Here is a 111814-nt window from a genome sequence, read left to right on the forward strand (position 1 = left end):
GCCGCCCGCAATGCGTCCGGCGTCAGCTCGGGCATGGGGATCAGCGGTCCGTACGGGCCGTCGGTCTGGGCGCTCACGATGACCTCCGGTGCGGGTGACTCGGTCCTCGTACGGTACCGGTGGAATCGGCAGTACGCCGGGGACGTGGCGCTCATGCCACGGCCACGGTTGACGCACGACAGTCGCGGCACCGGCCCGGGTGCGGGGCCCGGAAGGCTCGCTCGCAGCCGTCGCAGGTCTGGAGTGGGGAGGGGCGGTGAGGTACCGGACCGGGAGCCGGAGTGGGGAGGTGCGGTGGCAGCTGGCTGGTGAGGCGGTGTCGCAGGAAGGCCGCCGGGTGCTTGATCGGGTCCTGGGGCAGGCCGGTCGTCAGGGTGCGTACGACGGCCGTGGGTGGCACACCTCGCTCCAGCCACTCGGAGACGGCCGGAGCCAGGCGGATCACGTCCCGCTCGGTGAGGAGAAGGCGGGAGTCGTGAGCACGGAGGCCAACCAGCAGTTCACTGGCTTTGCCGGACGATGCGGGAGCCTTCGGCACGGCCGCGGGCTCAGGGGCGGCCGGGGCCGCGGCGGCCACCGCGGCCCTGGGCCTGTTGTACGAGATCGTCCGGGTCGTCACTTGCCCCGATTGAAGACGCTCCCTGGGACGCGCGAGGTATCCGTGTTCCTCCAGCTCGCGAAGAGCCGCCGCGATCCGGATCTCGCCCTCGGGAAACTTTGCCGCCAGCGCCTTGATACCGATCGGGGTGCCCTCCGGCAACGACTGGATGTGCAGCGCCAGGCCGATGGCCACCAGGGACAGTTCGGGATGCTGGGCCAGGTGATTGCCGACCACGGTGAAGTTGTCGTGGTGGGGTTCGTTCACGTGGGTGACGCCGGAGGAATGCCGGGTCTTCGGACGCGCGGGCGCGTTACGCTGCTTGTCAGTCATCGGGAAGCTCTCTTCTTCCTTGGTGATCAGGCCCTCGCAGTGGGATGGCAGTCCCGGCGAGGGCCGATGCATGTCTGGGGGTTGCTTTCGCCGACGTTGCACCACAACTGCCCCGCCACGCCAGTTGCGTTGGGCATATTCACTCCGGCGGGTGATCGACGGGGGCGGTGGGGGTGGGGTTGGTTCTTTCCCCGGTTCTTTGGTCTTTTGCGTCGGGAGCCGCCGGGTCACGCCCCGCCACGTCCCGGTGTGAGTTCGGCCCAGACCGTCTTGGCGTTGGCGGGTGCTTCGTCCACGCCCCAGCGGTGGGCACAGGCCGCCACGATCAGTAGTCCACGGCCGGACTCCGCCGCCCCGTCTGCCGGGTCCGGGGTTCACGGGATCCGGTCACCCCGGGCGTCGGTCACCTCGATACGGAGCGTGCCGTCGTCGTGCAGCCTCAGGCCGAGCCGGAAGTCCCGTCCCTTGACCCGCCCGTGCAGTACGGCGTTGGCGGCCAGCTCCGCCACCACCTGCGCGGCCTCCTCGAACGGTACGCCCCACTCGTCCAGTTGACGCTCGGTGAGGAGACGGGCGAGACGGGCACCCCTGCGGGTGGCGGACAGCTGGACCCTGAGGTGGGTTTTCTGATTCACGTCACCCAGCGTGGCCATACCTCCCTACTCTGAACAGTGACGACCGCGGTACGCAGGGTGACTGTCCGGGTGGTTCGCGTAGTCGTACGGCTCGTACGTGGAGGGGTGCAGGTGGAGGACGAGGAGGCCGAGGCCGTACTCAGGGCGGTCGGCCGGCAGATCAAGATGTGGCGCGAGGCCGCGGGGATGCGACAGACCGAGCTGGGCGATGCCATCGGGTACGGCGAGGAGATGGTCTCGTCGGTGGAGCGCGGGCGCCGGATTCCCAAGCCGGACTTCCTGGACAAGGCCGATGAAGTGACGGGCGCGGGCGGGAAGTTGTCCGCGATGAAGGAGGACGTGGAGAGGGCGCGGTATCCCAAGAACGTTCGGGATCTGGCCAAGCTGGAGGACGAGGCCATCGAGATGGGGGCTTACTCGAACCACCACATCCACGGTCTGCTGCAGACGCCGGAGTACGCCCAGGCTTTGTACGCGATGCGGCGGCCTGCCTATTCGGAGGACGAGATCGACCGCCTCGTCGCAGCGCGCATGGCTCGAAAGGCCGTCTTCGATCGGGCATCCCGGCCACTGATCACGTTCGTCCAGGAAGAGGTGACGCTGCGGCGACCCATCGGGGGCACAATGGTGTTGCGAAAGCAGCTCGAACACCTGTTGGAGATCGGCCAGTTAAGGAACGTCATCATCCAGGTGATGCCCACCGACCGTGACGAGGAGCATGCGGGCATGGCTGGGCCCTTCCGGCTCCTGAAGCTCCAGAAGGGTAAGACGCTGGGGCACTTGGAGGTCCAACTGCACAGTCGGTTGGTCAGTGATCCCCGGGAAGCGCAGATCTTGGAGATGCGCTATGGAATGATCCGCTCGCAGGCTCTATCCCCCCGGGAGTCGCAGGCCTTCATCAAGAAAGTACTGGGAGAAGAGACATGACCTCCACGCTGATGTGGTTCAAGAGCAGCTACAGCAGCAATGACGGTCCCGACTGCGTCGAAGTAGCCATAACCCCCGCCACCATCCACATCCGCGACTCCAAGACCAAGGAAGGCGCCCAACTCGCCTTCAGGGACGCCACCTGGACGGAGTTCCTGGACTTTGCGGCCCACTCCGCATAGCGCGCCCGCCGTCGAGGTGACCGCGCCGTGAGCCCGAAGTGTGGCGACGACGTCGCCCCACCGCCAGTGGACGACGAATGGCGTCCGATGCCCGCGCGGACCCACTCTGGCGCAAAGCGGTGGGGAGAACTCACCCTCCCCCAGGGGAGAATCCAGCCATGACCACCACCCCCACCGCTGACACCGCTAACACCGCTGACACCAGCCGCACCTCTCGAAGCGCTGTCGCCCTGGCCGCCGGTGTGCTCACCGGCATACTTGCCCTCTACATCGCCCTGGTCGCCCTCGGGAACATCACCGACTTCGGGACGAACCAGCAGTTCGTGCGGCATGTGCTCGCGATGGACACGACCTTCAAGGACGACGACCTGATGTGGCGGGCGATCACCAGCACCGCGCTTCAGGACACCGCGTACGTCGCGATCATCGTGTGGGAGAGCGTCGCCGCGCTCGTCCTGATCTGGGGCACCTGGCTGTGGACGCGGCGGGATCACGACCGGGCCCGGCGCTGGTCCACCTACGGGCTGCTGATGCTGGTGCTGCTGTTCGGTGCCGGGTTCATCGCGATCGGTGGTGAGTGGTTCTCGATGTGGCAGTCGAAGACCTGGAACGGGCTGGACGCCGCCACCCGGGTGTTCCTGCTCAGCGGGGTCGCCTTGATCGTCAACCAGCTGCCGGGGGGTGGCCGGCGGGACGCTAGTTGACGACCGCCACCTTGGCGCCCTGCTCGCCGAAGGCCCACAGCGCGGCTCCGTCCTCCTTGTGGAGGCGGATGCCGCCCAGCTTCTGGCTGCTGGGCGCCGGCGGCGGCGAGGCGCCGTCGAGGGCGTTGGAGAAGGCTATGTTCACGCCCGACACCTTGGTGAAGTACATGACGTGCTCGATCTGGACCCCGTCCGAGCCCTTGAGGGACTGGATGCGCAGGGTGACCGAGTAGCGGCCGGGCTGCGGGTTCACCGTGCCCGGCCACACCGTGAACGTGCGGGTCGGCTTGCCGGTGGCGTCGACCAGCCAGACCCGCTTCGCACCGAGCGAGTAGACGATCCGGCGGCCCGTGCCGGACGCGTCCGGCAGGGTCGCCTCGGCCGGCGTCTTCGGTTTCGCGGGCGCGTGGGCGCCCGTCGACGCCGACGCCGACGCGCTGGGCTTGGCCGTCGCGGCCGTGGGACGCGGCCCGTGTTCCGCCTGTACGGCCAGGAAGACGACGGCCGCGGTCGCCCCGGCCGTCAGACCGGAGACCCAGGCCCACGAGGGCAGTCGGGCAGCCACGGGTACGCATCTCCTCCGCTACGGGTCCCCCTTCTCAGCACAGGGGTCGGATCATCGTACTCAGTCCAGGACGGGCAGCAGATCCGGCAGGTGCCCGTCGGAGGCCTCGGCCGCGCTCCGGCGCTCCTCCGGGACCGGCCCGTACAGCGTGGTGCGGGGCTTCGCCGGCCGGCCGGCCGCCTCGGCCACGGCCACCAGCTCCCTGATCGACTTGTACGAGCCGTACGACGAACCCGCCATGCGGGAGATCGTCTCCTCCATCAGCGTGCCGCCCAGGTCGTTCGCACCGGAGCGGAGCATCTCCGCCGCACCCTCCGCACCCAGTTTGACCCAGCTTGTCTGGATGTTGGGGATGTGGGGGTGGAGAAGGAGCCTTGCCATCGCCGTCACCGCCCGGTTGTCGCGCGTGGTCGGGCCGGGGCGTGCGATGCCCGCCAGGTACACCGGGGCGTTCGTGTGGATGAAGGGGAGCGTCACGAACTCCGTGAAGCCGCCCGTCCGCTGCTGGATCCCGGCCAGCGTGCGCAGATGGCCGAGCCAGTGGCGGGGCTGGTCCACGTGGCCGTACATCATCGTCGAGGAGGAGCGGATGCCCAGCTCGTGGGCCGTCGTGATCACCTCGATCCACGTGGCCGCCGGCAGCTTGCCCTTGGTCAGCACCCAGCGGACCTCGTCGTCCAGGATCTCCGCCGCCGTGCCGGGGACGGAGTCGAGACCGGCCTCCTTCGCGGCGGACAGCCATTCGCGGATGGACATGCCGGTGCGGGTTGCGCCGTTCACCACCTCCATGGGTGAGAAGGCGTGGACGTGCATGCCGGGGACCCGCTCCTTGACCGCCTTCGCGATGTCGAAGTACGCCGTGCCGGGCAGGTCGGGGTGGATGCCGCCCTGCATGCACACCTCGACCGCGCCCACGTCCCACGCCTGCTGGGCCCGGTCCGCCACCTGCTCCAGCGACAGCGTGTACGCGTCCGCGTCCGTCCTGCGCTGCGCGAAGGCACAGAAGCGGCAGCCCGTGTAACAGACGTTGGTGAAGTTGATGTTGCGGGTGACGATGTACGTCACGTCGTCGCCCACCGCCGACCGGCGCACGTCGTCCGCCACCCGGCACAGCGCGTCCAGCGCCGGGCCGTCCGCGTGGAACAGGGCCAGGGCCTCGGCGTCGGTCAGGCGGGTCGGGTCGTCGGCGGCCGTGCGCAGCGCCTGGCGTACGTCCGTGTCGATGCGCTCCGGCGCCATGCCGGGCGCCGCCGCCTCACGCAGCGCCTCCCAGTCGCCGTACACCTCGTCGAAGTCGTCACGCCGATCGGCCGTCCGGCCCTCGGTGTCGATCGTGCGGTGCAGCTCCGTGCGGCCGCTGGGCACGAAGGCCTCCTCCAGCTCCTGCCACGGGCGCCCCTCGACCACCGCGTCCGGCAGCGCGAGGCCGGTCTCCGGGTCGGCCAGCGCGGCGACGTGCGGGCGCAGGCGCGGGTCCAGCCAGGGCTCGCCGCGGCGGACGAACTCGGGGTACACGCACAGGCGTTCGCGCAGCTCGAAGCCGGCGGCGCGGGAACGCTCGGTGAGTTCCTCGATCAACGGCCAGGGGCGTTCCGGGTTGACGTGGTCGATGGTGAGCGGGGACACCCCGCCCCAGTCGTCGATCCCGGCGCCGATCAGCCGCTCGTACTCGGCGTCCACGAGGTTCGGCGGGGCCTGGAGGCAGGCGCTCGGGCCCATGATGTGCCGGGCCACCGCCACCGTGGCGACCAGCTCGTCGAGTTCGGCGTCCGGCATGCCGCGCATCGCCGTGTCCGGCTTGGCGCGGAAGTTCTGGATGATCAGCTCCTGGATGCCGTGGTAGGCCCGCGACACCTTGCGCAGCGCGAACAGGGACTCCGCGCGCTCCTCGTACGTCTCGCCGATGCCGATCAGCAGGCCGGAGGTGAAGGGCACCGAGGAGCGGCCCGCGTCCTCCAGCACCCGCAGCCGTACGGCCGGTTCCTTGTCCGGGGAGCCGTAGTGCGGGCCGCCGGGCTCGGACCACAGCCGGGTGGCCGTCGTCTCCAGCATCATGCCCATCGAGGGGGCCACGGGCTTCAGCCGCTGGAAGTCCGTCCACGTCATCACGCCCGGGTTGAGGTGGGGCAGCAGGCCCGTCTCCTCCAGGATCCGGACGGAGACGGCGCGGACGTAGGCGATGGTGTCGTCGTAGCCGTGCGCGTCCAGCCACTCGCGCGCCTCCGGCCAGCGGTCCTCCGGCTTGTCGCCGAGGGTGATCAGGGCTTCCTTGCAGCCGAGGGCGGCACCCTTGCGGGCGACGTCGAGCACCTCGTCGGGGGACATGAACATCCCGTGGCCCGCCCGGCGCAGCTTGCCCGGGACGGTGACGAAGGTGCAGTAGTGACACTTGTCCCGGCACAGCCGGGTCAGGGGGATGAAGACGCTCTTCGAGTAGGTGATGACACCGGGCCGGCCCGCCGCCTGAAGGCCCGCGTCACGCACCCGGGCGGCGGACGCGGCGAGGTCGGTCAGAGCCTCGCCGCGGGCTTGCAGGAGCACCGCCGCCTCAAAGACGTCGAGGGCGACGCCGTCCCGGGCACGTTTGAGGGCGCGACGCATGGCGTTCTCGGTCGGGCCGGTCCCGGAGGTCGCGGAAGTCGTCATTCTCTGAGCATACGTTCGGGCTGATCACCCCAGTGGGGACTCATCACGGCTCCAGGAAGCTCGCGTACGCGTCGAGCACCCGCAGCACCTCCGCCTCACCCGCCGGGGGCAGTTGGACGACCGTCTCCTCGATGCCCAGCTCCGCGTAGTGGGCGAGCTTGCCGGGGGTGGGATGGACGGCGTACGGGACCACCTGGAGGGCGGCCGGGTCGCGGCCGGCGTCCGCCCAGACGGACCGCAGCACGGGCAGCGACTCGCTGAGCCCGCGGCCGCCGATCGGCAGCCAGCCGTCGGCGTACTCGGCGATGTGCGCGAACAGCTTGGGCCCCGCCGCCCCGCCGACGAGCGTGCGCGGGCCGACGACCGGCCCGCGCGGCTTCTGCGCCGGCTTGGGGAACGCGAAGCTCGGCCGCACGCCGCCGAACTCGCCCTCGTACCCCACCGGTTCCTCCGACCACAGCGCCCGCATCAGGCCCATCCGGTCCCGGACCAGCTCCCGGCGGCCGCGCCACTCGACACCGTGGTCGGCGGCCTCCTCGACGTTCCAGCCGAAGCCGAGGCCGAGGGTGAAACGGCCGCCGGAGAGGTGGTCGAGGGTGGCGATCTGCTTGGCCAGGCCGATCGGGTCGTGCTGGGCGACCAGCGTGATTCCCGTACCGAGGCCCAGCCGCTCGGTGACGGCCGCGGCCTGGCCCAGGGCGACGAAGGGGTCGAGGGTGCGGCCGTACTCGCGTGGGAGGTCGCCGCCGGCGGGGTAGGGGGTGGTCCGCTCTACGGGGATGTGGGTGTGCTCGGGCAGGTACAGCCCGGAGAAGCCGCGCTGCTCGAGTTCTTGGGCGAGACGGGTGGGGGTGACTGTCTCGTCTGTGAGGAAGATTGTCACGGCGATGCGCATGTTTCTTCTGTACCGGGTGCTGTCCCATATGTCGATACCGACTGGTCGGGACTTTAGGCGCCTGTTGTGGGGGCTGGTTGGTCTTTCGTCGGCGGGTGCGGGTGCTGAGTGGCTTGTCGTGCAGTTCCCCGCGCCCCTTAGGTTGGCTTACGTTGAGGGTGTGACGACGTTGCGCGGCACTTTGCCCCCCGGCTCACCGGATTACGTCTACCTGCCCTTTGAAGTGCCCCCTGGGATACGCGAGTTGCGCGTCTCCTACACCTACGACAAGCCAGCCGTCCCACCCGGTACCCCCGGCAACGCCCTCGACATCGGGCTCTTCGATGTGCGCGGTGTCGAGCTGGGTGGGCGGGGGTTTCGGGGGTGGTCGGGTGGGGCTCGTACGGAGTTCTTCGTGCGGGCGGACGAGGCGACGCCGGGGTATCTACCCGGGCCGCTGCATCCCGGGACCTGGTACATCGTGCTCGGGCCGTACACGGTGGCGCCGCAGGGGCTGTCGTACGAGGTGACGGTCACCCTCACGGAAGGGGAGCCCGGGGAGGCGCCCCGGCCGGTCCATCCGCCGTCCCGTGCCCGGGGGCGGGGGCGGGCCTGGTATCGCGGTGACTGTCATCTGCACTCCTGGCACTCCGACGGGCGCCGCACCCCGGCCGAGATCGGGGCGCTGGCGCGGGCGGCGGGGCTGGACTTCATCAACAGTTCCGAGCACAACACGTCGTCCTCCCATGCCCATTGGGCCGACGTGGCGGGCGACGACCTGCTGGTCCTGCTGGGCGAGGAGGTCACCACGCGGAACGGGCACGTGCTGGCCCTCGGGACCGAGCCGGGCACGTTCGTGGACTGGCGGTACCGGGCCCGGGACGGGCGCTTCGGGCACTTCGCGCGGCAGGTCCGGGAGGCGGGCGGGCTCGTCGTACCGGCCCATCCGCACGCCACGTGTGTCGGGTGCGGCTGGCGGTTCGGGTTCGGGGAGGCGGACGCGGTCGAGGTGTGGAACGGGCCGTACACGCCCGACGACGAGGTGACCCTGGCCGCCTGGGACGCCCAGCTCGTCACATGCGTACGGGAGGGACGGGAAGGACGGGAAGGACGGAAGTGGCTGCCGGCCATGGGCAACAGTGACGCCCACCGTGACCCGGACGCGGTCGGCATGCCGCAGACGGTCGTCCTCGCCGAGGACCTCACGCGGGCGGCGATCCAGCAGGGCCTGTGCGCGGGGCGTTCGTACGTGGCCGAGTCGCGGCACGTGACGCTCGCCTTCACCGCTGCGGGTGACGGCCGGGAGGCGGGCATCGGCGAGCGGCTGGACGTGCCGGACGACACCCCGGTGACCGTCCGCCTGGAGGTCTCCGGCGCCCCGCGCTGCTCCGTTCGCTTCGTCACCGACCAGGGCACGCTGTTCACCAGTGAGCCGCTGCCGGTGTCCGGGGAGGGCGTGGTCGAGTGGCGTACGACACCGGCGTACGCGGCCTACGTCCGGGCGGAGTTGCGCCACGAGACGGCGCTCGGTCCGCTGCCGGGGGCGATGGCCGCCTTCACCAACCCCGTCTTTCTCGGGGCTACTTGATCTGGGCGGCGGCCCACTCGGCCCACTCCTGGCGCATCGCGTTGAAGCGCAGGCCGTACTCCAGGGCGATGCGGCCGTAGACCGAGAGGTTGTCGTCGTCCCAGTCGATTGCCTCGTCGAGCTGTTTCAGCTGCTCGTGCTCGCGCGCGGACATCTCGACCAGCTCGGTCAGATAGGTGCGGGCCTGCTCGGGGCGCAGCACGCCCAGGAAGAAGACGCGCAGGAGCAGGTCGCTGCGGGTGTTGCGCTGGGGCCTGGTCTCGGTCAGCCAGTGGCGCAGCTCGGCCAGGCCCTCGTCGGCCAGGGCGTACTCCTTGCGGCCGCGCGGCCCCTCGGCGGCCACCGTGATCAGTCCGGAGCCCGCCAGCTTGGTCAGCTCGGTGTAGATCTGGCTCTGCGTGGCCGGCCAGACGTTGGCCAGCGAGGTCTCGAACCGCTTCAGCAGGTCGTACCCGCTGGCGGGGCGCTCCGAGAGCAGGCCGAGCAGTGCGTGTTTGAGGCTCATGACCCCCAGCTTACCTTCCACTCTTGACATGTCACGACCCGACCTTCTACTTTTGACATGTCAGACCAGGAAGCAAGGCCGCAACACCGCAAGACCGCACCAGACCAAGACCACATCCCAGACCAGACCAGACCACATCGAAAAACGGGGAAACCAATGTCGTACCTGCGCACGTTCCTGCCGTGGATCGTCTTCGCCGTCTTTCCCTCCGGGGACTGGCAGTGGGGCGCACTGGCCGCACTGTTGGTCGCCGTCGCGATCATCGCCAAGGAGAAGCAGTCCGGCACCGGATTTGACGCACTCATCATCGAATCCGGCTCGGCGGTCTTCTTCGCCGTCCTCGCGGCCGTCGCCTTCGCCGACCCGCACTCGGGCGTGCACGACTACTCCGCGTCGCTCTCGTCCGGCACCCTCGCCCTCATCGCCGGCGTCTCGCTGGCCATCGGGCGGCCGTTCACCCTGGGCATCGCCAAGCGCACCACCCCGCCCGAGGTCTGGGGTCTGAAGCCGTTCATCCGGACCAACGTCGTCATCACCGCCGTCTGGACCGCCGCCTTCGCTGCCACCGCCGTCGCCCTCGCCCTGGTGGCCCACGCCGGTCATGCCCACTCCACCGCGGCCACGGTGCTGCAGATCGCCGGCTTCGCCGTCCCGATGGTCTTCACCGTCCGCTACGTCGCCCACGTCCAGGCCAAGGCCGCGCAGGTGGCCCGGTGAACCCGAAGCACCTCAGCGGCAACTACGCCCCGGTCACCGAGGAACTCACCGCGCACGACCTGCCGGTGACCGGCACGATCCCGCCCGAGCTGGCCGGCTGGTACCTGCGCAACGGCCCGAACCCGGCCGACGCCGCCTCCGGGCACTGGTTCTTCGGCGACGGCATGGTGCACGGCGTCCGCCTCGACGGCGGGCGGGCCGTCTCCTACCGCAACCGGTGGGTGCGCACGACCCGGTTCACCGACCGGGCCCGGATGTACGACGACCAGGGCCGGCGGGACCTCACCTCCGGCCCGGCCAACACCCACGTGATCCGGCACGCCGGCCGCACCCTCGCCCTGGTCGAGACGGCCCTGCCCTACGAGCTGACCTGCGACCTCGACACCAAGGGTCCGTACGACTTCGACGGTCGGCTGGGGACCGCGATGACGGCCCACCCGAAGACCTGCCCGGTCACCGGCGAACTGCACTTCTTCGGCTACGGCATGGTGGAGTCCACCCACCTCACCTACCACCGGGCCGACGCCGCGGGCGAGTTGGTGATCAGCAGGCCCGTCGAGGTGCCGGGCCCGACGATGCTGCACGACTTCGCGCTCACCGCCGAGCACGTCGTCTTCATGGACCTGCCCGTCGTCTTCGACGTCGAACTCGCCCTGACCGGCGGGACGATGCCCTACCGGTGGGACGACGGATACGGCGCCCGGCTCGGCGTCCTGCGCCGCGACGACCCGTACGGCGAGGTCCGCTGGTTCACCGTGGACCCCTGCTACGTCTTCCACTCGCTCAACGCCTACGACGCGCCGGACGGCACCATCGTCCTGCACGTCATGCGCTACCCGGAGATGTACCGCCGCACCGCCGACGGCAGCACCGCGCCGCAGCGGGCGGTGCTGTGGAAGTGGACCGTCGACCCGGTCCGCGGGACGGTGCACGAGGAGCAGGTCGACGACCGTCCGGGCGAGTTCCCGCGCGTCGACGACCGGCTCACAGGCCTCGACTCCCCCTACGGGCACGTGACCTGCGGCAGCTCACTGGTCCGCTACGACCTGACGACCGGCTCGGCCACCACGCACGACTTCGGCCCCGGCCGCACCCCTGGCGAGGCCGCGTTCGCCCCGGCCGACGACAGGCCCGGCGGCCCCGGCTGGCTCATGACATACGTCCACGACGCCGGCACCGACCGCAGCGACCTGGTCGTCCTGGACGCCGGCGACCTTGCCGCCGACCCGGTCGCAACGGTTCACCTGCCGGCCCGGGTGCCGTTCGGCTTCCACGGCAACTGGCTGGGCGACCGGACCTAGGGGGTACCGGGGGCGCCGGGGGTGTCCTTGCTCCGGGCGCGGGCGTCCCGGCGCAGGCCCAGGATCTCGGCGACCGTGTCCAGCCAGCGGGCGGTGCGTGCCTCGCCCTCGGGCGTGCCGGCGAGCTGCGCGGCGGTCTCCAGCCAGTCGCGCAGCAGCTCGGACGCCTCCCGGGAGGGCAGCGGCTCGGGCAGCTCGGCGGCGTAGCGCAGCCCGCCCGCACGGACGATCTTCGCGACGTACGAGACCGAGCGCGGCACCACGCCGAGCCGGTCGAGGGTGACGGCGGCCGCGACGGCGCCGTCACCGAAGAGCGCGGTACGGAAGGCGTCCTGGGTGAGGCCGTAGCGGAGCAGGACGGGCACGTCGGTGGTGGCGAGGACCTCGTCGTCGGTGCGGGGTGCGGAGGGCATGAGGAACGCTTCCGGTTCTCGGGTGGGGTGGGTCAGCGGACCGTGATCGTGTAGACGAAGAACGCCGGCCTGTCGTCCGGGGTGCTCGTCGCGGTCGGGTACGGGCTCGTCGATGCCGTGCCGGAGGCGGTCGCGCTCGGGATCGGAGCCGCCGACTGGGCGCCGCTGTGACAGCTGCCCATGGGGCAGTGCAGGAGTTTCACGGTGGCCTTGCCGGGCTTGCGTGCCGTGAAGTCGAAGAACTGGGTGCCGTCGCCGCCGCCGGTGTTGTCGCTGCCCTCCTCCTCTTCCCGCTTGCCCCGGTACTTCACCACGTTCGCGTCGGGCTGGGGCTCGGCCAGGTACCAGTTCTGCCCGAGCGCGGGATTCGCCGGCACCTTCAGGGTGAACTCGTCCCCCGCGTCCACCGTGATGGCACGCTTCTCGGTGCCGTACTCGTCGGCTCCCCCCGAAGAACCGCAGCCGGCCAGGAGGAGGACTCCGGCCGCGGCGGCCAGCGGGGTCAGTATGGTGCGCATGTTCACGGTTGCTCAGCTCTGCTGGATGTAGACGGTGTCGACGTTGCCCTTGTGCGCGGGCGAATAGCGGTCGTCCGCGGCCGCGCTGAGGTCTCCCTTGATGAAGTCATCCTCGCTGACCCAGGTGGTGACGCCCCAGGGGTTGTAGATCTGGAGCCTGTCCCCCTCCTGGCCGATGATCATCATGCTGTGGCCGTGCCGGTCGCCGTGCTCGTCGTACCGCTCGATGTTGATGGGCACGGGCTTGCCCTCGGCGACGGACTTCTCGATGTCGGGCAGCACGTTGCGCCGGTCGTCCTCACCGCCCATGGGCTGGGTCTCGTAGTGGTCGCCGGTGTGCGGGCTCAGCTCCTTGTTGGAGATCTCCTCCTGCCCGTCCTTGTCCATGCCGTCCGGATGCTCGTCCCACCACCAGCCGGCGTTGTCGCCGTCGCCCTCCTCGTGCATGCGGAGCTGTTCGTCGGTCAGGCGCTTGCGGAAGTGCTCCGGGTCGTCGTCCGTGCCGTCGGGGCCGCCGGTCAGTTCCAGGGCGTACACGGGGTCCACGATGGCGCGCGCGGTGACCGTGGAGGAGGGCACGCAGGTCTCGCCGTCCTGGTCCCACAGCTTGCCCTTGAAGTCCTGGTTCTCCTGGCTCGTGGCCGTCGAATCGACGTTCGTCGACACCGGCGCCAGGTGCTCCCGCAGCCACACCTCGTCCTTGCCGTGGATCTTGCCCCCGAACGTGGCGATCTCGTCGACGGAGTTGCCCGCGGCGAGGGCCTTCATCAGGTACGCCTTCTCCTGCGGCGTCGAGGCGTCGGCCAGGAGCTTCTCCATGCGTGCGCGGTCGGCCGGTGAGAGCTTCTCCATGGCGCGCCCCGACCGCTCCAGGTCGTTCGCCGTGAGGATCTCGTTCAGCTCGGGATCGCCGCCCACGTTGCTGGTGTCGGCCAGCATCAGCCGGTCGACCGCGGACAGCTCGTCGGTCTTCATCTTGCCGGCGCGGGCCTCGGCAGCCCACTTGTTCAGCTCGCGGGCGGCATGGCGCGCGGCGTCGTCGGCGGTGACGGCGGCCTGGTGGACCAGCTGGACGCCGGAGGAGGCCACGGAGCGGGCCTTCAACCGCGTCGACTCCTCGTCGTCGTCCTCGTGCCAGTCGTCGAAGAAGCCGTCCTTGCCGCCCAGCATGCCGCGCGCCTCACGCAGCTTGGCGCGGCCGTCGCCGTCGCCCTTCTGCGCGACCTTGAGCCAGTCGGCCAGGTTCAGCAGGGCGTTGCCGCCGCCCCGGAGCGCCTCGGACATCTGCACGGCGTCCCGCGAGGCGGCGGAGATCGCGTCGGCGGCAAGGACGCTGGTGTCGCCGACCCACACCTCCGGCAGGCCCTTGCGTGCCACCTTGTCGACCCGCTCGGAGACGGCGAGGGCGTTGTCGGCCTGGCCCCGGTACTGCTTGCCCAGTGTCTCCAGCGTGGCCGGGTCGCCCACCGGGGCGGACACGGCGAGCGCGGAGTCGATCGCGTCGATCAGGTCGTTCTTGCTGCCGGCCGAGGCGATGTCGTCGCTCAGCTCGGCCAGCCGCTTGCGGCGGTCGGTGGTGGACTCCGTCATCGGGCGCTCCTCAGTAATCCGAGAGAGCCGAGGGGCGCTCGGCGTACGCGGGCATCGTGCTGACGGTGGCGTCGCCGACACGGACATGGGCGGCCTGCGTCGAGACGAGTTGGTCGCTGCCGCCGTAGGAGCCCTTGGCCGCACGGACCTTGTCCGCGAGTTCGTGCAGCGCGTCCGTGAGCGTCTTGGACTCCGCCTCCCAGGCCGCGGCGTACGCGTCGAACGCCGGCCCGGAGTCGGAACCCCCCAGCGTGTCCTGCGGGTAGCAGGCCAAGGGGCCGATCACCTTGGCGATCTTGCCGGCGTCGTTGCCCGCGCCGTCCAGTTCGTTTGCCTGGCCGGTCATGCCGGCCTTGACCTGATAGCCGTCCGAAGACGCGCCCATCACTGCCCCCCGTTGCCATCGATCGCGATCGCGAGGGAGGCTAACACGCGCCAGCCGTAAGCCTGTCCACGCACCACACGCCCTCCACAGGGCTGCCGCAGCACCCACGCGAGGCATCCCGAGGCATACGGCCGGATACCGTTTTCGGGGAAGAGCAGGAGAGCCCGACAGATGTCCCGCAAGGCCGCCGACCTCAAGCACCGGATCGTCACCCGCTTCCAGCGCCACGTGGCCAACCCGATCAACCGGCGCCTGCCGTTCCAGACCGTCCTGGAGACCACCGGCCGCACCTCCGGCCTGCCCCGGCCCACGCCGGTGGGCGGACGCCGGGTCGGCGACTCCTTCTGGATCGTCTCGGAGTTCGGGTTCAGGTCGCAGTACGTGCGCAACATCCAGGCCGACCCGAAGGTCCGCGTCCGCATCGGCGGCCGCTGGTACCACGGCACCGCCCACCTCCTGCCGGAGGACGACGCCGTGGCCCGCCTGCGCGCCCTGCCCCGCTTCAACAGCGCGGCCGTACGGGCGTTCGGCACCGACCTGCTGACGGTGCGGGTGGATCTCACGGACTGAGCGCGCTCACCCCGGCCACACGATCGCCTGCACCTCGCTGTAGGCGTGCAGGGCGTAGGAGCCCACGTCCCGGCCGACCCCGCTCTTCTTGAAGCCGCCGAAGGGGGCCTCCATGTTGCGGCCGACCGTGTTGATGCCGACGCCGCCGGCCCGCAGCTGCCGGGCCACGCGGAAGGCGCGGGCCACGTCGCCCGACCAGACGTAGTCGATCAGGCCGTAGTCGGAGTCGTTGGCGAGGGCCACGCCCTCGTCCTCGTCGCCGAAGGGGACGACCGACACCACGGGCCCGAAGATCTCCTCCCGTGCCACCCGCATGTCGTTCGCGCAGTCGGCCAGCAGAGCCGGGGCGACATAGAAACCCCGCTCCAGAGAGGGGCGTTCACCGCCGACCACCACCGTCGCGCCCTCCTTGCGGCCCAGCTCGACATACGACTCCACCCGCGCCCGGTGCTCGGCGGAGATCAGCGGCCCCACGACCGTGTCGGCCTCCCTCGGGTCACCGATCTTCAACCGGCGGGCGTAGGCGGCCAGTTGGTCCACCAGTCGCTCGTACACCCCCCGCTGGGCCAGCACCCGGGTCGGCGCCGTACAGATCTGCCCGCTGTAGAAGGAGAACGTCGTCCCGATCCCGGCCACCGCCGACGTGAGGTCGGCGTCGTCGAAGACGAGGGCCGCGCCCTTTCCGCCCAGCTCCATCAGCTGGCGCCGCATGTCCCGCCCGCACACCTCGGCGATGCGCTGCCCGACGGCCGTGGAGCCGGTGAAGCTCACCATGTCGACGTCGGGCGACGCGACCGCGGCCGCACCGACGTCCGTGGCCCGCCCGGAGACCACGTTCACCACACCCGCCGGTGCGCCCGCCTCCTCAAGCGCCTCGGCCATCCGGTAGACGGACAGCGGGTCCTGCGGAGCCGGCTTCACGACCACCGTGTTGCCCATCGCCAGAGCCGGGGCGACCTTGCCCGCCGGGTTGGCCCACGGGTTGTTGTACGAGGTGATGCAGGTGACCACGCCGACGGGCTGCCGTACCGCCAGCGCCCCCATCACCCCCGCTCGCCCCATCGGCCCGGCCTCGTTGATCTGCGGGGCGATCGCCCACTCGGCCGGCTCCACGGTGGCGTACCGGCGGAAGCGGGCGGCGGCCACCCCGACCTGCATCGCCCGGGCCGTCCCGGTCGTCGCCCCGGTCTCGGCCCGCGCCAGCTCGGCGTACGGGCCGAGCCGGCCGCGGATGATCTCCGCGGCCCGCCCGAGCACCGCGGCCCGCTCCGCCGGGCCGGTCCGCGACCAGGCCCCGAACGCCTCCCGGGCCGCGGCACAGGCCGCCCGCACCTGCTCCACCGAGGCCTCCGGCGCCTGCCCGACGGTCTCCTCGGTGGCCGGATCGATCACCGGGTAGTACCCGGCGTCCGGCTCCACCCACTGTCCGCCGACGAACAGCCGCTGCCCCTCGCTCACCTGGTGCTCACCGTCCCGGTGTCCCGCCCGGACCGCAGCACCCGGCCCGGCACGGCACCGCTCACCACGTCGTCCCGGATCGCCTCGACCCCGTTGACCCACACGGCCCGTATCCCGAGCGCCCGGGAGTCCAGCCGCGGGCTGTCACCCGGCAGGTCGTGCACCAGGGTGGCCTGACCTGCGTCGATCCGCTCCGGGTCGAACAGCACCAGGTCCGCATGCCAGCCCTCCCGCACCCGGCCCCGCTGCCGCAGCCCGAAGAGCCGCGCCGGGTCGTCGGTCAGCATCTTCACCGCCTGCTCCAGACCGACCAGCTTCCGGCCGCGCAGACAGTCACCGAGGAACCGGGTGGTGTACGGCGCCCCGCACATCCGGTCCAGGTGCGCACCCGCGTCCGAGCCGCCGAGCAGCACGTCCTCGTGCTGCCAGGTCTCGGCGCGCAGGGCCCAGGAGGCGGGGTCGTTGTCGCTGGGCATCGGCCACAGGACCGTACGGAGTTCGTCGTTGGCGCAGATCTCCACCAGGCAGGTGAAGGGGTCCTGTCCGCGCTCGGCGGCGATGTCCCGCACCACCCGCCCGGTCAGCCCGCGGTTGGCCTCGCTGTACGTGTCCCCGATGACATACCGGCCGAAGTTCGCCAGCCGCCGGAAGACACCCGCCTCCTTCGACTCGGCCCGCCGCAGCATCTCCTTCCTGACCTCGGGGTCCCGCAGCCTGGCGATCCGCTCCGGCACCGGCAGACCGAGGATCGGCCCCCACCCCGGGATGAGGTTCAGGGCGCAGAACGTGCCCAGGGACATGTTCATCGGCGTCAGGATCGGCATGGTGAGCGCCACGACCCGCCCGCCGGCCTTCCGTGCCCGCTCACTGGCACTGAGCTGCCGGGGCACCCGCTCCGGAACGGCCGCGTCGATGGTCAGGACGTTCCAGTTCAGGGGCCGTCCCGCCACCGCGCTCATCTCGACGAACAGATCGATCTCCGCATCGCTGAACTGGTTCAGACACCCGGCGACGATCGCCTCGATCTGCGTGCCCTCGTGCTCGCCGACGGCCCGCGCCAGCGCCAGCAGCTCCGCCGGCCGCGCATGCCGGGAGGCCACGGGCTGCCCGTCACCGTCCGAGTGCGTACTGGACTGGGTGGTGGACAGCCCCCAGGCCCCCGCGTCCATCGCCTCGTGGAACAGCCGCAGCATCTCCTCCAGCTGCTCCCCGCTCGGCTGCCCGCCGACCGCATCCGGCCCCATCACATACCGCCGGAGCGCGCAATGCCCCACCATGAAGCCGGCGTTGACCGCGATCCGACCCTCCAGGGCGTCCAGATACTCCCCGAAGCTGCTCCAGCTCCACGGCGCCCCGTCCTCCAGCGCCACCAGGGACATCCCCTCCACCTTGGACATCATCCGCCGGGTGTAGTCGGCGTCCTCGGGGCGATCGGGATGCAGCGGCGCCAGTGTGAACCCGCAGTTCCCCGCGGCCACGGTCGTCACCCCGTGGTTGAGCGAGGGCGTGGCGTACGGGTCCCAGAAGAGCTGGGCGTCGTAGTGGGTGTGGGGGTCCACGAAGCCGGGGGTGAGGACGAGGCCGTGCGCGTCCTCGGTGGTGCGGGCGTCCTCGGCGGCCTTGCCGACGACGGCTATCCGACCGCCCCGTATGCCGACGTCGGCGGTGAAGGCGGGGGCACCCGTGCCGTCGACGACGGTCACTGCCCTGATCAGGTGGTCCAACATGCCAGGAGTCCCCTTACACGGCCTGACGGAACCGCGAAGTCCGATGCACCGGATCCGTGTCGATCTTCGGAATCACGTGCTCCCCGATCAGCCGGATCGTCTGCAGCGTCTCCTCCTTCGGCACCCCCACCGGCAACCCGAAGCTCAGCTGATCCGCCCCCGCCTGCTCCCACCGCTTGCACTGCCGCAGCACCTCGTCCGGATCCCCGCAGATCAGCAGCTCCTCCTCGATGAGCAGCTCCACGAACTCCGGCGTGTACTGAGGCAGCGTCTCCGGCCACACCGGGAAGCCCTCGGGCCGCGGGAACGTGTCGTGGTACCGGAACACCAGCGAGGGCAGATAGTGCAGCCCCCCGTTCACCGCGATCTCGATCGCCTCGGCGTGCGTGGGCGCACAGATCGCCGTGGTCGTCACCATCACGTTGTCGTTGACGAAGTCCCCGACGGGCTCCGCGTTCACGACAGCCGTCTTGTACTGCTCCAGCACCCACTCCATGTCGGAGACCTTCTGGATGCTGAAGCCCAGCACGCCGAGCCCCTTCTTCGCGGCCATGGCGTACGAGGGCGGCGACCCGGCCGCGTACCACATCGCCGGATGCGACTTCCCGTACGGCTTGGGGAGCACCTTCCGCGGGGGCAGCTGCCAGTGCTTGCCCTGGAAGCCGACGTACTCGTCCTGGAGCCACATCTTCGGGAACTCGGCGATGGTCTCCTCCCAGATCTCCTTCGTGTAGTTCATGTCGGTGATGCCGGGCAGGAAGCCGAGGATCTCGTGGCTGCCGGCGCCCCGCCCGCTGCCGAACTCGAAGCGGCCCTCGCTGAGGTGGTCCAGCATGGCGACCTTCTCGGCCACCTTCACCGGATGGTTGACCTGGGCCAGCGGGTTGAAGATCCCGGATCCCAGGTGGATGCGTTCGGTCGCGTGGGCGAGGTAGCCGAGGAAGACGTCGTTGGCGGAGAGGTGCGAGTACTCCTCCAGGAAGTGGTGCTCGGAGGCCCAGGCGTACTTGAAGCCTGACTTGTCCGCCTGGATGACGTACTCGGTCTCCTCCATCAGTGCCTTGTGCTCGGCCAGCGGGTCGGTCTCGGCGCGCTTGCCCACGTATCCCTGTACAAAGAGCCCGAATTCCACGGCGGTTCACCTTCCCCGGTTCAGGTTCGTACGAGTGCTACGAACTTTCTGACGCTGCGTCAGATTCGTCAATAGGTGACGAGCTGTCAGATCGACTTGTCAGATCACGCTGACCCCCGCCAGCCAGCCCCCGTCGATCACGAACGGCTGCCCGGTGATGTAGGACGAGTCGTCCGAGGTGAGGAAGAGAGCCAGCCGGGCCACCTCCTCCGGCTGCCCGACCCGGCCGAGCGGCACGAGCCTGCGGTACAGCTCGTCCAGGGCCCGGCTCATCTCCTCCGGGTCCGCGTCCGGGTCGAGGCGGGCCGGGTTCGACATCGCCGTGTCGATGGCACCCGGGCAGATGGCGTTGACCCGGATCCGCCGGCCCGCCAGCTCCAGCGCGGCCACCCGGGTCAGCCCGAGCACCGCGTGCTTGGTGGCCGCGTACGTCCCCACGGCCGCCATCCCGGTGAGCGCGGTGTAGGAGGCGGTGTTGACGATGGTCCCGCCGTCCGTGATCTCCGGCGCGACGGCCTTCATACCCAGGAAGCAGCCGACCTGGTTGACCTGCACGACCTGCATGAACTCGTCCAGCGGGGTGTCCACCAGCGCGTTGAAGCGCAGGATGCCCGCGTTGTTGACCAGCCCGTCGATGCGCCCGTACGCCTGCTTGACCGCGGCGACGGCCTCCCGCCAGCCCTCCTCCGTGCCCACGTCGAGATGGACGTAGAGGGCCCCTATCTCCTTGGCCAGGGCCTCCCCCTGGTCGTCCAGCACATCGGCGACGACCACCCGCGCACCCTCTGCCCGAAAGAGCCGCGCCTCCTGTTCGCCCTGTCCGCGTGCCGCCCCGGTGACGATGACGACCCGCCCGTCCAGCTTGCCCATGTCTGCTCCGTCCGCTTCTCAGTCCAGCCGGGGCGCGACCTCCGCCCCGAACACGCCGATCTGGTCGATGAGTTCGCTGCGGCTCCGGCTGCGGAACCGCACCTGGATCTGGTGCACGCCCAGCGCGCGGTACGCCCGCAGCGACTCGGCGATCTCCTCAGGCGCCCCGGCGAGGGTGCGCCGCCCGACGTGCCAGTCGGCCCGGCCGATGTACAGCGGCTCGGTGATGGCGCCGATGGTGCAGGGCGCCTCGACGCCCGCCTGCTCCCGCAGTGCCTTGAGGCGGCCGATCTGCGCGGGCAGCCGGTCACGCGGATCCCCCTGCGGCAGCCAGCCGTCACCCTTCAGCGCGGCCCGGCGGACGGCGGCGGGTGAGGAGCCGCCGACCCAGATCGGGACGTGCTCCTGCGCGGGCCGGGGCCGCTGGCCCAGGTCGGCGAAGTCGTACAGCTTGCCGTGGTGTTCGGGGAACTCCTCGGGCCCGAGAGCGGCCCGCAGCGCGTCGATCGCCTCGTCCAGCACGGCCCCGCGCCGCTCGAAGTCCACCTGGAGGACCTCGAACTCCTCGCGCACATGCCCGGCGCCCACGCCGAGGATCAGCCGACCGCCGGAGAGATGGTCGAGGGTCGCGTACTGCTTGGCGCTGAGCAAAGGGTGCCGCAGACCCACGACGGCCACATGGCTGAGCAGCCGAACGCGCTCGGTCACCGCGGCCAGATAAGCGAGGGTGGCGACCGGGTCGTACCAGACCGTGCTCATCGCCGGGGCCAGCCGGCGCGGGATGACCACGTGGTCGCAGCAGGCGAGGTAGTCGAACCCGGCCCGGTCCACGGCCCGCGCGATCTCGACGAGGTCGGCGGACCCGCCGGCGGCCTCCCAGCCCTCGGCGTAGAGGGTGCTCTGGGACTGGACGGGCAGCTGGATGCCGTACGACAGGGCTGTCACTGCCAGAGCCCTTCAGGGGTGAGCCCCAGCAACTCGATGGCGTTGCCGCGGACGATCCGCTCGACCACGTCCGCCGGCAGATGCCCCATCTGGGCCTCGCCGACCTCGCGGGACTTGGGCCAGGTGGAGTCGGAGTGCGGGTAGTCGGTCTCGTACAGGACGTTGCCGACGCCTATGGAGTCGAGGTTGCGCAGCCCGAAGGCGTCGTCGAAGAAACAGCCGTAGACGTGGTCGGCGAAGGACTCGGACGGGGGCCGGTGGACCTTGTCCGCGACCCCTCCCCACCCGCGGTTCTCCTCCCAGACCACGTCGGCGCGCTCCAGGATGTACGGGATCCAGCCGATCTGGCCCTCCGCGTACATCACCTTGAGGTTCGGGAAGCGCTCGAACTTGCCGCTCATCAGCCAGTCCACCATCGAGAAGCAGCAGTTGGCGAAGGTGATGGTGGAGCCGACGGCGGGCGGGGCGTCCTCGGAGGTGGAGGGCATCCGGCTGCTGGAGCCGATGTGCATCGCGACGACCGTGCCGGTCTCGTCGCAGGCGGCGAGGAACGGGTCCCAGTCGTCGCCGTGGACCGACGGCAGGCCCAGGTACGGGGGTATCTCGGAGAAGGCGACGGCCCGGACGCCACGGGCGGCGTTGCGCCGGACCTCCTCGGCGGCGAGGCGGGCGTCCCAGAGGGGGATGAGCGTGAGCGGGATGAGCCGCCCGTGCGCCTCGGGCCCGCACCACTCCTCCACCATCCAGTCGTTGTAGGCGCGCACGCAGAGCAGGGCGAGGTCGCGGTCCCGGGCCTCGGTGAAGGTCTGGCCGCAGAAGCGCGGGAAGGTCGGGAAGCACAGGGCGGACTGGACGTGGTTGACGTCCATGTCGGCGAGCCGCTGCGTGACGTCGTACGACCCGGGCCGCATCTGCTCGTAGGTGATGACTTCGAGCTTGATCTCGTCCCGGTCGTACCCGACGGCGGTGTCCAGCCGGGTCAGGGGCCGGTGAAGATCCTCGTAGACCCACCAGTCGCCGATGGGGCCGTCGTCGCCCGGCTCGCCCATGACGGGCTTGAACCGCCCGCCCAGGAAGGTCATTTCCTTCAGGGGGGCGCGGACCGTCCGTGGCCCGGTGTCCAGGTACTTCTTCGGGAGCCGTTCCTGCCAGACGTGCGGAGGCTCCACGGTGTGGTCGTCGACGGAGATGATCCGCGGAAAGTCACTCGGGAAGTTCTGAGCGTCCTGGGTGTTCATGGCGCTCACGGTAGCGCCGATCTGACGGTCCGTCAGCTAGGGAGTCCGGCCTACTGTGTGCGAAGACCATGTGAGGGCCTTGTGTGCTGAGGTGTATCGGTCTGTGATCGGCATCTCCCCCGGCTGACGCAACCGCCCGGAACAAGGCAAACTGACGGGGTTGTTCGTGATGCCTAGGGGGGCGAACGCATGGACGGTGGGCCGCGAGTACCTGAGCAGCGGCGTTCCGGCTCCGCGGCCAGTGCCATCGCGGAACCGGCGGCGTTGCGCTTCAGCGTGCTCGGTCCGGTGCGGGCCTGGCGCGGCGAGGAGACGCTGAACACCGGCTCCCCCCAGCAGCGCGCCCTGCTGGCCGCCCTGCTGCTGCGCGAGGGCCGTACGGCGACGGCGGCGGAGCTGATCGACGCACTCTGGGGCGGCGAGCCACCGTCCCAGGCGCTGGCGGCGCTGCGGACGTACGCGTCCCGGCTGCGCAAGATCCTGGACCCCGGGGTCCTGGCGAGCGAGTCCGGCGGCTACGCGGTGCGTTCACTGGGCGAGGGTGCGCTGGACCTGGCGGTGGCGCAGGACCTGGCGGCGGAGGCGGAGAAGGCGCGCAGTGCAGGGGATCTGTGCCACGCGCGGGAGGTACTGAACCGCGCCCTGGCCCTGTGGGACGGCGAGCCGCTGGCCGGCGTACCGGGCCCGTACGCCGACGCACAGCGCGTCCGCCTGGAGGAATGGCGCCTCCAACTCCTGGAGTCCCGCCTGGACATGGATCTGGAGCAGGGCTGCCACGCGGAGGCGGTCTCGGAACTGACGGCCCTGACGGCGGCACATCCGTTGCGTGAGCGCCTGCGCGAGTTGCTGATGCTGGCGCTCTACCGCAGCGGCCGCCAGGCGGAGGCGTTGGCCGTGTACGCGGACACGCGGCGCCTCCTCGCAGAGGAGCTGGGCGTGGACCCGCGGCCCGGCCTGCGCGAACTGCAACAGCGCATCCTCCAGGCGGACCCCGCCCTCGCGGAACCCTCCACTCCCGCCGCCGAACCCGCCGTGGTCCCGGTCCGCCCGGCCCAGCTCCCGGCCTCCGTCCCGGACTTCACGGGCCGCTCGGCCTTCGTGTCCGAGCTGAGCGCGGTACTGGCGTCGGCGTCGGAATCATCGGCAGAGGGCCGCGTGATGGCGGTCTCGGCGCTCGCCGGGATCGGAGGCGTGGGGAAGACCACGCTGGCCGTGCACGTCGCCCACCGTGCGCGCCCGGCGTTCCCGGACGGCCAGCTGTACGTGGACCTGCAGGGGGCTGGGCCGCGGCCGGCGGAACCGGAGACGGTGCTGGGGTCGTTTTTGAGGGCCCTGGGCACGGCGGACTCGGCGATCCCCGACTCCTTGGAGGAGCGCGCGGCCCTGTACCGCTCGGTCCTGGACGGCCGCCGGGTCCTGGTCCTGCTGGACAACGCGAAGGACGCGGCCCAGGTACGACCGCTCCTGCCCGGCACGGAGGGCTGCGCGGCACTCGTGACCTCCCGGGTCCGGATGCTCGACCTGGCGGGCGCCCACCTGGTGGACCTCGACGTCATGTCCCCCGACGAGGCGCTGGCCCTGTTCACGAAGATCGTGGGCGAGGAGCGCGTGGCGGCGGAGCGGGAGGCGGCGCTGGACGTGGTGGCGGCTTGCGGCTTCCTGCCCCTGGCGATCCGCATCGCGGCATCCCGCCTGGCGGCGCGGCGTACGTGGACGGTGTCGGTACTGGCGGCGAAGCTGGCGGACGAGCGCCGCCGACTCGACGAGCTGCAGGCCGGGGACCTGGCGGTCAAGGCCACCTTCGAACTGGGGTACGGGCAGCTGGAGCCGGCCCAGGCCCGCGCCTTCCGCCTGCTGGGCCTGGCCGACGGCCCGGACATGTCGCTGGCTGCGGCTGCGGCGGTCCTGGATCTGCCTGCGGAGGAGACGGAGGACTTGCTGGAGTCCCTCGTCGACACGTCGCTGCTGGAGTCTGCGGCACCTGGCCGGTACCGCTTCCATGACCTGGTACGGCTCTACGCGCGCGCTTGCGCGGAGAGGGACGAGCAGCAGCCGCAGGAGCGGGAGGCTGCGATGTCGCGGTTGCTGGACTTCTATCTGGCCACGGCGGCAGGGGTCTACGCGATCGAGCGTCCGGGGGACCGGTTGGTGGACCACCTGGAGCCGACCGAGTATCCGGGGTTGGTGTTCGAGGAGCGGCACCGGGCTCAGGACTGGCTGTATTCCGAGGCGATCTGCCTGCTCGCGTGCGTACGTCAGTCCACCCGGCCCGATCAGCTGAGGCGGGCCGTGGACCTGTTGTGGGCAGCCATCGACCTCGCCGAATCGGGAGCCAACTCCAAGGAGTACGAGGCAACCGGAACCGCCGTCCGTGCCGCCGCACAGAGCTGCCGTGACGAGCGCGCGGAGGCCCGCGCCCTGGTCACCCTGGCCAATGGCCACCACATGTCCGGCCGCTTCGAACTGGCGGGCCAGGAGGCCGCCGAGGCCGTGCGGCAGGCGGAGGTGGCGGGCGATCCCCTCCCCCAGTGCTGGGCGTCCAACATGCTCGGGGTCATCGCGCTGTACCAGAGCCGGTACGACGCCGGCGAGAGCCATCTGACGCGAGCCATCGAGAGCTTCCGTTCCGCTGGAGACCGGCCTGGTGAGGCCAGCGCCCTGTGCAACCTCTCGCGGATACACCTGGCGACGGGCCGTACCGTGAGCGCGGTGTCCCTGGCCCAGCAGGGTACGGACATGTACGACGACATGGGCCACGCCTTCAAGGGCGCCAACGGCCGCTACGCGCTGGGGCTCGCGCTCACACAGAGCGGTCAGCTCGATCTGGCCACCGAGCGCCTGGAGGAGGCCCGCGCCGTGTTCCGCGACATCCGGCAGCGGCTGTGGGAGGGCATGACCCTCTTCCGTCTCGCGGAGGTCGACCTCGCCGCCCGGCGTCTCGCACAGGCCGCCACCAATGCGGAGTCGGCGCTCACCCTCCTTCGCGGAATCGGCGGCGAGTGGCGGCGCGGAAACGTGCTCACGGCACTCGGCCGGGCGCTGAGCGGCATCGGGCAGAGCGGTCGTGCGCAGGTCTGCCTGCAGGAAGCTCTGAGCATCTTCGAGGCGCTGGGTGCACCGGAGGCCGATGAGGTGAGGGCTCTGCTCCGGGCAAGCGCAGTCGTCTGAGAGCAGGGTCCTGCACGTTCATCGTTCGTTTATCGCCGCACGGCACTCTCAGTCGTGTCGTTCCGTCGCGTCGGGGGGCAGACGGGACGTCATATGGGCGCACCTTAAGGTGTACCGGCCCATATGTGCCCGCTCGGCCGCGCTCGGGGGAGCAGCCGGGCGGGCCTTTCAGACCCATCGCACAGAGCATCAGGGGAGCAGTCATGAGCGACACCAAGAAGACGACGCAGCCGGAGACCTCGGCCCCCGAGGTGACCACGCTGAACACGCACGCCACCAGCGAGCCGCTGAAGCCGACCACTCTGGCGGTGGGCGAGGACACCGGCGTGGCGACTCCGGACAACACCCACGCCACCGACGAGAAGGCCTGATCAGCTTTCACCGAACGGGGAACGGCCGCGGCGGCGCGGAGGGGGAGCCGCCGCGGCCGAGGTGTGTCAGGAGCATGATCTCGGTGCTATCGCCGCCGCGAGTCCGCCTCACCATCGTCCGTGGCCGGCCGGGGTACCGGAAGAGCCCGCTCGGCCGAGTCCGTGACCTCGATACGGACCCGGTGGCCGTCCGTCCGGGCCACCCGTACACGGACCAAGGTCCCCTCCCCCACGTGCCGTACGACGTTGGTGACAAGTTCGGTGACACAGAGCTGGACATCGGCACAGGGCGCGTCCAGATAGCGGCGGACGGTGCGGCGCAGGCCCTGGAGTGCCTTCGGTACGGCGACGAACTCGACATAAGGACCCCGACGCTTCGGCTAACGTCCCCTCCTTCTACGGCACCGAGTTGCGCTGCCAGCGGGAGCTGGCGGGCCTCACTCTTGAGCAACTCGCCGAGGGAAGCTTCCGAGGCATCCCGTTCCTGAGCCAGATCGAGCGGGGTGAGCGGCGTATGCCCCTGGATCTGGTGCGGCACGTCGACAAGGTGCTGGGGACGGACGGGTTTTTCGAGCGACGTTGTGAAGATGCGCGCCGGGCACGACAGTCGGGGCATGCGGAGTACTTCGCGGATGTGGCGGAGATGGAGCAGCACGCGGAGACGATCGATGACTGGGCTCCGATGCTCGTACCAGGTCTGCTCCAGGTAGGCGACGCGCAGCGCCCTTGACGCGGGCCGTGGAAGCACGACAATCGCCGAGAAGCGGGCGGCCCCACAGCAACTAGGCAACACCGGGCCCTGAAGCACCGGCCCCACGGTCACTCCGCAGCGCCCTTCCGCAGCTCCCTCCTCCACAACTCCCCCCTCCGCAACTCCCCCTTCACCACCTTTCCGCTCGCATTCCTGGGCAGCTCCCTCACGAACTCCACCGTCCTCGGCACCTTGTAGTTGGCCATCTCGCGGCGGGACCAGGCGATCAGGTCGTCGGAGGTCAGCAAGGACCCCGGCCTGCGCACCACGTACGCCTTACCCACCTCGCCCAGCCGCGCGTCCGGTACGCCGATCACCGCCACGTCGGCCACGTCCGGGTGGAGGCCCAGGAGTTGCTCGATTTCCGCCGGGTACGCGTTGAAGCCGCCGACTATGAACATGTCCTTGAGGCGGTCTGTGATGCGGAGGTTGCCCGAGGGGTCGAGGACGCCGATGTCGCCCGTGCTCAGCCAGCCGTCCGGGGAGATCGTCTCCGCCGTCGCCGCCGGGTCCTCGTAGTAGCCCCGCATGACGTTGAAGCCCCGGACCTGGACCTCTCCGGGTGTGCCGGGCGGTAGCGGTGTGCCTCCCGCGTCGACCACGGTCACCTCCGTACCGGGGATCGGCCAGCCCGAGGTGGACGCGATCAGCGACGGGTCGTCGCCGCGGCGGCACATCGTGACTATGCCGCTCGCCTCCGAGAGGCCGTACGCCGTCAGGACGGTCCCCACGCCCAGTTCGCCTCTCAGGCGTTCCACCAGGCGCAGCGGCACCACCGCCGCCCCGGTCACCACGAGCCTCAGCGCCGACAAGTCATACGCATCCCGTGCCGGGTGGTCCAGGAGTGACTGGTGGAGGGTGGGCGGGCCCGGGAGGACCGACACCCGTTCCGCCGCGATGTTCGCCAGCGCCGTGTCCACGTTGAACACCGGCTGCGGGATCATCGTCGCCCCGCGCATCAGGCAGGCGATCACCCCGGCCTTGTAGCCGAAGGTGTGGAAGAAGGGGTTGATGATCAGGTAGCGGTCGGTGGTGCGCAGGCCGGCCAGGTCGGCCCAGATCTCGTACGCCCTCAGCGTCTGCTCGTGGGTGATCATCGCGCCCTTGGGGCGGCCCGTGGTCCCGGAGGTGAAGATGATGTCCGACAGGGAGCCGGCTTCCAGCTCATCACCGCGCGCACGCACTTCGGACTCGCTCACGCCCTCGCCCGCCGCCAGGAAGTCCTTCCAGGTGTGGAAGTCCTGGGGGGCGTCGTCCGCGAGGACCACCACCTGTTCCAGTGCCGGCAGCCCCGGCAACCCCTGCAACGGAGGATGGCCCACGCCATCGCCGCGCGTCCCCGCCGCCCGCCTCAGCGACGCCACGTACGACGTGCCCAGGAAGGTCCCTGTCACGAACAGCAGCCTCGCCCCGCTGCGGCGCAGTACGTCCGCCGCCTCCGTGCCCTTGAAGCGGGTGTTGAGCGGGACCAGGACCGCGCCCGCCGACACCGCGCCCAGTGCCGAGACGATCCAGTCGAGGGAGTTGGGGGCCCAGACCGCCACCCGGTCGCCGACCTTGACTCCGCTCGCCATGCAGGCCGCCGCCGCACGCTCCACGCGGGCGCCGAGTTGGGCGTACGTGATCCTCGTACGGCCCTCGACCACCGCCTCGGTGTCCGCGTACCGCTCGGCCGACCATCGCACCAGACCCGGGATGGTGCCCCAGTCACTCATAGCAGCCCCCTGCGCTCTAGCTGACTGACCGTCAGATTAGCTGTAACCTGACGGGCTGTCAGCAGAGGAAGGGGTGGGTGCACCATGGCAGCCATGGCAGGAACGGGGCTGAAGGACGCCACCGCCATCGTCGGGATCGGGCAGACCGCCTTCGCCAAACAGCTCCCGGAGGACGAGAAGACCCTCGCCTGCCGGGCCGTGCTCGCCGCCCTGGAGGACGCCGGGATCGCGCCCGGCGAGGTCGACGCCCTCGCCTCCTACACGATGGAGGAGACCGACGAGGTGGAGCTGGCCAAGGCGGTCGGGTTCGGGGACCTCACCTTCTTCAGCAAGGTGGGGTACGGGGGCGGCGGGTCCTGTGCGACCGTCGCTCACCTCGCCGCCGCCGTCGCCGCCGGGCAGGCCACCGTCGGGGTCGCCTGGCGGTCGCGGAAGCGGGGCAGCGGGCCCCGGCCCTGGACCAACACCGCCGTGCAGCTGCCCACACCCGCCCAGTGGACCCGGCCCTTCGGGCTGCTGCGGCCCGCCGATGAGATCGCCATGCTCGCGCGCCGTTACATGCACGAGTTCGGCGCCACCCGGGATCATCTCTTCAACGTCGCTCTCGCCTGCCGGAACCGGGCCAACCAGAACCCGGCGGCGGTGATGTACGAACGGCCGCTCACCCGCGAGATGTACATGACCTCCCGCTGGATCAGCGAGCCCCTGTGCCTCTTCGACAACTGCCTGGAGACGGACGGCGCGCTGGCCTGTGTCGTCGTCAGCAGGGAGCGGGCCCGGGATTGCCGGCAGAAGCCCGTGTACGTCCACTCCGCCGCCCAGGGGCTGCCCGCCCAGCACCACGGCATGGTCAACTACTGGAACGACGACCCGCTCACCGGCCCGGCCTGGACCGCCGCCCGGCATCTGTGGAAGCACGCCGACTTCACGCCGGAGGATGTCGACGTGGCGCAGATCTATGACGCGTTCACGGCCCTGATACCGCTCTCGCTGGAGGGGTACGGCTTCTGCGGACGGGGTGAGGGCGGCGCCTTCACCGAGCAGGGCGCGCTGGAGATCGGGGGGCGGCTGCCCGTCAACACCGGGGGCGGCGGACTCTCCGAGGCCTATGTGCACGGCTTCAACCTCATCAACGAAGGGGTGAAGCAGCTGCGTGGGACCAGCACCGCGCAGGTTCCCGGGGCCGCCACCTGTCTGGTCACCGCCGGCGAGGGTGTCCCCACCTCCGCCCTTCTGCTGAGGAGTTGAGTGAGGAGTGAGCCAGCCATGTTGAACCCCGTTACTGATATCGACGGCGCTCCGTTCTGGGAGTACGCCGCCCGTGGCGAGCTACGTGTCCAGGCCTGCGGTGAGTGCGGCGAGTTCCGGTTCCCGCCCCGGCCGTGCTGCCCGCACTGCCAGTCCTTCGCGAGCGAGTGGCGGGCGGTGTCGGGGCGCGGGCGCGTGTGGTCGTACGTCCTGCCGCATCCGCCGCTGCTGCCCGAGTACGCGGAACGGGCGCCGTACAACGTGGTCGTCGTGGAGCTGGAGGACGCGCCCCGGATACGGCTCGTGGGGAATCTGGTGAGCCGTGCCGGTGCTCCTCTCAACTCCCTTGATCCTCGGCGCATACGGATCGGCGGCCGGGTTCAGGTCGTCTTCTCCGACGGGTTTCCGCAGTGGGTGCCGGCGTGAACACCCTCCGGTTCTCCGCGGACAAGGACACCGGCGTCGCCGTCGTCACGCTGAACCGGCCCGAGCGGCTCAACGCCGTCGACGCGGACATGGTGGAGGAACTCGTCGGCGTGTGGGGCGAGTTGCGCTTCGACGACTCCGTGCGGGCCGTCGTCCTGACCGGGGCAGGGGAACGCGCCTTCTGTACGGGCATCGACCGGGACTTCGTCGTGCCGCAGCCCTCGTCGCCGTACATGCAGGACGATCCGCTGCTGCGGATCGGGCCGAAGGCGAACGACCTGTGGAAGCCGGTGGTGGCCGCGGTGCGGGGCATGGCCTGCGGTGGGGCCTTCTATCTGCTGGGCGAGAGCGAGTTCGTCGTCGCGGACACGACGGCAACCTTCTTCGATCCGCACACGACGTACGGGATGGTCAGCGCCTACGAGTCCATGCTGATGGCCGCGCGGATGCCGTACGGGGAGGTGGCCCGGATGATGCTCATGGGGGCCGCCGAGCGGATCTCCGCCCGGCGGGCCCATGAGGTCGGGCTCGTGTCCGAACTGACCGAGCCGGGCGGGGCGTTGGAGGCGGCCGTGCGCTGTGCCGCCGTCATCGCCGGGTGTCCGACGGAGGGCGTGCAGGGGACGGTACGGGCCCTGTGGGCGGCCAGGGAGGCGGGCCGCGCGCAGGCGTTCGCGCAGGCGCCGCATCTCATCGCGCTGGGCAATCTGCCGGCCGAGCGGCAGGGGGAGTTGTTCGCGGGGCGGCAGCGGGAGTACCGGGTGCGTTAGGGGCTGACCTGGGCCTCCGGATCCGCCTGGCAGTGGTCGACCTTCAGCCGGAGGCGCTCGCCGACCGTCACTTGGGTGGTCGCCCTGCCCTTCGCGGGCACCTTGACCATGTAGGAGGCGTTGTCGAGGATCTGGGTACCTTCGTCGTCGTAGAAGGTGACCCGGGCCTGGAACTCGGCCTCGCGGTTGTTCGGGTTCGTGATCTCGACCGTCGCATACGGCTTCTTCTCGGTCGCACAGCTGATCAGCTTCGCCGTCCCGTCCTCCAGCCGCTTGCCGCTGCCACCGGAAGGGGTGGACGTGGCCCGGTGGGTCGGGCGCCGGGTGTAGTAACCCCCGCTGGTGCTGCCACTCGTACTCGTGCCGCTGCTGCCGTAACTGTCGTCGTCCGAGTCGTCGTACGACCCGCCACCCGAGGTGGACGAGGACGAACTGTCGTGGTCCTGGTGGGAGCTGCTGCACCCGCCCCCGCCGCCTCCGCCGCTGTGGCGGCTGTGGTGCCGGCCGGTCGAGAAGCCGGTCAGGCTGAGGACCACGAAGGTCAGTACGGCCGTGAACTTGAGTGCGCGCCCCCGTGTTCTCATGCCATCACCCTAATGGCGGAGCGGTCACCGCGTGGCAGTGCTCCCGCACCCGGGGGCAGCGTCTCTCGTCACGTGGTCAGGCCGTTCGGGCCGTCCCCGTCCCCTTCTCCGCGTCGAGCGCGTACACGCAGCGGTCCTTGCTGCACGCGTACACCACCCCGTCCTTGACGACCGGCGAGCCGGTGATCTCGCCGCCGGTGGCGAGCTTCCACCGGAGCCGGCCGTCGTCGGCCTTCAGCGTGTACAGCAGGTGGTCGGTGGAACCGAAGTGGATGCGGCCCTCGGCGACGGAGGGGGAGCCCACGACGTCGCCGCCGGCCTGGAAGCGCCACTTGGGGGTGCCGGTGACCGCGTCCAGGGTGTACAGGCCCTTGCCGCTGCCGACGTGGACATGGCCGGCGGCGACCAGGACCGGTTCGACGGAGGAGCGGGCCTCGGTGGCGATGCGCCAGCGGTCGCGGCCGTCGGTGGCGTCCAGGGCGTAGACCGTGCCCAGGTAGTCGGCGAGGTAGATGCCGCCGCCGGTGACGGCCGGGCCCGGGGCGAAGGCGGGCGGGCAGAGGAAGACCGCCGGGGCCTCGAAGTGCCAGCGCACCAGGCCGCTGGCCACCTCGATGGCGAGGACGCGGGTGCCGGCACAGACGTAGACGTAGCCGTCGGGGGCCGGGGTGATGCGGACCGGGACGCCGCCGCAGGAGGCCGCGTCGCCGATGGGGTACGACCAGCGCTCCTCGCCGGTGCGGGCCTCCAGGGCGCGCAGCCGGGCGTCCTGCCAGACGTAGACGGTGCCGTCGTGGACGGCGGGGCCGGCCTCGGGGGACTCGAAGTCGGTCTGGCAGCCGGAGATCTCCCACAGTTTCTGGCCGCCGGAGGCCTCCCAGGCCTGGACGCCGCCGCCGCGGGTGCCGGTGACGACCGTGCCCCGGTCGGCGTGCAGGGAGTACACCCAGGCGTCCGTGGACAGCCGCCACAGGTCGGCGCCCTCGCGGGCGTCCAGGGCGAACAGGGTGGGGCCGTCGGAGGCGTGGATACGGCCGTCCGCCACAGCCATCGACCAGGCGACGTCCCGGGTCTTGAAGCGGCGGCGGCCGGTGCCCACGTCCAGGGCGTGCACCTCGAAGGAGGTGACGTAGACGAGGTCGCCGTCGACGGACGGGGTGCCCCAGACGTCGTTGGACATGCGGAACCGCCAGGGACGCCAGCCGGAGGCGGTCTCCGGGGGCGCGGGCGGTACGGCAGGGCCTACGGCAGGGTCTGTGCCGTTGACGCCGGGGCGGGGGCGGGACCAGCTGGCGACCAGGCCGGCCTCCGGCGGGGGTGCCTTGACGGCGGCGGCGCGGGCGTCGGCGACCCGGGGTCCGGGGCCGATGGGCACCTGGGCGCCGGCCAGCCGGACCGGGCCGGTGTCGGGCGCGCCCGCTGCGCCGACCGGTGCGGGGGCCCGGACGGCGGGGTCGTAGGACGGCGGCGGGGGTACGGTCCCTCGGCCGCCGCTGCGGGGGCCGGGCGGGGTGGGGGCGGGCTTGGCGGCGGGGCGGCCGCCGCGGCGGGCCTCGATGAGGGCGACGGCCTTCTCCGGCAGCCAGGCGGAGGCGGTGCCGCTGTCGTCGGAGCCGGAGCCGAAGAGGTGCGGGGCGAGCTGGGCCTGGAGGTCGGCCGGGGAGGGGCGGCCGGCTGCCTCCATCTGCATGCAGACCTCGATGAGCGGGCGCAGCTCGTCGGGCAGGCCGGTGAGGTCCGGGCCCTCGCGCAGCAGCATGAAGACGGTCTCGACCGGGTTGGCGCCGTGGAAGGGCGGGTGGCCGGTGGCCGCGAAGACCAGCATGGAGCCGAGCGAGAAGACGTCGCTGGCGCCGGTGACGCTGCGGGAGTCCTTGGCCTGCTCGGGGGACATGTAGGCGGGGGTGCCGACGGCGACGTTCGTCATCGTCAAACGGGTGTTCGAGACGCCGGAGGCGATGCCGAAGTCGATCACCCGGGGGCCGTCCTCGACCACCAGGACGTTGGACGGCTTCAGATCGCGGTGGACCAGGCCGGCGCCGTGGATGGACTGCAGGGCCTCCGCCACGCCCGCCGCCAGCCAGCGCACCGCCTGGGCCGGGAGCGGCCCGCAGTCGTTCACTATCTCCTCGAGGGAGGGCGCGGGGACGTAGGCCGTGGCGAGCCAGGGCACGGCGGCGCGCGGGTCGGCGTCGACCACGGCAGCCGTGTAGAAGCCGGAGACCGCCCGGGCCGCCTCCACCTCACGGGTGAAGCGGACCCGGAAGAGCTGGTCCTCGGCCAGCTCGGTGCGGACCGTCTTGATCGCCACGCGCCGGCCGGACGCCGAGCGTGCCAGATAGACCAGCCCCATGCCGCCGGCGCCCAGCCGGCCCAGCACCTCGAACGGCCCGATCCGCCGCGGATCGTGCTGCGTCAGCTGATCCACCACTTGCCTGCCACCTCCCCGTACGAGCCGCGCCACCCACATATGTACGCGACCGAAGTGCAGCGTCTCACCACCGCACCGCAATGGCGGCACGCACCCCGATTCTTCCTGGCCGGGCGGCTTGTTGCGAACCAGGTGACAAATCGGGGTGTCTCATGCCGAATACGGTCATTTCATCGCCGTGGCGCCTGCCTCACCGCTGCAGCACCGCGAACGACGCCCCCTGATTGTCGGTGACGACGGCCACTCGTCCGTACGACGCCTCGAAGGGTGGAGCCTGGACCCGCCCGCCGAGCCGCTGTACGGCCCCGACGGCGTCCTCCAGGTCCGTGACCCGGAAGTGGGTGACGAAGTGCGAGGGCATCTCGGCCGGGAAGACGTCGGAGATCTCCGCGCGGCCGAAGTCGGGCTCGGCGTCGGCGCCGAACAGGGCGTCGTGGAAGAGGCCGCCGTAGAAGGTGTTCGCGGCGGCGGTGTCACTGGTGTACAGCTCTACCCAGACGAAGGTGTTCGGCTCGTGCCGCCGCCCGAAGCCGGGGTGGCTCGCGGCCTGCCACAGGCCGAACACGGCGCCCTGGGGGTCGGCGGCGAGGGCGGCGATGCCCAGGTCTCCCACCGGGAAGGGGGCCATGACCACCTGCCCGCCCGCCGCGACGATCCGCCGGCCGAGGGCCTGGGCGTCCGGGGTGGCGAAGGACACCGTCCAGACGGTGGGCATCCGGCCGTCCATCTTGGGGGCGAGCGAGGCGACGGGCTCGCCGCCCAGCTGGGCCCACACGGAGGAGCCGAGGGCGTCCTCGAAGGTCCACCCGAAAAGTTCACCGTAGAACCGCTTGCCCGCCTCGACGTCGGAAAGCTGGGCGTCCACCCAGCAGGGGACGCCCTCTGCGTACACCGATGCCCTGTTTTCGGCCATGTCGTCAAAGTAACCGCGCCGCGCGCACCCCGCAGACCAGCCACACCACCCCCGATGTACCCGTGCACCCCATTTGCAGTCGGCCGAATAGCGCTCCGATCACCCCTCGGTAAGCTGACGGCATGACAGGACAAGTGCGTACCGTCGACGGCCGCGTGGCCGGCCGGCGTGGGCAGGCGACCCGGCAGAAGCTGCTCGACTGCCTCAGCGAGATGCTCAGCTCCTCCCCCTACCGGGACGTCAAGGTCATCGATGTCGCCCGGAAGGCGGGCACTTCGCCCGCGACCTTCTACCAGTACTTCCCGGACGTCGAAGGTGCCGTCCTGGAGATCGCCGACCAAATGGCGGCCGAGGGTGCCGGGTTGACCGAGCTGCTGGAGGGCCGGAGCTGGGCCGGCAAGGCGGGGTGGCAGACCGCGCAGGAACTCGTGGACGGGTTCCTCGAGTTCTGGCGGAGGAACGACGCGATCCTGCGCGTGGTCGACCTCGGCGCCGCCGAGGGGGACAAACGGTTCTACAAGATCCGTATGAAGATCCTGAACTCGGTGAACAACTCCCTCGTGGACTCCATCAAGGAACTCCAGTCCAAGGGCAGGGTCGACAAGGACGTGAACCCGGCCGCGGTGGCCGGCTCACTGGTCGCGATGCTCGCGGCGGTGGCCGCGCACCAGAAGGGCTTCCAGACCTGGGGCGTCAAGCAGGCCGAACTCAAGCCGAACCTGGCGCTGTTGGTGCACCTCGGCGTGACAGGCAAGAAGCCGACGAAGTAGCACCCGGCCCTTTTCCAGGTCCCAAGTCCTGTCTCGCAGGCGGTGGTTCACCCGAGTGGACCGCCGCCTGCTTTCTCTTCCGGCCCGGGTGTGCCGCCCACGGCCTCGGCGACATCCGCCCAGCTCCAGTGCCCGGGCCCGTTCCCCGCAAGCCACTCGTGCGCGTACCCGAGCACCTCGGCCCGGCGGTCCAGGGGCGGCGCCGGGTCGCGCAGCAGGGCGAGGAGCACCTCGGCCGCGATGGGCCGGGAGGCGTTCTCGGCCAGCCAGGCGAGCGCACGGGTCACGGCGGCCGCCCGCCAGGGGGCGGGTCCGGTGTGCTGGAGCAGTTCGGCCAGCGGGCGCCCCACCACCGCGCGGGTCGCCCGGTGGTCCAGCCAGGCCAGGAACAGCCCTGCCGCGCGGGCCAGTTGTTCCTTGCTGAGGTCGCGCAGGGCCAGCAGGTGTGCGTACACCGCGCTGGGGTTGCCGGTGCCGGGCGGGCCGAACTGGTCCAGCCAGGTCAGCGTGTGGTCGATCAGCGCAGCCCGCTGCCGCGCTCCGGCCGGCACCGAGTGCAGCAGACCGATGAGGTGGGAGGCGGCGGCCGTACGGCCCTTGCTCGTCCGGTTCACCACGTACGGGACCAGCCGGGCCGCGTGCTCCGGGGCGGGGCCCGGCCGGGCCAGCAGCGTCGCCAGCAGGGCGACGCCGCCGTCGGCCTCCGGGTGGTGTTCGAGCCACACCACCGCCAGGCCCTCGGCCACGGCCCGCAGGTCGCCCACCACGTCGGTGCGGGTCAGCAGCGGGCCCAGCACCCGGTCGGCGCCGGGGCTGGTCGCGTGGTCCCGCAGCCACCGGGTGGTCGCCCGCAGGGTGGCGGTGGCCTCGTCCGGGCCGAGGGTGCGCAGGAGGAGCAGCGGCTCGATGACGAACCCGGCCTCGTCGCTCTCGGCCTGCCCCGCCAGCCAGGCCAGGGCACGGTCCACCGCCTGCCCGGCCTGGTCCTCGGGGAGGGCGTCGTGGTGCAGCAGCAGGGGCCTGAGGACGTAGCTGGCGTACGGATCGGTGCCGGGCTGGGCCAGCCAGTCCAGGGCGAGACGGGTGGTGTCCGCCCGGCCGGGCTCGGCGGTGAGGAGGTCGTCCAGCAGGAAGCTGGCCTCGGCGGCGGTGCCGTGGCGCTTCAGCCACCGTACGGCCCGCTCGGACGCCTCGGCCCAGGCCTCGCCGCCCGGCGGGAGCCGGCGCAGCAGCCAGTGCAGCAGCGCGGAGTCCGGCCCCTGGCCGTGGATCCGCAGCCAGCGCAGGGTCGCGTCGACGACCTCCTGGAGGACCGGCTGCGGCAGGTCGCCGCGCAGGAGGTCGGCCAGCAGGTGCTGCTGCGACTCGGTCACCGGCTGCTGCCTGAGCAGCGTGCCGACGCGCTCGGCGGCCGAGCCGTCCCAGCGCACCAGGGCGCCGAGGACGAACTCCTGCGCTTCTCCGGCGTTGCGGGTCAGCCACTTGTTCGCGTGTCCGACGGCCTGCTGGGCCTCCTCCTCGGTGAGGTCGAAGCGCAGCAGGGGCCGCAGAACGAAGGAGGCCTGCGGGCGCTCGCGGTGATCGCGCAGCCACTTCAGGGCCTGGCCGACCGCCCGGTCCCGGTGTCCCCCGAGGTCGGTGCGCCGCAGCAGGCGCGGCAGGACGAAGGAGACGCCGGGGTTGCCGTTCTGCCGGACGACCCAGGTCAGCGCGGCGTCGAGCACGGATTTGGCGTGGGGTCCGAGGTCGTCGCGGTCGAGCAGCGGGCCGAGCACCACGGAGCCGGCCGAGTGCCCCGGGTTGCGGCGTATCCACTCCCGGGCCGCCTCCACCACGCGCCGGGCGGTCCCGGGGGTCAGCTCGGGGCGGCCGAGGGCGGCGGCCAGCAGCTGGACGGCGCGCCGTTCGCCCTGGTGGCGCCGCCCCCAGGCCAGGGCGCGGTCGGCGACCACGTCCAGCCGGTCCGGCGTCAGGCCCTCGGCGTACAGCAGGGCTTGCAGGAGCAGGCCCGTCTCCGGGGCGTGGCGACGGGATTCCAGGCAGGTCAGGGCGCTGCCGAGCAGCTGGGGCGGCAGCGGTCCGACGATGCTGTCCACGGCCTGGGCGAGTACGGCGGGCAGGGCGCGGGGCCGCTCCCGCTCGATCTGCTCCAGCCAGGGTCCGACCAGTTCGTCCCAGAGCCGGAGCATCCCGGCCTGCCAGGGGGTGCGGGCCATCAGGTCGAACGCGGTCTCGCCGAGCGCGTCGGCGGCGAGCAGCTTGCCGATCGGTTCGGCCCGCGCCTCCAGCCAGCGGGCGCAGGCGTCCTCGATCCTGGCCTGCCGGGCCGTGTCCTGGTCGGTGGTCCAGCGGGAGAGGTGCCGTACGGCCTGGGTGAAGGCCGGGCCGCGGTCGAGGAGCGCGTCCAGGAGTTCCTCGGCGGTGCCGCTCTGGACGGTCTGCCCGGGGACGAGTGTGGCGCCGAGCAGGCCGTCCGCGACGATGTCGTGGACCAGTTCGAGCCGGTCGGCGCCGCCCACCAGCCAGCCCTGGTCGCGCAGCAGGGCGAGCACGTCACTGCCGCGGAGCCCGAAGTCACTGTCGGCGCGCTGGTCGAGGGCCCGGTCCACGGCCTCCCGCACGGCGGCGGAACGGTCCTGCGGGCAGGCCAGCAGGGCCACCGTGGAGGCCAGCAGCGCCACCCGCGGACGGGACAGGCCCGCCTCGCGGTCCGCGGCGGTCGGGACGCCGAAGTCGCGTTCGAGCCGCCGCCGCAGCCAGTCGAAGAGGCTGCCCCGGCGCAGGTCGGAGAGGTCGGGGGCGTCCTGTCCGGCCCGGGCCTGCTCCTCCAGCGCCCGCGCGATCAGCAGGGCGAGGACGGGCCGGTCGCTGCACGCGGCCACCAGCCGGTCCTCGCCCCAGCGCCGCCAGGCCTCCGGGGCGACCTTCTGGAAGATCGCTGCGGCCACCCGGGCCCGGTACTCCTCCCCGTCCTCCAGGGGCACCTGGCCGAAGACGCCTTGCACCTCCGCTGCGTGGAGCGCGCCGGGCCGGGCGGAGGCCAGGCAGGCCACCCGTCCCTCCGGGTCGAGGGTCTGCAGTTCCCGGCCCAGCTCCGTCAGCCCGAGCTGCGAGTAGCTGTCCAGATAGTCGAGGACGAGCAGGACCCGGGCCGCGTCGGCGACCGACGCGTGCGCCAGGGCCGCCTGTACGAGGTGCTCGGCGGTCACGGCGGAGCCGGGTGTCACGTGCAGGACGAGCCAGGCGCCCGCCGGTTCCTGCGCGGCCAGCTTCGCCACCTCGAAGCAGGTACGGGTCTTGCCGGCCCCGGCCACGCCCTCCAGCAGCACACCGCGCCGCGGCTCCGCGTACCCGCCGGGCTCGTACTGCGCGTCGAGCCGGTCCAGCAGCCGGACCGGGGCGGCGCCGCTGCCGGGCCCGGGGCTGACGAACTCCAGCTGCTCCGCGGTGAGGTACTGCTCCTTGTCGTCGAGGTCCCGCAGCACCTGCCCGTGTGTGCGCAGGTACGGGGAGAACCAGGACAGCTCCCGCGGGGCGAGCGCGGCGAGTTCCTCGGTCCGGGCCGTCCACACCGAGTCGCGCAGCCAGCCGTCGGTGCTGTTGTAGCGGGCGCTGACCACGCCGAGGACGGCGTCGTCGGAGGTACGGCGCACGGGGGCGCCGCTCATGCCGCGCAGCAGGTCCTTCGTGCTGAGGCGGCCGAGCCGGACGCCGTCGTCCCGCTCGGTCGTGTGCTCCCAGCGCCCGCCGGCCCTCAGGTACCGGTAGGTGTGCCGGTCGTCGTAGCCGGGGACCTCCCCGAAGCCCTCGATGACCAGCTCGGTGCCGGGTTCCACGCTCTCCGTCGCCATCGCGCGGGTCACGGACGCGGGGAGGGGGCTGTCGGTGCGCAGAACGGCCAGATCGTGCGCCTGATCCACCCGCTCGACCGTGGCCGTGCCCGCCGGGCCGCCCGCCAGCGGGGCGAAGCGCACCTGCGCGCCCGGGGCCGCGAGGCCGAGGCTCTCCAGGACGTGGCAGGCGGTGGCGAGGACGCCGGGCGAGAGCTGGAAGCAGGTGCCCACCGGGTCGTCGGCGGCGGGGTGCAGGACGCTGCCCAGATATCCGGGGACGCCGGAGGAGGGCGAAGGGGACGAGAAGGACGCGGAGGGCACGGAGGGCACGGAGGACTCGGAGGGTACTGGCATCAGTCAGGAGGCCTCGTCGTCGGCGTCCTCGTCTCCGGCCGCTTGGTCCCGCCTCCCGTCGTACGTCAGCTTCACCTTGAGGGTGACCTCGCCGCTCGCGCCGGCCACGATGATGTCGCCCTTGGCGGAGAACTTCACCCCGAACTCCACCTCCAGGGCGTCCGGCCTGGCCGCCCGGCCCACCTGGCCCAGGGCCGCCGCCGTGGAGGTCGCGATCTCCACGATCGTCGACTGCGCCTGCTCGAAGGCGTCCTGGACGCGCCCGGTGAGGTTCCCCGGCCGCGTGGCCGTCGGCTCCGATCCCGGCAGCCGCACATCGGCGGCCTCCACCAGGACCTGGACACCGCCCACGTCGACCGGAATGTACATGCCGTTCATGTCCGCCCCCGTCTCCCGGATCCGCTGATCGCGTTCTCGGTGTACCACAGGCGACTCCCGCCCCACAGGGGTCAACACCCTGTCCGCACAACGCATTTGAGCCATCGGGCCATCGGGCGGGCGCCCGCCGGGCTACCCCCGTGTCGCGGGCAGCGGCCGGTCCTGCACCACGTGCTTCATCACCAGCGTCGAGGTCAGCCGCTGCACCCCCGGCAGGGTCGCGAGCCGCTCGTCGTACAGCCGCTGGAAGGCGGCGAGGTCGGCGGTGGCCACCCGCAGCAGGTAGTCGGGCTCGCCGAACAGCCGCTGGGCGTCCAGGACGTGCTCCAGCTCGCTGACCGCCCGCTCGAACTCGGCGACCGTCTCCCGGTCCTCCTGCCGCATGGAGACGAAGACCAGCGCCTCGAAGGTGAGCCCGAGCGCGGCCGCGTCCACCACCGCCCTGTAGCCCTGGATGGCTCCGGAGCGCTCCAGCTCGCGCAGCCGCCGGTGGCAGGGCGAGACGCTCAGGCGCACCCGGGCGGCCAGCTCGGTCACGGTCAGTCGCCCGTCCTGCTGCAGCTCGGCAAGGATTTTCCGGTCTACGTCGTCCATGAAGAAGATAATTGCCCAGATCTCGCGATCACGGGCAAATTTCAGGAACACTTTCGGGCCATTCACGCCTAATGTCCCCAGCATGGACTCAGGACTGCTCTTCTCCTTCCTCGCCGTGGACCTGCTGCTGGTGTGTGTGCCGGGCGCGGACTGGGCGTTCGTCATCGCGACCGCCCTGCGCGGCCGCTCGGTGCCGCGCGCGGTGGCGGGCCTGGTCTCCGGCTACGCCCTGCACACGGTCCTGGCGACGGCGGGTCTCGCGGTCCTGGTGGCAGGCTCGCCCCGGCTGCTCACGGCACTGACGGTGGCGGGCGCCGGATATCTCCTGTGGCTGGGCTGGGGGGTGCTGCGCCGCCCGGCCGTCCCGGGGGCGGCGGACGAGGCCTCCGGCGCCGACCGGCGCCTCTTCCTGCGGGGCGCCACGATCAGCGGCCTGAACCCCAAGGGCCTGCTGCTCTACCTCTCCGTGCTCCCCCAGTTCCTCACCCTCCGCGGCGCCCACCTGCCCGTACCCGCCCAGACCGCGACCCTCGGCCTGCTCCACATGGCGTGCTGCGCGGCCGTGTACCTCAGCGTCGGCGCCACGGCCCGCATCCTGCTGGCGGCCCGCCCGGCGGCGGCCCGCGCGGTCACCCGCACATCGGGCGCGGCGATGCTCGGAATCGGCGCGTTCCTGCTGGTGGAACGCCTGGCCACGCTCTAGCGGCAACAAACGATCCAGGTCCGGTATGCGCCCGCACAGAGAGGTGAACCGCTAGATGGTTGAACCGCAAAAGGAGAGAAGACCATGAGCCTCCTGAGGCGTGCGGCCGTAGCTCTCGCCTCCGCCGCCCTGATCACCGGCACCGCGGGTCTCGACGCACTGACACCGCAACCGGAGGTGATCACCTCCGTACGATCCTGAAGATCCTGATCTCCCGCTCCACCCGGGCCTGATAAGTGGCGTACGGCGGCCAGAAGGCGAGCAGCGCCTTCCAGGCCGCCGCCCGTTCCTCCCCCGCCAGCAGCCGGGCCGTGACCGCGATGTCCTCGCCCTTCCAGCTGATCGACGCCTCCGGACGGGCGAGCAAATTGCGGGTCCAGGCGGGATGGCCGGTCCGGCCGAAGTTGGAGCCGACGAGGAGCCAGCCGTGCCCGTCCTCCTCCGGCATGCAGGCCAGCGGGGTCCGGCGCGGCAGCCCGCTCCTCGCCCCGGTCGAGGTGAGGATCACGCCGGGCAGCAGCTGTGCGCTGAGCAGCATCTTTCCTCGGGTGAGCCGGTGGACGGCGCGGTCGAGGGCCGGGATCACATGCGGGGCGATCTTCGCGAAGGCCCGGGTGGCGGACACCTTCTGCACGAACCGCACGCCGATGCCGGGCATCAGACGGCCACCTCTCCGCGGGCGAAGAGCCCGGCCTCCTCGGCGGCCCGGTCCCGCAGCCGGTGCACGGGCCCGAACAGCAGCTCGTCCCCGGCTGCCCGTTTGAAGTACAGGTGGGCCTCGTGCTCCCAGGTGAAGCCGATCCCGCCGTGCAGCTGGATCGCCTCCCCGGCCGCACACCGCAACGCCTCCAGCGCCTGCGCGAGCGCCAGTCTTCCCACCCGCCCACCCGTCTCCCGCCACCGCCCTTCCAGCGAGGCGCTTCGCGCCGCACCTTCTGATTCGTTCACCGTCGCCCAGGCGGCGTAGTACGCGGCCGAGCGGGCGGCCTGCACGCCCACGTACACATCCGCCAGCCGGTGCTTGACCGCCTGGAAGGAGCCGATGGCCCGCCCGAACTGCTCCCGCTGCCCGACGTACTCCACGGTCCGCTCCAACGCCCGGTCGGCGGCGCCCACCGCCTCGGCGGCGAGCACGGCGGCGACGGTGTCGCCGAGTCCGGCGAGGGCGGGGAGCACGTCCTGGCCGCCGGCCTGACCGAGCAACTCGGCAGGTACATCGCGAAGTTGGATCCGACCCTGTGGCCGGGTGGCGTCCAGCGCGGTCTGCCGGGCCCGTACGACGCCCACGGCGTCCCCCGCGACCAGGAACAGCAGGGTCCGGGACCGTGCGTACCCGCCGGTGTGCGCGGCGACGACGAGCAGCCCGGCGCTGTGCCCGTCCAGCACCTGGTCGACCTGCCCGTACAGCCGCCAGCCGTCCCCGCTCTGCCGGGCCTGCACGCCGCCCGCCCGGCCCCCGCCGGCCCACTGGCCCCCGTTGCCGCCGGTCAGGGCCAGGGCGGTGGTGAGGGCGGGGCCGGGGACGGCGAGGGCGGCGGTGAGGGTGCCGGCGGCGAGGCGGGGCAGCAGGTCCGTGCGCTGGGCCTCGGTGCCGAGGGCGAGGATCAGCGGGGCGGCGAGGACGGAGGTGGCCAGCAGCGGGGAGGGGGCGAGCGTCCGTCCCATCTCCTCGCAGGCGAGGGCGAGTTCGGTGGCCGAACAGCCGACGCCGCCGTGGGCCTCGGGGAGGGCGAGCCCGGGCAGGCCGAGCCGGCCGGCGAGGGCGGACCACAGGGGGGGGTCGTACCCGGCCGGGCTGTCGACGGCGGCCCGCAGCGCTTCGGCGCCACAGTGTTTGTGGAGCAGTTCGCGCAGGGTGCGGCGGATCTCGTCCTGCTCGGCGGTGAGACGCGTGTCCATGGCTGATCCGATCCCTCCGACCTGATCTGACGGTGCGTCATATTAGGGCGGGCGGGGAGTGAAGCCCAGAGGTGCGACACCTGCCACACCCCGCCATATCTGATGTACCGTCAGATTCATGAGACCCGGGAACCGGAAAGTCGCCGTGGCCGGGGTGGCCCTCTCGGACTGCGGCCGCGTGGACGACACGACCCCGTACGCCCTGCACGCCCAGGCGGCCCGCCGCGCCCTCGCGGACGCGGGCCTGGACCGCGCCCTGGTGGACGGCTTCGCCTCGGCGGGCCTCGGCACGCTGGCCCCGGTGGAGGTGGCCGAGTACCTGGGCCTGCGCCCCACCTGGGTGGACTCCACCTCCGTCGGCGGCTCGACCTGGGAGGTCATGGCGGCCCACGCGGCGGACGCGATAGCGGCGGGCCACGCGAACGCCGTCCTGCTGGTCTACGGCTCGACCGCACGGGCGGACATCAGGGCGGGCCGCAGGACGGGGAACCTGTCCTTCGGCGCGCGCGGCCCGCTCCAGTTCGAGGTCCCCTACGGCCACACGCTGATCGCCAAGTACGCGATGGCGGCCCGCCGGCACATGATCGAACACGGCACGACGATCGAGCAGCTGGCCCAGGTCGCGGTCCAGGCCCGCGCCAACGCCGCCCTGAACCCCGAGGCCATGTTCCGGGACCCGATCACGGTCGACGACGTCCTGTCCGGCCCGATGATCGCCGACCCCTTCACCAAGCTGCACTGCTGCATCCGCTCGGACGGCGGGGCGGCGGTCCTGCTGGTGGCCGAGGAGTACGTACGGGACTGCCGTACCGCCCCCGTCTGGATCCTCGGCACCGGCGAGCACCTCTCCCACGCCACGATGTCCGAGTGGCCGGACTTCACGCTCTCCCCGGCGGCGGTGAGCGGCAGGCTCGCCTTCGAACGGGCCGGGGTGCGCCCCGCCGAGATCGACTTCGCCGAGATCTACGACGCCTTCACCTACATGACCCTGGTGACCCTGGAGGACCTGGGCTTCTGCGCGAAGGGCGAGGGCGGGGCGTTCGTGGAGAAGGGCCGGCTGCTGGTCTCCGGGGACCTTCCCGTGAACACGGACGGGGGTGGCCTGTCCGCCCAGCATCCCGGCATGCGCGGGCTGTTCCTGCTGGTGGAGGCGGTACGGCAGCTGCGCGGGGAGGCGGGCGAGCGGCAAGTACGGCGTCCGGCCGGGGAGTTGCCGTACCTCGGTGTCGCCTCGGGCACGGGGGGCTGGTTCTGCTCCTCGGGGACGGTGGTGCTGGGCCGGTGACGGAGTCGGCTCAGCGGTCGCCCATGCCCTCCTCGTCGCGCAGGCTGCGCCAGATGCGGGTGCGGTGCAGGACGTAGAGCGCGACGAACACGGCGACGACCTGCAGCCCGATGGCGAGCAGCCAGAAGACGGCCCGGCTCTCCAACTCATCGGTCAGATAGGTGAAGTTCATGCCGAAGAACCCCGTCAGGAACGACAGCGGCAGGAAGATCACCGACACGATGGCCAGCCGGTTGATCACGGCGTTCTGCTCGCCGGAGACGAGGGTGGAGTAGCTGGCGAAGGCGCGCCGGGAGGCGTCCTGGAGGGACTCGATGTCCGTGTGCACCAGACTCGCCGTGTGCTGGAACTCCTGGGCGAGCAGCTGACGCTCCTCCGGGAAGCCGCGGTTCATCATCCTCCGGGTGAACATCTGGTCCATCACCTGGAGGTAGGGCAGGAGCGTGCGGTGCAGGAGGGCGGAGTGCCGTCGCAGCTGTGACAGCCGGTAGATCTGGTCGGGGCGTCGCCCCTCGAACATCTGGTCCTCCAGGTCCTCCACCAGCAGCAGGTCCTGCACGGCGGACCGGCGGTAGGTCTCCAGGGCCTCCTGGAGCAGCAGGAAGAGCACGGCCACGGTGTCGGAAGGCTGCTCGCTCCGCAGCTGCCCGATGAGGCTCTCCCGCAGGCCGGCCTGCCCTCGGTGCACCGTGAGGAGATACCGCTCGGTCACCAGGGCATGGACATGAACGACCTCGTTCCCCTTGGCCACGGGCACGACGAAAGCGGCCCGGTCTCCGAGGAACTCGGCCCGCGCGGGTTCGCCCTTCCTGCCGAGCCAGATGAAGTCCTCGGTCTCCAGGCCGAGCTGGTGCGAGACCGGCGGCACCCCGGTGGACGGTTCCTCGGGCAGCTCGACGTCGACGAGTAGGAAACCGGCCGTGGCGAGCCGCTCACGTGCCTCCGCCACGTCGGTACGCGTGACGCCCCCCTCCGGCATCGACACCACCGTTACGATCATCGCCCCTCACCGCCGGTCCCGAAGCCCGCAGGTCCCAGCCTGCGCACACTCCGGCGGCCGCGCATGCGGAGGCAGTCCGGACGGCGTACACGGACGAGGTCCCCGGGGCTCGGCGCCATACTCGTGGACATGGAAACGGATCTTCACGGGCTGCTGCGGTCCCTGCGGGTGTGGTCACCCGAGGAGACCGAGCTACGGCCCTTCGACCCGGACAAGGCCCCTTCGGCACCGCTGCAGCTGTTCACGAGCTGGTTCGCGGAGGCGGTGGAGGCGGGTCAGCCGGAGCCGCACACCATGGCGCTGGCGACGACGGACGAGGACGGCCTCCCCGACGTACGGATCGTGATGCTGCACGGCGCGGACGCGGACGGCTGGTCCTTCGCGACGCACGTCACGAGCCGCAAGGGCCGGGCCCTGAGCGCCCACCCGTACGCGGCGCTGGTCTTCTACTGGCCGGTGCTGGGACGGCAGGTGCGGGTACGGGGTCCGGTGACGTCGGCGCCGTCGCGGGAGAGCCAGGCAGACCTGCACGCCCGCTCGACCGGGGCCCTGGCGGCGGCGCTCACCGGGCGGCAGAGCGAGCGGCTGTCCTCGCTGGACGAGCTGCGGCAGGCCTCGGAGGCCGCCTGGGAGCGGGCCCGGCAGAACCCGGCGGAGCCGTCCGAGACCTGGACGCTGTACCGCCTCCAGCCGGAGGAGGTGGAGTTCTTCCAGGGAGACGCGGCCCGCAGACACGTACGTCTGGCCTACCGTCGGACAGGGGCCTCGGACGCGTCCGGCTGGTCCAGGCACCTGCTGTGGCCGTAAGAGGCTGAGGGGTACATGAGGGGGACGACATGAAGTGGCTGATGCGGGGCCGCAGGTCGCGCGCGCAAGAGGTGCCGGGAGCGGGGCCGGTGGCCCTGAGGGGTGTGGCCAAGACGGCCCGGCCGGCCCCGGTCGCGCCCTCGGCCCCGCCGCCGCTGCTCAGGGCGGGCGGACCGGTGGTGCAGCGGGTGTCCGGCGACGGGAGCCGGGTGGTGGAGCTGGCCACCGGCGCCGAGCGGGTGATCCTCGGCATCACGCACCACGGCCCGGGCCACTTCGTGGTGGACGCCCTGGACGGCAGGATGCGCTCCGGCAGCCAACTCGTCCACACCGACGGCCCCTTCGCCTGCCGGGCCCTGGCCAATGCCGACGACCGTCCCGTGCGTGCGCTGCGGATCGAGGCGGACGGCCCGTGGACGGTCGAGGTGACCGGCCTCGCCGACGCCGCCGTCCTCGACGGCCACGCCGAGCGCGAGGCCTCGGACGTCCTGCGCCACGAGGGCGGCCCGGCCATCGCCCAACTGCGCTACATGGGCACTCCGCGCTCAGCCGACGGCGGCTACTTCCTCGCCAACGTCTTCGAGCCCGACGGCTCCGGCTTCCTCGACCAACTGGCCAACCACGTGGGCCCGTGGAGCGGAGAGGTCCCCCTGTCCGGTCCCTGTCTGCTGTACGCCCGGTCCGACGGGCCGTGGTCGATCAGTGTGCGCCCGGTGGGCGGCCAGGCCTGAGCCCCTCGAACTCCCACACCGCGAAGTCCGCCACGCCTTGGTAACCGATCCGCTGGTACAGCCCGTTGCTGGTCGGGTTCGCGAGGTCGGTGAAGAGGAGGACCTCCGCCGCGCCCCGCTCCAGGGCGGCCCGGCTCACCTCGGCGGTCACCGCGCCCGCGTAGCCACGGCCGCGCAGGGCCGCCGGGGTGTACACCGGGGTCACGCGGACCTGGCCGGCGATCTCCGGGGTCGCGCCGGCCATGGAGACCGGAGTGCCGTCGAGGGTCTCCCACAGGGTGATGCCGCCGTAGGTGAGGCGGGCGTCGGCCCACGCCGCCGGGGCCTGGACGCCGAGCAGCCCCGCCGCCTCGACGAACTCGACATGCCAGCGCATCATCAGCTCCCGGTCACCGGCCCCGGCAACCCGCGCACGGCCCACCGGAACCGGCTTCGGCACGGTCAACTCGCCCAGGCGGTAGAGCCTTTGACGCTCTTGGAGCTTTCCCGTCACCCCGGTACGCCGCTGCCACGCCTCCGCGACCGCCGCAGCCGTGTCCCGTTCGGCGCAGACACCGGGCATCGGATACCCCAGGCCGGCCAAGCGGTCCGCCAGGCCCTCGGCGTCCTCGGGGGTGAGCTGCGTGAGGTACACGCGGTGCGGCGGGGTGTGGACCAGGACCGCCCGCACCCCGCCCTCCGCCTCCCCGAGCGTCCCGAAGAGCGGGGCTTGGTCGCCGTACGCATGCAGGCCACGCCTGCGCAGCGCGTCCGTCACCGTCAGCGGCACCGTGTGCAGGGCCGGACGGGAGCGCAGGAAGTCTCCGGCGCGGGAGAGGAAGTCGTCAAGGTCTTCGGTCAGGTGCCAGGCGGCGGAATGCATGCAGGCATGATCCCGTTCAACTCCTCGGCCTGAAAACCGGTTTCCCCTCCCGGAAGCTCACCTCCAGCTCCATCCCGGCGGTCGGCTCGCCCCCCTCGCACCCGACCAGCTCCGTCATCATCCGCGGGCCCTCCGCCAGGTCCACGACCGCGGCGACGTACGGGGTGCGGTCGCCGAAGGGCGGGAGGTCGTTGCGGTGGACCGTGGACCAGGTGTAGAGGGTCGCCCGGCCGCTCGCCTCCTCCCAGGTCACGTCCTCGCTCCAGCAGTGCGGGCAGAACTCTCGGGGGTAGTGGTGGGCCCGGCCGCAGACGGCGCAGCGGCGGATCAGCAGCCGTCCCTCGGCCGCCGCCGCCCAGTAGGGCCGCGTGAAGGAGTCGATCTCCGGCTCGTCGGCCCGCGCCGCGCTCATCAGAACCACCCCAGTGCCGCGTCCACCGACCATGTCTGCCCCGCCATGCCGAAGAAGCCGACCAGCGAGATCAGCACCATCATCGAGTTCTGCCCCTGCTCCGCCCAGTCGTGGATCATGAGGACGAAGTAGAGGACGTTCAGGGCCAGGCCGCCCAGCAGGGCCACCGGGGTCAGGAAGCCGAGGATCAGGCCGAGTCCCAGGGCGAGTTCGGCGTAGGCCACCACGTACGCCATCGCCTTCGGCCGCGGTGTCACCACCGTCTCGAAGCCCGCCCGCACCGGGGTCCAGCGGTGCTTCTCCGCCACCCCCGCCGCCCAGGCGATACCGCCGCCCTCGAACCACGTCTTCTTGTCCTTGTGCCGCCAGCTCTCCAGCCACCACAGGCCGAGGCCTATGCGCAGCACCGCGAGCCACTCCGCGCCGTCGAGCCAGATCGCGTCCATGGATCTGACGGTACGTCAGTCAGCCCGAAAAGCCGAGGGGGGTTCGCGCGCCGCTGGGACCAGGGCCACGGCGCCAACTGTTCGTGCACCACTTCCGCCCATCCGAGATGCCTACGACACCTGTCCCACCCACCTCTCCCATCGATGTGATCAATCCGCAACCAATTCCGGTCTTGACCGAGACCCATCAACGGGGTGGGTGATTACGCTCCCGCTCATGGCCGCCTCCCGCCCCTCCCCCGCGCACCTCTCCGCGACCCCCGCGGACCGTCCCGTGTACGTCATCGGCGCCGGTCCCGGCGGACTCGCCGCCGCGTACGCGCTGCGGGCGCGGGGCATACGGGCCGTGGTGCTGGAGAAGGCCGACCAGGTGGGCGCCTCCTGGCGGCGCCACTACGACCGGCTCCATCTGCACACCACCCGCCGGCTGTCCGCCCTGCCCGGGCTCGCGATGCCGCGGCGGTTCGGTCGCTGGGTGTCCCGGGACAACGTGGTGCGGTACCTGGAGAAGTACGCCGAGCACCACGAGCTGGAGATCGTCACCGGTGTGGAGGTGTTCCGCGTCGAGCGGTCGGCGGACGGGACGGGCTGGCTGCTGCACGCCTCCGGCGGGCGGGAGCTGACCGGCAGCGCGGTGGTCGTCGCCACCGGCTACAACCACACCCCGCGCGTGCCCGCGTGGCCGGGCCTGGACGGTTACGGCGGGGAGTTCCTGCACGCCGGCCGGTACCGGAACGCCGAACCGTACGCGGGCCGGGACGTGCTCGTCGTCGGCGTCGGCAACACCGGTGCCGAGATCGCCGTGGACCTGGTGGAGGGCGGGGCCGCGCGGGTGCGGCTCGCGATGCGGACCGTTCCGCACATCGTGCGCCGCACCACCCTCGGCTGGCCCGCGCAGTACTCGGGTGTGCTGGCACGGCGGCTGCCGGTGCGGTTCGTGGACCAGGCGTCCCGGATCCAGGCCAGGATCGGCGTCCCGGACCTGTCCGCCCACGGCCTGCCCCGCCCGGACACCGGCCTGTACAGCAGGGCCAGGCAGGGCGCCGTCCCGGTCCAGGACGTCGGTCTGATCGACGCCGTACGGAAAGGGAAGGTGGAGATCGTGGCCGCCGTCGAGTCCTTCGAGGACGGGAAGGTGGTCCTCGCCGACGGCACCCGCGTCGAGCCGGACGCCGTGATCGCCGCGACGGGGTACCAGCGGGCGCTGGAGGGGCTGGTCGGGCATCTCGGGGTACTGGACGACCGGGGCAGACCGACGGTGCACGGCGGCCGTACGCCCGCCCAGGCGCCCGGACTGTACTTCACCGGGTTCACCAACCCGATCAGCGGAATGTTCCGCGAACTGGCGCTGGACGCCGAGAAGATCGCGAAGGGCGTGGCCAAGGAGTTCCGCACCGGACGGTAACTTTGCCGTTCCGACCCATTCCTGACACTCCGTCAGTTCAAGTAATCTGACAGAGCGTCAGTTGATGTGGCTGTCTCACAGGAGCGGGCGGAACGATGCTTGGATCAACCCACGGCACCCTCACCACCGACTCCCGCCGGGCCCGGGTCATCGCCTGCGGTGAGCAGCGGCCCGGACGCGTCGTCCACGATCAGGTCGACGACCTCGACGTCGGCGGGCGGCCGCTGTACGCGGACGTACCGGATCTGGCGCGGTTCTTCCGGCCCGGCTCGGTCGCCGTCGTCGGCGCCTCGGACGCCGAGGGGCGGCCGAACACCGGGATCACCCGGCAACTGCTGGGCTGGGCCGAGCGGGTGGGGGCGCGGGTGCATCCGGTGCATCCGACCCGGCCGTCGGTCTTCGGCATCCCGTGCTCCGCCTCGGTCGCCGACCTGCCGGAACAGGTCGACCTGGCCGTCCTGCTGGTGGCCGATCCACTGCCGGTGATCGAGGAACTCGCCGAGGCGAAGGTGAAGTTCGCGGTCGCGTTCGCCTCCGGGTTCGCGGAGACCGGCGAGGCGGGGGCCGAGGCGCAGGAGCGGCTCACGGAGGCCGTACGGCGCTCGGGCCTGCGGCTGCTCGGACCGAACACCAACCTCAACGCCTTCGAGCGCTTCCGGGACGACCTGGAAGGGCCGGCGATAGCGCTGATCACCCAGTCGGGACACCAGGGCCGCCCCGTCTTCGCTCTCCAGCAGCTGGGCATCCGGCTCTCCCACTGGGCGCCGACCGGCAACGAGGCCGACCTGGAGACCGCCGACTTCATCTCCTACTTCGCCGAGCAGCCCGAGGTCGGCGCCATCGCCTGCTACGTCGAGGGCCTCAAGGACGGCCGCACCTTCCTGCTGGCCGCCGACCGCGCCGCCCGCCGCCGGGTGCCGGTGGTCGCGGTGAAGGTGGGCCGCACGGAAGCGGGGGCCCGTACGGCCGCCTCGCACACCGGCAAGCTCACCGGCGCCGACGACGTGGTGGACGCGGCCATGCGGCAGTACGGCGTCATCCGCGTCGACGGCCTCGACGAACTCCAGGACACGGCCGCCCTGTTGGCCCGGGCACGGACTCCGCAGGCCGAGGGCGTCGTCATCTACTCCATCTCCGGCGGCACGGGTGCGCATGTCGCCGACCTGGCCGCCGGGCTGGGCCTGCGACTGCCGACGCTGTCGCCGGACAAGCAGTCCGAGCTGCACCAGTGGATCCCGGAGTACCTGAGCGTGGCCAACCCGGTGGACAACGGCGGGCATCCGGTGGGCGACTGGCGCGGCCGGAAGATCATCGACGCGATCCTCGCCGACCCGGAGGTCGGGGTGCTGATCTGCCCGGTCACCGGCCCCTTCCCGCCCCTCAGCGACAAGCTGGTACGCGATCTGGTCGAGGCGGCGGAGGAGACGGACAAGCTGGTGTGCGTGGTGTGGGGGTCGCCGGTCGGCACGGAGCCGGCGTACCGGGAGGTCCTGCTCGGTTCCAACCGTGTGGCCACCTTCCGCACGGTCGGCAACTGCCTCACCGCCGTCCGCTCCTGGCTCGACCACCACCGCTTCGTCAGCGACTACCGCTCCCCCTTCGACGAGGCCCCGCGCATCCCCTCCCCCTCCTTCCGCAAGGCCGACGCCCTGATGCGGCCCGGGCAGCAGCTCAGCGAGCACGCGGCCAAGCAGCTGCTGCGCGCCTACGGCATCCGGGTGCCGCGCGAACAGCTGGTGACCAGCGCGGCGGCCGCCGTCCGCGCGGCCGGGCAGGTCGGCTACCCGGTGGTGATGAAGGCGTCCGGCGCCCAGATCGCCCACAAGACGGAACTCGGCCTGGTGAAGATCGGCCTCACCTCGGCCAGCCAGGTCCGGGACGCCTACCGCGAGCTGACGGACATCGCCCGCTACGAGGGTGTCTCGCTCGACGGTGTCCTGGTGTGCCAGATGGTCGAGCAGGGCGTCGAGATGGTCGTCGGGGTGACCCATGACGAGCTGTTCGGGCCGACCGTGACCGTGGGGCTCGGCGGCGTGCTGGTCGAGGTGCTGCGCGACGCCGCCGTGCGGGTGCCGCCGTTCGGCGAGGAGCAGGCCCGGGACATGCTCGCCGAACTGCGCGGACGAGCCCTGCTGGACGGGGTCCGGGGCCGCCCGCCGGCCGACCTGGACGCGCTGGTGGAGGTGGTCCTGCGGGTCCAGCGCATGGCTCTCGAACTCGGCGAGCAGATAGCCGAGCTGGACATCAACCCGCTGATGGTGCTGCCCCGCGGGCAGGGCGCGGTGGCGCTGGACGCGCTGGTGGTGTGCCGATGAGCGACCTCGACGTCATACACGATGTCCGGGAGCAGGTCTCGCACATCACCCTCGACCGCCCCGAGGCCCTCAACGCGCTCACACCCGCCATGCGGGACCGCCTGATCGCACTGCTGGAGGAGGCGTCGGCGGATCCTGATCTACGAGCCGTCGTCCTCACCGGAACAGGCCGGGGATTCTGCGCGGGAGCGGACCTGCGGGGCGGCTCGGGGGGCTCCGGGCAGCGGATCCCCGGCGATGTGGCCCGCGTTCTCCGCCTGGGCGCCCAGCGGCTCGTCTCGGCCGTACTGGACTGCGAGAAGCCGGTGATAGCCGCCGTGAACGGCACCGCGGCCGGGCTCGGCGCACACCTCGCGTTCGCCTGCGACCTGATCCTGGCGGCGGAATCGGCCCGCTTCATCGAGGTGTTCGTCCGGCGCGGACTCGTACCCGACGGCGGCGGCGCCTATCTCCTGCCCCGCCTGATCGGTCCGCACCGGGCCAAGGAGCTGATGTTCTTCGGGGACGCGCTCTCGGCGGCGGACGCGGAACGGCTGGGCCTGGTCAACCGCATCGTCCCGGACGGCGAGTTGAACAAAACCGCCCGCGAGTGGGCAACCCGCCTGGCCACCGCCCCGACCCGCTCCCTCGCCCTCACCAAACAACTGGTGAACGCCTCCCTGGACGCCGACCGTTCCTCGGCCTTCGCGGCGGAGGCAGCCGCCCAGGAGATCAACATGACGACCGAGGACGCCGGGGAGGGTCTGCGGGCGTTCGTGGAACGGAGGAGTCCGGAGTTCCGGGGGCGGTGAGGCTCAGGACGCGGCGGCCCGCCCCAGCTTCCACAGGGTGCCCCCGTCCGGGTCGCCGAAGAGGACGAACAGTTCGGGGCTGTCCTCGCTGCCGGTGATCGACCAGTGGGTGTCCTCGCCGCAGTCTCCGTCGAGTTTGAGCAGCACGCCGTCCCGGTCGGTGTTGTCCGAGTCGTCGTCGGGCTCCCAGGTGCCGGATCCCTGGCACCGGACGTAGTCCCGGAAGTGGGCGTCGTCGAACGGGGGCTGTGTGGGCAGCTTGACGGCCTCGGCGCTGCCGTCGGGGCGCAGGCGCAGCTCGGCCCCGCTGTCGCCCCGCCAGACCCCGGCCAGCTGGGCGGAGGTCAGCTTCGGCGGCTCGTACTCCTGGATCAGACCGGTCTCGGTGGCGAGCACCCCACCGCCGATGGCCAGCACGAAGAGGACGACCGAGCCGAGTGCAGCCCGCCACCACACGCCCGCCGGACGCCAGGCCTGCCTGCGGACGAGGGCGACCCAGAGGGTGGGCAGGAGCCCGAGGGCGGCCAGGCAGGCGACCGTGGTGCCGAGCGGCCACTCGAAGAGCACGCCGGCCGGTACGCCCCAGATGAGGGCGGGGATGATGGGGGCCACCGCATGCCAGACCCACCCCGGGCCGGGGAAGCGCCGGCCCGCGAGCCGCGCGAGCACCACCGAGGGCAGGGACAGCGCGAACGCCGACACCATGCCGAGGATCGGCAGCAGCAGTGGCGCGAAGAGGAGGAAGCACAGCACGCCGAGGGCCCCGCCCAGCCCGGCCCCGTAGTCGTCCTGCGTGGTGGCCTCGTAGATCCACCACAGCAGACCGGCCGCCGGCAGCTGGGCGCCGCCGAGGGCCGCCGCCGCGCTCAGATCATCGGGTGCCCAGGTCAGCCCGGCACTCGGCTGCGTTCCATGCGTCTTTCCCCACCCCATGGGCGCAGCGTACGGGCACGCTTTCGGCCACCCGCCGACCCCTTCCCATCTGACACACCGTCAGCTTCAATGGGAGGGTGATGGGACACGCAGGGGCGGCGGCCGCCGCCGTCCGTTACCTCAGGTCGGCTCCGGCACCGGGGCCCGTGGAGGCGCTGCCGCGCCCGGAGTTGCGGTGCGTCCGCGAGGACGAGCGGGCGCCGGTGGACCCGGCGGAGTTCCGGCGCGTGCTGGGGCACTTCGCGACCGGGGTGACCGTGATCACGGCCCCGCCGGCCGACGGTTCGGCCTCCCCCGCCGGCTTCGCCTGCCAGTCCTTCTCCTCCCTCTCCCTCGACCCGCCCCTGGTCTGCTTCATGGTCGGCCGTACGTCGACGACCTGGCCGCGCATCGCCCGCGCGGGCGTCTTCTGCGTCAACGTCCTCGGCGCCGACCAGGGCGAGCTGTGCCGGGCCTTCGCGATCAGCGGCGCCGACAAGTTCGCGGGGGTGGTGTACGACACCGCGCCCGTCTCCGGTTCTCCGCGCCTCGCCGGCGCCGCCGCCTGGATCGACTGCACGATCCACGCCGTGCACACCGGAGGCGACCACCTCATCGTGGTGGGACGGGTGGACGCCCTCGGCGCGGAGGGGCCGGGCGAGCCGCTGCTGTTCCATCAGGGGCGGTTCGCCCGGATCAACTTCTAGGGATCAGCCGGTACGGCTCACCTGGGCGCCAGCCGCCGCAGTCCGTCAGGCGTCGGATGCCCGCACCCGAAGGATGCGGGTGACACGGTCGGCCACGGCGGGCGAAAACGCATCAGGGCATGCAATGCCCATGCGAATGGCGGTATCCCGGAGATACAGGTCCACCGTACTTTCGATCAGCGGCACCAGGGTGTCGATCGCCGCCCGGCCCCGCCGGTGTCCGGTGAACAGCAGGATCACTGCGAGCGCGGCCGCCGGCCACCAGAAGGTGATGGCGGCGACTCCCAGCAGTCCGCCGCCCCACGCGGTCGTCCGGCCGGCCCCGGTGAAACCGTCCCGGACGCCCTGGATGTCGTCCCGTACCTGGCTGTCGGCGACGGACCAGACATGGGGCCAGATCTCGGCCAGGTCCATCCGGTACCGCTCCTCCACCCTGGCCGTGGCACCTGCCATGCGCTGCGCCATCCAGGTGGGCTGATCCGGCTGACGCTCCGAATAGGCGTTCCTTCTCGCCAGCAGGCGCCGGAGCTCTGCGGACCGGGAGTGGGTGTCGATGCCGCGGCGCCGGTTGCGCACCAGTTCCTGTCGCGCTTCCGCTTCGACCGACCGGCACGCCAGTTCCTTCCGGCTCCATCGCCGCCCCCGCCACCGCACGAGCAGATTCACGTACCAGTCAGGCCCCGCGGGAAGCCAGAGCCGCTCCACCAGGCCGCCTGTGGAAGACGCCGCCAGGCCGGCCACGGCCGCGCCGAAGAGCACGATCGCGGCGGCCATGACGAGCCCGGCGGGCTCCTGGTGCGCCTTGTCCGTGACCACGGATCTGACGTAGGCGCGGAGATGGGCGAGGTCGAGCGCGTGGGTGAACCCCTGATGCCGTCCCACGAGCACACACGCCACGAACAGCAGGCCCGGCCCGAGGAGGACCGACGCCCAACGTTCGGCGGCCTTCTTGGACAGTTCCTGCAGGAAGGTGTTCATCAGGCCAACCGCACGCGTTCCAGCGGCCGTTCGCCGAGCGAGCAACGTGCACCTTCGGACTCCACCCGGTCGCAGCGTTTCAACGGGCAGACATAACAGGTTACTTCGGGGTCCCCGGGACGAACTCCCGGCAGCGGGCTCCACGAACGGTTCGGCCGGGTGAGCCCATGAAGGCCGATCGAGGCCAGCGCCTCGTCGATGGAGTCCAACGCCGCGGAAAGCTGCTGCGGGTCGGTGTTCTCCTGGGTGAGCAATTCGATGAAGTCGTCCAGAAGTTCCCCGGCGCCGGCCTCTTCGAGCATGTCCGCCAGGTCGCCTTTGCGGCCGTGCTCGCGGCACAATCGTTCCACGCGCTCGGCTAGTTCCACCGAAACCGGATCGTCTTCGAGGGGCGAGGCGTGATCGGTCACGAGCCGAGACTAACGGTACAGGCGTCGAGCGGCATCACTGCGGAGACAACGGGGGCCATGGTGCGGCACGTTCTCCTCGAACGCATCCGGGAACGAGTCAGGATGGCGGAGGCCGGAGCCGCCGCCGAGGCGGTCCTGTCCCGCGAAGGGCTGGCGGACGCGGCGGCACTGCTGGCTCGTCACCGCAGTTCAGGAGTCGACCTGGCCGCTCTGAAGGTCTGTGGCATGCTCTTCTTCCATCGCGCCCTCAGGCAGAGACGTGGAAGCCACAGCGCGGCCCGGGACTCCGCCGCGGCAGGCCACCTGTTCGCCGCGGTACATGTGTTGAGCCCGGGCGAACTGCCGTCGCGGTTCAACGACATGTATCGCAAACTGGATGTGGATCCGCACACCCTGTTCTCCGAAGACACCGGGTTCACCACCGACCCACTGGTGTGGTGGGATCTGGGCTTCGAGGTCCTGCGAAGTGATCCGCAGTCGATGGCAGTCCCGCACCTCACCCTTGTCGCAGACCTCTTTCGCCTCGCCCGGCTGTCGGCGACACCGGATCACCTGCTCTACCCGGATCTCATCCCGATGTTGGGAACGCGGTTGTGTCTTTTACGCTCGGCGACTCAGGACACGAATGTGGCGGCCGAGGCGTTCGAGGTCTGCGGCACAGCACTGGACCTACTGGCCGAGAACCATCCTCAGCGCCCGCTCTTTCTGCGTAACCACGGCGTCGAGGCAACCGTCCTGGCCCAGCGGCTGGACGATGTCGATGCGGCGCGTACGGCCGTCGCGCGCTGGCGGGAGATCGTCCGGTTACCCGATACCGACAGCCGCGACCGACTGAGTCTGGGCGCCGCCCTGGCCGAGTGCGCGCGACTCACCGAGAACGAGCAGCAGTACCTGGAGGCACTCCGTACGTTCTGGCAGCTCGCGCATTCCTCCTCGGAACCACGGATGACGGCCTTCAACAATCTCAAGGCACTGCTGGGCCGACTGTTGCAGGACCCCCAGTACAGGGACATCGTCTCCGCGTTCTGCCGGTCGGCTCTCCCCGCACCCGGCAGGGAGACGTTCGCCGACGGCCCAGTCCTGGGGGCGCTGTGGTCACTGGAGAGCATGGCGAACCAGAACGAGCACGATCTGCGAGCCCTGACCTCCATGGTGACCCTGGCGCGCAGGATGCTCGCCGTTGCCGAGGATGACAACTCCTGGCGGGAGGCCGCCATCGCCGCGGCAACGGCCCTTCACCAACATGCCCAGCTGATCCATTCCGCTGACGAGGCCCGCGAAGCCATCGCGCTGGCTCAGACCGGTCTCGACATCACTGAACGACTGGACTCATCACAGGCATTCATTTTCAGGCACGCCTTGGCATCTGCCAACGGCGTCCTCTACGAGGTGACAGGGGACCCGGAAGCACAGCGAGAAGCCGTCCGTCAGGGCCAGCTCTCCGTGGACAGCATGGACGGCGCGAACGCCGTGCAACAGGCGACGGCGCTCGCCACCTATGCCGGGGTTCTGCACCGCTATGCGGCACGTATGGCTGACAGGCCGCTGCTGCACGAAGCTCTGGCCTTGCAGCAGCGGGCGAGCTCGATCCGCGAACTGCCCAGCTATCTCAGAACCACTCTGCTCTGTGGACTCGCCGGTATGCTCACCGATCTCCACGTACTGGAAAAACCAGAGGCACCGGACAATCTCCGCCAGGCTGTGGCGGCGGCCGAGCAGGCGCTCTCGCTCGCCGAACCCGGCATCGGGAGGCATGGCCAATTCGCCCGCCAAGAGCTGTTGCACGCCAAGCGGCTGTTGGGTGTGGCTACGAACAATCCCGAGGAGCTGCGCTCCGTCGTCGTACTCGCAGATGAAATCCTCGCCACCGACGGGGAAGAGCTGGTCAAAGGGATCGTTCATGCCGTGGAGCTGGAACGGGCCCAAGCCCTCGGCTCACTGGCGCGGATGGGGAACAGCCCCCAACACCGCCGAGCAGCCTTCGCCGGCCTGGACCGCGTCATGGACTCGACCGAGACACGTCCATGGCTACGCATGCAGGCTGCCGTCGTCCAGTTGCAGATGTCCGATCACGACGACCGCGAATCGCTGGACCGGATCGCCAAGGCAGTCGATCTGCTCCAGCTCAACGTGGCGTCAGGTGCCCTGTGGGACGACCGGGAGCACGTGGTCCGTACGTTCGCCGTGCTGACCGAGGAGATCGTCCTGACCGGGCTCAGCACCAACGAGCCCGTCCGGACGGTCGAGCTGCTGGAAAGGAGCAGGGGACTCCTGCTGCAGGACGACCTCAGCACAAGGTTCCGCCCGGGTCCGGAATACGCCGGCTTCGAAGCAGAGGTCAAAGCATTGTCGGACCGACTGCGGGCCCTCGACGCCAGGGACCGCGCCGCATCGGGACGATGGGACGAGCGGCGAGAGCTGAACCGCGGGATCGCCGATGAACGCGCACAGTTGATGGGGGAATGGAACCGCCTCAGAGCACTCCTCCCTCGGGAAGACTCCGTCGACCTGGCCCACTTGGCCTCTGGGGGGCCAGTCGTAAAAGTAGTGTCGACCTCTGAAGGTGGACATGCCTTTCTTCTCACCGGGGATCCCACGGAACCGGTCCAGGTACTCCAGCTTCCTGAACTCGACACCACAACAGCTCATGACCGTGTCCTCACCTTTCTGACCGCCCGCGAGTACGCCACCGAAAGCAGGTTTCCCGGCCGGGTGCGCCTGCTGGCACAGGCGGAGGTGCGCGACACCCTCGCCTGGCTCTGGCAGGTGGCGGCCCAGCCCATCGTCGAGGCCCTCGGACTCACCTCCACCCCCGAGGGCACCTGGCCCCGCATGTGGTGGTGTCCAGTTGGTTTCCTGGGCCACCTCCCCTGGCACGCGGCCCAGTCGGCCCAGGGGGACGGCGTCCTCGACAGGGTGGTCTCCTCTTACACGACCAGTCTGCGCTCCCTGCACTTCGCGCGACGGATCCCGACCCCGCCCCACGGCGAGCGCGCGTTGATCGTCGCGCAGCCCGAGGTGCCCTCCGCGGAGCCGTTGCGAGGGGTCGAACGAGAGGTGGCGGTTGTACGCCGCTTCGTCCCGCAGTCGACACTCCTGGAGAAGTCGGATGCGACGAAGGACAACGTGCTCAACGCTCTGCAGTCCCACTCCATCGTCCACCTGGCCTGCCATGCCGACAGCGATGTCCACTCACCCGGGCGGAGCCGGCTTCTTCTTGTGGACCATGAGGAGTCGCCACTGACCGTGGCCGACCTCGCCGGAATGCCTCTGGCCGAACGTCAGCTCGCCGTGCTGTCGGCGTGCAGCACCTTCCAGATCACCCCTGCGCTGGCGGACGAGGCCCTGCACGTCACGGCTGCCTTCCAGCAGGCAGGGTTTCGGCATGTCGTAGGTGCGATGTGGCCCGTGGGTGATGACGTCGCCACAGCCGTCTCGGGCAGGTTCTACGACCGGCTCACTGGTTCAGCCGCCCATCCGCCGCAGACGGATCTCGCCGCCATGGCCCTGCACGACGCCGTGTCGCTGCTCCGCCGGCAGTACAGTGCCGCACCCACCAAGTGGGCCTCCTTCATCCACCTGGGAGCCTGACCCATGACCAGCTTCGGCAGCCTCTCCGCACCTGCACGCGAACTGCTGGCCCGGGCCGCCTGGCTGGCTGCCGGGCATGTGCCGGAGGGCTTGGCGGTGGCCTTGCTTCCGAATGCACCGGACGGCGCGATCGACGAGCTCGTCCGGGCCTGCCTGCTGTCGCCGCACCCGGAAGGCGGTTTCGTGATGGAGGCACGGACCGGGGAGTTGGCACGCTCGGCCTTCGAGGAAAGAGGCAGGGACGAAGCCATCCTCGCGATAAGCCGTTATCTCGGTGACGAGGGCTCTCCCGGCGAAGTGGCACGCTGCTTGGACCTGCTTCCTCATCTGATCCACTGGGTGGGGCTGACACGTCCCGAGGACGACTTCGTGGACGGCGCCATGCTGATGAACAGGGTCGTCGTTCTGCTGCTCCACCAGGAGATGGGCGCGCCGGCGCTTCCTCTGGCCGAGCGCGTCGTGCGCACCTGCGAGATACACATCGGCGCTGAGGATGTGAGGACGTGGCGCATCCGGGCCGTTCTGGCCTCCGTCCTTGACCAGAGCGGTCACGTCCGCAGGGCTGCCCGGCAGGTGGAGAAGGTGATCGCAGGGCTTTCCGCCCTGCATGGCGAGGACCACCCCGACGTGTGGTCGGCCCGGCAGAACCTGGGGGCCATGTACATGCGTCTACAGGAGTTCGACCGCGCGGTCTCCGTCGTCCGCCAGCTCATCGAGCACCACACGGCGGTCTCGGGGCCAAGGGACCGGCAGACCTTGATGGCACGCCACAACCTCGCCGTCGTCCTGCAGAAGGCAGGGCGCCTTGCCGAGGCGTTGGAGATCTGGGAGGCATGCGTCCCCGAGTTCGATACGTTCCTCGGCGTCACAGACCCCGACACCATGGACGTTCGCCGGGCACTCGCCGCGGCACTCGAGGTGCAGGCCGGGCTGGACACTTCCGACATGAGCCTGGAGGAAGCAGAGCACACGCTCGAGCAGCTCTCCGGGGAGCCTGGACGCATCACCCAGCGGTATCTGGCAGTGCTGGTCCATCGGGCGACCCTTCTCCGGAACCAGGGACGTCTGGACGAAGCGGAGTCCGATTTCGGCAAGGCCATCGATCTCGGAAGCAGGGAAGTCGGTCCGGGTCATCCCATCGTCGTCTCGGCCCACTACCGACTTGCCCTCCTTCATCACCTCTGCGGCCAGGACGATCTGGCGCTGGCGGTCGCCGAACGCGGTCTGCGGGAAAGTGAGCGGTCGCTCGGCAGGACACACGATGAGACGCTGATAACCGTCACCTTCATCCTGGGCATGCTCGCGAGACAGAAGAGGGCGGCCGAACTGCAGCAGAGGATCGAGGAATGGCTCGCGGACATCATCGAGGGCTGGGGCTTCGCCCATCCGATGGTCCGTGAACTGGCGAGAAACCGGTCCGGCCTGGCCCTCTACGGAGTCGAGTGGGCCACAGGCCGACGCACAGCCCTCTGAAAAGCCCCCGGCGCTGAGCCGACGGACAGCCGTACGACCACCTCAAAACGATCAGGCCGCCAACCAGCCCGAGCACCCCACCCGACCGCTCATTCCAGGCCATCGACCCGCCACTTCGGGTTGGAACACCTCCCGCCGTGGCTTTCGAACCACGGCGGAAGGCGTTTGTGGGGGATGCGACCCTGACCCTGCGGTCGCCATGGGGGTGCGTCAGTCAGGCGTCCGCGCCAGCACCAGGGCGAGGACCAGGGCAGAGACGATCGCCACGTAGACGAGCAAGCCGGCGATCGCCTTCATGGCCGCGCGCTCATGGCTGCTCGGCATCCAGGTTCTCGTAGTGGTCGCACAGGGCTTTGACACAACGGGCGAGCTTCCGCGCCACGGCCACGCGGACAGGCGGCATGCAGCCGTCTCCGAGCCGCTGCTTTCTCCTCGCCTCGCCGACGCAGGCGAGCGCGCAGTACCGCGGGACGCTGTCTCGCGGCAGTCGCCCGGCTTTCGCCGCCACCTTGGGGATCAGCAGCTCCATGTGACCGCGCAGCATCGCAGTGAGCGTGTCCAGCTCGCCTGGAGCTGGAGGCACTGCGTCGGGTGCATCGTCGGGGCCCAGCAGGATGGCCGCCGTCTCGCGGATCGTCCCGATGTCCAGGGGCACGGTGGCATTGCCGCTCTCGGCCGTGGCGTTCACTGCTCGGCCGCCCGGGTCTTCCGACAGCCCGGACAGCCGCACGCGGGAAACGCCGTGCTCAGCGGTGGAGGCCCATCGCTGGGCAGGACGTTCACCGTGCCGCGCTCCGCGATGACAGTGCCGTGGCGGTTCACGGTGTAGACCCGGATCGTCATGCCGCCCCGTGGGCCGGTATCAGGTGAGGCTGTAACGTTCGCCATGTCGACGCTCCTCAGAAGCGTTGGCCGCGCCCGGGGCCGTGTCAGCGGTCGCCGGGCTTCGTCATTTTCGGCAGCCGGGCACAACACGGCCGCATTCGCGGCGTGCTGACGCAGCGCCAAAAAAGAGACTGGACCGGTGGACCGGTCCAGTCAAGCCGCTTGAGTGAGCCACTACCCCATCGGGTATGTCTCGACCTCCTCGAAGACGTGCGACGGCGTGACGCCCTCTTCGCACACCAATGGAAGCCGGTCCTGGTCATAGGCCGTGTGAACCACGACGGCCACGGCTGCCGGCTGTTCCACCTCTAGCAACCGGGCTTCCTCGTTACTGGCCAGGCGCACCGTGGTGACGTCGACACCTTCGCAGGGCGAACGGCCGGTTTCACGGCGCACATAGTGCGTGGTGCCCTCGGCGATCGGGCCCGGCAACGCCAGGCGGGGAGCCACATCGGCGATCCCGACCGGGAACCAGGCGGTGACGACCGTCCCCGGCGAGCCGTCGTCGAGCAGCACCAGGCGCATGCGTCGCAGCGCGGTCTCGCCGGGTTCGAGACCGAGGGCTTCAGCCACGTGAGCGGGCGGCACGAGCCGGTCCGGCATGCCCAGCCGCCGATACGGTGCACCACCCGCAACGCGACTGGAACCGGCCTGACGACCGCCCGCCGACCGCGCGATCGGCGTCTCCACAACCGTGAATCCAGTGCCCTGCCGGGCCACGACCAGGCCATCGGCCCTCAGCACGTCGTACGCCTTGACCACGGTGGCCCTGGACACGCCCCACTGCTCGGCGAGGTCACGACCTGAGGGCAGCAAGTCGCCCGGGCCGACCTCCCCCGCCGCGATCCGGGTCCGGAGATCGTCGGCGATCTGTTCGTACTTCAGAAGGGGCATAAGGCATGTTTCCGATCACTGGACTGGTCCACTGCTCGGGAACCAGAATGCCCGCATGACACTCCCTGAGCTAGCGCCGGAGATCGTGAGGTTCTACACCGAGACCATCGACGAGGCAGACAGGCTCAGCACCACAGCCGACGGACGCCTGGAGATGGTGCGCACCCAGGAGCTGCTACGCCGGTATCTGCCGACGCCACCGGTCCGCATTCTCGACGTCGGCGGCGGCCCCGGCGCCCATGCCCGATGGCTGGTCGAGGACGGCTACGACGTTCATCTCGTCGACCCGATCTCCCGGCACGTCGAACAGGCCAAGCATTCGGGTGCCACCGTCGAAGTCGGCGATGCTCGCAAGCTCACCGCCGGGGACGGTTCGGTCGGTGTCGTCCTGCTCCTCGGCCCGCTGTACCACCTGATCGACCGCGCCGACCGCGAGCTGGCGCTCGGCGAGGCATACCGCGTGCTCAAGCCGGGCGGTCTGCTGGCAGCGGCCGGTATCAACCGGTACTCCAGCCTCTTCGAGCACGCCGCGTTCGCGCACCTCTACAAGGAACCGATGCAGAAGAGCATCAGCCAGATCCTCGCCTCCCAGATCCACGACGGGAAGAAGGCGTTCACAGCGGCCTATTTCCACAGTGGCGAGCAGCTGCGCGACGAGGTGACCGCTGCCGGGTTCGACGATGCCGAGGTCTTCGGGATCGAAGGCCCGGCCTGGTCCATGCTCGCGGCAGCCGAGCGCAACACCGGCGGCGACTTCCGGGACACGCCCCTGTTCGAGTCGGCACTGACTGCGGCACGCCTGGCCGAGCCGTATCCGGACCTGCTGGCGGCGAGTTCGCATCTGCTGGCGGTCGGCCGCCGGCCCCTCTGATGCCAAGGCGAGAGACGAAGAGGCCCCGCCGCCCGCGTAAGGCGGACAGCGGGGACAGACAGACGCCATAGACGCGCTTCTACGGCATGAAGGTCAGCGCACCGCCAGCCGCCACAATGACGTCACCTCGGCCGCGCGGGCCGTGTGCAAGGGGTCGCTGGGGTCGGTCGCGCGTGGGTGGCGTGGGCGGGTGTTCGTGCGGGACAGCAGCTTGAGGCCCGCCTGCTCGATCGCCCCGAGCAGCTCGGTGCGGGTGCGTAGGCCCAGGTGTTCGGCCAGGTCGGACAGGATCAGCCAGCCCTCGCCGCCGGGTTCGAGATGTGCGGGCAGGCCTGCCAGGAAGGCGTGCAGCATGGCGCCGCCGGGGTCGTACACGCCCTGGTCGAGGGTGGAGGCGGGGCGAGCCGGGAGCCAGGGCGGGTTGCAGACGACCAGTGCGGCCCGGCCGGGCGGGTACAGCTCCGGGCCCGTGACCGTGACCCGGTCCGCGAGGCCCAGGCGGCTGACGTTGTCCCGGGCGCAGGCGCAGGCCCGTGGGCTGAGGTCGGTCGCGATGACGCGGCGCACACCGCGCCGGGCCAGGACGGCGGCCAGCACACCAGTGCCGGTGCCCAGGTCGAAAGCGGTGGTGGGGGTGGTGGGCAGCGGCGCCTCCGCCACCAAGTCGACGTACTCGCCGCGCACCGGGGCGAAGACGCCGTAGTGCGGGTGGATGCGGGCGGCGCCCAGGGCGGGGACGATGACGCCCTTCTCGCGCCACTGGTGGGCACCGAGTGCACCCAGGAGTTCGCGGAGCGGGACGAGGGTGGGGCCGGCCGGGGGGCCGTAGGCCTCGGTGCAGGCCTGGCGGACGTCCGGGGCGCGGCGCAGGGCCAGGGTGTGGTCCGGCTCGAGGAGGACCAGGAGGCGGGCCAGCACTCGGGATCGGTGGGCGCGGAAGCGGCGCTGTGCGTGGAAGGTTGCGGATGCGGTCGGCACCGGGTCCGGTGCCTTGCGGTTGATACGGCGGGACAGCGCGGCCAGCAGCTGGCGGGCGCCGTGGTAGTCGTCCCGCCACAGCAGCGCGGTGCCCTCGCAGGCGTGGCGGTATGCAGTGGCGGCACGCATGCGGTCGTCGGCGACGATCAGACGGCGCGGCGGCGGGAGGCTGCTCTCAGAGTGCCAGTGGGCGGAAAGGGGTTCGTTCTCGGTCCAGTGAACCAGGGGCACGGCATGCTCCTCGGGAGGGTGATCCAACGTGGGCGGGCACGAGGACCACGTCGCCGAGAACCATTCCGAGTGTCACGAACATCCCTTTCCGTTCAGGTGAGTTCAGGATACGGCCAATGCGGGGGCCGTCGGGGTTCGCCTGATCACCAGGGCCATCAGGGCCGCCGCCGCGCACAGGGTGCCGGAGGCGTACCAGACCATGTCGTAGGTGCCGAAGACGTCGCGGGCGACGCCGCCGAGGAAGGCTATGAGGGCCGCGCCGACCTGGTGGGAGGCGAGCACCCAGCCGAAGACGATGGCGCTGTCCTCGCCGTACTGCTCCCGGCACAGGGCGAGGGTGGGCGGGACCGTGGCCACCCAGTCGAGGCCGTAGAAGATGATGAAGAAGATCATCGGGGGGTGGACGGACGGCCCCAGCAGCATGGGGAGGAAGAGGAGCGAGATGCCGCGCAGGGCGTAGTAGACGGCCAGCAGGCGGCGCGGTTCGAAGCGGTCGGTGAACCAGCCGGAGGCGATCGTGCCGACGACGTCGAACACGCCGATGACCGCGAGCAGCGAGGCCGCCGCCGTGACGGGCATGCCGTGGTCGTGGGCGGCGGGCACGAAGTGCGTCTGGATCAGGCCGTTGGTGGAGGCACCGCAGATCGCGAAGGTGCCGGCGAGCAGCCAGAACGGACCGGTGCGCACGGCCGAGCCGAGGACCTTGAGGGTGCGGCGGGCGGCCCCGGTGACCGGCGCCGGCTTCGGCACGAACTCCTGGGCGCCGTACGGCTTCAGGCCCACGTCGGCCGGGTGGTCGCGCAGCAGGAGCCACACGAACGGGACGACCGCGAGGGCGGCGAGGGCGACCGTCACGGCGGCCGGGCGCCAGTCGTAGGACTCGACCATCCACGACAGCAGCGGCAGGAAGATCAGCTGGCCGGAGGCGGAGGCGGCGGTGAGGATGCCGCTGACCAGCCCGCGCCGCTCGGTGAACCAGCGGTTGGTGACCGTCGCGGCGAAGGCGAGGGCCATCGACCCCGAGCCGAGGCCGACCAGCAGTCCCCAGCACAGCAGCAACTGCCAGGCCGCCGTCATCCACACGGTGAGGCCGGAGCCGAGCGCGATCACCGTCAGCGCCACGGCGACCACCTTGCGGATGCCGAAGCGGTCCATCAGCGCGGCGGCGAAGGGCGCGGTGAGCCCGTACAGCGCGAGGTTGATCGAGACGGCCGCGCCGATCGTGCCGCGCGACCAGCCGAAGTCCTGGTGCAGGGGGTCGATGAGCAGGCCGGGCAGGGAACGGAAGGCGGCCGCGCCGATGATCGTGACGAACGTGACGGCGGCGACGAACCAGGCCCGGTGCACACGGTGGCGTCGGCCGGGCGGGGCCTGGACGGGAGCTGCGGCTTCGGTTGTCTGAGTCACGTCATAGAGGGTCCTGTTTCGGACCCCGCACATCGAGTGGCCCGAAGGCCAGCATTCGTTAGGATCGGGCCATGGAGAGTCGGGGCGACAGAGGGATCAGGTCATGACTGCCGGCCAGGGGTTTCGTCCGCATCGGATCGTCGTCCTCGCACTGGACGGCCTGCTCCCCTTCGAGCTGGGCATCCCGCACCGGATCTTCGGCCGCCCGCGGGACGCCGAGGGCCGGTACCTGTACGAGGTCGTGACCTGCTCGGTCCGCCCGCCCGGCCCGGTCGAGACGGACGCCGACTTCGCGGTGCACGTCGTGAACGGCCCGGAGGCGCTGGAAACGGCCGACACGGTGATCGTCCCGGCGTCCTACGAACTCGGCCCGGTCTACGAGGAGGGCAGGCTGACCGAGGAGCTGACCGCGGCCTTCGCCCGCATCCGCCCCGGCACCCGCCTCGCCTCCATCTGCACCGGTGTCTACGTCCTCGCCGCCGCCGGCCGTCTGGACGGCCGCCCGGCGACGACCCACTGGGCGGACGCCGAACGCTTCCAGCGCATGTTCCCGCGGATCAAGGTGGACGCGGACGTCCTGTTCATCGACGACGGGGACGTGCTGACCTCGGCCGGCGTGGCCGCCGGGATCGACCTGTGCCTCCACATGGTGCGCCGCGACCACGGCACGGCCGTCGCCAACGACGTGGCCCGCCGCACGGTCGTCCCGCCCCACCGCGACGGCGGCCAGGCCCAGTACATCCACCGTCCCGTCCCCGACCCCCAGGTCGCCACCACCACCGCGGCCCGCGCCTGGGCCCTCGGCCGCCTGCACGAGCCGATCCAGCTGCGGGACATGGCCGAGCAGGAGGCCATGTCGGTCCGCACCTTCACCCGCCGCTTCCGCGAGGAGGCCGGCATCAGCCCCGGCCAGTGGCTCACCCAGCAGCGCGTCGAACGCGCCCGCCACCTCCTGGAGTCCACCGACCTCTCGGTCGACCAGGTGGCCCGCGACGCCGGCTTCGGTACGGCCCAGTCGATGCGCCAGCACCTGCAGCAGGCCCTCGGGGTGACCCCGACGGCTTACCGGCGGACGTTCCGGGCGGGGGCCGACGACGGGGCGGGGCCCCCGCGATGACGGAGCAGGACTGTCACGGGGCCGTGGGTGTCCGGCTGCGGCCGCTTCCGTCGGCCGCCTCGACTTCCCTGCGGCCCCGGGACCGCTGCCCGCGTATCTCGCCCCACCAGCCGATCCCGGTGAGGATCAACGTCAGCACCACGCCTGCCAGAACCGCCGTGGAGGGGGCCGCCAGCTTCAGCAGGGCGCCCGCCAGGGAGCCCGTGGCCGCATAACCGGCGCCCGCGGCCGCGTACATGACCGAGTAGCCGGCTGCCAGCGCGCCGGACGGGAGGGCCTCGCGCAGGGACAGGTTGCGGGTGAGCATCGCCGCCGACTGCAGCAAGCCCGCCACCGCCAGCCCGGCGGCGATGCCGGCCAGGTCGGGTATCCGCGCGAGCAGGACCGCGGCGGCCGACATCCCGCACAGCAGCAGCACACTGCGCGTGGCGAGCCGACCCGGCCAGGTACGCAGCCCGTACAGGAACGCACCCACTCCTGAGGTCACCGACATGCCGAGCAGCAGCGGCCCCGACCAGCCGACGCCGATCCCGCGCTGCTCCAGGAGGGCGGGCAGGACCAGTTCGGCGAGGGCGAGCAGGCACAGGCCCGCGGCGCCGGTGACGTACGCCGGCCAGGCACCCGCCAACACCCGGAGTTTCGATGACCCCTCGGTCCGCTCCTCCGCCTGCCAGCCCTCCGGCAGCAGCCACAGGCCCGCGACCGAGGAGGCCATCAGGGCCGCCGCGAGCAGCAGCGGCACGCCCGGGGCGACACCCAGCGCGAGGCCGGTGACCGCGGCCGGGGACACCGCCCAGACGACCGCCATCAGCATCGACTCCGCCGACAGCGCCTGCGCGGCCGCGTGCTCAGGGACCAGCGAGGTGAGCAGGGCCCGCAGTCCTCCGGCGGCCGCCGCGGGGGCGGCACCGGCGAGGAACGCGCACGCCGCGAGTATCACGGGGTGGGCGCCGGGCAGCGCGCCGAGGCCGGCGAAGCCGACGGCACCGGCGGCGAGGCCGGCGGCCAGCTGCGGGCGGGCCCGGCGGGGGTTCATCCGCATGCCGAGGACCGGGGCGCCGAGGATCTCGCCGAGCACGTAGACCGCGGCGAGAGCGGCGCCCAGCGGGTAGCCGCCCGGCCGTTCCCGGACCAGGAAGACCAGGGCCAGCGGGGCCATGGCCACTGGCATTCGGGCGCCGATGGACACGCAGGCCCAGGTCAGCACCTGCTTCGAGGTGATGTCGCGGTAGGTCATGCGATGACGGTAGGGGCCGCCACCGACAACCACCGAGGCAATTTTCCATGCCTGTGGATAACTTCGACGATCCGGATTCAGAACGTCAGCACCCCGCGCGCCACCCGCCCCGCCTCCGCGTCCGCCCGCGCCTTCTCGAAGTCCTCCACCGGATAGGTCGCCGTCACCAACTCATCGAGAAGCAGGCGGCCTTGGCGGTACAGCTCGGCGTACAGGGGGATGTCCCGCTGGGGGCGCGAGGAGCCGTAGCGGCAGCCCAGGATGGCCTTGTCGAGGAACATCGAGGAGACGACGAAGGACGCCTCCGCGGTCGCCCGGGGCATGCCGAGCAGGACGGCCTGGCCGTGGCGGTCGAGGAGGTCGATGGCCTGGCGGATCAGCTCGACGCGGCCCACGCACTCGAAGACGTGGTCGGCGCCCGTCGGCAGGAGGTCCCGCACGCCCTCGGCCGAGGTGAGGAAGTCGGTCGCGCCGAACTGCCGGGCCGCCGCCTCCTTCGCCGGGTTGGCGTCCACGGCCACGATCCTCAGGGCTCCGGCAAGACGCGCGCCCTGGAGGACGTTCAGGCCGATACCGCCCGTGCCGATGACGACCACGGTGTCCCCGCGGTCCACCCGGGCCCGGTTCAGGACCGCGCCGACCCCGGTCAGCACCCCGCAGCCGATCAGCGCGGCCGACGACAACGGAATGTCCTTCGGGACGCGGACCGCCTGCACCGCCTTCACGACCGTACGTTCCGCGAAGGCCGAGTTGCAGGCGAACTGGTAAACCGGCCGGTCCCCGCGGCTGAAGGGCCGGCCCGGGCGGCCGATCGCCTGGCGGCACATGGTCGGGCGCCCCCGGTCGCACTCCGGGCAGGTCCCGCAGTTGGCCAGCGTGGACAGGGCCACATGGTCACCGGGCGCGACATGCGAGACGCCCGCACCGACCGCCTCCACCACGCCCGCGCCCTCATGACCCAGCACCACCGGCACCGGGAAGGGGATGGTGCCGTCCACCACCGAAAGGTCGCTGTGGCACAGCCCGGCCGCCGAGATCGCCACCAGCACCTCGCCGGGCCCGGGCTCCCGTACCGCCAGATCGTCCACCACCTGCACCTGCTTGCCGTCGAACACCACACCGCGCATCACACGACCCCCTTCGGCTCTCTCGGCAGACCGAGCACCCGCTCGGCGATGATCGTGCGCTGGACCTGGTCCGAGCCGCCGTAGATGGTGTCGGCCCGGGAGAAGAGGAACAGATGCTGGTCGGGGTCGAGTTCGTACGGCGCAGCCGGCGCCCAGTCGCGCGGCCCAGCCGATGCCTCCGCACCACGCACCTGCATCGCCAACTCCCCAAGGCGCTGGTGCCAGTTCGCCCACAGCAGTTTGGCCACACTGGGCGCGCCCGCGTCACCGGAGCCGCCGAGGGTGCGCAGGGCGTTCCAGCGCATGGCCCGCAGCTCGGCCCACTGCCGTACGAGCCGGGCCCGTACGACCGGGTCGTCGACGGCACCGGTACGCACGGCCGCCCGCACGACCCGCCCCAACTCCTCGGCGAATCCGATCTGTTGGGCCAGCGTCGACACCCCGCGCTCGAAGCCCAGCAGGCTCATCGCCACCCGCCAGCCCTGACCCTCTCCGCCGACGACGTGCTCCGCGCGCGCGTGTGCCCCGTCGAAGAAGACCTCGTTGAACTCGCTGGTGCCGGTCATCTGGCGTATCGGCCGCACCTCGACACGCCCCGGCTGGTCCATGGGGACGAGCAGAAAACTGAGGCCCTGGTGACGACGGGACCCGGCATCGGTCCGGGCCAGCACGAAGCACCAGTCGGCCTCGTGGGCGAGAGAGGTCCAGATCTTCTGGCCGGTGATCCGGTAGGACGCCCCGTCACGCACCGCCGACGTCCGCACCCCGGCCAGGTCGGACCCCGCACCCGGCTCGCTGTACCCCTGACACCACAGTTCCTCCCCGGCGGCGACCGGCGGCAGGAAACGGCTCTTCTGTTCCTCGGAGCCATGGATGATCAGGGTGGGGGCAAGCAGGTTCTCCCCGATGTGCCCCGAGCGCGGGGGCGCACCCGACCGCGCGTACTCCTCGGCCCAGGCGACCTGCTGGGTGAGGGTGGCGGTCCGGTTGCCGTAGCCGTCCTCGGGCCAGCCGATCCCGATCCAGCCGGCTTTCCCGAGCGTACGTTCCCAGGTACGACGGTCCTGCGCGCTGTCGGCATGCGCCGCAAGCCAGCCGCGAGCCTCGGTACGGAACGCCTCGTCCTCGGAGGTGAATTCAAAGTCCATGGGGCCTCCTCATCACGCCGGTCGCTGCAACTCCCTCAGGGGCGCTACCGGGCGTTCGGCCGAGAACCATCCCGCGCCGCCTCTTCCATCGCCAAGAGCTGGGACAGCATCGGCATCGGATCCACCCCCACCGACCCCGGCAGAACCTCCGCGATCTTCTCCGGCGTCCAGGCCCCCTCCCCGTAGGCCGAACGGAGTTCCCGCGGCTGCGCCCAGACCGCGATCTTCGGCCCGGCGATCGTGTAGACCTGCCCGGTGATCCCCTGCTCCTTCGCCGCGTCGGACAGCAGGTACACCACCAGCGCGGCGACGTCCTCCGGCTCCCCGATCTCCTTCAGCTCCATCGGAACGTTCGCGGACATCCGCGTACGCGCCACAGGGGCCACCGCGTTCGCCGTCACGCCGTACTTGTGCAGCCCCAGTGCCGCACTGCGGACGAGCGAGATGATGCCGCCCTTGGCCGCGCTGTAGTTGGCCTGGGAGACGGAGCCCTGGTGGTTGCCGCTGGTGAACCCGATCAAGGTCCCTGCCCGCTGCTTGCGCATCACGGCACAGGCGGCTCGGAACAGTGTGAACGTGCCCTTGAGGTGGGTGGCGATCACCGGGTCCCACTCCTGCTCGGACATGTTGAACAGCATCCGCTCACGCAGGATCCCGGCCACACACACAACCCCGTCGATGCGGCCGTACGATGCCAGCGCCGCGTCCACGACCCGCTGCCCGCCCGCCATCGTGGAGATGTCGTCGGCCACGGCGATCGCCTCGCCCCCGGCCGCCTCGATCTCCTTGACGACGGCCTCGGCGACCTCGCTGGTCGGCGAGGTCCCGTCCATGGAGACGCCGTAGTCGTTGACGACGACCTTCGCGCCCTCGGCCGCGGCCGCGAGTGCGACCGCTCGCCCGATGCCCCGTCCGGCGCCCGTCACGGCGACCACCTTGCCTGCCAAGAAGTTCCCCACGTCCGGCCCCTTCCCGCGGTTTCTGACGGACCGTTAGATTTTATGGCGCGTCGGTTGTGCGGACACAAGCCCCGGGGAGGCATCGGATGTCACTGCCCGCCGAGTTCCACGAGATCGCCAAGCGCGTGAACAACTGGGGGCGTTGGGGGGCGGACGACGAGATCGGCACCCTGAACCTGATCACCGACCAGGTCGTCCGCGAGGCCGCCGCCTGCGTCCGCACGGGCCGGCGCGTCCCCCTCGCCCTTCCGCTCCAGCAGGACGGCGTGCAGACCGGGATGATCCCGGGGCGGGTCAATCCGCTGCACGCGATGGTGCAGATCAACCAGGAGCTGTTCGGTCCTGGCACGGTGGCCTGCAGCGACGACGCGGTGACCATGGGTCTGCAGGCGGGCACCCACTGGGACGCGCTGACCCATGTCTCGCACTCCGGGAAGCTCTACAACGGCCGCCCGGCACACACGGTCACCCCGCACGCCGGCGCAGAGTTCAGCGGCATCGACAAGGCGCGGCACGTCGTCTCGCGCGGGGTGCTGCTGGACGTGGCACGCGCGCGTGGCGTGGACCGGCTGGCGGGTGGGCACGCGGTCACGCCGGAAGACCTGGAGGCGGCCGAGGAGTTCGGCGGGGTGCGGGTGCGGGCCGGGGACGTGGTCCTGGTGCGGACCGGGCAGATGCAGGTGTATATGGCCGGGGACAAGCACGGGTACGGCTATCCGTCACCGGGCCTCTCGGTGCGCTGCCCGGAGTGGTTCCACGCGCGCGATGTGGCCGCGGTCGCGAACGACACGCTCACTTTTGAGATCTTTCCGCCCGAGATCGAGAATCTGTGGTTGCCGGTGCACGCGCTGGACCTGGTGGAGATGGGGATGCTCCAGGGCCAGAACTGGAATCTCGAAGAGTTGTCCACAGCCTGTGGAGAAACGAACGGGTACGCGTTCCTGCTGTCGGCGATGCCGGAGCCGTTCGTCGGCGCGACGGGGACACCCGTGGCACCGATCGCTGTTCTCTGAAGCCCGGTTGGCGGCGCGCCCCCCCTGCGTCGACCACGCGCCGCCACCCGGCGCGACCCACACTCGACGAGGACCGCCATCACCCAGGCCCTCGCCGTCCCCTCACGGCGAATCGTCGCCCACAAGCGTGTTCAAACGGTCACAAGCCGTCAACACCGATACGGCGATTCATGACGTACGCCCGATTCACGGTGGCCGCGCATGGATGCACCCCCGGCGCACACCACACGGGGACCTACACCGCTTCGAACGCGAGGTCCTCGTACGCGGACCGCCCGCCCCCGTACGCCACGGCTGCGCCCTCCCGGGGCTGCGAGCGGTCCAGCTCGCACCAGATGCTCTTGCCGGCACCCTCGGGGCTCCAGCCCCAGCGGTCGGCGAGGCAGTCGACGAGCGCCAGGCCCCGGCCGCCGGTTGCGTTGCTGCCGGCGCAGCGCGGGACGGGTGCGCGGGGGCTGGTGTCGGCCACCTCGAGGCGGACGGTGGCGGATTCGGCCGTGCCCGGGGGCAGGGACAGCCGCAGCACGGCCGGACGGCCGGTGTGCACCACGGCGTTGGTGACCAGTTCGGAGACGAGCAGGATCAGCGTTTCGGCGAGCGACTCGTCGGCTTCTATACCGGACCCGAGCAGGCGTGAACGGGCCCATCTCCGGGCTCGCCCCACCTCCGTGGGGTCGGGTCGGACTTCCAGTTGCACCTGAAGCACCTGCACCGCTCACACCATCCGAACCGGCGGACACATGACCCCGCGCCACGCACACGCCGCGACGAGGGCCACGATCGTAGCCATTCTCTGCATGGCCAGGACAACGGCCAGAGCAAGGGTCACGGAACGTGACTCCCTTACGAGACAGCATGGTTGACGTACAGTCACCCCAACAAGCGCTTCGGGCATATTCCAGCGCGAAGGATTACCCGTGCGGCATACTGTGCGACGCTCGCAGCGGGGAGTCGAACAGGCCTGTTCCGGCGTCACCCCGGGGGCGTCACCGGCACGGCTCGGGCTCGCAGCCACTCGCATCCCACAGAAGGTACCGGAGTGAGGCGCCGACTCCAGGACGTGACGGGTCACGCGATGGACACAACCCGATATCGACGCTCCGTGATTCCGGTATGCCACGTTCCGCGACATCATGGGCCACGGCTTTGCGCACGGCCCAGACCAGCGCGTCGCCGTAGTGTCAGGCCACCAGATCTGCGGCCAACACTTCCTCACTCTCCGTACTCCCCCCGCCGCGCTGGGCCCGCGCCCAGGCCCGTTTGAGATGCAGATGGACCTCTGCTTCCCAGGTGAAGCCCATGCCGCCGTGCACCTGGAGGCAGTCGCGGGCCCCGCGCACGGCGGCCTCGTCGGCGAGCAGCCGGGCGGCGGCGATGTCCGCGGGGTCGGCGGTCACGGCGGCCGCGTAGACCGCCACCCGGGCCGTCTCGGCGCGCACCAGCAGGTCGGCGCACAGGTGTTTGACGGCTTGGAAGGCTCCGATCGGCTGCCCGAACTGCTTTCGTGCCCGGGCGTGTTGCACGGCCAGCTCGCACGCGCGCGCGGCCGTGCCGAGCTGCTCGGCGGCGGTGAGGAGCACGGCCTCCGGGTCCGGCCCGCCGGCGTCGTGCCCGGGGACGCGGTGCAGGGGCGTCAGCGGGTCGACCGACCGCAGAGGTACGGCACCGGAGGCGTCCCCGGTCACGGTGTCCGCCGCGTCCAGCCACTCCACCAGGGGGCCGTCCACACGGGCCACCACGGTCTCCCCGGTGGCCGCCCCGGGTACGGTCCCGGCGGCGAGGTGGGTGGCCAGCACCGGCCCCGGCAGCAGTGCGCGGCCGGTCTCCTCGAAGACCAGCACCGCCTCCGGCAGTCCGAGTCCGACCCCGCCCGCCGTCTCCGGCAGCCGCAGCGCGAACAGGCCGGCAGCGCCCAGCTCCCGCCACAGGTCCCGGTCCAGGTGCCCGGGCCGGGCCACCGCCGCCCGCAGCGCGTCCGCGCCGAACCGGCGCTCCAGCAGCTGCCGTACCCCGGCCCGCAACGCCCGTTGCTCCTCGGCGAGTCGGAAGCGCACGGTCACCGTCCCCTCGGCAGGCCGAGGATGCGCTCGGCGACGATGTTGCGCTGGATCTGCGAGGTGCCGGCGGCGATCGTGTACGACAGCGAGGAGAGCCGGTCGAGGACCCAGGGCCGGTCCAGGTCGAGACAGTCCGGGCCGAGCACCTCGGCGGCGGTGTCGTACAGCTCCTGACGGGCGTGCGAGTACCTCAGTTTGAAAACCGAACCCCCGACGCCTGGTACTCCGCCGCCGGCCTCCGCCTCGCTCACGTTCCACTGGGTCAGCCGCCACAGCGCCCGGAACTCGGCATTGAGCCGCCCGAGCCGCCGGCGCAGCACGGGGTCGTCCCAGCGGCCGTTCTCCCGCGCGGTGCGGGCGAGTTCGCCGAGCACTCTGCGGCAGGCGACGACCTCGCCCACGAAGGCCGTGCCGCGCTCGAAGGAGAGCGTCACCATGGTCACGCGCCAGCCGTCGTTCTCCGCCCCGACCCGGTTGCCGACCGGCACCCGGACCTCGTCCAGGAACACCTCGGCGAACTCCGCCGACCCGGCGAGCGTGCGCAGCGGCCGTACGGTGACGCCCTTGGCGTCCATCGGCATGGCCAGCCAGGTGATGCCCTTGTGCCTGGGCGCCTCCGGGTCCGTACGGACCAGCAGTTCGCACCAGTTCGCGACCTCGGCGTGCGAGGTCCAGATCTTGGACCCGCTCACCACGTAGTCGTCGCCGTCCCTACGCGCGCGCGTGCGCAGCGCGGCGAGGTCGGACCCGGCGTCCGGTTCGCTGAACCCCTGGCACCACACCTCGTCCCCGCGCAGGATCGGCGGCAGCCAGCGGGCCTTCTGCCCGGCCGTGCCCTCGGCGGCGATCGTCGGCCCGGCATGCAGCAACCCGACAAAGTTCGCCCCCACATAGGGCGCGCCCGCCTTCTCCGTCTCCTCCAGGAAGATCAGCCGCATGGTCGGGGAGGAGTCCCAATAAACGTCGGCGTACCCGGCGTCGTACAGCATCCGCTGCCAGCCGAGGTCGTAGGCGCGGCGGCCGGGCCAGTCGTCCGGGGACGGCTTGGCGGGCAGGGTGGGCAGCACCTTGGCGAGCCACTCCCGCAGCCGGGCCCGGAACTCCTCCTCCTCGGGCGTGTACGAGACGTCCATCACTGGTCGAAGTCCAGGCCCAGCATGCGGATGGCGTTGCCCCGCATCAGCTTGTACACGGTCTCGTCGTCGAGGCCCTTCACATGGTCGAGGGCGACCTCCTTGGTGTGCGGGAAGGTCGAGTCGACGTGCGGGTAGTCGGTCTCGAAGGTGGCGTTGTCGCGGCCGACGACGTCCAGGGACGCGACCCCGTGCTTGTCGCGGAAGAAGCAGCAGAAGATCTGCCGGTAGTAGTACGTCGAGGGCGGCTCCGGGACCAGATCGCGCACCCCGCCCCAGGCGCGGTGCTCCTCCCACACGTCGTCGGCGCGCTCCAGGGCGTACGGGATCCAGCCCATCTGCCCTTCGGAGTAGGCGAGTTTGAGGGTCGGGAACTTCACCAGCACCCCGCTGAAGAGGTAGTCCATCATCGAGGCCATCGCATTGTTGAAGCTGAGCGAGGCCTGGACGGCGGGCGGGGCGTCCGGGGAGGCGGCGGGCATCTGCGAGCTGCTGCCGATGTGCATGTTGACGACGGTCCCGGTCTCCTGGCACACCGCGAAGAACGGGTCCCAGTAGCCGGAGTGGATGGACGGCAGCCCGAGATAGGTGGGGATCTCGGAGAAGGTCACCGCCCGCACCCCGCGCGCGGCGTTGCGCCGGATCTCCGCGACGGCCAGCTCCACGTCCCACAGCGGAATGAGGCACAGCGGGATCAGCCGTCCCCCGCTGCCCCCGCACCACTCCTCCACCATCCAGTCGTTGTAGGCGCGGACGCACGCGAGCGCGACCTCCTTGTCGTGCGCCTCGGCGAAGGTCTGACCGCAAAAGCGCGGGAAGGTCGGGAAGCAGAGGCTGGCCTCGACGTGGTTGAGGTCCATGTCCTCCAGCCGCGCCTTGGGGTCCCAGCAGCCACGGCGCATCTGCTCCCGGGTGATCCCCTCCAGGGTCATCTCGTCCCGGTCGAAGCCGACGGCGGCGATGTTGCGCTTGTACGGGAACTTCAGGTCCTCGTAGATCCACCAGTCCGTCGGCTGGCCCTCCGGGTCCATGGTGATCTGGTACTTCCCGCCGACGTATGCCAGCTCCCCGATCCCGGCGGTCAGCGGCTTGGGACCCCGGTCCCGGTACTTCGCCGGCAGCCAGGTCTCGAAGAGGTGGGCTGGCTCGATCACGTGGTCGTCGACGCTGATGATGCGGGGCAGTTCGGTCACGATGGTCCCCTCCGCCGGACAGCACTTATCTGATGGTCCGTCAGATAGCATGGCACCTGACGAGTCGTCAGCCAAGCAGGGGGCATACGTGAACGAGACCCCGCACTCCTTGAGTTCCTCCCGCACGCTGTGGGAGCTGGTCGTACGCCGCGCCGACCTCACCCCCGACCGCCCCGTCCTCCTCCAGGACGACCGCCGGCTGACCTTCGGCGAGCTGCGCGAGCGGGCCGAGCGGGTGGCTGCGGGCCTGTACGGCATGGGCGTCCGCCCGGGCACGGTGGTCGCCTGGCAGCTGCCCACGCGCATCGAGACGGCTCTGCTCTCCTTCGCCCTGGCCCGCCTGGGTGCCGTCCAGTCCCCGGTCATCCCCTTCTACCGGGACCGCGAGGTCGGCTTCGCACTGCGCGAGTCCAGGGCCGAGTTCTTCGCCGTACCGGGCGTCTGGCGCGGCCACGACCACACGGAGATGGCCCGCCGCCTCGGCGCGAAGGGCGTCTTCGAGGCGTACGACACCCTGCCCGAGGCCGACCCTTCCGCCCTGCCCGCGCCCCCCGCCGAAGGCACTTCGGTCCGCTGGATCTACTGGACCTCGGGCACGACCTCCGACCCCAAGGGCGTCCTGCACACGGACCGTTCCCTGATCGCGGGCGGCTCCTGCCTGGCCCACGCCCTGCGCCTCACCCCGGACGACGTGGGCTCGATGGCGTTCCCGTACGCGCACATAGCCGGCCCGGACTACACGGTCATGCTGCTGCTGTACGGCTTCCCGGCGGTGATGTTCGAGCAGTTCGCCCTGCCGGACGCGCTGGAGGGGTACCGGCGGCACGGGGTCACGGTGGCCGGCGGTTCGACGGCGTTCTACTCGATGTTCCTGAACGAGCAGCGCAAACAGCCGGACACGAAGGTGATCCCCTCCCTCCGCCTCCTCGCGGGCGGCGGCGCTCCGAAGCCCCCGGAGGTCTATCACTCCGTCGTCCGGGAGATGGGCGTACAGCTCACCCACGGCTACGGCATGACCGAGGTCCCGATGATCACCATGGGCGACCCCGAGGACACCCCCGAGAACCTCGCGACGACCGAGGGCCGCCCACCGCAGGGCATGGAGATACGGATCGTCGACGGCGAGGTCCGCCTGCGCGGCGAGGCCGTCTGCCAGGGCTACCTGGACGCGGGCCAGACGGCCGCGGCCTTCGATCCGGAGGGCTTCCTGCGCACCGGCGACCTCGGGCACGTCACCGACTCCGGCCACCTCGTGCTCACCGGCCGCCTGAAGGACGTGATCATCCGCAAGGGCGAGAACATCTCGGCCAAGGAGATCGAGGACCTGCTGGCCGCACATCCGGCAGTGGGAGACGTCGCGGTCATCGGCCTGCCGGACGCGGAGCGCGGGGAACTGGTCTGCGCGGTGATCGAACAGCCGCCCGGCGCCGAAGAGTTGACGCTGCCGTCGGTCGTCTCGTACCTGCGCACGGAAGGGCTGTCCGTCCACAAGCTGCCGGAGCGGCTGGAGGTCGTGGACGCCCTTCCACGGAACGAGACGCTGCGGAAGGTGCTGAAGTACAGGCTGCGGGAGCGGTTCTCGCAGCCGCCGGACGCTACTCCGGGACGGTGAAGTAGCGCGCGAACGCCGGGATGATCTCCGCCTCGCCGACCCTGCCGTCGCCGTCCGTGTCGAGGGCGGTGGCGGTGGTGCGGGCGATGTCGGCCGGTACGTGGAAGACGCGCAGGACGCGGGCCACGTCGGGGAGGGTGGCGTGGCCGTCCGAGTCCGGGTCGGCCACGGCCAGGGCCGCGTGCAGGAAGGGGCGGGCGATCTCGGCGAAGCGGTCGGGGTTGTCGCGCAGGCGCTTGACCGCGCCGGTGACGAACTCCTCGCGGGTGATGCGCTGGTCGCCGTCCCGGTCGGCGATGCCCGCCATGCCCTGCCAGAAGGCCTCCGCACCGGCGTACAGCGCCTGGCCCTTGTCGGAGCGGGCGGCGACGGCGAACTCGGCGAGCAGCGCCTTGGCCGCCGCGTTGAAGTCCTCGCGGTCGATGTAGCCGTTGCCGTCCTGGTCGAAGGTGGCGAACCGGGCGGCGATCCTGCGCTCGTACTCGGTGCTGACCATGTCTGTTCGAGCCGCCTTACGTTGACGTGGGGGTGGATCTGGCAGGGAGCGTACGTCGCGGGAGGCGGTGAGGTGACGGAAAGGCGGGGGATGTGCCAAGACCGGGGGAATTCTGCGACAACCTTGTGGCATCGGCGCGGCGCGGCTCAGGCCGAGAGGGGTCCCGCCTCGTCGGTGGTGGCGGACTCGACGTCGGGGCGGACGTCGAAGAGGCGGCGGACGCCGAGCGCGCCGAGGACCCGGTTGACGTGCGAGCCCTCGTCGGCACCCCGGTCCGGCAGGATCAGCCGCAGCCTGCCCTGGCAGGAGCGGATCAGCCGGCGGGCGGCGATCAGGACGCCGACCCCGCTGGAGTCGCAGAAGAAGACCTCGGAGAGGTCCAGGATCAGGCTGTGGTGACCCTCGGCCACCACGTCATGGACCCGCTGGCGCAGCACCGGCGAGGTCATCAGGTCCAGCTCCCCGGACACCCGGAGCACGGCCCACTCGCCCTGTGCACCCTGTTCGGTGCTGGTCACCTTGAACGCCACGGCCACGCCCCTCCGCTCGCCGGATCTCCCGGAACCGCCCGGAAACGGAAGCAGTTCCTACGTTTCTCTCCGCGCGGCTGCCCAGCGGCGGTTCCCTGAAACTTCGGGCAACAAACCGCGAGCGATCGACAAGGGGCTTGTTTCAGTCACTACCGATCCTGTTCGATCGGAGTTGGACACGTTTTGAGTGAAGATTGTGTGAAGAGGGCACTATCACCTGCGGCGCCTCGGGGGGCGCACATTGACACAAAGGGGCGTGCGTAGTCAGGGGTGCCGACTACATTCGAGACGAGGGTGCAGAGACGCTGGACACGTCGGACGACGAGGGGAGGGGCAACATGGCGCAGAAGGACGTACCGCCCCGCTGGGACCGCAAGATGCAGCAGCGGCTCGCGCGCGGTGAGGCCGCCGCGCTCGGCGAGCTGTACGACCGGTTCGCCTCCCTCGTGCACAGCCTCGCCCACCGCGTCCTCGGCGACGAGGGGGCCGCCGACGGCGTCACCCGCGAGGTCTTCGCCCACGTCTGGGAACACCCTGACAGCTACGACCCCAAGGAGGGTCCGCTGCGCTCCTGGGTCGCCGCGGTGACCCACCGGCTGGCCGTGCAGCGACTGCGCGCCACCGAGACCGCCGCGCTCACCGGGGGCGAGAGCGGCTCCGCGGAGGAGCTGGAGGGCCTGGAGAGCAAGGTGCACCGCGCCTCGGTCGCCGCCCGCGCCGACTACATCGTCCACTCCATGCCCGCCCCGCTGCGCGCCGCGCTGGAACTGGCCTATTTCCAGCGCCGCGACTACCGCCAGACCGCCACCGACCTCGGCGTCACCGAGGACGAGGCCCGCCGCCGGCTCCGCCTCGGCCTGCAACTGCTGTCCACCGCCCATGACGTCGGCACTCCGCCGGGATACGGGGGTGCGGTGTGAACTGGCCGGGAGGGTTCGAGGCGCACGACGGGGACGACAGGGACGACAAGTACGACGGTGGCGGCAGGGACGACGGGCACGACGCGTACGAGGGCGCTGCGGGGGCGGGCCCCGGTGACGGTTCGGCTTCGGGTTCCGGTTCCGGTGACGGGCCGCCGGGTGGCGGTGGGTCCGGAACCGGCCGGTCGCCCCGGATACCGCTGCCCCGCGCCTCCGTCGAGGACAGCGGGTTGCCGCTGCCCGACCTCGCCGACCTGGGGGACCTTCCGCCCGTGCCGCTCGACCTGTCGCACGACGTCCTGAAGTCGCTTCTCGGCGCCTGGGCCCTGGCCGCCTGCTCGGCGGCCGAGACGGCGGCCGTGGAGGAACACCTCGGCAGCTGCGGGTCCTGCGCCGAGGAGGCGTTGCGGCTGCGCGAGGCGGTCGGCCTGCTGCACCAGCCCGAGAGCCTCGACCTGGACCCCGCCCTGCGCACCCGAGTCCTGGAGAGCTGCCTGGACCGCCGGCCGCCGCGCATCCCGGTGCCCGAGTGGGCGGCTCCCTACGACGCCGAGAGCGCGCGACTGGACGCGCTGCTGCAGGACTTCGGCGACGCGGAGTGGCATGCGCCGGTGCGGCTGCGGTGGTTCAGGGGCGACGCGCCGGCGAGTCGTCGTACCACCGTGGCCGGCGTGATCGCGCATCTGCTGTCGGTGGACGGGCTGGTCGCGGTGGCGCTCGGTCTGGAGGATCCGCTGGCGGAGGTCCTCGCGAAGGGCGAGAAGAGCGAGGTCGGCGGGCAGGGTGCTGTGGGGCCGGCCGGGCGTACCGAGGCGTTCTGGCGGGCGTCCCACTTTCCGCCGACGCGGTCGGTGCGGGGGCCGTGGCGGGAGCAGAGCCACAACGTCGTACGGACGGTGTCCTTCACGGGCAGCACCGCCGGCGGGCTCGCGGTGCCGTACGGCCCCTTCGAACTGCCGTTGCACGACGCGATGCTGGACCGCGCCTTCGAGTGCTGGGTGCACGCGGAGGACATCGCGGAGGCGGTGGACTATCCGTACGAGCCGCCCGCGCCGCGTCACCTGAACAAGATGATCGACCTCGCGGCGCGGATGCTGCCGCTGGCGCTGGCCGGGCGGCGCCGGGCGGGGTTGTCCGCGCCCGGGCAGACCCCGCATCTCGTTCCCGCGGGCGCGCCCGGGCGCAGCCTGCGGCTGGAGATCGAGGGGGCGGCCGGCGGGGAGTGGCTGATCCCACTGGACTCGCCCGGGGCGGTGGGCTCCGCGGAGTTCGAGGTGGCCCATGTCGCCCTGGACGGCGTGGAGTTCTGCCGGCTGGCCGCGGGGCACGTGCCTCCGGAGGAGGCTGCGGCGGGGCAGGTGGGCGACCGGGAGGCGATCAGGGATGTGCTGTTCGCTGCGGCGGGGCTCAGCCGGATGTGAACTTGCCGGTGCTGCAGCTGGCCGGGGGTGGGCTGCGCTTGCCCGCGCTTGCGGGGTGCCGCTGCGCCCACCCGTGCCGCCCCAAGCGGCACGACTGCCCGCAGCTACGCAGGCTCTGGGCTGCCGCAGCTACGTACGGTGCCCATGCGGCCGACGGGACTGCAACCCCCCTAGGGGCGCGGGGAACTGCGCGACCAGCCCCCACCGACCCGCAGCCAAAGGACGGCCCCCTACTCAGTGCACCGAGAACCCGCCGTCCACGAAGATCGACTGCCCGGTGACATAAGCAGACGCACCGCTCGCCAAGAACACCACCGCCCCCGCGAAGTCCTCCGCCAGCCCGTTCCGGCCGGTCATCGTGCGTGCGGCCAGTGCCGCCACCCTCTCCGGGTCGGAGGACAGCCGCGTGTTCAGCGGGGTCATCACGAAGCCTGGGACGAGGGTGTTGGCGGTGACGCCGTGTGGGGACCACGCCTCGGCCTGGGAGCGGGCCAGTGACTCCAGTGCGCCCTTGGAGACGCCGTAGGCACCGCTGTGCACGAAGGCCCGGTGCGCCTGCTGGGAGGTGATGTGGATGATCCGGCCGTAGCCCCGCTCGGCCATGCCGGGACCGAACCGCTGCCCCAGCAGGTAGGGCGCCTCCAGGTTCACGGCCATGGTGGTGTCCCACACCTCCTCGCCCAGCTCCCCCATCGGCGGCCGCAGGTTGATCCCGGCGCAGTTGACGAGGATGTCGGGCTCCCCGAACTTCCCGGCCGCCTCCTCGGCCGCCGCGCGCACGCCCTCGCGGGTGCTCAGGTCGGCGCTGACCCAGGCGGCCCGGCAGCCGTCGGCGGTCAGCTCGTCGACCGTGGCGGCCAGCTGCTCCTTCTTGCGCGCCACGACCACCACGCTCGCCCCGGCCCGCGCCAGTGCCCCGGTGATGGCCCGGCCGATGCCGGAGCTGCCGCCGGTGACCACGGCGACGCGGCCGTCCAGCGAGAACAGTTCGGAGAGGTACGCCTGTGAGGTCATGCCGGAAGCCTAGAGGGCACGGCTCAGGCGAAGATCACCGTGCGGCGCCCGTTGAGCAGGATCCTGCGCTCGGCGTGCCACTTCACCGCGCGCGCCAGCGCCTGGCACTCCACGTCCCGGCCGATGGCGACGAGTTGGTCCGGCGTCACGCCGTGGCCCACCCGCTCGACCTCCTGCTCGATGATCGGGCCCTCGTCGAGGTCGGCAGTCACGTAGTGGGCGGTGGCGCCGATCAGCTTCACGCCCCGCGCGTGCGCCTGGTGGTACGGCTTGGCGCCCTTGAAGCTCGGCAGGAAGGAGTGGTGGATGTTGATGATCCGGCCGCTGAGCTGCTTGCACAGGTCGTCCGAGAGGACCTGCATGTAGCGGGCGAGGACGACCAGTTCGACGTTCTGCTCGCGCACGATCTCCAGCAGCTGCGCCTCGGCCTGCGCCTTGCTCTCCTTCGTCACCGGGATGTGGTGGAAGGGGACGTGGTACGAGCCCACCAGCTCCCGGAAATCGGTGTGGTTGGAGACCACGGCCGCGATCTCCACCGGCAGGGCGCCGATGCTGGCGCGGAAGAGCAGGTCGTTGAGGCAGTGGCCGAACTTGCTGACCATCAGCACGATGCGCATCTTCTCGTCGGCCCGGTTGAGCTGCCAGTCCATGTGGAAGGTGTCACCGATCGCCGCGAAGCTCGCCCGCAATTTGTCCACGGTCAGCGGCGCGTCCGCGGAGAAGTGGACGCGCATGAAGAACAGTCCCGTGTCGTGGTCGCCGAACTGCTGGCTGTCCTCGATGTTGCAGCCGGTCATGAACAGGTAGCTCGACACGGCGTGCACGATGCCCTGCTTGTCCGGGCAGGAGAGGGTGAGGACGTACTGGTCGGCCGGGGCGGCGGCCGGGGCGGACTGCTCGTTCATGCACCACAGGGTCCCATACGGCCACGCGCCGTGGGCAATCGTCCCGCGGGTCGGGACGGGTCGGAACGGGCCGGGACGGCCTGCCGTGCGGGCGCGCCGCCCCGGGAGGGTCCGGCCCCCGCCTACGCGACCCTCGTCATGATCCGCAGTACCTCCAGGCTCCGCGGGGGCGCGTCGGGATCGTCGCCGTCACTCGCCGCGAGGCGTATGTGCGCGTCCCGGGCCGCCCGCACCGCCTCCGGCCACGCGTGGTGGTCGACGTAGGCGGAGACCGGCGCGTCCGGGCCGACCTGGTGCATGATCCGCAGCACCCGCAGGACGGCGGTGTCGACGAGCGCCGCCTCCTGCGAGTCCCGGAATATCGTGCCGACGTACTTCTCGGCGGACCAGTTGTCCAGCCAGGTGTCCTCCACCAGGCGGTACACGGCGTCGGTGACGTCGCCGTACCCGTCGACGCCGGCCAGCCAGACGTCGCGTTGGAACTCCGTATCGGAGAGCATGTGCAGCGCGGAGCGCACATTGCTGCGCCAGCGCCACCACGGCATGTCGTTCAGTGGCATGCCGCCCATGGTGGAGGAGCGACGGCCGCGACGGGAAGAGTTCTCCGAACCTTGCACGGTCATCGATCGTACGTTCCTCGCCACACGAGTCTCACTGGCCCCTGTAATTCACCTCAGCGTCACCTTTCGTTGACCAAGGGTCACTCCCGGGTTAGTGATGTGACGGAATCGTGCTTGTCCATGACCGGCAGGCCACGCATCCGCAGCACCTTCCTCCCCTTCCTCTCCCGGCCCGTCAGAGCCACCGCCCTGTCGGCGGGTGCACTGGCCGCGTGTGCGTCGCTCACCGCCGGATGCGGGGTCATCCCCGGTGCCACGGGGGGCTCCGGGGATGACCCGATCAAGGTCATGACCTGGGCGCCCCAGAAGACCGACTCCACCAACAAGCCCGGCATGCCCGCGATGGCCCACGCCTACGGCGAGTGGATCAACGCCCACGGCGGCATCAACGGCCGCAAGCTCGAGGTCCTGACCTGCAACGACCACAACGACAGCGTGGGCGCGGCGAAGTGCGCCCGGCGCGCGGCGGCCGAGGACGTGGTCGCGGTGGTCGGCTCCTACAGCCAGTTCGGCGACTCCTTCCTCGCCCCGCTGGAGAGCGCCGGCATCCCCTACATAGGCGGCTACGGCGTCACCAGCGAGGAGTTCACCGGCCCCATGGTGTACCCGGTCAACGGGGGCCAGCCCGCCCTCCTGGCCGGTCTCGGCAGGGCGCTGGCCGCCTCCTGCGGCCCGGTCTCCCTGGTCCGCCCCGACAGCATCGCCGGCGACCAGCTGCCCGCGCTGCTCAACTCGGGTCTGAAGGCGGGCGGGCACGCCCCGGCCGGCGACCAGCTCGCCGCCGAGAACGCCACCGAGTACGACGGCCAGGTCGACCAGGCGCTGGGGTACGCGAGCAAGGACACGCTCAAGAAGGGGTGCGTGGTGCCCGCGCTCGGGGACCGCACCGACATCTTCATGGACTCCTTCCGTCGGGCCCGCGCGGGCTACCCCGCGGTGCGGACGGCGACCGTGCTGGGCAGCGTCGACCAGACGGTGATCAACTCGACGGGCGGGGCGTCGGGGCCCTACGAGGGGTCGTACCTCACCGGCTGGTACCCGGTGTCGTCCGACCCGCGCTGGGACCGGATGAAGAAGGTGATCAACGAGGAGGCCTTCGGCGACAACCGCATCGACCCCGCGGACGCCGGAGTGCAGACCACCTGGATCGCCTACACCGTGCTGAAGGCCGTCCTGGAGAAGATCGGCGGCGGCGAGGTCAGCTCCGACACCGTGCGGCGCACCCTCGACGACGGCCTGAAGGTGTCCACGGGCGGCCTCACCCCGCCCCTGCACTGGCCCTACGAGAGCAAGCTCGCCGGGGTCGGCTTCCCGCGGCTCGTCAACGCCGACGTGACCCTCCAGGTCGTCAAGGACGGCCGGCTGGTCGCGGCGAAGAAGACCGCGGGCTCGGGCTTCGACGGGATCACCGACATGACGAGCACGCTGGAGAACGCCGACCTGGGCTGACCCGGCCGCCGGGGCAGCCCCGGCGGCCGGCCCGGCTCACAGCTGGGTCGGCTGGCGCTGGGTCAGGCCGTACTTCTGCGCGATGGTGTTCCACAGCCCCGCGGCCTTCACCTTCTCCGCGCTGGCAATACCGCTCTCCCGGTTGCCGGCCTGGGTCTGGGCGTTGCCGCGGGCCTGGCCCTTGTGGCAACCCTTCCGGCCGCCGCCCACCTGGTCGGCCCAGGCCGCGTAGTGGTTGTCGGCGGCCGCGGACGCCTGCCAGGCCCTGGTGAGGGCGGCGGTCAGCGCAGCGTTGTTCGGCAGCTTGTCGACGGACAGCTTGCCGAGCCGCGCGACCAGGTCGGTGCGCTGCTTGGCCGCGTCGCGCAGGTTGGCGGCGGACTGGCCGAGGTTGTTGCACTGCCTGACGTTCGCCACCGCCTGGATCACCGAGGCGCGGCTGCTGCCGCTGTCGGCGAGCAGCTTGTCCAGGGCGGCCGCCTGCTGCTGGGCGGGGTCGGCGCCGGACGAGGCGGAGTCCTGAGTGGCCGGGGAGGCGGCGGCGACGGTCTTGTTGTCGTTGCCGTCGTCCCCGCCGCCACCGCTGAACATCGCACCGACCGCGACACCGACGACGACGATGCCGATGCCGACGGCGGCGATCAGCGGCACCCGCGAGCCGGTACGGCCGCCCCGGCGCCCGCCGTCGTCCTCGCCCATGTCGATGGGCTGGATGTACGACGGCTGCGCCGGGCCCGGGTAGCCGTTCGGCTGGATGCGCGGCATCTGCTGCGTGGCGCCGGCCGGGCTCTCCCCGCCCGCCGGCCCACCGCGGAAGAGGTTGTCGAACTCGGCGGGCGGCTGCCGCTCCCCGCCCGGCGCCTGGCCGGTGAACGGCGGGATGTACTGGGTGGCGTCGGCGTCGGAGGGGGCGGCCGGCTGGGGCACGCGCCCCAGGTACCGCGTCTCCTCGCCGGCGGACTCGGGCGGCAGTGCGCCGGGCGCCACCGGCGGTATGTACTGCGTGGCGCCCTCGTCGACGCCGGCCGCCGGGACCGGCGGTATGTACTGGGTCGCACCCTCGTCCACGGACGCGGGAGGCAGGGAGGCGGCCGGGTACGCGTCCGGCACGGCAGGCGGCAGGGTCGCGCCCTGGGCGGCGGCACCGTGCGCCGCGTCCGCGGGCGGCAGGGGTGCCGAGGGGGCGGGCGAGGCCGGGTACTGCTGCTGGTACGGGTTCGGGGCGCCGTAGGCGGGCGGCCGGCCCGCACCGTCCTGAGGCTGCTGGCCGCCGCCGTACTGGGACTGCCGGCCGGCGCCGTACTGCTGCTGATCGCCGCCGTACTGCGGCTGCTGATCACCGCCGTACGCCCGCGCCTGGCCCGTGGAGCCGTAGGCCGGGTCCTGGTGGGCGGAGCCGAAGGCCTGGTCGCCGTACGACGGAGCCGGTGCGCCCTCGGGAGGCAGCGGGCCGGGGCCGGTGCCCGTGGGCTGCTGCTGGTCCGGGGTGCCCCACTGCTGGGCGGGCGCCGGCGGCCAGCCCTGGTCCGGCTGGGGGGCCTGCCCGCCGCCGGGGCCCCACGCGTCGCCCCAGGCCTGGCCACCGGTCGGGGCCGCCGGGGCGGGCGTGGGGACGCTTGCCATGCCCGGCAGCACGGGCTCGCCTCCGTCGGAGGGCAGCACGATGCCTTCGTGCGCGGGTCGCGCCGAGGGCTCCTCGCCCTGTCCACTCTGCGTCACCGGGACTCCTACGAATGGGGGACCTTCGGAATCGTCGGCTCACGCTACCGGGTCCCCCGAGCCCGGTGCCACGCAGCTCAGGACGCGATCTTCCTCCCTGTGACACCAGTAACAAAACAGCCCCACAGTTCGCTGTATAGGGCAACCACTCCGGGTCCCGGTGTCGTTTCCCGTGTGTTCACGCAACCACGGGGCCGTTGTTCAGGCGGCCTGCTGCAGGTCGAGACGGGCCCCGAACTCCCGCACGACCGCCTCGTCCCGGAAGGGCTCCAGACGCTGCTGGAGGTCCTCCAGATACTCGGCGCCCCGGTTGGAACGGAGCGTCTCCAGCAGCTCCACCGCCTTCATCCCGGTGCTGCAGGCCTGCTCGATCTCGCGCTGCTGCACCTGGGCCGTGGCGAGCAGCACATAGCCGATGGCGCGGCGCCGGGCCCGGGTCCCCGGGTGTCCGGCCAGCGACTGCTCGGCGTACCGCGCCGCCGCCTCGGCCTGTCCCAGGTCGCGGTGGCAGTGCGCCAGCTCGTCCGCCAGATAGGCCTCGTCGAAGTGTGCGATCCACACCGGGTCGTCCCCGGAGGCCGCGTCCGCCTGTTCCATCGCCGAGACCGCCCGCCCGGAGGCCGCCTGCGCGGCCCGGACGTCACCGAGCAGGGCGTGCCCGCGGGCCTCGGCCGCGTGGAACATCGCCTCCGCGCGCGGGGTGACCCGCCCGCGCGCCCCTTCCTGAGCGGCCCGCGCCAGCTGGGCGATCTCGCGCGGGTTGCCGAGCTGCGCGGCGAGGTGGCTCATGGAGGCGGCCAGGATGTAACCGCCGTAGCCGCGGTCGCCCGCCGCCTGCGCCAGGCGCAGCGACTGGATGTAGTACCGCTGGGCCAGGCCCGGCTGTCCGGTGTCCACCGCCATGTACCCCGCAAGCTCGGTCAGCCGGGCCACGGTCGCGAAGAGGTCGCGGCCGACCGCCTCGCGGTACGACCCCGCGAGCAGCCCGGAGACGACGCTGTTGAGGTAGTGCACGACGACCGGGCGCACATGACCGCTGCCGTACTGGTGGTCGAGGTCCACCAGCGCCTGGGTCATGGAGCGTACGGCGGCCACGTCGGACTGGCCCACGCGCGGGCCCGCCTGCCGAGACACCTGGGCGTCCGGCGCGGAGATCAGCCAGTCGCGGCTGGGCTCGACCAGCGCGGAGGCTGCGACGGAGGAGCCGGACAGGAAGTCCCGCCGCCCCACGTCGCTGCGCCACAGCTCGCAGACCTGCTCGATGGCCCCCAGTACCGTCGGCGAGAACTGGAGACCGACCCCCGAGGCGAGGTTCTTGCCGTTGGCCATGCCGATCTCGTCGATCGTGACCGTACGGCCGAGCTTGCGCCCGAGCGCCTCCGCGATGATCGCCGGAGCCCGGCCCCGCGGCTGCTGACCGCGCAGCCAGCGGGCCACGGACGTCTTGTCGTAGCGCAGGTCGAGACCGTGCTCGGCGCCGCACATGTTGACCCGCCGGGCCAGCCCGGCGTTCGAGCACCCCGCTTCCTGGATGAGTGCCTGCAGCCGTTCGTTCGGCTGCCTCGCGACGAGAGGCCTTGCGGCCATGAGCTACCCCCTGCGAACCCCTGGAGCGTGAAGATCCGGCCGGAAGGATCCGGTCCTGAAGATCACTGCCCAGCTGACATACCGTCAATGCGTGACATGTGCGGTTTGCCGGGGTAAAGGCTGTTGGCCACCCCATCCCTGGCTACCCATCCCACGCCCCGCTTCCTCCCGCGCGCCCCCACTCGTGCACCCGTGCGCCCCGGCCGAGGAGTCGATGCTCCTCCCCTGCCCGCGCCCCGGCCGTAACTCCAGGTGAATGCGGGAGTTGAGTGAAACGTGGAAGAGACGATCGCCGGCACGCAAGCCGCTCAGATTCCGCAGCAGCGCGGGGAATCGCTGCTGGAAACCGCCGTACGCTACGCCGAGGAGCGCCACTGGGACGTGTTCCCGGGCGCCTGGCTGGAAGCCGTCGACGGGGTGCAGCGCTGCGCGTGCGGTGATGCCTCCTGCCCCGCGCCGGGTGCGCACCCCACGCGCCCCGACTGGGCGACGCAGGCGACCGGCAGCGCGACCGTCGCGCGCCGGATGTGGCAGAAACAGCCGACGGCGTCGATCCTGCTGCCCACGGGGCGTACGTTCGACGCGTTGTCCGTGCCGGAGACCGCGGGGTTCCTGGCGCTGGCCCGCATGGAGCGGATGGAGTTGACCCTGGGCCCGGTGACGCTCACCCCTGACCGCCGTATGCAGTTCTTCGTGCTGCCGGGGGGCTCGGTGAAAGTTCCCGACCTGGTGCGGAAGTTGGGGTGGTCGCTGGCTTCGCTGGACCTCATGCCGCTCGGCGAGGGGAGCTACGTGGCCGCCCCGCCGACTCGCTTCGGCTCGCGCGGCGCCGTGCAGTGGGCCTGCCGGCCCACGCCGGCGAATCGATGGCTGCCGGACGCGGAGGAGTTGATCTCACCGCTGGCCTATGCGTGCGGCCGGGATCGCTGACCTGCGCCCACGCGACGGAGCCCCATATCAGGGGCTCTGGAAGCGGTTCGGGCGGCAGGTTGCCGTGGGCGGGATCGATCTCGAACGTGGCCCCCGGCCAGGCCGGCCTCGCCTGGATCTCCATCTTCGGCGGCATGGTCGCAGCGGCCCTGCTCTGCTCCCCCGTGATCACCCTGGCGATCTGGCTGAACGTGACCGTGGACGGGGATGCGTGGAGCTGGGTACTGCTGCCGGCGGGGGCGGGTTACGGCGCGATCCTGACCCTACTGGGCCTGAGACTGGCGGCCCCACGAACGGCGGCCCGCCTGCCAGAGATCCTGACGGCAGTGAGCGAAGGCTGACGGGACTTTTCAACGCAGGGCACCTGCAACTTACCTAGGGGCGCGGGACTGTATCGATGTGCGGCTCCGCCGCGGGGCGCGACAAGCCACAACGAACCCGCACCCGCCAACGCACAGAAACCCCGCAGACGAGAAGGCGCTCAACCCGCCAGAACCGAATCAAGAAACGGCTCCACAGCCCCCCGCCAAGCCACCGGCTGGTCATAGTGGACAAGGTGCCCGGCGTCAGCCACCTCCGCGTACTCCCCGCGAGGAAGAACCCGCACCATCTCCTGCGCCTCAGCCCGCCCCAACTCACCGTCGAGGCCACGAACGACCAGCGCCGGACACCGGACCTGGGCCAGCTCCTCCCAGTGCGCGTCGTACACCCAGCTCTCCCGGGTCGCGAGCATCTGCTCCGGCTCGAAGACGGGCCGCCAGCCGTCGGCGGACTCGTGCATGACCTCGGCGTAGAAGGCACCGCGGGCGGGCTGGGGACGCTCCACCCAGGGATCGTCCTCGCCGAACCACTTGCGGACGTCGGCGAGGGTCGCGAAGGGGACGGGCCAGGACCGGAACCAGTCGGCCCACTCGCGCTGCGAGGCCGAGCCCAGCGCGGAGGCCCGCATGTCGCAGATGATCAGGCCGCGCACCAGGTCGGGGCGTTTCGCGGCGAGCTGCCAGGCGGTCAGGGCGCCCATGGCGTGGCCGATGAGGACGGCAGGGGCGAGGCCGAGCTGTTCGAGGGCGGCCTCGGCGTCCTCGACGTAGGCGTCCCGGGTGTACGCGGCCTGCGGCAGCTTGTCGCTCTGGCCGTGGCCACGCTGGTCGAGCGCGACGGCGCGGTGGCGCTCGGCGAGCCAGCGGGCGGTGGACGCCCAGTGCGAGGCGCGGCCCATCAGGCCGTGCAGTAACAACACACCCGGAGCCCCGGGCTCCGCCCCCGGTTTGGGCGGGTCCGCGAACTCCCACGCGGCCAGGCGCACCCCGCCCGCTCCCGCCACATCGATACGCCGTGCCATCGGCCTGGCACCCCCCAGCTCCGCCTGCTTCGTACCGGTGTACTGCCGTGTCGCAGTCGTACTGTCGCTCGTACTGTCGCTCGTAATGCCGCCGCAGACTATCGAATACCTATTCGAAAATACTGCCTCTGCGGACAACACCCCTCATTCGAGTGACACCTCGCAATGAATGATCGCCGCCGCCGAGGGGATCTTTCTGGCGGGAGGCGGACCGCTCGGGGAAAAACGGTCCGAGGGGGATGACCCTGAGAGCTCGGGGCTCCGGGTCAGCACAGGGGAGGACAGGCCCCGGCGCCACACGGCGCCGGGGCCCTCCCATGCTCAGCGCTTGGCCACGAACACATGCGAGGCGACGTCCGCCTCCAGCTCGGCCGCCTCACCGCCACTGCCCACCAGCACACCGCCGGCCGACTCCGTCACGCTCACCACCGAACCGGGCTGCACGCCCGCGCGACGCAGCGTGTACATCAGCTGGGCGTCCGTCTGGATCGGCTCACCGATACGGCGCACGACGACCGTCTTGCCGTCACTGCCCGGGTCCAGATCGGCCAGCGACACCATGCCCTCGTCCAGGAACGGGTCGGCCCCGTCCTTCTCGCCCAGCTCCTCCAGGCCCGGGATCGGGTTGCCGTACGGCGACTCGGTCGGGTGCCGCAGCAGCTCCAGCACCCGGCGCTCCACGGCCTCGCTCATCACGTGCTCCCAGCGGCACGCCTCCGCGTGCACCTGCTCCCACTCCAGGCCGATGACATCGACCAGCAGACACTCCGCGAGACGGTGCTTGCGCATCACACGCGTGGCCAGTCTGCGGCCCTCGTCGGTCAGCTCCAGGTGCCGGTCGCTGGCCACCGAGACCAGACCGTCACGCTCCATGCGCGCCACCGTCTGGCTCACCGTCGGCCCGCTCTGGTCCAGCCGCTCCGCGATGCGGGCGCGCATGGGGACGACGCCTTCCTCTTCGAGTTCGAGGATGGTGCGGAGATACATCTCCGTGGTGTCGATCAGTCCGGACATACGTGCCCCTCGATTACCTCTGCCGGAAGCCCGGCGCGTGCGCTGGCCCTAGCACCAATTCTGCCGGATCCCACTGACAAGCGGGCGCCACCGGGAAAACGGGGGGCGGCGGCGGTTTCGAAGCTGCGGGCAGTACGTGGTCGATCGCGCCCACGCGGCGGAGCCGCACATCGATACAGCCCCGCACCCCTGGGAAGTTGCAGTCACCGTACTCGCACCGCGCCGGAGCCCGGCCGTATTGACACCGCACTGGTCCAGACCGCACGGTGATCCGCGACACAGACGCTTGCGAAGGGGCACCGCATGAGCGACGGCACGCCTGCCGACCTGTTCTTCGACGCCGCCATCGGCCTGCTGCAACGGGTCCGGGAGGAGGAGGCCGAGGCGATCACCGCGGCCGGCACCCTGCTCGCCGACACCGTCGCCGCCGGCGGCCGCCTGTTCGCCTTCGGCGCCGGACACTCCTCCCTGGCCGCCCAGGACGTCGTATACCGCGCCGGCGGACTCGCCCTCATGAACCTGCTCGCCGTCCCCGGAGTCGTCGGCGTCGACGTCAACCCGGCCACCCTCGGCTCCGCCCTGGAACGCGTCGACGGACTCGCGAACGCCGTCCTGGACACCTCCCCGCTCCGCGCCGGCGACGCCCTAGTGATCATCTCCCTGTCCGGCCGCAACGCCCTGCCCGTCGAGATGGCCCAGGGCGCCCGCACCCGCGGCGTGCACGTCATCGGCGTCACCTCCGTGGCCTACGCCGCGCAGACCGAGTCCCGGCACAGCTCCGGCACCTTCCTCAAGGACCACTGCGACATCGTGCTGGACTCCAAGATCGCCGTCGGCGACGCCGAACTCACCCTCGACACCATCCCGGCTCCCTTCGCCCCCGCCTCCACCGTGGTCACCACCGCCCTCATGCAGGCCGTCATGGCCACCACGGCCGCCACCCTCGCCGACCGCGGCATCGAACCCCCGCTGCTGCGCTCGGGCAACGTCGACGGCGGCCATGACTGGAACGCACGCGTCATGACGGAGTACGGGGACCGGGTCTTCTACCAGCACTGAGCACCGCCCACTGCCCCCGGCACCAGGCACCAGGCACCGGCTACTGCTCCGCCGGCTTCCCCCGCACCGCCTCCGCCAGGTCCAGCGCCGCCGCGATCCGTACGGCCACATCCTCCGCGTAGGCCGCGTCCGCACGCTCGAAACGGCTGCGGCCGGCCCCGCGCAGAAACGTGACCACACCCAACGTCCGCCCCCGGCTGCGCAGCACCACGCACAGCCCGTGCACCGCGTCCTCCGGCCACTGCCGAGCCAGCGCCCACTCACGCGCCTGCTCGGCCGGAATCGACCCGGCATCCGCACGCACGGTCCCGGCCCGCTCGACACAGGTCAACGCCGGATGCCCCTCCTCGTACCGCAGCGGCAGCCCGGCCGCCCCCGAGAGCAGACTCGGCCCCGGCGCACCCGCGGGCGTGGCCGCCAGCCGCACCAGCCGCACCGGAACCGCCTCGTCCCCCTCCGCGCGCGGAGCACCCGCCACACGGTCGAGCAGGGCATGGTCGGCGAAACCGGCAAGAGCGAAATCGAGATGGACGGTGGCCGCCTCCGCCGCGTCCTCGCACTCGGCGGCGGCACGGGCCGCCCGACGCAGCTGATTCGTACGGAACCGCAGCAAGGCCGACTCCTGCTCGCCCTGCTTGGCCTCCGTGACGTCCTGGAACAACCAGCCGACCCCGAGCGGCACGGGCTCCTCCGCCAGCGGCGAGGCCAGCCGCACGAACCCACTGCGCCAGCAGCGCCGCTGCTCGCCCTCGGGCACCCGCACGGTCACCCACATCTCCGCGGGCGCGGGCGGCGCACCTTCGGCCAGGACATGGGTCAGCGCACTCTCCAGCTCCTCCACACCCTGCGCCAGCAACTCCCCGAGCGGCCGCCCGAGCGCGGACGTACGCCCGATACCGAGCGCCCGAGCCGCATGCGCGTTGACCACAGCGGGACGCAGATCGGCGTCGACCAGCACGACGCCCCAGGACGCGTCCTCGAACAACGCCTCGCTCAGCGCGATGGACCGCTCCAGATCGATCTGCGCATGCACCTCACTGAACGCGCAGTACAGACCCGCCGGCTTCCCGTCCGGCCCCCGGACGGCAGCAGACTGAGTCCGCACCAGAACCCGCCCGCCGTCCTTCGTGACCAGGGCGAACTCATGAACCTGCCGGCCAGGCGCATGCATGGCCGACATCAGCCGCGCCTGCACATCCTCGGCGTCCGCGCTGCGCACCGCCCACCCGGCGAACCCGTGCCGCCCGACCGCCTCCGCCGCGGTCCAGCCCAGAATCCGCTCGGCCTCCCGGTTCCAGTGCGTGACCACCCCGTCCGCGTCGAAAGCACACAGTGCCGCGTCCATGCCGTCCAGCAGCGCGGCGAGCAGATCGGAGCCCCCCGAATCCTCCGGCCCGTCCGGCCCGTCATGGCTCTGCGGACCATCGCGCTCGGGCTCGTCCGGCCCCAGCTCGTCGGTGGTCCCACTCCGCCGGGAAGCACTCACCTGGACCCCCTGGAGGCTGCGTCGGCGCATCTGTGGCGCTCGGTTCGCTCACTGGCCTTCATTCAACTGGAACGTGACGCAGCCCACATCCTGTTCCCGCAGATTGAAGTAATCAATGCCCGGCACCGGGCTCCGGCTCCAGCCGCAGGTCGACCCACTCATCGGTCTCACCGTCCAGCACGTACCGCTCGATCTCCACGAACCCGCGCCGCTCGGCAAACCGCAGCCCGTCCTCGTTCACGGCCAGCACACACGTCTCGACCACCCCCGCACCCAGCACACGCGCCCGAGCGAGCCCACTCTCGTACAGCGCCGTACCGAAACCACGCCGCCGGAACTCGGGCAGCACACGCGCGATGACCGTCGCAACGCCCTCCTCCCCGACCGGCGGCCGCACGGTGGAACACCCGACGAGCACATCCCCCAGATACGCGTTCTCCAGCCGGTACCGCTCACGCCGCACCCGGGCGTCGTCCAGGGACATGGCGGCGGGCGGCACGATGACGTTGTGGACGTGGCGCCACTGCTCGAGCTTGGTGTCGCTGTCTACGGCTTCGATTCGAAGATCAGTCACACTGGCAGCCAACCGGCCGTACCTGCATCCGGTCAACCGCCGGGCAAGCCAGTACCACTCTCACCGCTTATGCGTTCGGGTAATTCGACAGGTTCGCAAATCCGAGCGACTTACGTCTGATCTTCCCAGCCTCTCGGTCCTCGTTCACTAGCGTCGCCTGTGTACCGAAGAGGGGAGGCCGCTCACTCCCCGGCCGCAAGGCTGTCGAGTGGCCAGCCCCAGTCATCAGGATCGGGCGATCAGGGAGGTGCCCCGATGACTACGTTTCCTGCAGGCGAGCAGACCCACCAGGCTGTGCTTCCTCAGCAGCCTGCTCTGGAACCCGTGAGAGCAGACACCCCCGGGAGCAGGGACGAAACGGCTCACGGACACCCCGCCACCGCGCGGGGCACCGGCAGGGAACATGGGCGAGGGGAGACCGACGGGCACGGCACCAGAACCCGTCGGCGTCACGCCAAGCGCGCTGCCCAGGCAGCGCAGGCGGCAGAGAACGGGAGCGGTGACGCTCCCACCGGAGCAAACAGGGTCTTCGTCCTCTCCAAGGACGGGCACCCACTCATGCCCTGTCATCCCGCACGAGCCCGAGAACTCCTCAGCAAGGGGCGAGCCGCAGTCGCACGCCAGGTGCCCTTCACCATCCGCCTGAAGGACCGAACGCTGGCCGACTCGGAAGTCGACGGCGTGCAACTACGCATCGACCCCGGTTCCAAGGGCACCGGACTCGTCCTCACCGACGAGAAGAAGGAGACCACCGAAGACGGCACCACCGTCACCGTCCGACGCGGACTCATCTCGGTCGAACTCCACCATCGAGGCGCGCAGATCCAAAGCTGCATGCAACAGCGCGCGGGCTACCGGAACAGGCGACGTTCGGCCAACTGCCGTTACCGAACCCCACGCTCGCAGAACAGAGTCCGTCCCGAAGGATGGCTCCCACCCTCTTTACGCCACCGCGTCGACACCACCTTCTCCATCGCCAACCGTCTGTGCCGCTACGCGCCCGTCACCGACATCCATCTGGAACGCACAGCCTTCGACACCCACTCCATGAGCGCGGGCAGACCGCTCTACGGTGCGGAGTACGCGCAAGGCCCCCTGGCGGGAACCACTGCACGCTCCTACCTGCACGCCAGGTGGGGCGGCGCCTGCGCCTACTGCGGGGCTACCGGCGTACCCCTGAACATCGAGCACGTACGTCCTCGCAGCCGACAAGGATCCAGCCGCATCTCGAACCTCGTCCTCTCCTGCATCCCGTGCAACAAGGCCAAGGGCAGCCGGTCCATCGAGTCCTTCCTCGCCCACCGGCCCGACCTCCTGGCCCGGATCCTCGAACAGACCAAAGCCCCGCTCCGCGACGCCGCTGCCATGAATGCGATCCAGTGGCAGCTCACGGAGGCGCTGGAGACGCTCGGCAAGCCCGTACACCCCTGGCCAGGCCATCTCACCAAGGCCAACCGCGACGCCATGGGCCTCGCCAAGACACACACCCTGGACGCCCTGTCGGTCGGCCACCTTGATCACGAGAGCGGGGACGCGATCGCTCGTTTCCCTGATCAGGTAGTGGTCGTCAAAGCCACTGGTCGCGGCTCATACGCCCGCACCACGCCGGATCGGTATGGATTCCCCCGGCTGCGGCGGGCCCGTAAGAAGCAGCACTTCGGGTACGTCACCGGAGACCTGGTGCGCGCAGTCATGCCCTCCGGTAAGTGGGCAGGGACATGGACCGGCCGTATCTCTGTCCGAGCCAGAGGCCAGCACAGCCTCACCACCTCGGTCGGCCGGATCAACGTCTCTCACTCGAATCTACGGCTGCTCCAGCGGGGCGACGGGTACGGCTACGGCGTCCGATCAGAAGCCCTACCGTCAACATCTCCGAAAAACAGTTGAGCCCTTCTTGGCTACTGCTTAGGCTGCCAAGCAAGCAGAAGGGAGGTGATCGGGTAAATGAGTGAAACCCGGGCGCGCGAGGTGGCTGCGGGCTAGCGGCCCCCACCACACCATGTGCGGTGCCGGACCAGCGTGTGCGAAACACGCAGCCGGCCTAATCCAACGCAGTCACCCGACCCGCGAGCTCGCCGGTACGTCCGGCCGGCTCCCCCGCCGACCAGGCGGAGGAACCGAGCTCGCGGGTCGTCTGCGTTCAGGGGCTGAGCCGCTCCACATCCCACGCCCCGTCCGGCCGAGCCACATACCGCAGCCGGTCATGCAGCCGGCTCTCGCGCCCCTGCCAGAACTCGACCGTCTCCGGAGCGATCCGGAACCCGCCCCAGTGCGGCGGAACCGGCACCCGCTCCCCCTCCGGGTAGCGCGTGCCCAGCTCCTCGTACGCGGCATCCAGCTCGTCCCGGGACGAGAGCACCGAGGACTGCGCACTGGCCCAGGCACCCAGCTGCGAGCCGTGCGGGCGGGTACGGAAGTACGCCGCGGCCTCGTCCCGGCCCGTGCGGCGCGCGACACCCGTGACGATCACCTGTCGGGCGATCGGATGCCACGGAAAGAGCAACGAGACGTACGGGTTGTCGGCCAGCTCACGCGCTTTGCGGGAGTCGTAGTTCGTGTAGAAGACGAAGCCGTCGGTGTCGTACCCCTTCATCAGGACCGTGCGGGAACTGGGCCGGCCCGCGGCGTCCGCCGTGGAGACCACCATCGCGTTGGGCTCGTACAGCGTCCCGTGCAGGGCGGCCCGGGCGGCGTCCTCGAACCAGCGGGAGAACTGGTCCATGGGGTGCGCGGCGAGGTCCTTCTCGTCGAGGCCCGCGGCCTGGTACTGCTTGCGCATGGCGGCGGGATCGACGAGGGGGTCGGGGCTGAGGTCGCTGTCGGTCACGCGGTCATCCTGCCGTATCGAACGCGCGTGGCACTCAGTGTCGTGTGGTCTCCCCAACTATGGCACTCGGGGTTATCGTGCTGGTCTCCCTTGCGGTTTGGGTGACCACCGGCTGATCGGGGCATCACCGGGGTGACCGCCGCCGACACTTTCACGAGGAGCCGCCTGATGTCCGATTTCGTACCCGGGCTCGAAGGAGTCGTCGCGTTCGAGACGGAGATCGCCGAACCCGACAAGGAGGGCGGCGCCCTGCGCTACCGCGGCGTCGACATCGAGGACCTGGTCGGACACGTCTCCTTCGGGAACGTGTGGGGGCTGCTGGTCGACGGCGCCTTCAACCCCGGACTGCCGCCCGCCGAGCCGTTCCCGATCCCGGTCCACTCCGGTGACATCCGTGTGGACGTACAGTCCGCGCTGGCCATGCTCGCTCCTGTCTGGGGCCTGAAACCCCTCCTCGACATCGACGCCGACCAGGCCCGCGACGACCTCGCGCGCGCCGCCGTCATGGCGCTGTCGTACGTCGCTCAGTCCGCGCGCGGGCAGGGCCTGCCGATGGTGCCGCAGCGAGAGATCGACAAGGCGCACTCGGTCGTCGAGCGCTTCATGATCCGCTGGCGCGGCGAGCCGGACCCCAAGCACGTCGCGGCCGTCGACGCGTACTGGACGTCCGCCGCCGAACACGGCATGAACGCCTCCACCTTCACCGCGCGTGTCATCGCCTCGACCGGCGCGGACGTCGCCGCGGCCCTCTCGGGGGCGGTCGGCGCCATGTCCGGGCCGCTGCACGGCGGCGCCCCCTCCCGGGTGCTCGGCATGATCGAGGAGATCGAGCGGACGGGTGACGCCGAGGCGTACGTCAAGAATGCCCTGGACCGCGGGGAGCGGCTGATGGGCTTCGGTCACCGCGTGTACCGGGCCGAGGACCCCCGCGCGCGCGTGCTGCGCCGTACCGCCAAGGAGCTGGGCGCGCCCCGCTTCGAGATCGCGGAGGCGCTGGAGAAGGCGGCCCTGGAGGAGCTGCACAACCGCCGGCCGGACCGGGTGCTGGCCACCAACGTCGAGTTCTGGGCCGCGATCATGCTGGACTTCGCGGAGGTTCCGGCGCACATGTTCACGTCGATGTTCACGTGCGCGCGGACCGCCGGCTGGTCGGCGCACATCCTGGAGCAGAAGCGGACCGGTCGGCTCGTACGGCCGTCCGCTCGGTACGTCGGCCCTGCGGCGCGCAGCCCGCAGGAGATCGAGGGGTACGCGGACATCGCCCACTGAGAGAGGTGTTCGGGGGCGCGTGGGCGACTGCGGGTCCGCTGTGGCTTGTCGCGCCCACGCGGCGGAGCCGCATGTTGATACGGCCCCGCGCCCCTGCGGAGTTGATCACGCGGGTGTCAGCAGGTCCCCGTGATGCCGTTCCGCCACCAGCGGATGCGCCCTCAGTTTGCCCTTCAGTTCGTTGTAGCCGTACTCGGCGAACAGGGGGTTGGCCGGGTCGGTGGTGATGCCGGGGGCCGTTGATGCGTGGGGGAAGGGCAGGGGCTCGACCCTGGCGTCCAGGCGGGGGTTGTAGAAGAACGGGACCGAGAAGCGTTCCGTTGCTCCGGGTGGGCTGACCACGCGGTGGTTGGTGGCGATCAGGTAGCCGTTGGTGGCCACTTCGAGGAGTTCGCCGAGGTTGACGACGAAGGCGCCCTTCAGCGGGGGCACGTCGTGGAAGAGGCCGTCCTCGCGTTGGACCTGGAGGCCGCCGACCGTGTCCTGCAGGAGCAGGGTGAGGAAGCCGTAGTCCTTGTGGGCGCCGACGCCCTGGTCGGTGCCGTCGCCCGCGCTGCCGGGGTAGCGGACGAGCTTGAGGTGCGGGTGGGCGTGGTCGCCGAAGATCGGGTCGTAGAAGTCGGCGGGGGCGCCGATGGCGGTGAGGAGTTCGTGCAGGAGGCGCTGGGCCACTGCGCTCAGCTTGTCGATCCAGGTCAGGGCTGCCGTGCGCAGGGCGGGGAGGGCGGTCGGCCACTGGTTGGGGCCCTGCAGCCACCAGTACGGGGGCTCGCCGGGGCCGGGGACGTGGGCGGGGCGTTCGGCGCCTATGTCGAGCTGGTCGCGCCAGTCGCGGGCGCCGCCGGTGCGTTCGTCGCCGGTGCGGGTGTAGCCGCGGAAGTGGGGCGAGTTGACGTTGTCCAGGGCGAGGCGGTCGGCCTCGGGGAGGGTGAAGAAGGCGCGCATGGCGGTGAGCAGGGCGTCGGTCTCGGCCCGGGTCACGCCGTGTCCGACGAGCTGGAAGAAGCCGACGTCGTGGGCGGCGCTGTGCAGCTGGGCGTGGAGGAGGGCGCGGGCCTGAGGGCCGCGGTCGGCGGCGGACAGGTCGATGATCGGGAGCTGGTCGTACGACGGGGTCGTCGCGGTGTGCGTCGTCATGGGTGCGTCCACGGGGTGTGTGGGCCACGGGCATGCCGCCGAGGATGTGGGCGGCGTCGCCCCGGATGCCGTAAAGAAGATGCCGTAAGAAGGCAGGAGAAAAGAGGCTGAATCAGGCCGAAGGCCGACAGCCCATGCTCGTGACGCGCACGTAGTCCACGTGGCGGCGGCGAACGAGCATCAGAGGCATGGGCCCAAGGGTAACGCGCTCCCGCGGTAACCCCTCGGCCCGGTGCTTCCTCAGCCCAGGGATTCCTCCAGCAGCAGCGCCCACTGGGCGACCACGCGTTCACGGCGGGCGGTGTCGTCGGTGAGGAGGTTGGCGAGGCCCAGGCCGCGGGCCATGTCGAGCAGGCCCTGGACGGTCTCGCGGACGCCGGGGCGGGACTCGTCGGCGCCGAGCAGGTCGACGGCGATGCGGTGGGTCTCGCGGCCCACACGGGCCTCCAGCTCGGTCACGCGCGGGCGTAGCTGGTCTTCGTCGGAGGCGGCGACCCATAGGTGGAGGGCGGCGCGGAAGAGGGGGCCGGTGTAGAGGTCGACGAGGGCGAAGACGACGGCGCGGCGGTCTGCGGGGCCGTCCGGGAAGAGTGCGCGCAGGGCGGTGGAGCGTTCTTCGGCGACGTACTCGACGGCGGCCGTGAACAGGTCCTCGCGGGTGGGGAAGTGGTGCTGGGCGGCGCCCCGGGAGACGCCGGCGCGTTCGGCGACGACGGCGACGGTGGAGCCTGCCCAGCCGTGCTCGGCCAGGCAGGCCACGGCGGCCTCCAGGAGCCGCTGCCGGGTGGCCCGGCTGCGGTCCTGCTTGGGTACGCGGTCGCGTTCCGCCGTACTCACACCACCCATGCCGCATCCCGTCTTTCCAGGAAGGCCGTCATCCCCTCCCGGGCGTGGGCGGTGGAGAACAGCCGGGCCGAGAGCGCGGTCAGCTGGGCCGCGTCCCGGTCGAACGTCTCCAGCACCCTAGCCGTGAGCAGCTGTTTCGTCTCGGCCAGGGCTTGCGGTGAGGAGCGGCGCAGGCCGTCGAGGACGGGGGCGAGGGCTTCGTCGACGTCGTCGGCGGTGGTGGTGAGCAGGCCCAGGCGTACGGCCTCGGCGGGGGCGAAGCGTTCGCCGGTGAGGTAGTAGCGGGCGAGGGCGCGGGGGTCGGTGCGCGGGATCACCGGGAGGGAGATGACCGCGGGGGCGACGCCGATGCGGACCTCGGTGAAGGCGAAGGTGGCCTGGGTGGAGGCGGCGGTGATGTCGCAGGCGGCGAGGAGGCCGAGGCCGCCCGCGCGGACGTGTCCGGTGATCCGGGCGAGCACGGGTCTGGGCAGTTCCACGATCTGCCGGAGCAGGCCCACGAAGGCGTCCGGGTCGGGTGGGTCGCGCAGGTCGGCGCCGGCGCAGAAGGTGGTGCCGGTGTGGGTGAGGACGACGGCCCGGACGTCCGGGTCCTTGCCGCAGTCGGCGAGGGCGCCGGCGAGTTCGGCGACGAGGGCGGCCGAGAGGGCGTTGCGGGTGTCGGTGGAGTCCAGACTGAGGGTTTCGACGCCACGCGCGCGCGTGCGTCCGATCAGTGCGCTCACGTGTGCTCCCTGAGCTGTCGGCGCAGGATCTTCCCGCTGGCCGCGCGGGGGACGGTGTCGATGAAGGTGATCCGGCGGACGCGTTTGTAGGGGGCGACGCGTTCGGCGACGTAGAGCATGATCTCGTTCTCGCTGAGGTCGGCGGCGGTGCGCTGGCGGACGACGAAGGCGTGCGGGATCTCGTTGCCGTCCTCGTTGTAGGCGCCGACGACGGCGGCGTCGGCGATGCCGGGGTGGGTGAGCAGGAGGGCCTCCAGTTCGGCGGGGGCCACCTGGAAGCCCTTGTACTTGATGAGTTCCTTGACGCGGTCGACGACGAAGAGCCAGCCGTCGTCGTCGACGTGCCCGATGTCGCCGGTGTGCAGCCAGCCGTCGGCGTCGATCATGTCGGCGGTGGCGTCGGGGCGGCCGAGGTAGCCCTTCATCACCTGCGGGCCGCGGATGAGGATCTCGCCGGGTTCGCCGGGGCCGAGGTCCTTGCCGGGGTCGTCCAGGGAGACGATCCGCATTCCGGTGCCGGCGATGAGTTTGCCGACCGTGCCGGGGGGTGCGTGGTGCAGGGCGTCGAGCGGGACGACGTGGGTGCCGGGCGACAGTTCGGTCATGCCGTAGGCCTGGCCGATCGGGGGCAGGCCGAGGCGTTCGGCGCAGGCGGCGGCGAGGGTGGCGTCCAGGGGGGCGGCGGCGCTGATGACGTACTTCAGGGACGAGAGGTCGTAGCGGGCGACCGCAGTGTGCTTGGTGAGGGCGAGGACGATCGGCGGGGCCACGTACAGGCCGGTGATGCGGTGGTTCTCGATGGCGGCGAGGAAGGTCTCCAGGTCGAAGCGGGGCAGGACGACGACCGTGGCGCCCTTGCGCAGGGGCGCGTTCATCAGGGCGGTGAGGCCGTAGATGTGGAAGAACGGCAGCACGGCGAGGATGCGGTCGCCGGGGCCGGTCGGGACGGGGGGTTCCAGCTGGGCGAGGTTGGTGGCGATCTGCTGGTGGGTGAGCATCACGCCCTTGGGGACGCCGGTGGTGCCGGAGGAGTACGGCAGCGCGGCGACGTCCTCGGCCGGGTCGAAGTCGATCTGTGGTTCGGGTGTGGTGCAGGCGAGCATGTCGATCAGCGAGCGGTGTCCGGGTGCGTTGTCGCACACGAATATCTCCCGTATGCCGCCGGCGAGTTCGGCGGCCCGGCGGGCGGACTCCAGCAGCGGGGAGACGGTGACGATCCAGCGGGCGCCGCTGTCGCTGAGCTGTTTGGCGAATTCCTCGGGTGTGGCGAGCGGGTGCACGGTGGTGACGGAGGCGCCCGCGCGTGTGGCCGCGTAGAAGGCGGTCGGGAAGGCGATGGTGTTGGGGCTGTGCAGGGCGAGGACGTCGCCCTTGCGTACGCCGGCGTCGGCGAGCGCGGCGGCCAGCCGCCGGTGGAACCGGTCCACTTGTTCGTACGTGAGGGTCGTGCCGTCCGTGCCGTCGATGAGGGCGGGCTGGTCGCCGAAGTCGGCGGCGTGGCCCAGGACGGCCTCGTGGATGGGGAGTTCTACGGGCGGGACGTCTGCGTACTCGCTGCGGAACACGGTTCCTCCAAGCGGCTGCTGCGGCTGCGGCCTAGTACGACTTGGGCAGGCCCAGGGTCTGGTGGGAGACGTAGTTGAGAATCATCTCCCGGCTCACCGGAGCAATACGAGCCACGCGCGCGGCTGTTATCAACGAGGCGAGCCCGAATTCGCGCGTGAGGCCGTTGCCGCCGAGGGTGTGCACGGCCTGGTCGACGGCCTTCACGCAGGCCTCTCCGGCCGCGTACTTGGCCATGTTGGCGGCCTCGCCCGCGCCGATGTCGTCGCCGGCGTCGTAGAGATGGGCCGCTTTCTGCGTCATCAGCCGGGCCAGTTCCAGGTCGATGTGGGCCTGTGCCAGGGGGTGGGCGATCGCCTGGTGGGCGCCGATGGGGGCCTTCCAGACGGTACGGTCGCGGGCGTACTCGATCGCTTTGGAGAGCGCGTAGCGGCCCATGCCGATCGCGAAGGCGGCGGTCATGATGCGTTCGGGGTTGAGTCCGGCGAACAGCTGGAGCAGGCCGGCGTCCTCGTCGCCGACGAGCGCGTCGGCGGGGAGCCGTACGTCGTCCAGGACCAGCTCGAACTGCTTCTCGGCGGCGTTGAGTTCCATGTCGATGGGGTGTTTCTGGAAGCCCTCGGCGTCCGTCGGGACGATGAACAGGCAGGGCTTGAGGCGTCCGGTGCGGGCGTCTTCGGTGCGGCCGACGATGAGGACCGCGTCGGCCATGTCGACGCCGGAGATGAAGACTTTCCGGCCGGTGAGGAGCCAGTCGGTGCCGTCCCGGCGTGCTGTGGTGGTGATGCGGTGGGAGTTCGAGCCGGCGTCGGGTTCGGTGATGCCGAAGGCCATGAGGCGGGAGCCGTCGGCGAGTCCGGGCAGCCAGGTGCGCTTCTGCTCCTCCGTGCCGAAGCGGGAGATCACCGTGCCGCAGATGGCGGGTGAGACGACGAGCATGAGGAGGGGGGAGCCCGCCGCGCCCAGCTCTTCCAGGACGATGGAGAGTTCCGTGATGCCGCCGCCCCCACCGCCGTGCTCCTCGGGGAGGTTGACGCCGAGGTAGCCCAGTTTGCCTGCCTCGGACCAGAGTTCGGTGAGGGGCTTGCCCTCGGCGACGGTGCGGGTGAGGTAGTCGCGGCCGTAGCGCTTGCCGAGGGCGGCGACGGCGGACCGGAGGGCCTTGTGCTCTTCGGACTCGATGACGGCGGTCATGGGGCTCCTAAGAAGAGGTTTCCTGTACGACGGCGAGCAACATGCCCGGCTCCACCTGCTGGCCGGCCTTGGCGTGCAGGGCGCTGAGCGTTCCGGTGACGGGCGCGGCGATCTGGTGCTGCATCTTCATCGCCTCCAGCCAGATCAGGGGCTGGCCCGCCTGTACGGTCGCGCCCTCCGACAGGCCCTCGGCGATGCGTACGACCGTGCCGGGCATCGGGGCCAGCAGGGAGCCGGGGGCGAGCTGGGCGGTGGGGTCGGGGAAGCGGGGCAGGGCGGTGAGGCGGGACCTGTTGACGTACACCTGGTCGCCGTAGCGTGTGACGTCGAACTTGCGCTGTACGCCGTCCACTTCGAGTACGACTCTGCGCGCGTCGGCGTGTGCGACCCGCACTCCCTCGGCCGCGAGGCCGTCCCTGGTGTGCCGGTAGTGGACCTCGTGCTCCTCGCCCGCCATCTCGTACCGCTTGATCTGCGGCTGGGAGGCCAGGTTGCGCCAGCCGCCGAAGCGGGAGCGGCCGTGGGCGTCGGCGAGGGCGGCGGCGAGGGGGGCGTACGGGTCGGGTGCGGGCTCGGTCAGGTCGGTGAGGTGGCGGTCGTAGAAGCCGGTGTCCATGCGGGCGCTCACGAACTCGGCGTGGCGCAGGGAGCGCACCAGCAGGTCCCTGTTGGTGACCGGGCCGTGAAGTTCCGCTCGTTCCAGCGCGCCCGCGAGCCTGCGGATCGCCTCCGCGCGTGTGGGGGCGTGTGCGACGACCTTGGCGAGCATCGGGTCGTAGTGCACGCCGATGGTGTCGCCGTCGGTGTAGCCCGTGTCGAGGCGGACGCCGGCGGGTACGGCGAGGCGGTGCAGGGTGCCGGTCTGCGGGGCCCAGTCGCGGGCGGGGTCCTCGGCGTACAGGCGGGCTTCGACGGCGTGGCCCTGTGCGCGGGGCGGTTCGGCGGACAGGGGGTGGCCCTCGGCGACGCGGAGCTGTTCGGCGACCAGGTCGAGGCCGAAGACCGCCTCCGTGACGGGGTGTTCGACCTGGAGGCGGGTGTTCATCTCCAGGAAGTGGGCCCGGCCGTCGGCGACCAGGAACTCGACCGTGCCGGCGCCCACGTAGGACACGGAACGGGCCGCGCGCACGGCCAGCGCGTACAGATCCGCCGTGAGCCTCTCGGAGAGGCCGGCTGCCGGGGCCTCCTCGATCACCTTCTGGTGGCGGCGCTGCAGGGAGCAGTCGCGGGTGCCGAGCGTCCAGACGGTGCCGTGGGTGTCGGCGAGGATCTGCACCTCGACATGGCGGCCGTCCTCGATGTACGGCTCGACGAAGACCTCGCCGTCACCGAAGGCGCTCGCGGCCTCGGCGCGCGCGCCCTCCCGTGCGGACGGCAGCTCCTCCAGGCGGCGCACGATCCGCATCCCGCGCCCGCCGCCGCCGGCGGCCGCTTTCACGAGCACCGGCAGGTCGGCCTCGGTGACCTCGCCGAGAGGCGCGATCCCCATCAGCTCCTTGGCGCGCGTCTTGGACGCCATCGCCTCGATCGCCTCCGGCGGCGGCCCGATCCAGACCAGGCCGGCGTCGAGGACGGCACGGGCGAACTCGGGGTTCTCGGAGAGGAAGCCGTACCCGGGGTGCACGGCGTCCGCGCCGGCGGCCAGCGCCGCCTTCACGATCAGGTCGCCGCGCAGGTACGTCTCGGCGGGCGTCGCCCCCGGCAGCCGTACCGCCGCGTCGGCCACGCGCGCGTGGAGCGCGTTCTCGTCGGCGTCCGAGTGCACGGCGACCGTCCGGATTCCCAACTCACCGCAGGTGCGGAAGATCCGGCAGGCGATCTCGCCCCGGTTGGCGACCAGCAGAGTCGAAATCAAGGGACCCCTCACATCGGTCATGGCCGTCACATCCGGAAGACGCCGAAGCCGCCGCGCGCGCCCTCGTAGGGGGCGGTGTGGATCGCGGACAGGCACAGGCCGAGGACGGTGCGGGTGTCGCGCGGGTCGATGACGCCGTCGTCGTACAACCGCCCGGACAAGAACATCGGCAGCGACTCGGACTCGATCTGCTGCTCCACCATGGCGCGCAGGGGGGCGTCCGCGTCCTCGTCGTACGGCTGCCCCTTCGCCGCCGCCGACTGCCGGGCGACGATCGACAGTACGCCCGCGAGCTGTTGCGGGCCCATGACGGCCGACTTGGCGCTGGGCCAGGCGAACAGGAAGCGGGGGTCGTAGGCCCGCCCGCACATGCCGTAGTGGCCGGCGCCGTACGACGCGCCCATCAGCACCGACAGGTGCGGGACCCTGCTGTTGCTGACCGCGTTGATCATCATCGCGCCGTGCTTGATGATCCCGCCCTGCTCGTACTCCTTGCCGACCATGTAGCCGGTGGTGTTGTGGAGGAACAGCAGCGGGATGTCGCGCTGGTTGGCGAGCTGGATGAACTGGGCGGCCTTCTGCGACTCCTCGCTGAACAGGACGCCCTGGGCGTTCGCCAGGATGCCGACCGGATAGCCGTGCAGGCTCGCCCAGCCGGTCGCGAGGCTCGTCCCGTACAGCGGCTTGAACTCGTCGAAGTCGGAGGCGTCGACCAGGCGGGCGACGACCTCGCGCGGGTCGAAGGGGATCTTCAGGTCGCCGGGGACGATGCCGAGCAGTTCGTCCTCGTCGTACTTCGGCGGGGCCGCCGGGCCCGGATCGCCGTGCGCCTTGCGGTGGTTGAGGCGGGCGACGACCCGGCGGGCCTGGCGCAGGGCGTCCTGCTCGTCCACGGCGAAGTAGTCGGCGAGGCCCGACACGCGCGCGTGCATCTCGGCGCCGCCGAGCGACTCGTCGTCGCTCTCCTCGCCGGTCGCCATCTTCACCAGCGGCGGCCCGCCGAGGAACACCTTCGCCCGCTCCTTGACCATGATCACGTGGTCGGACATGCCGGGGATGTACGCCCCGCCGGCGGTGGAGTTGCCGAAGACGACGGCGACGGTCGGGATACCGGCGGCGGACAGCCGGGTCAGATCCCGGAAGATGGCCCCACCGGGGATGAAGATCTCCTTCTGGGACGGCAGATCGGCTCCCCCGGACTCCACCAGGCTGATGCAGGGCAGCCGGTTGGCGAGCGCGATGTCGTTGGCGCGCAGGGCCTTCTTCAGGCTCCAGGGGTTGCTGGCGCCGCCGCGCACGGTCGGGTCGTTGGCGGTGATCAGGCACTCCACGCCCTCGACCACGCCGATCCCGGTGACCAGGGAGGCGCCGACCGTGTAGTCACTCCCCCAGGCGGCCAGCGGGGACAGCTCCAGGAAGGGTGTGTCCGGGTCGAGGAGCAGCTCGATGCGTTCGCGGGCGAGCAGCTTGCCCCGCTTCCGGTGCCGCTGGACGTACTTCTCACCGCCGCCCGCGAGCGCCTTGGCGTGCTCGGCCTCCAGGTCGGCGAGCTTGGCGAGCATGGCCTCGCGGTTGGCCTGGTAGTCGGGGTGCTGGGTGTCCAGGGCCGTGTCGAGAACGGTCACAGGAGGGCCTCCGGGATGTCCAGGTGGCGGGAGCGCAGCCATTCGCCGAGGGCCTTGGCCTGCGGGTCGAAGCGGTGCTGGGCGGCGACGCCGGCACCGAGGATGCCGGTCACGACGAAGTTGACGGCGCGGAGGTTCGCAAGCACGTGCCGGCTGACGGGCAGCCCCTCGCTCTCGGGGATCAGCTGCCGGAACCTGTCCACGGTCAGCTCGTGCACGAGCCACCGCCAGGCCTCCTCCGACCGCGCCCACACCCCCACGTTGGCGTTCCCGCCCTTGTCCCCGCTGCGGGCTCCGGCGACGAGCCCGAGGGGGGCGCGGCGGACGGGCCCGGACGGAAGCGGCTCGGGCAGCGGTGGCTGGGGCAGTTCGTCGGTTACGAGGGTGTCGTGGGTCGGTGCCGCCGCCACGGTCATCCGGCGCCCGTCATGGAGGACCGCCACATGGTCGACGGCACCATGGGGGACGTACACATCCTCGAAGACCCCATAAGGTGCGCCCTTTCCGGGTGGCGCCAGCACATGGAATCCGGGGTAGCTGGCCAGCGCCAGCTCGATGGCGGCTCCGCTCAGCGCACGCCCGACGACCTGCTGGTCCGGGTCCCGTACGACGAGCCGCAGCAGCGCGCTGGCCATCTCCTCGGAGTCGGCATCGGCCCGGTCGGTACGGACGAGATCCCAACGGACCTCCTTGGGCGGCGACTTGGCGAGCGCGTCGCCCAGCTGCTCCCGTACCAGCTCCGCCTTGGCCTCGATGTCGAGCCCGGTGAGCACGAAGGCGACCTCGTTGCGGAAGCCGCCGAGCCGGTTTAGTCCGGCCTTGAGCGTCGGCGGGGGCGCCTCCCCGCGCACACCCTCGATCCGCACCCGGTCCGCCCCGTCCTGGCTCAGCCGTACGGTGTCCAGCCGGGCGGTGACGTCGGGGCCGAGGTACCGGGCGCCGCCGGTCTCGTAGAGCAGCTGCGCGGTGACCGTGCCGACGTCCACGAAGCCGCCGGTGCCGGGGTGCTTGGTGATGACGCTGCTGCCGTCCGCGTGGATCTCGGCGAGCGGGAAGCCGGGACGGCGTACGTCACCCTCGCGGAAGAAGGAGTAGTTCCCGCCGGTCGCCTGCGTCCCGCACTCCAGCACATGCCCGGCGACGACGGCCCCGGCGAGGCGGTCGTACTCCCCCGGCTGCCAGCCGAAGTGGGCGGCGGCGGGCCCGGTGACGAGCGCCGCGTCGGTCACCCGCCCGGTGATCACGACGTCGGCGCCGGCCCGCAGGCACTCGGCGATCCCGAAGCCGCCGAGGTAGGCGTGGGCGGCGAGGGCGCCGGGATGCCGGGCGGTGAGGTCATCACCCTCGACGTGGGCGACCCGCACGGGGACACCGAGCCGCTCGGCCAACTGCCGCACGGCGTCAGCAAGTCCGGCCGGATTCAGACCGCCCGCGTTGGTGACGATCCGCACCCCGCGCTCGTGGGCGACGCCGAGGCAGTCCTCCAGCTGCCGCAGGAAGGTACGGGCGTACCCGGCGGCCGGGTCCTTCAGCCGGTCCCTGCCGAGGATCAGCATGGTCAGCTCGGCGAGATAGTCGCCGGTGAGGACGTCGACCTCGCCGCCGGTGAGCATCTCGCGCAGGGCGTCGGCGCGGTCGCCGTAGAAGCCGGAGAAGTTGCCGATGCGCAGCACCGTCACGCCGGTTCCCCCTTCGCCTTGCGGCCGGTGCCGGGCGGGCCCGCGAAGGCCTGCGCGATGTCGAGCCAGCGGTCGGCGTCCGGACCCTCGGCATGGAGGGCGAGGTCGGCACGGTGGGCGCGCTGGGTGACCAGAAGGCAGAAGTCGAGGGCGGGGCCGGTGACGCGTTGCGGGGCGTCTTCGGGGCCGTACGTCCACAGGGCGCCGGAGGGCGCGCGAACCTCGACGCGGAACTCCTCCGCCGGCACGGGCAGCCCCCGTACCCCGAAGGCGAAGTCCCGGGCGCGCACCCCGATGCGGACCACATGCCGGAGCCGGTCGGTGGGTGCGCGCACCACACCCAGGGCGTCCGCCACGTCCTGGCCATGGGCCCAGGTCTCCATAAGACGCCCGGTGGCCATGGAGGCGGCCGACATGGGTGGCCCGAACCAGGGGAAGCGGGCTCCCTGTGGTGCCGCCCGCAGTGCCCTGTCCAGTGCGGCCCGTCCCTCCCGCCAGCGGGACAGCAGCTCGGCGGGTGCGAGCCGGGCGCCTTCCTCGGCAGCCTCGTCGACGAAGGAGTCGGGGGACTTCAGCGCCTTCTGGACGACCTCCCCGAACCCGTCCTCGTCCGTGACGGCGAGCAGGGCGGCCCGGTCCGTCCAGTGCAGATGGGCGATCTGGTGGGCGATGCTCCAGCGCGGCGCGGGCGTGGCGAGCGCCCACCGCTCCT

Annotated in this window: 100 protein-coding genes and 3 pseudogenes (2 of these 103 only partly in view); 36 read left to right on the plus strand and 67 right to left on the minus strand. The window is 71.2% G+C overall.

The genetic code is table 11. From position 1 onward, the window contains the following. The 3 genes and pseudogenes from ACFYZZ_RS17065 to ACFYZZ_RS17075 form a co-directional block, all read right to left on the minus strand. On the minus strand, positions 1-77 hold the beginning of the coding sequence (locus ACFYZZ_RS17065) for a DUF6247 family protein (protein ID WP_389176284.1). The gene continues 271 nt to the left of window position 1, outside the view; 77 of the gene's 348 nt are visible here — the first part of the coding sequence; the start codon lies at positions 75-77; its stop codon lies beyond the left edge, outside the window. Positions 78-151: 74 nt separating this feature from the next. Next, entirely contained in the window at positions 152-931 is a 780-nt protein-coding gene (locus ACFYZZ_RS17070; protein ID WP_389176286.1) for a helix-turn-helix domain-containing protein, read from the minus strand. A gap of 227 nt (positions 932-1158) precedes the next feature. After that, positions 1159-1584: pseudogene (locus ACFYZZ_RS17075) on the minus strand (ATP-binding protein). A 93-nt stretch (positions 1585-1677) separates the two neighbouring features. Between ACFYZZ_RS17075 and ACFYZZ_RS17080 the strand changes: the two are divergent. The 3 genes from ACFYZZ_RS17080 to ACFYZZ_RS17090 all read left to right on the plus strand — a co-directional run bounded on the left by ACFYZZ_RS17080 (position 1678) and on the right by ACFYZZ_RS17090 (position 3379). Further along, positions 1678-2493 (plus strand): helix-turn-helix domain-containing protein, encoded by an 816-nt coding sequence (locus tag ACFYZZ_RS17080; protein WP_389176288.1) that lies wholly within the window; start codon positions 1678-1680, stop codon positions 2491-2493. Next, the gene (locus tag ACFYZZ_RS17085) at positions 2490-2675 is read left to right on the plus strand and encodes a DUF397 domain-containing protein (RefSeq protein ID WP_389176290.1); all 186 of its coding nucleotides are present in this window, start codon (positions 2490-2492) and stop codon (positions 2673-2675) included. The genes ACFYZZ_RS17080 and ACFYZZ_RS17085 overlap by 4 nt, the downstream gene beginning before the upstream one ends. Positions 2676-2833: 158 nt before the next feature. Beyond that, entirely contained in the window at positions 2834-3379 is a 546-nt protein-coding gene (locus tag ACFYZZ_RS17090; RefSeq protein WP_389176292.1) for a DUF2165 domain-containing protein, read from the plus strand. Here ACFYZZ_RS17090 and ACFYZZ_RS17095 read toward each other — a convergent pair. The 3 genes from ACFYZZ_RS17095 to ACFYZZ_RS17105 are packed head-to-tail and all read right to left on the minus strand — an operon-like array spanning position 3372 to position 7485. Beyond that, positions 3372-3944: a hypothetical protein gene (locus ACFYZZ_RS17095; protein ID WP_389176294.1), complete on the minus strand. Its 573-nt coding sequence runs from the start codon at positions 3942-3944 to the stop codon at positions 3372-3374. The two genes, ACFYZZ_RS17090 and ACFYZZ_RS17095, sit on opposite strands and share 8 nt — an antisense overlap. Positions 3945-4004: 60 nt before the next feature. Further along, complete coding sequence (locus ACFYZZ_RS17100; RefSeq protein ID WP_389176296.1) at positions 4005-6590, minus strand: bifunctional FO biosynthesis protein CofGH; 2586 nt, start codon at positions 6588-6590, stop codon at positions 4005-4007. 43 nt (positions 6591-6633) lie between these two features. Continuing rightward, positions 6634-7485 carry an LLM class F420-dependent oxidoreductase gene (locus ACFYZZ_RS17105; protein ID WP_389176298.1) on the minus strand — a complete coding sequence of 284 codons (852 nt, stop codon included), beginning with the start codon at positions 7483-7485 and terminating at the stop codon, positions 6634-6636. Between the two features lie 160 nt (positions 7486-7645). On the opposite strand from ACFYZZ_RS17105, the gene ACFYZZ_RS17110 reads away from it, so the two are divergent. Continuing rightward, positions 7646-9052: a CehA/McbA family metallohydrolase gene (locus tag ACFYZZ_RS17110; protein ID WP_389176300.1), complete on the plus strand. Its 1407-nt coding sequence runs from the start codon at positions 7646-7648 to the stop codon at positions 9050-9052. On the opposite strand, the gene ACFYZZ_RS17115 is transcribed toward ACFYZZ_RS17110, so the two are convergent. Beyond that, complete coding sequence (locus tag ACFYZZ_RS17115; protein WP_389176301.1) at positions 9045-9557, minus strand: PadR family transcriptional regulator; 513 nt, start codon at positions 9555-9557, stop codon at positions 9045-9047. The genes ACFYZZ_RS17110 and ACFYZZ_RS17115 overlap by 8 nt on opposite strands. Positions 9558-9713: 156 nt before the next feature. On the opposite strand from ACFYZZ_RS17115, the gene ACFYZZ_RS17120 reads away from it, so the two are divergent. Together ACFYZZ_RS17120 and ACFYZZ_RS17125 are read left to right on the plus strand one after the other, a co-directional pair. After that, the gene (locus tag ACFYZZ_RS17120) at positions 9714-10274 is read left to right on the plus strand and encodes a hypothetical protein (RefSeq protein WP_389176303.1); all 561 of its coding nucleotides are present in this window, start codon (positions 9714-9716) and stop codon (positions 10272-10274) included. After that, complete coding sequence (locus tag ACFYZZ_RS17125; RefSeq protein WP_389176305.1) at positions 10271-11575, plus strand: carotenoid oxygenase family protein; 1305 nt, start codon at positions 10271-10273, stop codon at positions 11573-11575. The genes ACFYZZ_RS17120 and ACFYZZ_RS17125 overlap by 4 nt, the downstream gene beginning before the upstream one ends. Here the strand turns inward: ACFYZZ_RS17125 and ACFYZZ_RS17130 are convergent. From ACFYZZ_RS17130 to ACFYZZ_RS17145, 4 genes are read right to left on the minus strand one after another with little or no spacing between them, the layout of a single operon-like run. Further along, on the minus strand, positions 11572-11988 hold the full coding sequence (locus ACFYZZ_RS17130; RefSeq protein WP_389176307.1) for a hypothetical protein: 417 nt from the start codon (positions 11986-11988) through the stop codon (positions 11572-11574). The two genes, ACFYZZ_RS17125 and ACFYZZ_RS17130, sit on opposite strands and share 4 nt — an antisense overlap. Positions 11989-12020: 32 nt before the next feature. Then, the gene (locus ACFYZZ_RS17135; protein ID WP_389176309.1) at positions 12021-12506 is read right to left on the minus strand and encodes a protease inhibitor I42 family protein; all 486 of its coding nucleotides are present in this window, start codon (positions 12504-12506) and stop codon (positions 12021-12023) included. A 12-nt stretch (positions 12507-12518) separates the two neighbouring features. After that, complete coding sequence (locus tag ACFYZZ_RS17140; RefSeq protein WP_389176311.1) at positions 12519-14096, minus strand: peptidoglycan-binding protein; 1578 nt, start codon at positions 14094-14096, stop codon at positions 12519-12521. 10 nt (positions 14097-14106) lie between these two features. Beyond that, entirely contained in the window at positions 14107-14481 is a 375-nt protein-coding gene (locus tag ACFYZZ_RS17145) for a hypothetical protein (protein WP_389176313.1), read from the minus strand. Positions 14482-14652: 171 nt separating this feature from the next. Here ACFYZZ_RS17145 and ACFYZZ_RS17150 point away from each other — a divergent pair, with 171 nt between their 5' ends. Beyond that, on the plus strand, positions 14653-15051 hold the full coding sequence (locus ACFYZZ_RS17150; protein ID WP_389176315.1) for a nitroreductase/quinone reductase family protein: 399 nt from the start codon (positions 14653-14655) through the stop codon (positions 15049-15051). A 6-nt stretch (positions 15052-15057) separates the two neighbouring features. Here ACFYZZ_RS17150 and ACFYZZ_RS17155 read toward each other — a convergent pair whose 3' ends face one another. The 6 genes from ACFYZZ_RS17155 to ACFYZZ_RS17180 all read right to left on the minus strand — a co-directional run bounded on the left by ACFYZZ_RS17155 (position 15058) and on the right by ACFYZZ_RS17180 (position 22421). After that, positions 15058-16509 carry an aldehyde dehydrogenase family protein gene (locus tag ACFYZZ_RS17155; RefSeq protein WP_389176317.1) on the minus strand — a complete coding sequence of 484 codons (1452 nt, stop codon included), beginning with the start codon at positions 16507-16509 and terminating at the stop codon, positions 15058-15060. Further along, positions 16506-18236: an amidohydrolase family protein gene (locus tag ACFYZZ_RS17160; protein WP_389176319.1), complete on the minus strand. Its 1731-nt coding sequence runs from the start codon at positions 18234-18236 to the stop codon at positions 16506-16508. Before ACFYZZ_RS17160 ends, ACFYZZ_RS17155 begins: the two co-directional genes overlap by 4 nt. A gap of 13 nt (positions 18237-18249) precedes the next feature. Next, on the minus strand, positions 18250-19368 hold the full coding sequence (locus tag ACFYZZ_RS17165) for an LLM class flavin-dependent oxidoreductase (protein ID WP_389176321.1): 1119 nt from the start codon (positions 19366-19368) through the stop codon (positions 18250-18252). A gap of 99 nt (positions 19369-19467) precedes the next feature. Next, the gene (locus tag ACFYZZ_RS17170; protein WP_389176323.1) at positions 19468-20238 is read right to left on the minus strand and encodes an SDR family NAD(P)-dependent oxidoreductase; all 771 of its coding nucleotides are present in this window, start codon (positions 20236-20238) and stop codon (positions 19468-19470) included. 18 nt (positions 20239-20256) lie between these two features. Then, positions 20257-21174 carry an LLM class F420-dependent oxidoreductase gene (locus ACFYZZ_RS17175; RefSeq protein WP_389176880.1) on the minus strand — a complete coding sequence of 306 codons (918 nt, stop codon included), beginning with the start codon at positions 21172-21174 and terminating at the stop codon, positions 20257-20259. A gap of 5 nt (positions 21175-21179) precedes the next feature. Then, positions 21180-22421, minus strand: coding sequence for an amidohydrolase family protein (locus tag ACFYZZ_RS17180; RefSeq protein ID WP_389176325.1), 1242 nt, complete (start codon positions 22419-22421; stop codon positions 21180-21182). Between the two features lie 189 nt (positions 22422-22610). Between ACFYZZ_RS17180 and ACFYZZ_RS17185 the strand changes: the two genes are divergently transcribed. Next, a complete protein-coding gene (locus ACFYZZ_RS17185; protein WP_389176327.1) occupies positions 22611-25589 on the plus strand; it encodes a BTAD domain-containing putative transcriptional regulator in 2979 nt (992 codons plus the stop codon). A 203-nt stretch (positions 25590-25792) separates the two neighbouring features. Then, positions 25793-25960: a hypothetical protein gene (locus ACFYZZ_RS17190; protein ID WP_389176328.1), complete on the plus strand. Its 168-nt coding sequence runs from the start codon at positions 25793-25795 to the stop codon at positions 25958-25960. A gap of 86 nt (positions 25961-26046) precedes the next feature. Here the strand turns inward: ACFYZZ_RS17190 and ACFYZZ_RS17195 are convergent, their stop codons facing one another. After that, the gene (locus ACFYZZ_RS17195; protein WP_389176882.1) at positions 26047-26283 is read right to left on the minus strand and encodes an ATP-binding protein; all 237 of its coding nucleotides are present in this window, start codon (positions 26281-26283) and stop codon (positions 26047-26049) included. Positions 26284-26291: 8 nt separating this feature from the next. On the opposite strand from ACFYZZ_RS17195, the pseudogene ACFYZZ_RS17200 reads away from it, so the two are divergent. Continuing rightward, a pseudogene (locus ACFYZZ_RS17200) lies at positions 26292-26666 on the plus strand (helix-turn-helix domain-containing protein); the annotation flags it as partial. Positions 26667-26779: 113 nt separating this feature from the next. Here ACFYZZ_RS17200 and ACFYZZ_RS17205 read toward each other — a convergent pair. After that, positions 26780-28426, minus strand: a complete 1647-nt coding sequence (locus ACFYZZ_RS17205; RefSeq protein WP_389176329.1) for a FadD3 family acyl-CoA ligase — start codon at positions 28424-28426, stop codon at positions 26780-26782. 84 nt (positions 28427-28510) lie between these two features. On the opposite strand from ACFYZZ_RS17205, the gene ACFYZZ_RS17210 reads away from it, so the two are divergent. The 3 genes from ACFYZZ_RS17210 to ACFYZZ_RS17220 are packed head-to-tail and all read left to right on the plus strand — an operon-like array spanning position 28511 to position 30870. Beyond that, positions 28511-29674 carry a lipid-transfer protein gene (locus ACFYZZ_RS17210; RefSeq protein ID WP_389176331.1) on the plus strand — a complete coding sequence of 388 codons (1164 nt, stop codon included), beginning with the start codon at positions 28511-28513 and terminating at the stop codon, positions 29672-29674. 18 nt (positions 29675-29692) lie between these two features. Next, on the plus strand, positions 29693-30100 hold the full coding sequence (locus tag ACFYZZ_RS17215; RefSeq protein ID WP_389176333.1) for a Zn-ribbon domain-containing OB-fold protein: 408 nt from the start codon (positions 29693-29695) through the stop codon (positions 30098-30100). Beyond that, positions 30085-30870, plus strand: coding sequence for an enoyl-CoA hydratase/isomerase family protein (locus ACFYZZ_RS17220; protein WP_389176335.1), 786 nt, complete (start codon positions 30085-30087; stop codon positions 30868-30870). The genes ACFYZZ_RS17215 and ACFYZZ_RS17220 overlap by 16 nt, the downstream gene beginning before the upstream one ends. On the opposite strand, the gene ACFYZZ_RS17225 is transcribed toward ACFYZZ_RS17220, so the two are convergent. The 3 genes from ACFYZZ_RS17225 to ACFYZZ_RS17235 form a co-directional block, all read right to left on the minus strand. Next, positions 30867-31454, minus strand: coding sequence for a hypothetical protein (locus ACFYZZ_RS17225; protein ID WP_389176337.1), 588 nt, complete (start codon positions 31452-31454; stop codon positions 30867-30869). The genes ACFYZZ_RS17220 and ACFYZZ_RS17225 overlap by 4 nt on opposite strands. 76 nt (positions 31455-31530) lie before the next feature. Beyond that, on the minus strand, positions 31531-33885 hold the full coding sequence (locus tag ACFYZZ_RS17230) for a PQQ-binding-like beta-propeller repeat protein (protein ID WP_389176339.1): 2355 nt from the start codon (positions 33883-33885) through the stop codon (positions 31531-31533). A gap of 190 nt (positions 33886-34075) precedes the next feature. Further along, positions 34076-34798: a VOC family protein gene (locus tag ACFYZZ_RS17235; protein ID WP_389176341.1), complete on the minus strand. Its 723-nt coding sequence runs from the start codon at positions 34796-34798 to the stop codon at positions 34076-34078. Positions 34799-34932: 134 nt separating this feature from the next. Here ACFYZZ_RS17235 and ACFYZZ_RS17240 point away from each other — a divergent pair, with 134 nt between their 5' ends. After that, the gene (locus ACFYZZ_RS17240) at positions 34933-35568 is read left to right on the plus strand and encodes a TetR family transcriptional regulator (protein WP_386573865.1); all 636 of its coding nucleotides are present in this window, start codon (positions 34933-34935) and stop codon (positions 35566-35568) included. A gap of 47 nt (positions 35569-35615) precedes the next feature. On the opposite strand, the gene ACFYZZ_RS17245 is transcribed toward ACFYZZ_RS17240, so the two are convergent. The 3 genes from ACFYZZ_RS17245 to ACFYZZ_RS17255 all read right to left on the minus strand — a co-directional run bounded on the left by ACFYZZ_RS17245 (position 35616) and on the right by ACFYZZ_RS17255 (position 40727). Next, positions 35616-39755 carry a trypsin-like peptidase domain-containing protein gene (locus ACFYZZ_RS17245; protein ID WP_389176343.1) on the minus strand — a complete coding sequence of 1380 codons (4140 nt, stop codon included), beginning with the start codon at positions 39753-39755 and terminating at the stop codon, positions 35616-35618. Between the two features lie 3 nt (positions 39756-39758). After that, on the minus strand, positions 39759-40133 hold the full coding sequence (locus ACFYZZ_RS17250; protein ID WP_389176345.1) for a CU044_2847 family protein: 375 nt from the start codon (positions 40131-40133) through the stop codon (positions 39759-39761). A 132-nt stretch (positions 40134-40265) separates the two neighbouring features. Beyond that, positions 40266-40727 carry an Lrp/AsnC family transcriptional regulator gene (locus ACFYZZ_RS17255; protein WP_386573484.1) on the minus strand — a complete coding sequence of 154 codons (462 nt, stop codon included), beginning with the start codon at positions 40725-40727 and terminating at the stop codon, positions 40266-40268. 82 nt (positions 40728-40809) lie between these two features. On the opposite strand from ACFYZZ_RS17255, the gene ACFYZZ_RS17260 reads away from it, so the two are divergent. Next, the gene (locus tag ACFYZZ_RS17260) at positions 40810-41430 is read left to right on the plus strand and encodes a LysE family translocator (protein ID WP_389176347.1); all 621 of its coding nucleotides are present in this window, start codon (positions 40810-40812) and stop codon (positions 41428-41430) included. A gap of 181 nt (positions 41431-41611) precedes the next feature. On the opposite strand, the gene ACFYZZ_RS17265 is transcribed toward ACFYZZ_RS17260, so the two are convergent. Together ACFYZZ_RS17265 and ACFYZZ_RS17270 are read right to left on the minus strand one after the other, a co-directional pair. Beyond that, entirely contained in the window at positions 41612-42088 is a 477-nt protein-coding gene (locus ACFYZZ_RS17265) for a nitroreductase family deazaflavin-dependent oxidoreductase (RefSeq protein WP_389176349.1), read from the minus strand. Beyond that, a complete protein-coding gene (locus ACFYZZ_RS17270; protein ID WP_389176351.1) occupies positions 42088-43329 on the minus strand; it encodes an acyl-CoA dehydrogenase family protein in 1242 nt (413 codons plus the stop codon). Before ACFYZZ_RS17270 ends, ACFYZZ_RS17265 begins: the two co-directional genes overlap by 1 nt. 118 nt (positions 43330-43447) lie before the next feature. Here ACFYZZ_RS17270 and ACFYZZ_RS17275 point away from each other — a divergent pair, with 118 nt between their 5' ends. Beyond that, positions 43448-44614, plus strand: a complete 1167-nt coding sequence (locus ACFYZZ_RS17275) for an acetyl-CoA acetyltransferase (protein ID WP_389176353.1) — start codon at positions 43448-43450, stop codon at positions 44612-44614. 10 nt (positions 44615-44624) lie between these two features. Here the strand turns inward: ACFYZZ_RS17275 and ACFYZZ_RS17280 are convergent, their stop codons facing one another. Continuing rightward, positions 44625-45614, minus strand: coding sequence for a CorA family divalent cation transporter (locus ACFYZZ_RS17280; protein ID WP_389176355.1), 990 nt, complete (start codon positions 45612-45614; stop codon positions 44625-44627). 129 nt (positions 45615-45743) lie between these two features. Here ACFYZZ_RS17280 and ACFYZZ_RS17285 point away from each other — a divergent pair, with 129 nt between their 5' ends. Together ACFYZZ_RS17285 and ACFYZZ_RS17290 are read left to right on the plus strand one after the other, a co-directional pair. After that, positions 45744-46421: a pyridoxal 5'-phosphate synthase gene (locus ACFYZZ_RS17285; RefSeq protein ID WP_389176357.1), complete on the plus strand. Its 678-nt coding sequence runs from the start codon at positions 45744-45746 to the stop codon at positions 46419-46421. A 29-nt stretch (positions 46422-46450) separates the two neighbouring features. Further along, complete coding sequence (locus ACFYZZ_RS17290; RefSeq protein ID WP_389176359.1) at positions 46451-47152, plus strand: hypothetical protein; 702 nt, start codon at positions 46451-46453, stop codon at positions 47150-47152. On the opposite strand, the gene ACFYZZ_RS17295 is transcribed toward ACFYZZ_RS17290, so the two are convergent. From ACFYZZ_RS17295 to ACFYZZ_RS17305, 3 genes are read right to left on the minus strand one after another with little or no spacing between them, the layout of a single operon-like run. Continuing rightward, complete coding sequence (locus ACFYZZ_RS17295) at positions 47121-48014, minus strand: GNAT family N-acetyltransferase (RefSeq protein WP_389176361.1); 894 nt, start codon at positions 48012-48014, stop codon at positions 47121-47123. The genes ACFYZZ_RS17290 and ACFYZZ_RS17295 overlap by 32 nt on opposite strands. A gap of 16 nt (positions 48015-48030) precedes the next feature. Next, a complete protein-coding gene (locus ACFYZZ_RS17300; RefSeq protein ID WP_389176363.1) occupies positions 48031-48426 on the minus strand; it encodes a Zn-ribbon domain-containing OB-fold protein in 396 nt (131 codons plus the stop codon). Beyond that, the gene (locus tag ACFYZZ_RS17305; RefSeq protein ID WP_389176365.1) at positions 48426-48872 is read right to left on the minus strand and encodes a DoxX family membrane protein; all 447 of its coding nucleotides are present in this window, start codon (positions 48870-48872) and stop codon (positions 48426-48428) included. Before ACFYZZ_RS17305 ends, ACFYZZ_RS17300 begins: the two co-directional genes overlap by 1 nt. 217 nt (positions 48873-49089) lie before the next feature. Between ACFYZZ_RS17305 and ACFYZZ_RS17310 the strand changes: the two genes are divergently transcribed. From ACFYZZ_RS17310 to ACFYZZ_RS17320, 3 genes are all read left to right on the plus strand, one after another. Continuing rightward, positions 49090-50277 (plus strand): flavin-containing monooxygenase, encoded by a 1188-nt coding sequence (locus ACFYZZ_RS17310; RefSeq protein ID WP_389176367.1) that lies wholly within the window; start codon positions 49090-49092, stop codon positions 50275-50277. Between the two features lie 95 nt (positions 50278-50372). Next, positions 50373-52592 (plus strand): acetate--CoA ligase family protein, encoded by a 2220-nt coding sequence (locus ACFYZZ_RS17315; RefSeq protein ID WP_389176369.1) that lies wholly within the window; start codon positions 50373-50375, stop codon positions 52590-52592. Further along, positions 52589-53383 carry an enoyl-CoA hydratase/isomerase family protein gene (locus tag ACFYZZ_RS17320; RefSeq protein WP_389176371.1) on the plus strand — a complete coding sequence of 265 codons (795 nt, stop codon included), beginning with the start codon at positions 52589-52591 and terminating at the stop codon, positions 53381-53383. Before ACFYZZ_RS17315 ends, ACFYZZ_RS17320 begins: the two co-directional genes overlap by 4 nt. Positions 53384-53386: 3 nt before the next feature. Here ACFYZZ_RS17320 and ACFYZZ_RS17325 read toward each other — a convergent pair whose 3' ends face one another. Continuing rightward, entirely contained in the window at positions 53387-54316 is a 930-nt protein-coding gene (locus ACFYZZ_RS17325) for a hypothetical protein (RefSeq protein ID WP_389176373.1), read from the minus strand. 80 nt (positions 54317-54396) lie between these two features. Here ACFYZZ_RS17325 and ACFYZZ_RS17330 point away from each other — a divergent pair, with 80 nt between their 5' ends. Then, on the plus strand, positions 54397-55002 hold the full coding sequence (locus ACFYZZ_RS17330) for a flavin reductase family protein (RefSeq protein WP_389176375.1): 606 nt from the start codon (positions 54397-54399) through the stop codon (positions 55000-55002). A 45-nt stretch (positions 55003-55047) separates the two neighbouring features. On the opposite strand, the gene ACFYZZ_RS17335 is transcribed toward ACFYZZ_RS17330, so the two are convergent. Next, positions 55048-55980: a hypothetical protein gene (locus ACFYZZ_RS17335; protein WP_389176377.1), complete on the minus strand. Its 933-nt coding sequence runs from the start codon at positions 55978-55980 to the stop codon at positions 55048-55050. Then, positions 55980-56390: a hypothetical protein gene (locus ACFYZZ_RS17340; protein WP_389176379.1), complete on the minus strand. Its 411-nt coding sequence runs from the start codon at positions 56388-56390 to the stop codon at positions 55980-55982. The genes ACFYZZ_RS17335 and ACFYZZ_RS17340 overlap by 1 nt, the downstream gene beginning before the upstream one ends. On the opposite strand from ACFYZZ_RS17340, the gene ACFYZZ_RS17345 reads away from it, so the two are divergent. Beyond that, positions 56379-59981: a CHAT domain-containing protein gene (locus ACFYZZ_RS17345; protein WP_389176381.1), complete on the plus strand. Its 3603-nt coding sequence runs from the start codon at positions 56379-56381 to the stop codon at positions 59979-59981. The genes ACFYZZ_RS17340 and ACFYZZ_RS17345 overlap by 12 nt on opposite strands. A gap of 3 nt (positions 59982-59984) precedes the next feature. Next, positions 59985-61454: a tetratricopeptide repeat protein gene (locus ACFYZZ_RS17350; RefSeq protein WP_389176383.1), complete on the plus strand. Its 1470-nt coding sequence runs from the start codon at positions 59985-59987 to the stop codon at positions 61452-61454. A 307-nt stretch (positions 61455-61761) separates the two neighbouring features. On the opposite strand, the gene ACFYZZ_RS17355 is transcribed toward ACFYZZ_RS17350, so the two are convergent. Together ACFYZZ_RS17355 and ACFYZZ_RS17360 are read right to left on the minus strand one after the other, a co-directional pair. After that, positions 61762-62184, minus strand: coding sequence for a DUF6415 family natural product biosynthesis protein (locus tag ACFYZZ_RS17355; protein ID WP_389176385.1), 423 nt, complete (start codon positions 62182-62184; stop codon positions 61762-61764). Positions 62185-62513: 329 nt separating this feature from the next. After that, on the minus strand, positions 62514-63233 hold the full coding sequence (locus ACFYZZ_RS17360) for a GntR family transcriptional regulator (RefSeq protein ID WP_389176386.1): 720 nt from the start codon (positions 63231-63233) through the stop codon (positions 62514-62516). 55 nt (positions 63234-63288) lie between these two features. Between ACFYZZ_RS17360 and ACFYZZ_RS17365 the strand changes: the two genes are divergently transcribed. Next, a complete protein-coding gene (locus ACFYZZ_RS17365) occupies positions 63289-64104 on the plus strand; it encodes a class I SAM-dependent methyltransferase (protein ID WP_389176388.1) in 816 nt (271 codons plus the stop codon). A 93-nt stretch (positions 64105-64197) separates the two neighbouring features. Here the strand turns inward: ACFYZZ_RS17365 and ACFYZZ_RS17370 are convergent, their stop codons facing one another. After that, positions 64198-65313, minus strand: a complete 1116-nt coding sequence (locus tag ACFYZZ_RS17370) for a methyltransferase (protein WP_389176390.1) — start codon at positions 65311-65313, stop codon at positions 64198-64200. Between the two features lie 102 nt (positions 65314-65415). Continuing rightward, positions 65416-66720: an MFS transporter gene (locus ACFYZZ_RS17375; protein ID WP_389176392.1), complete on the minus strand. Its 1305-nt coding sequence runs from the start codon at positions 66718-66720 to the stop codon at positions 65416-65418. Between the two features lie 103 nt (positions 66721-66823). Here ACFYZZ_RS17375 and ACFYZZ_RS17380 point away from each other — a divergent pair, with 103 nt between their 5' ends. Next, positions 66824-67837 carry a GlxA family transcriptional regulator gene (locus tag ACFYZZ_RS17380; protein WP_389176394.1) on the plus strand — a complete coding sequence of 338 codons (1014 nt, stop codon included), beginning with the start codon at positions 66824-66826 and terminating at the stop codon, positions 67835-67837. 13 nt (positions 67838-67850) lie between these two features. Here ACFYZZ_RS17380 and ACFYZZ_RS17385 read toward each other — a convergent pair whose 3' ends face one another. From ACFYZZ_RS17385 to ACFYZZ_RS17400, 4 genes are all read right to left on the minus strand, one after another. Next, the gene (locus ACFYZZ_RS17385; RefSeq protein ID WP_389176396.1) at positions 67851-69074 is read right to left on the minus strand and encodes an MFS transporter; all 1224 of its coding nucleotides are present in this window, start codon (positions 69072-69074) and stop codon (positions 67851-67853) included. A gap of 77 nt (positions 69075-69151) precedes the next feature. After that, positions 69152-70201 (minus strand): Zn-dependent alcohol dehydrogenase, encoded by a 1050-nt coding sequence (locus tag ACFYZZ_RS17390; RefSeq protein ID WP_389176398.1) that lies wholly within the window; start codon positions 70199-70201, stop codon positions 69152-69154. Continuing rightward, positions 70201-71349 (minus strand): acyl-CoA dehydrogenase family protein, encoded by a 1149-nt coding sequence (locus ACFYZZ_RS17395; RefSeq protein ID WP_389176400.1) that lies wholly within the window; start codon positions 71347-71349, stop codon positions 70201-70203. Before ACFYZZ_RS17395 ends, ACFYZZ_RS17390 begins: the two co-directional genes overlap by 1 nt. A gap of 44 nt (positions 71350-71393) precedes the next feature. Next, positions 71394-72308 carry an SDR family NAD(P)-dependent oxidoreductase gene (locus tag ACFYZZ_RS17400; RefSeq protein ID WP_389176402.1) on the minus strand — a complete coding sequence of 305 codons (915 nt, stop codon included), beginning with the start codon at positions 72306-72308 and terminating at the stop codon, positions 71394-71396. Positions 72309-72394: 86 nt separating this feature from the next. On the opposite strand from ACFYZZ_RS17400, the gene ACFYZZ_RS17405 reads away from it, so the two are divergent. Beyond that, positions 72395-73321 (plus strand): cyclase family protein, encoded by a 927-nt coding sequence (locus tag ACFYZZ_RS17405; protein WP_389176404.1) that lies wholly within the window; start codon positions 72395-72397, stop codon positions 73319-73321. A 235-nt stretch (positions 73322-73556) separates the two neighbouring features. Here ACFYZZ_RS17405 and ACFYZZ_RS17410 read toward each other — a convergent pair whose 3' ends face one another. The 4 genes from ACFYZZ_RS17410 to ACFYZZ_RS17425 all read right to left on the minus strand — a co-directional run bounded on the left by ACFYZZ_RS17410 (position 73557) and on the right by ACFYZZ_RS17425 (position 77704). Then, the gene (locus ACFYZZ_RS17410) at positions 73557-74018 is read right to left on the minus strand and encodes an ATP-binding protein (RefSeq protein ID WP_389176406.1); all 462 of its coding nucleotides are present in this window, start codon (positions 74016-74018) and stop codon (positions 73557-73559) included. Between the two features lie 484 nt (positions 74019-74502). Beyond that, the gene (locus tag ACFYZZ_RS17415) at positions 74503-75375 is read right to left on the minus strand and encodes an acyl-CoA dehydrogenase family protein (protein WP_389176408.1); all 873 of its coding nucleotides are present in this window, start codon (positions 75373-75375) and stop codon (positions 74503-74505) included. A gap of 2 nt (positions 75376-75377) precedes the next feature. Beyond that, entirely contained in the window at positions 75378-76511 is a 1134-nt protein-coding gene (locus ACFYZZ_RS17420; RefSeq protein ID WP_389176884.1) for an acyl-CoA dehydrogenase family protein, read from the minus strand. Continuing rightward, positions 76511-77704 (minus strand): amidohydrolase family protein, encoded by a 1194-nt coding sequence (locus ACFYZZ_RS17425; RefSeq protein ID WP_389176410.1) that lies wholly within the window; start codon positions 77702-77704, stop codon positions 76511-76513. Before ACFYZZ_RS17425 ends, ACFYZZ_RS17420 begins: the two co-directional genes overlap by 1 nt. An 88-nt stretch (positions 77705-77792) precedes the next feature. Between ACFYZZ_RS17425 and ACFYZZ_RS17430 the strand changes: the two genes are divergently transcribed. Continuing rightward, entirely contained in the window at positions 77793-79316 is a 1524-nt protein-coding gene (locus tag ACFYZZ_RS17430; protein ID WP_389176412.1) for a class I adenylate-forming enzyme family protein, read from the plus strand. Here ACFYZZ_RS17430 and ACFYZZ_RS17435 read toward each other — a convergent pair. Beyond that, positions 79300-79812, minus strand: coding sequence for an EF-hand domain-containing protein (locus ACFYZZ_RS17435; RefSeq protein WP_389176414.1), 513 nt, complete (start codon positions 79810-79812; stop codon positions 79300-79302). The genes ACFYZZ_RS17430 and ACFYZZ_RS17435 overlap by 17 nt on opposite strands. A 146-nt stretch (positions 79813-79958) precedes the next feature. Further along, positions 79959-80348: an STAS domain-containing protein gene (locus ACFYZZ_RS17440; RefSeq protein WP_386573525.1), complete on the minus strand. Its 390-nt coding sequence runs from the start codon at positions 80346-80348 to the stop codon at positions 79959-79961. Between the two features lie 332 nt (positions 80349-80680). On the opposite strand from ACFYZZ_RS17440, the gene ACFYZZ_RS17445 reads away from it, so the two are divergent. Both ACFYZZ_RS17445 and ACFYZZ_RS17450 read left to right on the plus strand, forming a co-directional pair. Then, entirely contained in the window at positions 80681-81262 is a 582-nt protein-coding gene (locus ACFYZZ_RS17445) for an RNA polymerase sigma factor (RefSeq protein WP_389176416.1), read from the plus strand. Further along, a complete protein-coding gene (locus ACFYZZ_RS17450; protein WP_389176418.1) occupies positions 81259-82683 on the plus strand; it encodes a zf-HC2 domain-containing protein in 1425 nt (474 codons plus the stop codon). The genes ACFYZZ_RS17445 and ACFYZZ_RS17450 overlap by 4 nt, the downstream gene beginning before the upstream one ends. Positions 82684-82917: 234 nt before the next feature. Here the strand turns inward: ACFYZZ_RS17450 and ACFYZZ_RS17455 are convergent, their stop codons facing one another. The 3 genes from ACFYZZ_RS17455 to ACFYZZ_RS17465 form a co-directional block, all read right to left on the minus strand. Beyond that, positions 82918-83697, minus strand: a complete 780-nt coding sequence (locus ACFYZZ_RS17455) for an SDR family NAD(P)-dependent oxidoreductase (RefSeq protein WP_389176420.1) — start codon at positions 83695-83697, stop codon at positions 82918-82920. Between the two features lie 23 nt (positions 83698-83720). Next, positions 83721-84602, minus strand: coding sequence for a formyltetrahydrofolate deformylase (gene purU, locus ACFYZZ_RS17460; RefSeq protein ID WP_389176422.1), 882 nt, complete (start codon positions 84600-84602; stop codon positions 83721-83723). A gap of 122 nt (positions 84603-84724) precedes the next feature. After that, positions 84725-85225, minus strand: a complete 501-nt coding sequence (locus ACFYZZ_RS17465; protein ID WP_389176424.1) for a hypothetical protein — start codon at positions 85223-85225, stop codon at positions 84725-84727. Positions 85226-85342: 117 nt separating this feature from the next. Here ACFYZZ_RS17465 and ACFYZZ_RS17470 point away from each other — a divergent pair, with 117 nt between their 5' ends. Then, the gene (locus ACFYZZ_RS17470; protein WP_389176426.1) at positions 85343-86671 is read left to right on the plus strand and encodes an ABC transporter substrate-binding protein; all 1329 of its coding nucleotides are present in this window, start codon (positions 85343-85345) and stop codon (positions 86669-86671) included. A gap of 36 nt (positions 86672-86707) precedes the next feature. Here ACFYZZ_RS17470 and ACFYZZ_RS17475 read toward each other — a convergent pair whose 3' ends face one another. Beyond that, positions 86708-88390, minus strand: coding sequence for a hypothetical protein (locus tag ACFYZZ_RS17475; RefSeq protein WP_389176427.1), 1683 nt, complete (start codon positions 88388-88390; stop codon positions 86708-86710). Positions 88391-88591: 201 nt separating this feature from the next. Then, positions 88592-89977 carry a transcriptional regulator gene (locus ACFYZZ_RS17480; RefSeq protein ID WP_389176429.1) on the minus strand — a complete coding sequence of 462 codons (1386 nt, stop codon included), beginning with the start codon at positions 89975-89977 and terminating at the stop codon, positions 88592-88594. Between the two features lie 276 nt (positions 89978-90253). On the opposite strand from ACFYZZ_RS17480, the gene ACFYZZ_RS17485 reads away from it, so the two are divergent. Next, positions 90254-90907, plus strand: a complete 654-nt coding sequence (locus ACFYZZ_RS17485; RefSeq protein WP_386573535.1) for a bifunctional DNA primase/polymerase — start codon at positions 90254-90256, stop codon at positions 90905-90907. 80 nt (positions 90908-90987) lie between these two features. Continuing rightward, positions 90988-91248: pseudogene (locus tag ACFYZZ_RS17490) on the plus strand (transporter); the annotation flags it as partial. A 140-nt stretch (positions 91249-91388) separates the two neighbouring features. Here the strand turns inward: ACFYZZ_RS17490 and ACFYZZ_RS17495 are convergent. Together ACFYZZ_RS17495 and ACFYZZ_RS17500 are read right to left on the minus strand one after the other, a co-directional pair. Next, positions 91389-92249 carry an alpha/beta fold hydrolase gene (locus tag ACFYZZ_RS17495; protein WP_389176431.1) on the minus strand — a complete coding sequence of 287 codons (861 nt, stop codon included), beginning with the start codon at positions 92247-92249 and terminating at the stop codon, positions 91389-91391. 321 nt (positions 92250-92570) lie between these two features. After that, positions 92571-93263: a metal-dependent transcriptional regulator gene (locus ACFYZZ_RS17500; protein ID WP_067120881.1), complete on the minus strand. Its 693-nt coding sequence runs from the start codon at positions 93261-93263 to the stop codon at positions 92571-92573. A gap of 303 nt (positions 93264-93566) precedes the next feature. Here ACFYZZ_RS17500 and ACFYZZ_RS17505 point away from each other — a divergent pair, with 303 nt between their 5' ends. Further along, positions 93567-94322 (plus strand): SIS domain-containing protein, encoded by a 756-nt coding sequence (locus ACFYZZ_RS17505; RefSeq protein WP_389176433.1) that lies wholly within the window; start codon positions 93567-93569, stop codon positions 94320-94322. Positions 94323-94362: 40 nt separating this feature from the next. On the opposite strand, the gene ACFYZZ_RS17510 is transcribed toward ACFYZZ_RS17505, so the two are convergent. Continuing rightward, entirely contained in the window at positions 94363-95808 is a 1446-nt protein-coding gene (locus ACFYZZ_RS17510; protein WP_389176435.1) for a PAS domain-containing protein, read from the minus strand. 112 nt (positions 95809-95920) lie between these two features. After that, positions 95921-96382: a GNAT family N-acetyltransferase gene (locus ACFYZZ_RS17515; protein ID WP_389176437.1), complete on the minus strand. Its 462-nt coding sequence runs from the start codon at positions 96380-96382 to the stop codon at positions 95921-95923. 255 nt (positions 96383-96637) lie between these two features. Here ACFYZZ_RS17515 and iscB point away from each other — a divergent pair, with 255 nt between their 5' ends. Then, on the plus strand, positions 96638-98269 hold the full coding sequence (iscB, locus tag ACFYZZ_RS17520) for an RNA-guided endonuclease IscB (RefSeq protein WP_389176438.1): 1632 nt from the start codon (positions 96638-96640) through the stop codon (positions 98267-98269). Between the two features lie 253 nt (positions 98270-98522). Here the strand turns inward: iscB and pdxH are convergent, their stop codons facing one another. Further along, the gene (gene pdxH, locus ACFYZZ_RS17525; protein ID WP_389176440.1) at positions 98523-99209 is read right to left on the minus strand and encodes a pyridoxamine 5'-phosphate oxidase; all 687 of its coding nucleotides are present in this window, start codon (positions 99207-99209) and stop codon (positions 98523-98525) included. 168 nt (positions 99210-99377) lie between these two features. Between pdxH and ACFYZZ_RS17530 the strand changes: the two genes are divergently transcribed. After that, on the plus strand, positions 99378-100478 hold the full coding sequence (locus ACFYZZ_RS17530) for a citrate synthase 2 (protein ID WP_389176442.1): 1101 nt from the start codon (positions 99378-99380) through the stop codon (positions 100476-100478). Positions 100479-100583: 105 nt separating this feature from the next. On the opposite strand, the gene ACFYZZ_RS17535 is transcribed toward ACFYZZ_RS17530, so the two are convergent. The 9 genes from ACFYZZ_RS17535 to ACFYZZ_RS17575 form a co-directional block, all read right to left on the minus strand. Beyond that, on the minus strand, positions 100584-101615 hold the full coding sequence (locus tag ACFYZZ_RS17535) for an isopenicillin N synthase family dioxygenase (RefSeq protein WP_389176444.1): 1032 nt from the start codon (positions 101613-101615) through the stop codon (positions 100584-100586). Positions 101616-101855: 240 nt separating this feature from the next. Further along, positions 101856-102461, minus strand: a complete 606-nt coding sequence (locus tag ACFYZZ_RS17540) for a TetR/AcrR family transcriptional regulator (RefSeq protein ID WP_389176446.1) — start codon at positions 102459-102461, stop codon at positions 101856-101858. Further along, entirely contained in the window at positions 102449-103186 is a 738-nt protein-coding gene (locus ACFYZZ_RS17545) for an enoyl-CoA hydratase family protein (protein WP_389176448.1), read from the minus strand. The genes ACFYZZ_RS17540 and ACFYZZ_RS17545 overlap by 13 nt, the downstream gene beginning before the upstream one ends. Beyond that, entirely contained in the window at positions 103183-104751 is a 1569-nt protein-coding gene (locus ACFYZZ_RS17550) for a 4-coumarate--CoA ligase family protein (RefSeq protein WP_389176450.1), read from the minus strand. The genes ACFYZZ_RS17545 and ACFYZZ_RS17550 overlap by 4 nt, the downstream gene beginning before the upstream one ends. A gap of 31 nt (positions 104752-104782) precedes the next feature. Then, complete coding sequence (locus ACFYZZ_RS17555) at positions 104783-105943, minus strand: acyl-CoA dehydrogenase family protein (protein ID WP_389176452.1); 1161 nt, start codon at positions 105941-105943, stop codon at positions 104783-104785. A 7-nt stretch (positions 105944-105950) separates the two neighbouring features. Further along, a complete protein-coding gene (locus ACFYZZ_RS17560; RefSeq protein ID WP_389176454.1) occupies positions 105951-107798 on the minus strand; it encodes a biotin carboxylase N-terminal domain-containing protein in 1848 nt (615 codons plus the stop codon). 26 nt (positions 107799-107824) lie between these two features. Next, on the minus strand, positions 107825-109423 hold the full coding sequence (locus tag ACFYZZ_RS17565) for an acyl-CoA carboxylase subunit beta (protein WP_389176456.1): 1599 nt from the start codon (positions 109421-109423) through the stop codon (positions 107825-107827). After that, the gene (locus ACFYZZ_RS17570; RefSeq protein ID WP_389176458.1) at positions 109420-111102 is read right to left on the minus strand and encodes an acyclic terpene utilization AtuA family protein; all 1683 of its coding nucleotides are present in this window, start codon (positions 111100-111102) and stop codon (positions 109420-109422) included. Before ACFYZZ_RS17570 ends, ACFYZZ_RS17565 begins: the two co-directional genes overlap by 4 nt. Continuing rightward, on the minus strand, positions 111099-111814 hold the 3' portion of the coding sequence (locus ACFYZZ_RS17575; protein ID WP_389176460.1) for a TIGR03084 family metal-binding protein. It continues 79 nt past the right edge of the window; the window shows 716 of its 795 coding nt (coding positions 80-795); its start codon lies off the right edge, out of view; its stop codon occupies positions 111099-111101. Before ACFYZZ_RS17575 ends, ACFYZZ_RS17570 begins: the two co-directional genes overlap by 4 nt.

This window comes from Streptomyces sp. NPDC001816, from assembly GCF_042892235.1.
Taxonomy (GTDB): Bacteria; Actinomycetota; Actinomycetes; order Streptomycetales; family Streptomycetaceae; genus Streptomyces.

What these genes read in the sequence shown, in the direction of transcription:
- ACFYZZ_RS17070 (WP_389176286.1), bottom strand. Translation starts at nt 931, where the DNA reads ATGACTGACAAGCAGCGTAACGCGCCCGCGCGTCCGAAGACCCGGCAT.
- ACFYZZ_RS17085 (WP_389176290.1), top strand. Translation starts at nt 2,490, where the DNA reads ATGACCTCCACGCTGATGTGGTTCAAGAGCAGCTACAGCAGCAATGAC.
- ACFYZZ_RS17090 (WP_389176292.1), top strand. Translation starts at nt 2,834, where the DNA reads ATGACCACCACCCCCACCGCTGACACCGCTAACACCGCTGACACCAGC.
- ACFYZZ_RS17100 (WP_389176296.1), bottom strand. Translation starts at nt 6,590, where the DNA reads ATGACGACTTCCGCGACCTCCGGGACCGGCCCGACCGAGAACGCCATG.
- ACFYZZ_RS17105 (WP_389176298.1), bottom strand. Translation starts at nt 7,485, where the DNA reads ATGCGCATCGCCGTGACAATCTTCCTCACAGACGAGACAGTCACCCCC.
- ACFYZZ_RS17115 (WP_389176301.1), bottom strand. Translation starts at nt 9,557, where the DNA reads ATGAGCCTCAAACACGCACTGCTCGGCCTGCTCTCGGAGCGCCCCGCC.
- ACFYZZ_RS17120 (WP_389176303.1), top strand. Translation starts at nt 9,714, where the DNA reads ATGTCGTACCTGCGCACGTTCCTGCCGTGGATCGTCTTCGCCGTCTTT.
- ACFYZZ_RS17130 (WP_389176307.1), bottom strand. Translation starts at nt 11,988, where the DNA reads ATGCCCTCCGCACCCCGCACCGACGACGAGGTCCTCGCCACCACCGAC.
- ACFYZZ_RS17135 (WP_389176309.1), bottom strand. Translation starts at nt 12,506, where the DNA reads ATGCGCACCATACTGACCCCGCTGGCCGCCGCGGCCGGAGTCCTCCTC.
- ACFYZZ_RS17140 (WP_389176311.1), bottom strand. Translation starts at nt 14,096, where the DNA reads ATGACGGAGTCCACCACCGACCGCCGCAAGCGGCTGGCCGAGCTGAGC.
- ACFYZZ_RS17145 (WP_389176313.1), bottom strand. Translation starts at nt 14,481, where the DNA reads ATGGGCGCGTCTTCGGACGGCTATCAGGTCAAGGCCGGCATGACCGGC.
- ACFYZZ_RS17150 (WP_389176315.1), top strand. Translation starts at nt 14,653, where the DNA reads ATGTCCCGCAAGGCCGCCGACCTCAAGCACCGGATCGTCACCCGCTTC.
- ACFYZZ_RS17160 (WP_389176319.1), bottom strand. Translation starts at nt 18,236, where the DNA reads ATGTTGGACCACCTGATCAGGGCAGTGACCGTCGTCGACGGCACGGGT.
- ACFYZZ_RS17170 (WP_389176323.1), bottom strand. Translation starts at nt 20,238, where the DNA reads ATGGGCAAGCTGGACGGGCGGGTCGTCATCGTCACCGGGGCGGCACGC.
- ACFYZZ_RS17180 (WP_389176325.1), bottom strand. Translation starts at nt 22,421, where the DNA reads ATGAACACCCAGGACGCTCAGAACTTCCCGAGTGACTTTCCGCGGATC.
- ACFYZZ_RS17185 (WP_389176327.1), top strand. Translation starts at nt 22,611, where the DNA reads ATGGACGGTGGGCCGCGAGTACCTGAGCAGCGGCGTTCCGGCTCCGCG.
- ACFYZZ_RS17190 (WP_389176328.1), top strand. Translation starts at nt 25,793, where the DNA reads ATGAGCGACACCAAGAAGACGACGCAGCCGGAGACCTCGGCCCCCGAG.
- ACFYZZ_RS17205 (WP_389176329.1), bottom strand. Translation starts at nt 28,426, where the DNA reads ATGAGTGACTGGGGCACCATCCCGGGTCTGGTGCGATGGTCGGCCGAG.
- ACFYZZ_RS17210 (WP_389176331.1), top strand. Translation starts at nt 28,511, where the DNA reads ATGGCAGCCATGGCAGGAACGGGGCTGAAGGACGCCACCGCCATCGTC.
- ACFYZZ_RS17215 (WP_389176333.1), top strand. Translation starts at nt 29,693, where the DNA reads ATGTTGAACCCCGTTACTGATATCGACGGCGCTCCGTTCTGGGAGTAC.
- ACFYZZ_RS17225 (WP_389176337.1), bottom strand. Translation starts at nt 31,454, where the DNA reads ATGAGAACACGGGGGCGCGCACTCAAGTTCACGGCCGTACTGACCTTC.
- ACFYZZ_RS17235 (WP_389176341.1), bottom strand. Translation starts at nt 34,798, where the DNA reads ATGGCCGAAAACAGGGCATCGGTGTACGCAGAGGGCGTCCCCTGCTGG.
- ACFYZZ_RS17245 (WP_389176343.1), bottom strand. Translation starts at nt 39,755, where the DNA reads ATGCCAGTACCCTCCGAGTCCTCCGTGCCCTCCGTGCCCTCCGCGTCC.
- ACFYZZ_RS17250 (WP_389176345.1), bottom strand. Translation starts at nt 40,133, where the DNA reads ATGAACGGCATGTACATTCCGGTCGACGTGGGCGGTGTCCAGGTCCTG.
- ACFYZZ_RS17255 (WP_386573484.1), bottom strand. Translation starts at nt 40,727, where the DNA reads ATGGACGACGTAGACCGGAAAATCCTTGCCGAGCTGCAGCAGGACGGG.
- ACFYZZ_RS17260 (WP_389176347.1), top strand. Translation starts at nt 40,810, where the DNA reads ATGGACTCAGGACTGCTCTTCTCCTTCCTCGCCGTGGACCTGCTGCTG.
- ACFYZZ_RS17265 (WP_389176349.1), bottom strand. Translation starts at nt 42,088, where the DNA reads ATGCCCGGCATCGGCGTGCGGTTCGTGCAGAAGGTGTCCGCCACCCGG.
- ACFYZZ_RS17270 (WP_389176351.1), bottom strand. Translation starts at nt 43,329, where the DNA reads ATGGACACGCGTCTCACCGCCGAGCAGGACGAGATCCGCCGCACCCTG.
- ACFYZZ_RS17275 (WP_389176353.1), top strand. Translation starts at nt 43,448, where the DNA reads ATGAGACCCGGGAACCGGAAAGTCGCCGTGGCCGGGGTGGCCCTCTCG.
- ACFYZZ_RS17280 (WP_389176355.1), bottom strand. Translation starts at nt 45,614, where the DNA reads ATGATCGTAACGGTGGTGTCGATGCCGGAGGGGGGCGTCACGCGTACC.
- ACFYZZ_RS17285 (WP_389176357.1), top strand. Translation starts at nt 45,744, where the DNA reads ATGGAAACGGATCTTCACGGGCTGCTGCGGTCCCTGCGGGTGTGGTCA.
- ACFYZZ_RS17290 (WP_389176359.1), top strand. Translation starts at nt 46,451, where the DNA reads ATGAAGTGGCTGATGCGGGGCCGCAGGTCGCGCGCGCAAGAGGTGCCG.
- ACFYZZ_RS17295 (WP_389176361.1), bottom strand. Translation starts at nt 48,014, where the DNA reads ATGCATTCCGCCGCCTGGCACCTGACCGAAGACCTTGACGACTTCCTC.
- ACFYZZ_RS17300 (WP_389176363.1), bottom strand. Translation starts at nt 48,426, where the DNA reads ATGAGCGCGGCGCGGGCCGACGAGCCGGAGATCGACTCCTTCACGCGG.
- ACFYZZ_RS17305 (WP_389176365.1), bottom strand. Translation starts at nt 48,872, where the DNA reads ATGGACGCGATCTGGCTCGACGGCGCGGAGTGGCTCGCGGTGCTGCGC.
- ACFYZZ_RS17310 (WP_389176367.1), top strand. Translation starts at nt 49,090, where the DNA reads ATGGCCGCCTCCCGCCCCTCCCCCGCGCACCTCTCCGCGACCCCCGCG.
- ACFYZZ_RS17315 (WP_389176369.1), top strand. Translation starts at nt 50,373, where the DNA reads ATGCTTGGATCAACCCACGGCACCCTCACCACCGACTCCCGCCGGGCC.
- ACFYZZ_RS17320 (WP_389176371.1), top strand. Translation starts at nt 52,589, where the DNA reads ATGAGCGACCTCGACGTCATACACGATGTCCGGGAGCAGGTCTCGCAC.
- ACFYZZ_RS17325 (WP_389176373.1), bottom strand. Translation starts at nt 54,316, where the DNA reads ATGGGGTGGGGAAAGACGCATGGAACGCAGCCGAGTGCCGGGCTGACC.
- ACFYZZ_RS17330 (WP_389176375.1), top strand. Translation starts at nt 54,397, where the DNA reads ATGGGACACGCAGGGGCGGCGGCCGCCGCCGTCCGTTACCTCAGGTCG.
- ACFYZZ_RS17335 (WP_389176377.1), bottom strand. Translation starts at nt 55,980, where the DNA reads ATGAACACCTTCCTGCAGGAACTGTCCAAGAAGGCCGCCGAACGTTGG.
- ACFYZZ_RS17350 (WP_389176383.1), top strand. Translation starts at nt 59,985, where the DNA reads ATGACCAGCTTCGGCAGCCTCTCCGCACCTGCACGCGAACTGCTGGCC.
- ACFYZZ_RS17360 (WP_389176386.1), bottom strand. Translation starts at nt 63,233, where the DNA reads ATGCCCCTTCTGAAGTACGAACAGATCGCCGACGATCTCCGGACCCGG.
- ACFYZZ_RS17365 (WP_389176388.1), top strand. Translation starts at nt 63,289, where the DNA reads ATGACACTCCCTGAGCTAGCGCCGGAGATCGTGAGGTTCTACACCGAG.
- ACFYZZ_RS17380 (WP_389176394.1), top strand. Translation starts at nt 66,824, where the DNA reads ATGACTGCCGGCCAGGGGTTTCGTCCGCATCGGATCGTCGTCCTCGCA.
- ACFYZZ_RS17385 (WP_389176396.1), bottom strand. Translation starts at nt 69,074, where the DNA reads ATGACCTACCGCGACATCACCTCGAAGCAGGTGCTGACCTGGGCCTGC.
- ACFYZZ_RS17390 (WP_389176398.1), bottom strand. Translation starts at nt 70,201, where the DNA reads ATGCGCGGTGTGGTGTTCGACGGCAAGCAGGTGCAGGTGGTGGACGAT.
- ACFYZZ_RS17395 (WP_389176400.1), bottom strand. Translation starts at nt 71,349, where the DNA reads ATGGACTTTGAATTCACCTCCGAGGACGAGGCGTTCCGTACCGAGGCT.
- ACFYZZ_RS17405 (WP_389176404.1), top strand. Translation starts at nt 72,395, where the DNA reads ATGTCACTGCCCGCCGAGTTCCACGAGATCGCCAAGCGCGTGAACAAC.
- ACFYZZ_RS17420 (WP_389176884.1), bottom strand. Translation starts at nt 76,511, where the DNA reads ATGGACGTCTCGTACACGCCCGAGGAGGAGGAGTTCCGGGCCCGGCTG.
- ACFYZZ_RS17435 (WP_389176414.1), bottom strand. Translation starts at nt 79,812, where the DNA reads ATGGTCAGCACCGAGTACGAGCGCAGGATCGCCGCCCGGTTCGCCACC.
- ACFYZZ_RS17445 (WP_389176416.1), top strand. Translation starts at nt 80,681, where the DNA reads ATGGCGCAGAAGGACGTACCGCCCCGCTGGGACCGCAAGATGCAGCAG.
- ACFYZZ_RS17455 (WP_389176420.1), bottom strand. Translation starts at nt 83,697, where the DNA reads ATGACCTCACAGGCGTACCTCTCCGAACTGTTCTCGCTGGACGGCCGC.
- purU (WP_389176422.1), bottom strand. Translation starts at nt 84,602, where the DNA reads ATGAACGAGCAGTCCGCCCCGGCCGCCGCCCCGGCCGACCAGTACGTC.
- ACFYZZ_RS17465 (WP_389176424.1), bottom strand. Translation starts at nt 85,225, where the DNA reads ATGACCGTGCAAGGTTCGGAGAACTCTTCCCGTCGCGGCCGTCGCTCC.
- ACFYZZ_RS17470 (WP_389176426.1), top strand. Translation starts at nt 85,343, where the DNA reads ATGACCGGCAGGCCACGCATCCGCAGCACCTTCCTCCCCTTCCTCTCC.
- ACFYZZ_RS17480 (WP_389176429.1), bottom strand. Translation starts at nt 89,977, where the DNA reads ATGGCCGCAAGGCCTCTCGTCGCGAGGCAGCCGAACGAACGGCTGCAG.
- ACFYZZ_RS17495 (WP_389176431.1), bottom strand. Translation starts at nt 92,249, where the DNA reads ATGGCACGGCGTATCGATGTGGCGGGAGCGGGCGGGGTGCGCCTGGCC.
- ACFYZZ_RS17500 (WP_067120881.1), bottom strand. Translation starts at nt 93,263, where the DNA reads ATGTCCGGACTGATCGACACCACGGAGATGTATCTCCGCACCATCCTC.
- ACFYZZ_RS17505 (WP_389176433.1), top strand. Translation starts at nt 93,567, where the DNA reads ATGAGCGACGGCACGCCTGCCGACCTGTTCTTCGACGCCGCCATCGGC.
- iscB (WP_389176438.1), top strand. Translation starts at nt 96,638, where the DNA reads ATGACTACGTTTCCTGCAGGCGAGCAGACCCACCAGGCTGTGCTTCCT.
- ACFYZZ_RS17530 (WP_389176442.1), top strand. Translation starts at nt 99,378, where the DNA reads ATGTCCGATTTCGTACCCGGGCTCGAAGGAGTCGTCGCGTTCGAGACG.
- ACFYZZ_RS17535 (WP_389176444.1), bottom strand. Translation starts at nt 101,615, where the DNA reads ATGACGACGCACACCGCGACGACCCCGTCGTACGACCAGCTCCCGATC.
- ACFYZZ_RS17540 (WP_389176446.1), bottom strand. Translation starts at nt 102,461, where the DNA reads ATGGGTGGTGTGAGTACGGCGGAACGCGACCGCGTACCCAAGCAGGAC.
- ACFYZZ_RS17555 (WP_389176452.1), bottom strand. Translation starts at nt 105,943, where the DNA reads ATGACCGCCGTCATCGAGTCCGAAGAGCACAAGGCCCTCCGGTCCGCC.